We start from the raw sequence: 113,622 nt of genomic DNA on the forward strand, positions 1-113,622 counted from the left end.
GCGCCCAGCTGCGCCAGGCCCGTGGCGATCGCCTTCCCGATGCCCCGGCTCGCGCCGGTGACGAGCGCGGTCTTCCCCTTCAGCGCGTGTGGCAGCGGGTCATCGGGCCAGCCGCGGCTGCGCAACCGATAGCTGATCCGGCTATAGCCTGCGACGACGGTCCGGTCGAGGGCGGTGTCGAGCAGGGACCGCAGTCCGCCGTGAACACTCATGCAGTCTTATTACCCACCAGGGCGCCAGGCATGCTCGCATCCTCATTGGGTACTAATCGAACGATGGGACTGGAATTTTCAAGCGTGGTCGACGCGCCGCGCGACGACGTGTTCGCCTGGTACGCACGCCCGGGTGCTTTCGAGCGGCTCTCGCCGCCCTGGTCGCCGATGCGGCTGGTCACCGAGGCCTCGTCACTGCGGGACGGACGAGCCGAACTCGCGCTCCCGGGCGGGCTGCGTTGGGTGGCCGAGCACCAGCCCGACGGCTACGACCCGCCTTGCCGGTTCGTCGACACCATCGGCGGTGCCGGCCTGGCCTCGCTGCCGGCCCGCATCGCGGTGCGGTGGCGCCACAGCCACGAATTCGAAGACGTTGGTGGCGATCGGACCCGGGTGATCGACCGGGTCCAAACGCCGGTCCCCGGCGCCGCGCTGCGCCCGATGTTCGTCTATCGGCACCGCCAGTTGGCCGACGATCTGGCCGCCCACCGGTTGGCCGCCCAGCACGGTCTGACCGCGCTGACCGTCGCGATCACCGGGGGGTCGGGACTGGTCGGTTCGGCACTGTCCGCGTTCTTGAGTACCGGCGGGCATCGCGTGATCCAGCTCGTTCGCCGTCCCGCGCGCGGCGGCGACGAACGCCAGTGGAATCCCGAGGATCCCGGCCCGGATCTGCTGGCCGGGGTCGACGCGGTCATTCATCTAGCGGGCGCCTCGATTGCCGGCCGGTTCACCGATGGACACCGCAAAGCTGTTCGTGACAGCCGGATTGGACCGACCCGCCGGCTGGCCGAACTGGTGGCACGCACGCCCGACCGGCCGCCCACCTTGATCTCGGCCTCGGCGATCGGCTACTACGGTTACGACCGCGGCGACGAGGAGCTCACCGAGGCGAGCGAGCGCGGCGACGGGTTTCTGGCCGACGTCGTCGCCGACTGGGAGGACGCGACCGCACCGGCCGCGCAGGCGGGCGGGCAAGTGGTGCAGGTACGCACCGGCATCGTGCAATCCCTCCGCGGCGGCACGCTGAAGCTGATGCGCCCTCTGTTCAGCGCCGGGCTTGGTGGCCGGCTCGGCGATGGCCGACAGTGGTTGTCCTGGATAGGAATTGACGACCTGGTCGACGTGTATCACCGCGCACTGTGGGACAGCGCGCTGTCCGGTCCGGTGAATGCCGTTGCCCCGCAACCGGTTCGCAATAGCGAGTACACGCGAACGCTTGCACAGGTGCTGCGCCGGCCGGCGGCGCTGCCCGTTCCGCCGCTGGGACCTCGGCTGTTGCTCGGCGCGCAGGGCGCCCGCGAATTGGCCTGCGCCAGTCAGCGCGTCGCCCCGCAGCGGCTCGACGCGGCGGGTCACCGGTTCCGGCAACCCGATCTGGACGCCGCCCTGCGTCACCTGCTCGGGCGCGCCGCGCAGTGAGCCCGACGAATCAGGCTCGGGGATTGCCTAATTCGCCCTGGAAGCGTCGCATCGCGGCGATCAGCGCGGCGAAGACCCGATGAGCGGCCGCGAGATCGGCATCGGGCAGGTCCTGCATTGCCTCGCGGGTGTGCGTGCCCAACGGGGTGAAGAACAACCGGGCCGTGTCCATTCCGGTCTCGGAGAAACGCAGGATGACTTTACGGCGGTCCCCGGGATGCGAGTCGCGCCGGATGTGCCCGGACTCGATCAGCCGGTCTACCAGATACGTGATCGCGGCACCGGACAAACCCATCCGCTGGCTGAGATCTCCCGACGTCATCGGCCGGCCGTTGGTTTCGGCCACCATGATGTGCAGCAGGGCACGGAAATCGGTCGGCCGCACGTCTTGCGACGCCGCGAACATCCGGCCGATCTGGTCCGATTCGGTCGACATCTCCCGCAGATCGGCCGACATCAGCGATTCCAGGGCCTGCCGCCCGCGTCGTTGTTCGTCAGCGTTCATACCCGTCAGCAGCATATCTTCAGCCTCTGGTCATTTCAGTTATTTAATGTTTAATTGACTGAAGTGGTGGAAAAGGCTGGTGTCGTGATGTGGGAAAGTCTGGCCGCCGCCGTGACCGGGCGGCGTTCGTGGCTGTTGGGATCGGCCGCGGTCCTGCTGGGTATTGGGTTCATGGTGTTGGTCGGGGCCAACGCGTCGGCCGGCCAGGCGCCGCTGTCGGTGCCCGCGGAGTCCGACTCCGCCAGGGTCGACGCCGCTGCCCGCCAATTTCCCGGCGGCGATCGGGTTCCGTTGCTGCTGGTCGTGAGCCGCGCCGACGGCGCGCCGCTCGACCCCGCCGACGTGACGGCGACCCAGGCGGCCCGCGACCGGATGCAGGGCGTCGTCGCGCCATTCGGGGCGGCCAGCCCGGCGCCGCCGCTCGTGTCGTCGGACGGCAAGGCGGCCATTGGCGTGGTGCCCATCCGCGCCGACTTGTCCGGCTTGGTGCTGGGCGAGGGAGTCGCCGCGCTGCGCGCCGCCGCCGACGCCGGCCTGCCCGCGGACCTGCGGGCACACGTCACCGGCGGCCCGGCGTTCGGCGCCGATATCGCCAACGCGTTCACCGACGCCAACATCACGTTGCTGGCGGTCACCGCATCCGTGGTGACGCTGTTACTGATCGCCACCTATCGCTCGCCGATGCTGTGGCTGGCACCGCTGCTGGTGATCGGATTCGCCGACCGGGTCGCGGCGGCGGTGGGCACCGCGGTGGCCTCCCTGACCGGGCTGAGCTTCGACGGCGCGACCTCCGGCATCACCAGTGTGCTGGTGTTCGGCGCGGGCACCAATTACGCGCTGCTGCTGATTTCGCGCTACCGGCAAGAACTTCGGAGCCACCCCGACCATCGTGACGCGTTGAGCCTCGCGGTGCGCAGGGCCGGGCCGGCGATCGTCGCCAGCAATGCCACCGTAGTGCTGGCGCTGCTCACCCTGCTCTTCGCGTCGACGCCCAGCACCCGCAGCCTGGGTGCGCTGGCAGCATGTGGGCTGGTGGTCGCCGCGCTGTCCGTCTTGGTGGTGCTGCCGCCGCTGCTCGGCTTGTGCGGCCGGCGACTGTTTTGGCCCCTGGTCCCCCAACCCGACGGCGCCGCGACTCTTGACTCCGGGGCCTGGCACCGGGTCGCCGCACAGGTGGCCGGTCGTCCCGCCGTCGTCGCCGCGGCTTCGATCGCAATGCTGGCGGCACTGGCCTGCGGCTTGCAGGGAACACGGATCGGCTTGTCGCAGACCGAACAGTTTCGGGTGCAAGCAGATTCGGTATCGGGCTACCACGTGGTGGCCGCGCACTTTCCCGCGGGCCTGGCCAACCCCACGCTGGTCGTGGCGCCGACCGCAGCGGCGGCGCAGGTACGCGCGGCGATCTCCACCACTGCAGGTGTGGTATCGGTGACCGATGCGGGCCAGTCGGCAACCGGATTGACGAAATGGTCGGTGGTGACCGACGCCGCGCCGTCGTCGGATCGCGCCTTCGCAACCGTTGCCGCACTGCGAAATTCGACGAAATCCGCCGACCCGGGCGCGCTGGTCGGCGGACCCGACGCCCAGGCGCGCGACGTTCGCGACGCCGCGGTGCACGACCGGCTGATGCTGATCCCGGCGATCCTGGCGGTGATTCTCATCGTCCTGTTCGTATTGCTGCGCTCGGCGCTCGCGCCGCCCAACCTGTTGTCCGCGACGATTCTCGGCGCGCTGGCCGCGCTCGGCCTCGGCGGCTGGACGAGCTTGCACGTCTTCGGGTTTCCGGCGCTGGACAACAGCACCCCGTTGTTCGCCTTCCTGTTCCTGGCCGCCCTCGGCGTGGACTACACGATCTTCCTGGTCACCCGCGCCCGGGAAGAGGCGGCGCGGCACGGAGCACGCGATGGCATGATCCGCGCGGTGTCGGCCACCGGCGGCGTGATCACCAGCGCGGGAATCGTTTTGGCGGCGGTCTTCTGCGTGCTGGGCGTCTTGCCGCTGATCGTGCTGACTCAGCTCGGCATCATCGTCGGCCTGGGAATTCTGCTCGACACCTTCGTGGTGCGCACCCTGGTGATTCCGGCGTTGTTCGCCCTGATCGGCGATCGAATCTGGTGGCCCGCCGACCCGGTCGACACCAAAGACATTGAACCGCAGAATAATCTACTACAGCAGGAACGGAGCAGGCTGTGAAGCGCTCGACTCTCGCCGCGACGACACTGGCCGTCGCCCTGGCCGCGGCATCCGGAAGTATCGCCAGCCCGCGACGCGTGCCGGCGTGGTACGCACGGCTACGCAAACCCGCCTACCAACCGCCCGGCGCCGCGTTCCCCGTCGTCTGGACCGCCCTGTACGCCGACATCGCCACCACCTCCGCGGTGACGTTGGACAAGTTCCGCGCTGCGGGACGCCATGACAAGGCACGCGGCTACGCCGCGGCATTGACCGTCAACCTGTTGCTCAACGCCGGATGGAGTTGGCTGTTCTTCCGCTTTCACAAACTCGGCGCGGCCGTGCTCGGGGCGGCCGCGCTCACGGCCAGCAGCGCCGACCTGGCCCGCCGGGCGGCCGCGGCCGATCCGCGCGCCGGCACGGCACTCGCGCCCTACCCGCTGTGGTGCGCCTTCGCCACCATTCTGTCCGCCCATATCTGGCGACTCAACCGTCGCGTCCAATAATGCCCGCGCTCTTGTGGTTTCGCCGCGATCTGCGATTGCACGACCATCCCGCGCTACTCGCCGCGGCCGAAAGCGGCGACGTACTCGCCTGCTTTGTGCTCGACCCACGGCTGGAGAAATCGTCGGGCCGGCGCCGCCTGCAGTTCCTGGGTGACTCGCTGCGCCAACTGCGCGACGACCTAGATGGCCGGCTGCTGGTGACCCGCGGGCATGCCGAAGAGCTGATTCCCCGCATTGCCGACAAGTTCGACGCGGCTGCGGTGCATATCTCGGAGGATTTCACGCCGTACGGAAAACGCCGTGACGAAAAGGTCCGGGCGGCACTGGGTTCGGTGCCCTTGGTCGCGACGGGATCGCCGTATCTGGTGACGCCGGGCCGCGTCACCAAGGACGACGGCGAACCGTACAAGGTATTCACGCCGTTTCTACGCAAATGGCGAAAAGCCGGCTGGCGCAAACCCGCGCAATCGAGCGCCGACTCGGCACGCTGGCTCGATCCGGCTGGCGTCGTCAAACAATGCACACTCCCCGACCCCGGCACCGAGCTCGGCTTCGATGCCGGTGAGGCGGCGGCACTTTCGCAATGGAAGCAGTTCGCCGACGGCGGGCTGGCCCGTTACGCGCAGGAGCGCGACCGCCCCGATCTGCCCGGCACCAGCCGGATGTCGGCGCACCTGAAGCTCGGTACCATTCACCCCCGAACCATGGTGGCGGCGATGAACCTCCGCCAGCAAGGCGCGCAAACGTATTTGCGGGAGTTGGCCTTTCGCGACTTCTACGCCGGGGTGCTGCATCACTGGCCGCACAGCGTCTGGCGCAACTGGAACAGCGACTTCGACGGCATCGAAACCGACACGGGGGCGGACGCATGCCGGCGCTTCGAAGCGTGGAAGGCCGGCGAAACGGGATTTCCGATTGTCGACGCCGGCATGCGTCAACTCCGCGAGACCGGCTTCATGCACAACCGGGTGCGCATGATCGTCGCATCGTTTCTGGTCAAGGATCTTCATCTGCCGTGGCAGTGGGGAGCCGAATGGTTCCTGGATCAACTGACCGATGGGGACATGGCCAGCAATCAGCACGGCTGGCAGTGGTGCGCGGGGTGCGGCACCGACGCCGCGCCCTACTTCCGGGTTTTCAACCCGACCACCCAGGGCCAAAAGTTCGATCCCGCAGGCGATTACATTCGGCGCTGGATCCCCGAGCTGAGCGCCGCCGAGGACGTTCACTTACGCAAAGGCGCACGGCCACAAGGATATCCGGCACCGATCGTCGATCACAAAGCCGAACGGTCCGAAGCGCTGCGCCGCTATCAAAGCATAACTTCGTAAGCCGGCTCGCTAGAATCCGGCGCTGCGGCGCTACGACGCGCCGAAATTATCTTTGCGGAATCGCTGTGCGAAGCCGTTTGGCATGCAATTATCAGCCCGATTCTCCGTTGCTGATGCGCCAGGGAGGCGATATGGCCCACTCGATCGTTCGGACGTTGCTGGTTTCAGGTGCTGCCGTGGGGCTGATAGCCAGCGCCGGCGCCTGCTCGTGCTCGATCGGAGGGTCGTCGTCGCACGCGGTGTCGAAGAGCGACGTCGCCAGCCAGATCACCCAGAAGTTGACCGACGCTCAGGGCAACAAGCCCGACTCGGTCGACTGCCCAGGCGATCTGGACGCGAAAGTCGGCGCACAACTGAACTGCTCGATGAAGCTCAAGGGCACCACCTACGGCGTCAACGTCACCGTGACCAGCGTCGAGGGCAGCAACGTCAAGTTCGACATGGTCGAAACGGTCGACAAAGCCCAGGTCGCGACGGCGATCAGCGACAACATCACCCAGCAGTTCGGGACCAAGCCCCAGTCGGTGACCTGCCCCGACAATCTGAAGGGGGTAAAGGGCGCCACGCTGCGGTGCAAGCTCGTCACCGCCGAAGGTCAGACCTACGGGGTGAACGTGTCCGTCACGGGCGTCGACGCGGGCACGATCGACTATCACTTCGTCGTCGACGAACAGCCGTCATCCTGAGCCCGGCGAGTCAGTAGCCAACCGCCGCAAAGTAACCGACCACTCCCAGGAGTTCGGCCACGGTGGCCGCGGTTAACGTCGCGATGGCATAGGGCCACCCCGGTCGCCGGCGAACCAGCCGGATGATCGTCACCACACACCCGATGATCGTCAGCGCGGCGGCCACCGATATCGACAGCAGCACCGCTGTGGCCGCCCGGTCGGTGCTACACCGCGGCGGCGGGCAGTAGTCGGTGAAGGCCAAGAACATGAACTCCATGCCGGCCGCTACGCCCCAGCCGACGACGGCGACAACCATCAGCACGATGGACAGCGCCACATCCCACCCGGGACGCGTCGGTTTGGGGTCGTAGGGACCCCAGCCCGGCTTCGAATAACCCGACGTCAGTGGGCGGCCTTCTTACGTTCGATATCGGCCAGGGCGGCGGCCAATTCGGCCCGCTGGGCGGCCGAGCTCTCCCAGGACAGCTGCCGGTTCTTGACCACCTTGGCCGGCGCACCGACCGCGATCGAATAGTCGGGAACATCGCCGCGCACCACCGCGTGCGAACCGAGCACGCAACCCCGCCCGATCGACGTGCCCCGCAATACTGTCACCTTGACCCCGACCCAGGTGTCCGGTCCGATCCGGATCGGGGACTTGACGATGCCCTGGTCCTTGATCGGCAGGTTGATGTCGTCCATCCGGTGGTCGAAATCGCAGACATAGCACCAGTCGGCCATCAGCACCGAGCCGCCGAGCTCGATGTCGAGGTAGCAGTTGATCACGTTGTCGCGGCCCAGCACGACCTTGTCGCCGAACCGCAACGAGCCCTCGTGCGCGCGGATCGTGTTCTTGTCGCCGATGTGCACCCAGCGGCCGATCTCCAGCTGCGCCAGCTCGGGGGTCGCGTGGATCTCGACACCCTTGCCGAGGAACACCATGCCGCGCGTGATGATGTGCGGATTGGCCAGCTTGAACTTCAGCAACCGGAAGTACCGCACCAGGTACCACGGGGTATAGGCGCGGTTTCTCAGCACCCACTTCAGCGAAGCCAGCGTCAAGAACTTGGCCTGGCGTGGGTCTCGCAGCCGCTGGCCCCGCCAGCGGCGGTGGACCGGGGCGCCCCACATGCTCGTCACAGCCGAAAAGCCTAACGCGGTCAATCATCAGTGCGCGAACCGCCACGGGTTACCCTCACCTGTACTCAATCGCCGCCGAACGGCCGGGTCCGCCCTCGAGCGGCCCGCGTTGGAAAAAAGGATTTGGGAAACCCAAGGTGCTTGCCCGACAACCCATCAGTGGGCTTCGGCGTTGCTCATCCGTGGTGCTGGCGGCGGTGCTGGCGATCGGGCTCGGCGGTTGCGGCAACACCGATGCATGGGTCGAAGCGGCACCCGCGCCCGGCTGGTCGGCGCAGTATGCCGACGCGGCCAACAGCAGCTACACGGCGACCGCCGGCGCCAACAAGCTGTCCCTGCAGTGGACGCGGTCGGTCAAGGGCAGCCTGGGGGCCGGTCCGGGACTGGGCTCGAGCAGCTACCTCGCCCTGAACGCACAAACACCGGCCGGATGTTCGCTGATGGAATGGGAGAACAACGACAACGGCCGGCAACGCTGGTGCGTGCGGCTGTTCCAGGGCGGCGGTATCGCTGGTCCGCTGTTCGACGGCTTCGACAATCTCTACGTCGGGCAGCCGGGCGCCTTCTTGTCCTTTCCGGTGACGCAATGGACGCGGTGGCGCCAGCCGGTGATCGGAATGCCTTCCACCCCAAGGTTTCTCGCCGACGGACAACTCCTGGTCACCACGCACCTCGGACAGGTGCTGGTTTTCGACGCGCATCGGGGCATGGTGGTCGGCAGTCCGCTCGACCTGGTCGACGGGATCGACCCGACGGACGCGACGCGCGGGCTGGCCGATTGCGCGCCGGCGCGGCAGGGCTGCCCGGCCGCGGCCGCCCCCGCCTTCTCGGCGGCCAGCGGGATGGCGGTGCTCGGAGTCTGGCAGCCGGGCGCCCCGGCGGCGGGACTGGTGGGGCTCAAATACCACCGCGGGCAGACGCCCTTGCTGACCCGGGAGTGGGCCACCGACGCCGTCGGGGCCGGGGTGATTTCCAGCCCCGTGCTGTCGGCTAGCGGATCGACCGTCTACGTCAACGGCCGCGACCAACGGTTGTGGGCCCTGTCGGCCGCCGACGGGAAACCGAAGTGGTCCGCGCCGCTGGGATTCCTGGCCCAGACGCCGCCGGCGGTCACCCCGGAGGGCCTGATCGTGTCGGGCGGTGGACCGGATACCCGGCTGGTGGCCTTCAAGGATGCCGGCGACCACGGCGACCAGGTCTGGCGCCGCGACGACATCACCCCGTTGTCGTCGTCGGGCCTGGCCAGTTCCGGCGTCGGTTACGCGGTGGTGAGCGGGCCGCCGCACGACGACGCCCCCGGCATGTCACTGCTGGTGTTCGACCCCGGCAACGGCCACACGATCAATAGCTATCCGCTACCCGCGGCCACCGGCTACCCCGTCGGCATCGCGATCGGCACCGACCGCCGGGTGGTGGCCGCCACCAGCGATGGTCAGGTCTACGGCTTCGCCCCGGTCTGAGCCCGCTAGACAGCCAGGGTCTGAGCCGCTAGACAGCCAGCGGAGGGATCGCGTTGCGCGGCACCTGGGCCTGGCAGGGGCCGGCCAATGCGGGCAGCATCTCCCCGGGCGCGAAGTAGAAGATCAGCTGGTCGTCGGTGATGGCGAAGTTCTGATAGTGCGATGGGTCGCGGCCCGACGACGGCAAGATCGCGGCGCCGAGCGCGTTCTGGCGTTCTAGGTCGGCCTTGACCAGCGGGAAGATCGCCTCCAGTGGCGACGTGTTGGGGACGAACAGATTGTCAAAGGTGATCGGCTGCTTGGTGCCCAGGTTGTAGTTGAACGCCTTGTACCAAGTGGACGTGTGCGATCCGCCGACGTCCTGGAAGAACTTGAGCACCACGCTGCGGGTGTTGTGCGGCGGCTGACCGGCGAAGTGCTGTTCGCTGGTCGCCTCCAATTGGTAGGGCTGGTCGCGCGGGCCGGTGGTCTGCGCGACGGAGAGGAATCCGTCGCGGTTCTGCGTGACGTAGTCGGTCAGCGGCTGCGGGTCCGGGTAGTCAGCCGGAAACGTGATGTTCAGCGTGTACGTCGCGCCGGTCGTACGGATGTGGCACATTTGCCCGGCCTCGAGGGTGCCGCCCACGCCGGCACACGATGGCGGTTCGGCGGCAGCCGGCCAGCCCAGCAGAACCATGGTGAACAGCACCGCGGCCGCGATCAGATAACGCATGACTTGATTGTCCTCGTCGACGTAAAAGGCGAGGTCCCCCGGAAAGTGACCGCCGACAGCGTACAGGGCACTACCGCGACGGGCGGCACGCATACGCCGTCGCACGCCCGGCGACCCCGGTGCCGATGCGGGCGATGACCACCGACAGCGGCTGGCTACCGCGCGGCCGCAGCCGTCGCCGCAACGCGTCGGGGTCGACTCGTACCCCGCGCACCAGGATCTCCAGCGCCCCGCAATCGCGCGCCGACAGGGCGTGGCGAAGCCGCCGCTCGTCGAACTCCAGCTGCTCGAGCACCTCGAAGCCGCGCACGTCCGGCGGCAGCCGGTCGCCGGACAGGTAGGCGATGTCGGGGTCGAGCTGCCACAGCCCATGCCGCGCGCCGTAATGGCGCACCAGCCCGGCCCGAACCACGGCGCCGTCCGGGTCGACGATCCATCGCCCGGCCGGGGCCACCGGACAGTCGTCGGGATCGGCGTCGGTAAGCTGTTCGCCGCGTTCCAGGATGCTGGCGCGGCGGCGAACGCCCGGCTCGGCCAGGCGGCCCGACCACAGGCACGCTTCCCGCACCGAGCCCTGATACGACGTCAGCTCGATTTCGCCGTCGAAGCCGAGTCGTCCGAGTTGGTCGAAATCGATTCCGGGAGCGCACTTTACGACGAGTTCGCGGCCTCGATAGCAGTCGAACAACTCCCCAGGCCCGGTTGGTAGTCGGCCGGGTTGAAGCGGCGTCGACCGCCGCTGCGGCGCGCCGGGTCGACGATCACCACCGCGTCACGAGTCACCGGGTGCAGGGCGTCGGCGCGGCACAGACCGGCGCCCGGGCCCAGGTTGTGGGCCGCCATCGCCAGCCGCACCGGGTCGATATCGCTGCCCAGCGCTTGGACCCCCGCGTCGCGCAGCGCGGCCACTTCGGTGCCGATCGAACAGGTCGCATCGTGAACGAGCGCCCCGGCCACGCCCAGCCTTCGGGCCCGATGCAGCGCCACCGGAGCCGCGGTGGCTTGCTGCAGCGCCTCGTCGGTGAACAGCCAGTGCGAGACGTCACCCAGCTTGCCGATGGCGCGGCGGCGCAGCAGGGTGGTTTCCACCAGCACCGGCGCCCGGTCGCCGAAGCTGGCCCGCACCGCGGCGATATCGGCGAGCCGGGTGGCGTCCGTCAACGTGAATTCGGCGACCGCGGCCAGCGCCGCGACACCCGCTTCCGAGCGCAGGTAACCGACGTCGTCGGTGGTGAAGCGCAGGCCTGGAGCGGACTGGTTCAGGAGGGTTTGACCCCGGTGATCATCACGTTGTAGAACCAACCCTTCGGCGCCAGGTGCCGCCAGATGTTGGCGTCGACCCAGCTCAGCGTCTTCCAGCCGTTGAAGGCGAATTTCGCCCAGCCCCAGCCGAGACGCCCGGGCGGCACCGACGCCTCGAAGGTGCGCACCGGCCAGCCGAACATCGCGGCGGTGAACTCCTCGCTGGCGGTCGCGACCTGCTCGGCGCCGGCGTTGGTGGCCATCCGCTCCAGGTCCTCGGGCGCGAAGGTGTGCAGGTCGACGATGGCTTCCAGCGCCGCGACGCGGGAGGATTCGTCGAGTTCGACCTGCGGGCGCCGCCAGCTGCCCAGGCCGGGCAGCTTGGTGACGTTGGTGGCCACCCGCCAGGTCAGGGTGGACAACGAGCGGGCGTAGACCTCGCCGACATTGGTCGGCTCGCCGGCGAACACGAAGCGGCCGCCGGGCTTGAGCACCCGGATCACCTCGCGCAGCGACAGCTCGACGTCGGGAATGTGGTGCAGTACGGCATGCCCGACCACCAGGTCGAAGGTGTTGTCGTCGTACGGGATGCCCTCGGCGTCGGCGACCCGGCCGTCGATGTCCAGACCCAGCGATTGCCCGTTGCGGGTGGCGACCTTGACCATGCCGGGCGACAGATCGGTGACCGAGCCGCGCCGCGCGACGCCGGCCTGGATTAGGTTGAGCAGGAAAAAGCCTGTGCCACAACCTAATTCGAGGGCACGATCATACGGCAGCTCACGCTGGACCTCGTCGGGCACGGCGGCGTCGAAGCGGCCGCGGGCGTAATCCACGCAGCGCTGGTCATAGGAGATTGACCACTTCTCGTCGTAGGTCTCGGCCTCCCAGTCGTGGTAGAGCACCTGGGCGAGCTTGGTGTCGTGCCGGGCGGCTTCGACCTGGTCGGCCGTGACATGGGCCGACGGAGTTACTTCGGTCATGCAGGGCAGCCTAATAGCCAGCCGATCGGCCTTCGAACGAGGTGAAGTGCTAATCAGCGCTACCGGCCTAAACTCATCGACGTGGCTGACGTTCTTGGGGTCAGTGATGAGGCGCTGCAACTACTGGCAGCGCACTGCGAGACGATTTCGGCGGAGTCGGTGGCGGCGACTCCGCTGCCCCGAGTTGGGCTACCAATTCAGGCGACGTCTGGCGCCGCGGTGCTGCCCATGCGGCCCTCGACGGAGCCATCGCGGCCTTGGCTCAGCGAGCGCAGGCGAGCGCGGTCAAGCCGGCCGCAGCGAGCGCCGAGTTCGCAATGGCCGATGCCGATGGTGCGCAGCAAGCCGCCGCCGTCGCTATCTCGATATCGCAGGTGTAATCCGTGGCGGCGGTCGGCGGTGCGGGAGTGCCGTCCCTCTCGGAGATCCAAGCCTGGGATATCGCTCATTTAGAAGGTGCAGCAACGGACTGGAAAGCCACCGCCGAGCATTGGGAGTCCTCTTTCACCTCTATTCATCGGGTGACGGTGTCGCCAGGTGGAACGGTATGGGAAGGCGTCGCCGCCGAGGCGGCACAGGAAAGAGCGTTCGCTGATCTGGTCAAGGTGCGAGGGCTGGCTGATGTCCTGCACGAATCCTCGGCGATTGCGCGCCGGGGAGCTGAGACTCTCGATGCCGCCAAGCGCAGCGTGCTGGATGCGGTCGAGGAAGCCAATAGCGCCGGATACGTTGTGGGCGAAGATCTTTCGGTGACGCCGCCGCGAGCCGGTGTGGCGGCTCAAGCCCAGGCGCAGGTGTACGCGGCCGACATTCAGCAACGCGCCGCGCAGCTGGTCGCCCACGACCAACCAATCGCCGCCAAGATCACCGCCGCCAGTGCACCTCTGAGCGCTGTCACTTTCGCCGAACCGCAGGCACCAGCAATTACGTGAGTGCGCGCGCGATACCTATTCGCAGGCTTTACCTCGGTAAAGATCATTGACTTGTTGCTAAATGAATACATTCCGTGGACGGCCGGGCTAAGAACCGGAACGGATGGAGACACCCGTGAGCAATGTTCTGGACGCCATCCCAGCGGAGCATCGCGCGGTGATCATCGACGAATTGACACGCCTGCATCCGACGATGCTGGCTGAACTTCGCGCGACACAAGGGCCAAGCAGCGAGCAGACTCGCGCCGTGATGGACGTCCTCATCAACGAGATGATGAACAATTTTGGGCCAGATTGGCAGCCCAATGAGCGTGGGCGAGCCATCGAAAATGCAAGGTAAGACCATCCTCGACGAAGTCATTGAGTCGGGGCCCATCGGCAAGACCCGATGGCGGCCGCTGTCGCGGGGGAATCTTCCTATGCCCCAACATGTTTCATGACCGGCGTTGGTGAGTTATCTAGTTGGTTGTTGGTGGTGGTATCGGTTGGAAGGGTTGGTACCACCACCATTGGGCGCGTTCGCCGGTGGGCCCGGGGCAGGGTGGGACTTGGGGTGGGGCGTGGGTGGGTGGGCGTGCCAGTGATCCTGGGTTCAGTGGTTGGCCGTCCTCGTCGGTGATGGTGAGATCGTTTGCGGGTCCGGTGAGGGTGATGAGGCCGCGGTGGTGTGCTCGATGGTGGTAGGGACAAACCAGGACCAGATTGGACAACTCGGTGGGGCCGCCGTCTTCCCAATGCTGGAGGTGATGGGCGTGCAGACCGCGGGTGGCCCCACAACCGGGGACCACGCAGGTGCGGTCGCGGTGCTCGAGCGCGCGGCGCAGCCGCCGACTGATCACCCGCGTGGTCCGGCCGGCGCCGATGACCTCGCCGTCGCGTTCGAACCACACCTCGCCGGTGGCATCACAGGTCAGGTAGTGGCGTTGCGCGTCGGTGAGCAGCGGACCCACATGCAGGGCGGCGGCGCGCTTTTCCACATCGAGGTGCACGACCACGGTGGTGTGCTGCCCGTGCGGACGCCGCGCCACCTCCGCGTCCCACCCCGCCTCGACCAGGCGCATAAACGCCTCGAGGGTGCCCGGCACCGGCGCCGCCACCTCCGATGCACGATCGCCCTCGTCGTGGTCGTGCTTCCACTCGGCGATCAGCGCATCACGATGAGACGCCAGTGCCGCGTCGAACGTCGCCGCATCCGGGTGCGCAAGTTTGATCCGCCAGCACGTGAGCTCCTCGTCAGAGGTCTGGGTGATCGAGGCCTGCGGCCGCGGCCGGGCCGGTTCGGGGTGTGGTTCCAGCGTGACCGCGGTACGCAACTGGCTGACGGTGGCAATGCTGGCCAACGCCGCGTAATGCTCATCAGAGCCGTCGCTCGCTCGGGCCGCGATCACGCCGACCTGATCCAGTGACAGCCGACCCTCCTTCATGCCCTGCGTGCAGCGGGGAAACTCCTCCCAGCGGCGCGCCACCGTGGCGATCGTATGGGCATTGGCCGAGGAAGAACCCAGCTTCCAGCCCAGCAACGCCGCCACCGACCGCGCCCCCGTCATCCCACACAACCCGTCACGATCGATCTCGGCGGCGATCTCCACAATGCGCCCATCAACCGCATTACGCTGACCAGCCAACTCCGCCAACTCATCGAACAACACCTCAAGCCGCTGCTTAGGGCTCACCACCACGGCACACGACGCGCTCGACGACATAACCACATCCTCGCAGCCACCTACGACAAATTTCGGCCGCTCAAATCCGCGCCAGGAAGCGGCCGCCATCACTGCCAACAGGTGCGTCACCGCGCGATCCACGCCAGCACGCGCCCCAGGGTGCCGCAAGCTCAGTGCCCGGCGGAGGTGAGCTGGTGATCCGCCTCCAGCAGCATCCACGCGCTCAGCTGTATCGAGAGATCGCGGCTCGGGTTCGGCGGCGACGTCCGCGACGACTCCGCGAGCTGGGGAACGGTTTCCAGACCTGCCGGCGCGGTGACCGGGCGGTTCCAATGCGCACCGAACAGCGGCAACCCGTCCACCTCCGCGCGGTTGCCCCAGGCCGCCCGCGCCGAGGCGTGCACCAGCTGCGCGGCGATGGGGTCGCCCAGGGCCAGCGCGGTCTGGGCGAGATACCTGGCCAGGATGCCCATGAACAACCCGGAGTCGTTCCCGGCGCACCCGGCGATCACGCCCGCGTGGGCGAGGCTGTCGGCAGTAGCGGCGACGAGCGCCGCCGCGCGGTCACGATGGCTCGATTCGTTTGTGCGCGAGGCCAATTCGGTCTCCAGCCCGATGGCCACGCCCTGACAGTAGGTCAGCAGGGAGCGATTCATCCGCCCGCTGGGTTCGTGCACGCCGTCGAAGATGAGGCCGCTCTCCTCGTCGCGCAGCCGGGTGTGCAGGAAATCGGCGAGTTGTTCGGCGCGCGACAGGTTGCCCAGGCGCGCCATCGCGATGCCGGTCGGACCGATCCCGGAGGTGCTGTAGTAATCGTGGCCGATCTTCCAGGGCACCGCGCGGACCGCCGGGTTCCAGCCGTCGAGCAGGGCGGTCCGCAGCTTCGGAACGGCAGCGTCGAACCGGACACCGAGCAGCCTGTCGGCGCGTTCGAGCGCCAGCACCAGCCACGACATGTCGTCGCAGTACCCGTTGGTCCAGCCGGTGAGATTGCGGGTGTGGATGCCGCGCGCGATGGCGACGATCCGGTCGATGCGTTCGGGGGTGCGCGCGCGGTACGCGGCGTCGACCGCGCAGTCCAGCAGGTGGGCCTGCCACCAGTAACACCAGCGAGCCAACAACAATTGGTCGAACACGGACGACGGCCAGTGCAGCGTGCCCAGGGCCGTCCCCGGCTGCCACCAGAGCGTGTGCACGTGCCGCTCCATGATCGCCCGCTCGGCCAGGTCCGCCCGCTCCCCGGGGCTCACCGGGGCCAGGGACGACTGCGTCGTAATCGCCGCCGCCTGTGTCGGCCGGTTCACCTCGGTGAGTGCGACGGCGCCTCCGACCGCGAAAAGCAAATTGCGCCGGCTGATCCCCTTGTTCAGGCGATCCATCCGCTCGAGCTCCTCTTTGCTGAACAACGATCGCGGCCGGAAACCTTGCAGCTAAATGTTATTCCGACGTCGACGAAATCCTGAAGAGGGCGCGTCCTGCCGGACGTTGAGCCGTGGCGTCTCAGACGTTGGACTCAGAAGCCCCGACTCCGAACACCGCGTTGATGCCGGCCTTGGCGGCGGCCAGTGCGTCTTGCGGACCACCCAGGAACCGGCGCGCCCAGACCGCGGCGCAGTCGTACACGTTGTCGGGCGCCACCATCTCGTCGATCAGGCCCAGCTCCAAGGCCTCCTCGGCGTCGACGAAGCGTCCGCTGAACACCAGCTCCTTAGCCTTGCTCTCCCCCACCACGCGGGTCAACCGGGCCATGCCGCCGCCACCGGGAGTCCGGCCGGACAGGATCTCGGTCGCCCCGAACTTCACGTTGTCGCCGCTGATCCGCCAGTCGGCAGCCAACGCCAGCGTCAGGCCCGCACCCAACGCGTATCCGGTGACCGCGGCCACGGTCGGCTTCGGGATGGCCGCCACGGCGTCGACGGCCTCGGTGCGCACTCGGTCGGCGAGTTCGGCCTCGGCCACGGTCAGCTTCTCCAGCTCGACCATGTCGTCGCCGGCGGAGAAGATCTCGTGACCGCCGAACAGAATTACCGCCGCCACGTCGTCACGCCGGGCCAACTCGTCGGCCGCGGCGGTGATCTCCCGATAGACCTGGCGGGTCATCGCGTTGGTGGGAGGCCGCGACAGCAGCAACACGGCCAGACCGGCGTCTTGCGAGCCGTAGCTAACGACGACGTGGACGAACTCGCTCAAAGCGGCCACTCCATCGATCCGCCCGCCTGGCGCGCCTGGTGGTAACGGTCGGAGTCGAAGAACTCGAAGACCCAATTGTCGCCCCGCTTCTCCAGCAACGGCTGCACGGGCGAGATCTGACGTTCGACGGCCAGCACCTCGGCGACGGTGCGACCGGCCAGCGAGTCCAGCTGGGTCCAGGTCGGCGGCAGCAAGACGTTGCGGCCGGCCTCGAAGTCGTCGATCGCGTCGCGCGGCGACGCCCACCCGGACCGATCGGATTCGGTGTTCTCCCCATCGGCGCGCTGCCCCTCGGGCAGGGCCGCCACGAAGAAGTAGGTGTCGTAGCGGCGGGTGCGTTCGGCTTCCGGGGCCACCCAGTTGGCCCACGGCCGCAACAGGTCTGAGCGCAGCACCAGGTTTTCGGTGCGCAGGAAGTCCGCGAACGACAGCGTCCGCTCGTCCAGCGCGCGGCGGGCGTCGGCGTAGATCGACGCGTCGCCGACGATGCTGTCCGGATCGTCGGCTGGGCCGGCGAACAGCACGCCGGACTCCTCGAACGTCTCCCGCGCCGCTGCGCATACCAGCGCCTCGGCCAGGTCGGTTTGGATGCCGAACCGCTGCGCCCACCACTCCGGCGGTGGACCGGCCCACGCGATGTCGGCATTGCGGTCGCGGTCGTCGACGCCGCCGCCCGGAAAGACCATCGTGCCCGGGGCGAACTCCATCTTCGAATGCCGGCGCATCAAAAAGATCTTCAAGCCGCCGGGCGCGTCGCGGACCAGCATCACGGTGGCGGCCGGCCGGGTCGGTAGCGGCTCAGGGGTGGTGTTCATTCCGGCCCCCTGCGGTGCGCCGCGCGGGAGCGGACCCGCCGCGCGAAGTACCGCCCGTCGATGACGTCCAGGGCGATCGACTGACCGAAGGCCGCCGAAAGATTCTCGGCGATCAGGATATCGGAAAGCAGCCCCGCGGCCACCACCCGTCCCTCCGACAGCAGCATGCAGTGGCTGAAGCCGGGCGGAACCTCCTCGACGTGGTGGGTGACCAAAACCAAGGCGGGCGCATCGGGATCGGCGGCCAGATCGGTCAGCCGAGACACCAATTCCTCTCGACCGCCCAGGTCCAGGCCGGCGGCGGGTTCATCGAGCAGCAGCAACTCGGGGTCGGTCATCAGTGCGCGGGCGATTAGCACCCGTTTGCGTTCACCTTCGGACAGCGTCCCGTAGGTGCGGTCGGCGAGGTGCTCGGCGCCCAGACTCTCTAGCATGTCGACGGCCCGCTGATGGTCGACGTCCTCGTAGCGCTCCCGCCAGCGGCCCAGCACCGCGTAGCCGGCCGAGATGACCAAGTCGCGCACGACTTCATCGGTAGGGATCCGCTGCGCTAAAGCCGACGAGCTGAGCCCGATCCGGGCCCTCAGTTCCGATACGTCGACCCGGCCCAGCCGCTCGCCGAGCACGAACGCGATGCCGGACGACGGGTGCTCAGCCGCCGCGGCGATGCGCAGCAGGGACGTCTTGCCCGCCCCATTGGGACCGATGATCACCCAACGTTCGTCGAGTTCGACCGCCCAATCCAGCGGCCCGACCAGGACGCGCTTGCCGCGTCGCAGCGAGACGTTTCTGAAGTCGATCAGCAGATCGGGATCGGCCGCGAGGCTGTCTGTGTCGGGGCCGGTTTCGGGCACCCGCCCATCGTGCCGCATGCCTCGCGAGCGCCCTACTCGGGGGGAATCTCGACGCGGCGCACTTCACCGTCGACGGCGTCGGCGGCCTCGATCTCGCCGCGGGTCACGCCGAGCAAGAACAGCACCGTGTCCAGGTACGGGCTGCTCAACGACGCGTCGGCGACCGCACGCAAAGCGGGCTTGGCGTTGAACGCCACCCCCAGCCCGGCCGCGGACAGCATGTCGATGTCGTTGGCGCCGTCGCCGACCGCGACGGTCTGCGCCATCGGCACCCCGGCCTGATGCGCAAAGTCCCTCAGCGCCTTGGCTTTTCCAGGTCGGTCGATGATCTGGCCGACCACCCGCCCGGTGAGTTTGCCGTCGACGATCTCGAGCTCGTTGGCGGCGACGAAGTCCAGCATCAGCTCCTCGGCCAACGGTTCGATGATGCGCCGGAACCCGCCGGAGACCACGCCGCAGTGATAGCCCAGGCGCCGCAGCGTCCGCAGCGTGGTCCGGGCGCCGGGCATCAGCTCCAGCTGATCGGCGACCTCGTCGATCACCGCGGCGGGCAGCCCCTCCAAGGTCGCGACCCGCTTCCGCAGCGACTCCGCGAAATCCAGCTCGCCGCGCATCGCGGCCTCGGTGATCGCGGCGACCTTGCCCTCCGCGCCCGCCTTGGCGGCCAGCATCTCGATGACTTCGCCCTGCACCAGCGTCGAGTCGACGTCGAACACGATCAGCCGTTTGGACCGCCGCTCCAGGCTGTAGTCCTCGACCGCCACGTCGACGCCCTCGTTGGAAGACACCTTGTTCAGCGCGGTGCGCAGTGGACCGTCGGCACCCGGCGGCACCGAGACCCGCAGCTCCAGCCCGGTCACCGGGTAGTCCGAGACGCCGCGGATCAGGTCGATGTTGACGCCGAGCGTCGCGACCTCGCGGGCCACCGCCCCGAACGCCCCGGCCGAAACCGGCCGCCCCAGCACGAAGATGGTGTGCGTCGACGGCTCACGCATGACCGGCACGGCCTCGCTGCGCTCGATCGTGACGTCGAGGCCGACCGCGTGGATGGCGTCCTCGACGTCGTCGCCCAGCACGATGCTTTCGGCGACATCCGGCGGGCAGCACAGCAGCACGCCCAGGGTCAGACGGCCGCGGATAACGACCTGCTCGACGTTGAGCAGCTCGATTCCGTGCCCGGAGAGCGCGTCAAAAAGCGCCGACGTCACACCCGGTTGATCCACGCCGGTGACGGTGATTAGCACCGACACCTTGGGTGGTGTGTTCACCCGCAATTGCCGCCGCGAACGGCCATTAGCTGCGGACGTCTACGTCGTCGAGCCGGGTGACGTCGTGGCCCTCTTTGCCATGTGCCCGACCGACGTGCGACTCCGCGCGCATGCGTTCGACCATGTGCGGGTAATGCAGCTCGAAAGCCGGCCGCTCCGAACGGATTCGGGGCAGCTCGGTGAAGTTGTGCCGCGGCGGCGGGCAACTGGTTGCCCACTCCAGCGAGTTGCCGTAACCCCACGGGTCGTCGACCGTGACGACTTCGCCGTAGCGCCAGCTCTTGAAGACGTTCCATACGAACGGGAACATCGAAGCGCCCAGGATGAATGCGCCCACCGTCGAAACGATGTTCAGGCCCTGGAAGCCGTCGGTGGCCAGATAGTCGGCGTAGCGGCGCGGCATGCCCTCGTCGCCCAGCCAGTGCTGCACCAGGAACGTGGTGTGGAAACCGATGAACGTCAACCAGAAGTGCAGCTTGCCCAGTCGTTCGTCGAGCAGCCGCCCGGTCATCTTCGGGAACCAGAAGTAGATTCCGGCGTAGGTGGCGAACACGATGGTGCCGAAAAGCACGTAGTGGAAGTGCGCGACGACGAAGTAGCTGTCGGTGACGTGGAAGTCCAGCGGCGGGCTGGCCAGCAGCACGCCGGTCAGACCACCCAGCAGGAAGGTGACCATGAAGCCGATGGAGAACAGCATCGGCGTCTCAAACGTCAACTGCCCCTTCCACATCGTGCCGACCCAGTTGAAGAACTTGATCCCGGTCGGCACCGCGATCAGGTACGTCATGAACGAAAAGAACGGCAGCAGAACGGCTCCGGTGGCGAACATGTGGTGTGCCCACACCGCGACCGACAGCGCGGCGATCGACAGCGTCGCGTAGACCAGCGTGGTGTAACCGAAGATCGGCTTGCGGGAGAAGACCGGGAAGATTTCCGAGACGATGCCGAAGAACGGCAGCGCGATGATGTACACCTCGGGGTGACCGAAGAACCAGAACAGGTGCTGCCACAACAGAACTCCGCCGTTGGCCGAGTCATAGATGTGGGCGCCCAGGTGACGGTCGGCGGCGAGGCCGAACAGCGCCGCGGTCAGCAGCGGGAAGGCGATCAGAATCAGGATCGAGGTCACCAGGATGTTCCAGGTGAAGATCGGCATCCGGAACATCGTCATGCCGGGGGCGCGCATGCAGACCACGGTGGTGATCATGTTGACCGCGCCCAGGATGGTGCCCAGACCCGCGACGGCCAAGCCCATGATCCACAGATCCCCGCCAGCGCCGGGCGAGTGGATCGCGTCGGTCAGCGGGGTGTAGGCGGTCCAGCCGAAGTCGGCGGCACCGCCCGGCGTGATGAAACCGGCCATCGCGATCGTCGCGCCGAACAGGAACAGCCAATACGAGAAGGCGTTCAGTCGTGGGAAAGCCACGTCGGGCGCGCCGATCTGTATCGGCAGCACGAGGTTGGCGAAGCCGAACACGATCGGGGTCGCATAGAACAGCAGCATGATCGTGCCGTGCATGGTGAACAGCTGGTTGAACTGTTCATTCGACAAGAATTGCAGACCCGGCGCGGCCAGCTCCGTGCGCATCAGCAGCGCCAGCAGACCGCCGATCAAGAAGAACGCGAAGCAGGTGACGACGTACATGATGCCGATCAGCTTGTGATCGGTGGTCGTGATCAGTTTGTAGATCAGGTTCCCTTTGGGACCGGTCCGGGCCGGGTACGGCCGTACGGCCTCGAGTTCTCCCAACGGGGGCGCTTCGGCTGTCAACAGCTCCTCCAAACATCCATCCCAGACAGGGGTTCTCCCAAATCTTAGCCCCCGATCACGCCGCCGGCAGGCCTGGTCCTACAAACTGTCGTAATTGGTTCCTGGCCGCGCCGGCAGACCGGTTCCCAGCTGGCCAGATGTTAGCGTCGAACGCGTGCAATCCGGCGGTAGACGACCCACCCCGAGGCCCTTCAAGGGACCCGTCAAGGACCGCCCGACGGCCCCGGTCATGGCAGGCGCGATCGCGGCAGCCGTGGTTTTGGCATGCAGCGGTTGCGGGTCCGATGCCAAAGGACCGACGTCCCGGTCGATGGTCACCGCCACCACGCAGATCGCGGGCGCCGGGGTGCTCGGCAACGACCGCAAGCCCGACGAGTCGTGCGCGCGGGACGCCGCCCCGGCCGATGCCGGACCGGCGACCCGGCAGGCCCACAACGCGGCGGGAGTCACTCCGGACTCGGTCCAGGTGCCCGCCGAGGCGCAGCGCATCGTCGTGCTCTCCGGCGATCAGCTCGACGCCCTGTGCGCGCTCGGCCTGCAATCGCGCGTGGTCGCCGCCGCGCTGCCGGACGACTCGTCGAGCCAGCCGTCCTATCTGGGCGATGCCGTCCACAACCTTCCCGGTGTCGGCAGCCGGAGCAACCCCGACGTGCGTGCGATCGCCGCGCTGCACCCGGACCTAATCCTGGGCTCGGTCGCGCTGACGCCGAGGACCTATCCGAAGCTGGCGGCGATCGCCCCGACGGTGTTCACCGCGGCCCCCGGCGCGGCGTGGGAGGACAACCTTCGCATCGTCGGCGGGGCGACCGGTCGCGGCGCCGCCGTCGACGGGTTGATCGGCGCTTTCACCCAGCGGGCCAACCAGATTGGCGCCTCCCACGACGCCGCCCACTTCCAGGCGTCGGTCGTCCAGCTGACCACCGACAAGCTGCGGATCTACGGCGCCAACAACTTCCCGGCCAGTGTGCTCAGCGCGGTCGGGGTGGACCGACCGGCTTCCCAGCGGTTCACCGACAAGCCCTACATCGAGATCGGCGCGACCGACGCCGACCTGGCGAAGGGCGTGGATTTCTCGGCGGCCGAGGCCGACGTCATCTACATGTCGTGTGCGAACCGCGCCGCCGCCGACCGGGCCGCGACGATTTTGGACAGCGCACCGTGGCGCAAGCTGTCGGCCAATCGCGACAACCGCGTGTACATCGTCAACGACGAGGTATGGCAGACCGGTGAGGGCCTGATCGCGGCCCGGGGCATCGTGGACGACCTCCGCCTGGTCAACGCGGCGATCAATTAGCGCCGATTCGGTAGGCATACATCGTCATAAGCTGGTGGCGACCGGCCCGATTGGCCCGAGACCTTTACCTTAGCTAAGCTTTTCTAGGACGCAACCGAATCGAAAAGGGATCGCCATGAGCATTGTTTCCGCGTATGCCGCTACTTCGGCAACGGATCCGCTGACCAAGACCACCATCACCCGCCGCGATCCTGGCCCGCACGACGTAGCGATCGACATCAAGTTCGCTGGCATCTGCCACTCCGACATTCACACCGCCAAATCCGAATGGGGCGTGCCGAACTACCCGGTCGTCGTGGGCCACGAGATCGCCGGCGTGGTGACCGCCGTCGGCACTGAGGTGACCAAGCACAAGGTCGGTGACCACGTCGGCGTCGGCTGCATGGTGAATTCCTGCCGCGAGTGCAGCAGCTGCAAGGCCGGGCTCGAGCAGTACTGCAAGCGGGGCGCGACCTTCACCTACAACTCCACCGACAAGGACGGCACCCCGACCTACGGCGGGTACAGCCAGGCCATCGTCGTCGACGAGGACTTCGTCCTGCGCATCCCGGACTCGCTGCCGCTGGACAAGGCGGCGCCACTGCTGTGCGCGGGCATCACGCTGTTCTCCCCGCTGCGCCATTGGAAGGCCGGGCAGGGCACCCGGCTGGCGATCATCGGCCTCGGCGGCCTCGGCCACATGGGGGTCAAGCTGGGCTCGGCGATGGGCGCCGAGGTGAGCGTGCTGTCGCAGTCGCTGAAGAAGATGGAAGACGGGCTGCGCCTAGGCGCCAGCAACTACTACGCGACCTCCGACCGCGACACCTTCAACAAGTTGCGCAGCAGCTTCGACCTGATCCTGAACACGGTCTCGGCGAACCTGAAGCTCGACGACTACGTGGGCCTGCTCGACGTCGACGGCACGCTCGTCGAATTGGGCATCCCCGAACACCCGATGGAGATCGGGGCATTCCCGCTGGCACTGGCCCGCCGCAGCCTGTCCGGGTCGAACATCGGCGGCATCGCGGAAACTCAGGAGATGCTCGACTTCTGCGCCGAGCACGATGTGACCCCTGAAATCGAGGTCATCGAAGCGGACTACGTCAACGAGGCCTACGAGCGGGTCCTCGCCAGCGACGTGCGCTACCGCTTCGTCATCGACATCTCAACCTTGTGAGACACCCTCGGCGACATCGTCGCGGCGGCATGCGATCTCTTCGGCCGCCGCGGCGTGCTCGTCGCCGGGCGCAACCGCACCGACACTGATCCCGGCCAGCGGCCAGCCCGCGGCGGCCAGCGTGGCGGCCACCCGCTGAATGTTCTCTATGCCCGGGTCGTGATTGGTGGTCTTGGTGATGAACTCGGCGATCTCGTCCTTGCTAACGACGCCGTCAGCTCCGGGCTGCGATTCCTTCGCGGCGATGTTGTGCGCAACTTCTTCGAGCTGCTCTGGGGTCAGCGGGGTGCTCCGCAGCAGAGCGAACAACGCCACCTGGTCCGGCCCCGGGACGCCTTGCGGGTAGCCAACGTCCAGCCAGCGGATCACTGACTTGAGGAATTTCGCGTGCTTGTGAGAGTGATGTTCCGACACCCCACCAGTCTCGGGGTAGGGACGGCGCCGTGGCGTACGACCATGGCGACAATTCACATGCCGTTCACGACCTCAACATCTGTTGCTAGACATCCGGCGCCGACCGTCGCCGGGCCATCCGGGCAAATCCTGTCTCTTTGCTGCTCCAGCGAACTACGATGAGCGGCCTCGGGGTCTGCGGCATTAGCTAAGAGACCGCCGCTCTTATCAGCTGTTCTCCTCGCGCAGCGCTTGCATCGCCAAGTTGTTGAGCAATTGCCGGCCGATATCGGTGCGCAATTGGGGCAGCATCGCCGAGACGACACCGGCGGCGGTGAGCGCGAGGCGGACCAAACCGTCCGGCGCGGTGGCCGCGTCGCCGAATACCTCGTACTCGGCGCCGAGGTCTGCCGCATGTTGTGCCATCGCGACCCGGGCCACCAGTCGGTTGTCGTGGTCGAGATCGAACTCATCCGCGGTGGACGCCGAGGTGAGCGTTTGACCGATCTCCGCGATTTCGTTTGGTTCGCACAGCTGAGCCACCAGCTGCCAAAAGATCGACACGGTGGCGCGGATCAACTGCGGCAGCCGGTCAGCGGGGAGGACCTCGTCGTCGATGATGACGCGCATGCCGGCTTCGTCGCCGCGCTCACCGTGCTGAATCAGCGCCAAGGCACGACGGAAGCCCGCTGCATCCACGCGCTCATCACTGCTCACCCTGTTCATCCTGCCCGAACCGGGCCAGCACATTGCGGCGGTAGCGCAGACGTCGCCGCCTGCATCGGCCCGCGAAACTTAAGCTGCTGCGGCCCTGCCGGCGAGTCGTCGCAATGCGTTAAGTGGCGCGACGTGGCGGCCGGCTTTAGAAGTCCCAGTCCTCGTCTTCGGTGACGACGGCCTTGCCGATCACGTACGACGAGCCGGAACCCGAGAAGAAGTCGTGGTTCTCGTCGGCGTTGGGCGACAGCGCCGACAGGATCGCCGGGTTCACGTCGGTCTCGTCGCGCGGGAACAGCGCCTCGTAACCCAGGTTCATCAGTGCCTTGTTTGCGTTGTAGCGCAAGAACTTCTTGACGTCCTCGGTCAGCCCGACTTCGTCGTAGAGGTCCTGGGTGTACTCCACCTCGTTGTCGTAGAGCTCGAAGAGCAGTTCGTAGGTGTAGTCCTTGAGTTCGGCGCGCTTGTCGTCGTCGACGAGCGCCAAACCGCGCTGGAACTTGTAGCCGATGTAGTAGCCGTGGACGGCCTCGTCGCGGATGATCAGCCGGATCATGTCGGCGGTGTTGGTCAGCTTGGCCCGGCTCGACCAGTACATGGGCAGGTAGAAGCCGGAGTAGAAGAGGAAGCTTTCCAGCAGCGTGGAGGCCACCTTGCGCTTGAGCGGCTCGTCGCCGCGGTAGTACTCCATCACGATCTCCGCCTTGCGCTGCAGGTTCGGGTTCTCCTCCGACCAGCGGAACGCGTCGTCGATCTCGGCCGTCGAGCACAGTGTGGAGAAGATCGAGCTGTAGCTCTTGGCGTGCACCGACTCCATGAACGCGATGTTGGTGTAGACGGCCTGCTCGTGCGGCGTCAGCGAATCGGGAATCAGGCTGACCGCGCCAACGGTGCCCTGGATGGTGTCCAGCAACGTCAACCCGGTGAAGACACGCATCGTGAGCTGTTTCTCGTTGGCGGTCAGCGTCCCCCACGACGGGATGTCATTGGACACCGGCACCTTCTCGGGCAGCCAGAAGTTTCCGGTCAACCGGTCCCAGACCTCGGCGTCCTTCTCGTCTTGCACTCGGTTCCAGTTGATCGCCGAAGCGCGGTCGATCAGCTTCATGTTTTCGGTCACCAGAACCCCACTTCACACGCTGTTTTTGGCTGAGGGACAGTCAGGCTCCAGACACTACCCCTGGGGTAGGACAACCCGTGGCAACACAAGAACTTGTGTTTTGCGTGTCGCGAGTTGGGCCCAGTCGGGGCACTCATGTCGCCTCCAAGATCAATTGTGCGCCTGCTCGGACTGATCCCAATGCGCAAAGTCGGGGGCTAGTCCAGTCCGGCCTCGCGCAAAGTGTGCGTGAGCCCGTCTTCCAGCGCGCGCAGCGCGATGTCGGTCAGGCGGCTCAGCTCGTCTTGGTTTAAGTCGGGGTCCTCCCCGCCCTTGCTCATCCAGGTTTCCAGCGAGGCAAACACCGCAGTAGCCAAACTCTGCGCGGCGATATCGGCGATCATCGCCCCGTCGGCGGTCGGCTGGGACCGTTCGTGGATGAAGCGGGCGATCTCGTCGGCGACCTGATCGCGCATCCGCCGGATGTGCGTGGTGATGATCTCCTGGTCGAGGTCGCGCGACCGGATGGTCGCGGCCTCGCGGACCATCGCGAAGTCAAAAGGGAAGGCGTCCACCGCTTTTCGCACCGACGCGGTGATGGGTTCCCCGTGTGGGCGCAGAGCCAGCGCGCGGGCGAACCATTCGAACCCGATGTCGTAGTCGGCGAAGATCACCGCGTGCTTGGACGGGAAGTGCCGATAGAACGTCCGCTCGGTCACCCCGACGTCGGCGGCGATGTCGGAAACGCTGGTTTGGTGCACGCCGTCGGCGACAAAGCGCTTCATTGCCGCCTGCAGGAGCGCCTGACGGGTGCGCTGACTACGAGATTCCACGCTGCCAGCATCCACTAAATGTCGCCATTGACGCAAATATGTCAGATATGACATTGTGCCTCTGTCGATTCACAGAGGAGTGAGCATGGCGGACTACGACGCGATCGTCATCGGAGCGGGTCACAACGGGTTGGTAGCCGCGAACGTGCTGGCCAAAGGCGGCGCCAAAGTGCTTGTCCTGGAACGGGCACACTTCCTCGGGGGCATGGCCGCGACCCGCGAACTCTTCGACGGCTACAAGCACAGCGTCGGCGCCTGGGCGGTGCTGATCTGGCGTCAGGAGATGACCGAACGCCTGGAACTCACCAAATGGGGCTTCGAGCTGATGGACCAGTGGACGTCGACGTGCACCTTCGGCGACCCCGAGGACACTCCGTTCGTGATGTATAACGACCTCGAACGGATGGGGCGCCATCTCCTCGAGGATCACGGCGCCGACGTCGCCACCGCGCTCGGCGGGCTGTTCGCCCACATCAGGCGCTTCGCACCGTATTTCGTCGACTCGGCGTTCGGCCCGCCGCTCGACATCATCGAGGTGATCTCCTCCCAGCCCACACCCGAGGACCGCCACGACTTCGCCCAGATGTGGTACGGCAGCACGATGGACACGGTCCGCCGCTTCCTGACGCCCGACCAAGGCCGCTGCATTCAGGGCTCGCTGGCCGCGATGTCCATCGACGCGTTCGACGGCGGTCCGTGGACGCCGGGCTCGAATGCGTCGACGCTGTATCACTACCTGATCGGCGGCGGCAACGTCGAATACATCATGCCGCGCGGCGGCATCGGCTCGCTGAGCACCGCATTGTGCCGGCGCGCCGAGTCGCTAGGCGCCGAAGTGCAGCTCAAGCAGCACGTCAAGGAGATCCTGGTCGAGGGCGGGCGTGCCACCGGTGTCCAACTACGCGACGGGACAACGATTTCCGCCGATGTCGTGCTGTCGTCGCTCGACCCCTACACCACGTTCGTGAATCTGGCCGGCGCGCAGAACTTTCCGCCCGACTACATCCGCAAGATCAAGGAGATCAACTTCAACCTGGGATACATCCAGGCTCATCTCACGATTGACCAAGCGCCGCAATGGATCGAACGCCTGCAGCCCTACCTGCAGGACAATGGCCAATGGTGCCCGACCGTCGCATACGCGCCGTCGCCGGAATACATCAGCGACGCCTGGGAGCAATACCGCAAGGGAGAGCTGCCCGATGCCACGCCGACCTATCTGTACATCCCCAGCATGGTCGACTCGTCGCTGGCGCCCGAAGGCAAGCACAGCGCCACGATTTTCACACCCTACTTCCCTACCGGGCTGGACGCCGACGAAAACCGAAGCTGGAAAGAGCAATACGCGGACACCTGCGTGAAGATCTTTGACACGTACGCGCCGGGCTTCGCCGACTCCGTCACCAACCGCGTCGTGTTCTCCAACCGCTACTTCGGCAGCACCTTCAGTGCGCACGCCGGCGACTACGCACACGGCCTACTGCAGCCCAACCAGCTGTGGACCGGCCGCGTCGTCGAGGGAGCCGACAAGTTCGCCACCCCGGTCGACGGGCTCTACCTCTGCGGGCAATGCACCCACCCCGGCCCCGGGGTGACCGGCATCCCCGGATGGAACGGCGCCGAGGCCGCGCTCAAACGCCTCAACGCGCGCGTGGGTCAGGCATAGTCAAGGCCTTTCGAAACATGTACCATCTGGTACATGTTTAACGAAGACAGCATCGCGATCGATGCGGCGCCGCAGTTGGTATGGGATGTCTTCACCGATGTCGAGCACTGGCCGGAGTGGACCGCCTCGGTGACATCCCTGGTCGGCCTCGACGGACCCGACCTCGCGGTCGGCCGCCGGTTCGCGATCAAGCAACCCGGCATGCAGAAGCTGGTCTGGCGGGTCACCGAGATCGACCCGGGCAGGTCCTGGACGTGGGTGCAACGGTCCCCCGGCGTGCTGGTGACCGCGCGCCACCACGTCACCGCCAGCGGCGGTCGCACCCTGGTGCGCCAGCAGCTCGACCAAAGCGGTCCGCTCGGCGCGCTGGTCGGACGGCTGATGGTCAAGAAGACCAAGCGATTTCTCGAACTGGAAGCCCAAGGACTCAAGGCCCGATCGGAGCAGCTCAGCCGAGCCAATGGTCCGCACCCCTGATCTTGCCCGCCGCCGGCAGCTGCTCGACGCATTGATCGACGAGTTCGCCGACGGCGGTATCGGCGATCGTTCGCTGCGCGAGGTAGCCGAGGCGGTCGGCACCAGTCATCGAATGTTACTGCACCACTTCGGTTCTCGAGAGGATCTACTGGTAGCAGTCGTCGAGGAGGTTGAGCACCGCCAGATGGGGCTGCTCTCCGAGTTGCCGACGGATCCGGCCGAAGGCTTCGCGGCGATGTGGGCCGATCTGCACCGGCCCGAGTTGCGCCGGCTGGAACGCCTCTTCTTCGAGTGCTACGCCCGCGCCGCACAGGGCGAAAAGCCTTTCGCCCGAATGATTCCCGCTGCGGTCAACGGCTGGCTGAGCGCGGTGGACGGCACCGCGCAGGGGACGGCGGACCCCGCGCTGGCGCGGCTCGGGCTGGCTGTCGCCCGGGGGCTGCTGCTGGATCTGGTGGCCACCGACGACGACGCCGGCGTGGACGCGGCCGCGAAGGCCTTCGTCAAACTGCTGCGCCGCTGAGCTACCTGGCTTTGGGCAACACCGAGATCAGCGTGTCGACGAGTTCTTCGGCGTTGGTATGCCACTTGTCCAAATCCATGTGGCCGCTCAAGTCCAAACCCGTGATGCCGTGGGCGCTGGTCAACAGCAGCGCTCCGTAGCGTCGCGCCTGCGCCGGCCCGGTAATGCGACCCACGACGTCGAGAAACAGATCCTGCGCGCGTTCGGCCACCTGCATCGCCTCGGTCGGGTCCCCGGCCGGCGGGGTGAACATCAGCCGGTACAGGTGCGGACGGGTGCGCCCGAGGGTGATCAGCGACAGCAGACCCGAGCGCAATGACTCCTCGGGTGAGTCGTCGCTATTGGCCAAAGCCTCTAGCAGGTCGCCCAATTCGCTCAACGCGTTGGTGGCCAGCACCGCGAGCAACGATTCTTTGTCGGCGAAGTGGCGATACGCCGCGGAGCGCGAGACGCCGGCCCGAGCGCCCACCTCGCGCAGCGTGACGGCTTCGACTCCGCCGAGGTCGAGCAAGACCCCCGCGGCCTCGAGCAACGAGCGGCGTGTCGCCGCGGCACTCTCGGCTCGTGTCGTCACCCGCCGAGCATAAGCCAGCGACCCAGTTGACAATGTCAACTCGAACGCCTAACTTCAGTTGACAACGTCAACTGAAGTTTCCCTCGCCGGATGGAGATCGTCATGAATTCCTCGCATCGCACCGACCGTCAGGAACTGATCGTCGTGACCGGCGCGTCCACCGGAATGGGCAAAGCAACGGCTAAAGAGCTGGCGCGCAGAGGTTTTCACGTGCTCGCCGGCGTACGCCGCGACGCCGACGCCGACGCGCTAGTGGCCGAGGGGCTTGAGGGACTTGAGCCGCTCATCCTCGACATCACGATGGAATCGGATGTGGCCGCGGTCGCCGACCGCATCGCTCGCGACCCGCTGCGTCGTCCCCTGCGGGCACTGATCAACAACGCCGGGATCGCGATCAACGCCCCGGTGGAAACCTTGCCGATCGCCCAGTGGCGCAAGCAGTTCGAGGTGAATCTGTTCGGCCACATCGCGATGACCCAGGCGCTCTTGCCGGCCCTGCTGCTGAGTTCAGGCACCGTCGTGAACATCAGCTCCGTCGGCGGCAAGGTGGTGTTGCCGACGTACGGCGCCTACGCCGGTTCGAAGTTCGCACTCGAGGCGGTCAGCGATGCCCTGCGCCGCGAAGTCGCCAAGCTCGGCATCAAGGTCGTCGTCGTCGAACCCGGTGCGGTCAAAACCGAGATGGTCGAACGGGGAATCGCCACCGCCGAGGGACTCAAGGCGAATATGACCGCTGCCCAACTCGCACGCTACGGCGACCTCACGGCGGCCGTTACGGCGCAAGCCCATTCGTTTACCGAGGTCGGAGTGTCGGCCGAGCACGCGGCGAACGTCATCGCCAAGGCGGCCACCGCATCTCGCCCGCGGACTCGCTACACGATCGGGCGTGACGCCGCGATCCTGGTGCGGATCAGTCGCGTCGTCTCCGACCGGGTGCTGGACCGGATCGTGCGCATGAACCTGCGGTCCTTTGCCAAGGACTCAAGCGAACAGCCCAGTGCCGCAACGGCTTCGGTCGATGTCTAGACGAGCTTCAACGATGCTTCAGTCGGAGGTGTGCACGATCAGGACGTCGGTCTTGGACTTGCGAGAGACTTCGGATGGCACCGATCCCAGCAGCCGCCCTGCGACGCTGGCCAGTCCGACGTTGCCGACGACCAGAAGGTCGGCCTTGGCCTCTTCGGCCAGGTTCACCAGCGCGGTGATCGGGGCACCGACGATCGACTTCTCCTCGACGTTCTGAGCCCCGGCTTTGCGAGCCCGGATCGCGGCTTCCCGCAGGATTGCGTAGAAGGGGGCCTCGCCCACCGTCCGGTAGTCCTGACCGTGGTCGCTCCCCGGCGGGATGGCGTAGCGGCCCTTCTCCTCGGGGACAGGGAGATGCGCCGTCGCAACGATCAACTTCGCGCCGTGATCGGCAGCGATCGCGCCCGCGCGGTCCACCGCACGCAACGAAGAGTCCGAACCATCTGTGCCAACCACAACGGTTTTATAAGCGCTCATAAGCCTCTCAGTGTCCCAGACGAAGTCGAATTGGTGAATAGGGATTCAATTCTGAATAGCCGCCGCGCGCTTGGCACGTGAGCCGCTACCAACTCCGAAGAACTGATATTCGTCGGGCTTGACCGAGCGGGTCGCCCGCCAGTACTGCCAGGTGTATCCGCCCCACAACACGGTGTTCTTGCCGTGCTCGTCGAGGTACCAGCTGCTGCAACCGCCGCTGTTCCACACCGAGCCCTTCAGCTGTTGCTGCAGCTCGTCGTTGAACTTGTCCTGCGCCGCACGGGTCGGCGCCAGCGCCTGTGCGCCGAATTTGTCGCACTTCTTGATCGCATCGGCGACATAGCGGATCTGGGACTCGATCATGAACACCACCGAGTTGTGCCCCAGCCCGGTGTTGGGCCCCAGCAGGAAGAACAGGTTGGGCATGTCGGAGACGGTGATCCCCCGGTGCGCGCCGATGCCCTCGCGGTTCCATCGGTCGACCAGGTCCTCGCCGTGGCGTCCCTTGATCTGGACGTAGGTATAGGAGTCGGTGACGTGAAAGCCGGTGCCGTACACGATCACATCGACCTTGTGCTCGGCGCCGTCGGCGGTCACGATCCCGTCGGGCGTGATCCGGGTGATGCCATCGGTGATCAGCTTGGTCTTCGGATCGGCGACCGCACGGTAGTACGTCGACGAGTTCAGGATTCGCTTGCAGCCGATGCGGTAGTTCGGGATCAGCTTGCGGCGCAGCTCGCGGTCCTTGACCGAGCGGCGGATGTTGTATTTGCAGTACGCCTCAATGAATTTGAGCGCGTTCGGCCGCTTGGTCATACCGAATGCCAGCGCCTCCTGACCCCAATAGATGGCCAGCCGCACCAACGCCCGCAGCCCGGGAACATTCTCCATGGCCCGGCGCAGCGCAACCGGCAGGTCCGGGTTCGACCTCGGGACCACCCACGGCGGGGTGCGCTGATAGAGCTGTAGTTCGCCGACCTGCCCGACGATCTCGGGCACGATCTGGATCGCGCTGGCGCCGGTTCCGATCATCGCGACCCGTTTACCGTTGAGGTCGACACTGTGATCCCACTGCGCGGAATGAAAAGCGGGACCACGGAACTCGTCGCGGCCCTCGATCTCGGGGATCGACGGGATGTGCAGCGCGCCGGCACCCGAGATCAGGAATTGAGCGATGTATTCGCGCCCATCGGTGGTGAACACATGCCAGCGGTGCTCGTCGTCGTCCCAGTGGCCGCGGTCGACGAGCGAATTGAACTCGATGTAGCGGCGCAGCCCGTATTTCTCGGTGACTGCCTTGAGGTAGTCCCAGATCTCGGGCTGATAGGAGAACGGATTCTTCCAGTCCGGCTTGGGTTCGAACGAGAACGAGTACAGGTGCGACGGGATGTCGCAGGCGCAGCCTGGGTAGCTGTTGTCGCGCCAGGTGCCGCCGACGTCGTCGGCTTTCTCCAGAATCACGAAGTCAACACCCTGCTGCTGCAGCTTGATGCCCATACCCAGACCGGAGAACCCGGTCCCGATGATCAGCGCGCGGGTATGCACCGGCGTCGGGGCCTCGCGCCCCGACACTGGACTTGCTTCGGCGTGTGTCAATGCATCGGTCACAGTAAATCGGTCCTTCTATGACGGCTGGGCCCGCTACCCGAGAAGTACCCAGCAAATACCCGGTACCCAAGGTATCGGATAAGGCAGAGTCTTGACGAAGGGCCCGGCGATGTCAACGGGCCTTTGGTCCTCAGCTGGCCGCGGGATTGCTTCGCACGGCGCTGTGGACCGGCTGATCGGGGTCGACTGCGATGCCCAGCGCCTCGGCGGTGCCGACGATGACGCCCATCATGATCGTGGTCAGATGGGCGACGAACTGCTCACGCGGCATGCGCCGCGGGCTGTCGGGTTCGCCCAGCCACCACTCGGTGGACGACGCGGCGGAGCCGAACGCGGCGTGTGCGGCCAGTTCGAAGGCGGCATGGTCGAGCTTGAAATCCTTGAGCTCGTTGTCGAACATGTCGGCCATGGTCAACGTGATCTGACGGCCCTCGTTCAGCGTCTGCACCGTCGACTCGGTGGTCGCCCCGGAGCGCGCCGAAATGAACACGCGCAGCACGTTGGGATGCTTGTCGACCAGCGTGACGTACTCCTCGACACTGCGCCGGACGATCTCGCGCGCAGAGTCGTTGGCCAAGTCGATCGACGGGAAGATCCCGGCCCACAGCATGTCACGCAGCCGCTCGCCGATCGCCTGGAACAGGTCCGATTTGTCGTGGAAGTGGCGGTAGATCTTCGGCTTGGCGGTGCCGGCCTCTTCGGCGATCTCCCGCACACTCAGCTCGGGGCCCAGACGGTCGATCGCGCGGAACGCCGCCTCGACGATTTCGCCGCGCACCTTCTTGCGATGCTCACGCCAACGCTCGCTACGCGCGTCGACCTTGGCCCCCGGCTTCACGCTGGGGTGGGGTCTGGCGGGTCGGGGCATTCTCACCACTCCAGCACCATACCGCGCTGCCATGTGTGACCTGCGCATATCAGCACGCCGCGCGCAGCACCTCGCTGGGAGAGCGACCAAATTCCCGTCGGTAGTCGGCGGCGAAACGGCCGAGATTGGCAAAGCCCCACCGGTAGGCGACGGCGGCGACGGTCACGCCTTCACCGACAGAAGCCCGCCTCAGGTCGGTGTGTGCGCGAGCGAGGCGAATCGACTTCAGGTATGCCATCGGGGTCGTGTCCAGGTGTTGACGGAACGCTTGCTGCAGGGTGCGAGTGCTCACCCGGGCCGCCGCGGCGACGTCTCTGATGCGGATGTCCTCGGCCGCGCAGTCCTCGAGGTAGGCAATCGCTCGACGGACGGCCGGCGATCTGACGGCGCCAGTCGGGCTTGCATCGGCCGCGGGAAAAGCCCCTGAATAAGCCTCGACGACGCTCGCGATGAACATCCGCCGCATCTGGTCGGACAGTAGTGACTCGGACGCCAGGAGCCCGTTCGGTCCGGCATTGCGGAGCAGGAATTGCATCACCTTTGCGACGGCCACCGTTCCCGCTTCGGATGGGTGCCGGCTCAACGGAACGCGGACCGCGCCCGGCTGAGTCACACCGGTGAACTCGGCGACGGCCGTCTCGAATTCGGCACGGGGAATTCGCACATGGAAAATCCTGCAATTTTCTTCCCAGCGCAAGTGATAGGCGGTGTGCGCGTCGAGCACCACGCGTTCGCCCGGCGACAGCAGGCGGTCTCCACTTTCGGCCCGAACCCCGAGCCGTCCGCTGATCTGCTGGGACACCAGGACGAAGTCGTCGAACGCCAACGAATCCATCAATGTGGTAGCCGCCCCATACGACAGTGAGTAGATACCCAACCCGCTGGTGCCTCCCTCGGCATGCCGCGCACGGAACGCCGACAAGTCGCCACGAACTGTGAGGCGGTGAGGGCAGTACACGGACGCGATTTGCGCTCGCGCGTCCTCCGGATCTGAGGTATCCATCCGGATACGCAGACCGTCGATCATGATGTGCCCGCGGCGCTCGCGACATCGGCCATCAGCGCTGTGGTGAAACTGATATTTGCGACTACGGCCATCTCCATCCGCCTTGAGGCCTCCCCATATTCGGCAGCCGTGCCCGGCATGCGCTGCCAGCTCACGCGCAGTTCCCTCCTCCGGTCGGCCCGGGCGCGGTGAGTAGCTGGAGCGGTCCGTCGTGTTCAAGTCTCATTCGACACCTTCCATCCAGTCGCGGCGGTCGAAAAAGACAACGACGATCTCGCGCCGCGCATGTCGGCGGTACGCAAAGGCGTCCGTTTCTATGGAAAAGATGACACATTGTGAGCGGTAGACAGGTTTGCCGCCAAACGATTTGGGCCATGGCAGTTTCTGTGGACGGCATGGCGTGCCTGACAAGTCCGAACGAGTCTGCGGCGACGTTGCAACTGCCATGACAACCATCATTTCCCCCGACGGAACCAGGATCGGCTATGAATCGGTCGGTGCCGGGCCGCCCTTGTTGCTTGTGCACGGCAGCACCGGCACGCGCGCTCGCTGGTCCCCGGTGATGCCGGCGCTGGCACAGCGCTACACCGTCCACGCGATGGACCGCCGCGGCCGTGGACTCAGCACTGCCGAAATCGAGCCCTACAGCCTCGGCCGGGAAGCCGAGGATGTCGCGACCATCGCCGAAGCCCTTGGCGGAAATGTCTATGTGCTCGGGCATTCCTACGGGGCATTGGCGGTCCTGGAAGCTGCCCTGATCACACCGGCTTTCCGTCGGGCCATGCTCTACGAGCCACCGATACCGTCGACAGGTCTTGACGTCGGCTCACCAGAGGGTCTGGCACGCATCACCAGGATGGCCGACCCGCGCGAAATCCTTGAAGCGTTCTATCGCGAAACCCTGCACCTCCCCCGGTCGGCCATCAAAGACCTTGCGGATCGCGAGTTCTCTTATCTCGCCGACTCGATCGGACACACCGCCGGCCGCGAGCTCGCGGAAACCAACGCCTACCGCGCGACAGAGCGGCTCGCCAAGATCACCGTCCCGGTCCGTCTGTTGCTCGGCACCGAGAGCCCCGCGTATTTCCGGGCGGCCACCCAGGCCGTCGCTGCGCGAATCACCGGCGCTACGATCGTCGCTTTGCGCGGCCAGGGACACCAGGCGGTCGACTACGACCCGCAACAGTTCATTAGGGCGATACTGGATTTCGACTGCGATGTTCGCTAGTCAGCACCGGCGATTGTGACGGGGCCTGCCCATGAACATATCGCTGCGACGACCGGGCACAGGCGGCCGCAGCGAGCACGCCGCGCGTCGCATCCAGACGACCGTCGGTGCTCAGCCGGCGGGCAACACGTTGTGGTTAAGGCGGAACATGTTGGTCGGGTCGTACGCCTTTTTGACACGCGCCAGGCGCTCGTAGCATTCGGGGCCATAGATCGCTAGGGCGTCCGTTGCTTCTTCGGGGGCAAGATTGTTCACCAGCAGTCGGTCGCCCCGCCATGGCGCCATGCCGTCGAGCAAGGCAGCGATCGACTCCTTGAGCCGCTGTTCCTCTGACAGCGGACCGACGTCGACGCCCAACAGGACATACGGCAGGCCTCGGGTCGCCACGGCGTTGGGCACCGCCGGCTCCCGATCCCAGGCTCCGCCAAGGGCACGCAGTTCGGCGATCCACATGGTGGTGTCGGAGTCCGGACCGACGAGTTCGACCAGCTTGTTCTGCGCCTCCACGGGGAACTCCCGCAGCATGATGCTGCGTTCGTAGTAGGGCAACGGTTCGGTCGGCTCGTCGTGGATCGATGCGACTGCGGTATACGGCATGTCCGCAACGGTGTCCAAGGTTGTCGATGCCACAGCCCGTAGCGGTGCGATCATCCGTTCGCCGTCGTCAGTTGTGCCGTTGTAGGCGATCCGCAGAGCCACCGTGAACACGCCGCGAAGCGGTTCGGGTACTTGGGGCAGCGGCGGCAGCCGCAGTGCCGCGAATGAAGAGACCATGGTTTCCGGCGTGTTCGGGTGCCAGGCAGTCCAGGCCCGCAGCACGTCGCTCATCCGCTCGCCGGGAAAGTAGATGCCGCCGCCGTAGAGGCGAGCAACCGGGAACAAGTCGAATTCAAGCGTCGTGACCACACCGAAGTTGCCCTTGCCGCCGCGTAACGCCCAGAACAGTTCGGGCTCGGATTCTGCGTCGACATGCCGCAATTCGCCGTCCGCCGTCACCACGTCGAACCAGCGGACGTGGTCGGCGGCGTAACCGTGGGAGCGCCCCAGGGTCGGGCTGAGACCGCCACCCAGGGTGTAACCGGTGACTCCCACCGTGGGGTTCGACCCGCTCAGCGGTGCCAGCCCCGCCTCGGCTGCTTTCTGGACAACCTCGGCCCATACTGCTCCCGCGCCGACTCTGGCAGTGCGGCCGACCGCATCGATGTCGACGTTATTCATCCGGTGGGTAGTGATCAGCACGGCACCCTGTGCCGTGCCCACGATCTGGTGGCCGGTCGTCTTCACCAGAACCGGTCGGTGCTGTGCCGCCGCGAAGACAACTGCCGCCTTGACGTCGATTGCGCTCTGCGCCACCACAATCACCGCGGGCATGAGCTCGTGATTGAGGTTAAAGACCGCGCGTTCCTCGTCATATCCCGGGTCGCCCGTCAGCAGAACCGAACCACCGACCGTCTCGGCCAGGGCTGCGGCATCCTCGGGCCGCACGGGCGCCAATTGCGAATCATCGAAATTCACGGCGTACAATCTTCTTGCGTAGTGCCCCGTATGGGCTTCACCGATCGACACTCGCGCCGACCAGGGCAACCGGTCGCCTGGTAGTCGTCCGCGGCGGCCGGGAGCGGATCAGCCTGGGCCACCAGAAGAATGGTCCGAGCAGACGGGCTAGGGCGGGTGTGATGAACGAACGCACGATCAGCGTGTCGAGCAGAAGTCCGAAGCCGATGGTGGTTCCCATCTGGCCGATGTTGAGCAAGTCGCTGGAAAGCATCGCCATCATGGTGACGGCGAATACCAACCCAGCGGTGGTGACGACTTTGCCGGAATTGGCAACCGCTCTGAGCAGACCGGTGTTCAGCCCCGCCTTGCTCTCTTCGAGGTAGCGGGCGATCAGCAACAAGTTGTAGTCCGAACCGACCGCCACCAAGATGATGAAGGTGAGGGGCAGGTTCAGCCAGCTCAGGGGGACGCCGACCAAGTGCTGCCAGAACAGGACCGCCAGACCGAACGCCCCGGAATAGGAGAACGCCACCGTCCCGATGATGACCAATGCTGCGACGATGCTCCTGGTGATCAGCAGCATCACCAGGAAGATCAACGCGAAAGCTGCTGTGGCCGCGATGATCAGGTCTGTTCTCGCGGCATCCTGGATGTCCCAGTAAGTAGCCGCGGCGCCGCCCAGATAGACCCGCGCTCCAGCGAGCGTCGTGCCCTTCAGCGCTTCTTTGGCGGCGGGCAGATAGGTCTGGTCTTGCTTGATCCCTTCGGGGGTGAGCGCCTCTCCGTCGTGGAAGACCATGTATCGCGCGGATTTACCGTCCGGGGACATGAAGTATCTGAGATCGATCTGAAAAGACGGATTGCTGAACGCATCTGGCGGCAGATAGAAGAATTCGTCGTTCTTCGAACTGTCGAAGGCGTAGCCCAGGTCCATCATCTGGCGGCTCAGCTCATCCAGCTGTGTCAACTGAGTTTGTATCGTGCTGTGGTCGGTCAGAAGGATCTGGTGCAAGTTATCGAGTTGATGAGCGCTCTGACCGATGAGTTCGACGAGTTGCGGCGTCAGGGCATCCTGAATCAACGCGGCTTTCAGGTTCTTGTCCAACTGCTCATCCAGCTGGTCGATCTTGTCGGTGGCGTCGAACAGCGATCGCAGCGACCAGCACAGCGGGATATCGAAACAGTGTTTCTCCCAATAGAAGTAGCTACGAATCGGGCGTCAGAAGTCGTCGAAGTCTGCCACGTTGTCCCGCATCGAGTCGGTGACCTCTTTCATACCTCGGGCGGCGTCGGCGGCAATATGGGCCGCACCCGCCTGTTGTGACGTCAACCCCTGCTGGCGACGTAAGAGGCCCGCCATGCGGTCGGTGATGCTCGCCGTGTCCGTGAGCCGGTTGTTCAGGTCGGTGAGGAATGGCAACAGTTCTTTGATCTTCGTCCCCATCGTGCCGATCGTGTAGGTGAACGACGAATGCTCCAGCGGCGTACCCAGAGGCCTGGTTGTGCTCTGGATCATTCCCACGCCGGAAGAGTGAAAAATGTTGCGCGCCAAACGGTCCAGCGCAAGCATGTCTGTGCTATTGCGCATGTCGTGATCGGATTCGACCGCCAGCATGTCACTGTTCAGCTTGCTGACCGGGAAGTGCCTGTCGCTCGCGGCATATCCCTGTTTCGACGGGACATCATCGGCAACGTAGAGCCGGTCATCGTAATTGGGGTGGTAGGTGGGGAGCGTGAGCGATCCCACTAGCACCACGACACAACTTGCCAGCAGGACCCGGCCAGGCCACCGGACCGTGAGCGTGCCCACCTTGCGCCAAATTCCAGCTCCACCACGGCGTTTCGGCTCGAATATGCCGAACCGGCTGCCCAGCGTCAGCAGGGCCGGACCGAAGGTCAGGGCAGCGGCGACCGCGGTAAGCATGGCCACAGCGCAGGGGATCCCGCATGTATTGAAATAATTCAGCCGGGTGAATGTGAGGCAGAAGGTTGCGCCGGCCACCGCGAGACCAGATCCCAGAATGACGTGGGATGCGCCGTTGACTGCGGAATAGTAAGCAGCTTCCCGATCTTCGCCGGCTTGGCGTGCTTCGTGGTAGCGGCCGATCAAGAAGATCGCGTAGTCGGTACCCGCACCAAGGATAAGAGAAACAAGAATGTTCGGCGCGAATTCGGAGATCTGAATGAACTTGTGGTAAGCGAGGAACGAGACGAAGCCGCGCCCGCAAACCAGTTCCATCATCACCATCACCAGGATGAGAAGCGCAGTCGAGATGGAGCGATAAACGGCCAGCAGCATGGCGACGATGAGTTCGATCGTCACGAACATGATCGTGATCAGGCTCTTGTTGCCGATCTCGAGCATGTCCGCCGACAAGGGCGCCGCACCCGAGACGTATACCTTTAGCCCCGGCGGGGTTTTGATCTGCGAGACCAAGTCCCGCACTGCCTTGATCGACTGGTCGGACAGTGACGAACCCAGGTCGCCGGCCACCCGCACCAGCGTGTAGGACGCCAGGCCGTCATTGCTCTGCACCCCGGCAGCAGTGGTGCCTTGGCCCCACAGGTTCATGACATATTGAACGTGCTGGTCGTGCTTCAGCTTTGCGACCAAATCGTCGTAGAACGCGTGGTCGGCCTCGTTCAGTTTGTGGTCGCCCTCCAAGACGACCATCAACAGGCTGTTGCTGTCGGATTCCTTGAACACTTCCCCGATATGAATGAGCGCTTGGGACGATGGCGCGTCGACAGGGACCAGCGGGCCCCGGTTCGCCTCGGTAACCGGTTCTAGCTGCGGAACGATGACGTTGAGCCCAACCATGAGCGCGATCCACCCGAGCATCACGGGCCCGGCGAACTTGCGGATGGTCCGCGCGACGAAGGGTTTGCGCACATCGACGGTGGCGCTGTCGTGGTTCATGCGGACAGCACCTGGCACCAGACGCCGGCGTGCTCACCCGTTGCGGTGTGTTCGGCGCGCACCTGCCCGTCCACGGTGATGCGGCAGCCGATGTCTCCGCCCGCCACCTGCGCGGTGATGTCGGCGGTCGCCGTCGTCAATACAGTCACTTCGGTATGGGTCCAGGGCAACGCCGCGAGGTCGACCTCCACCGGGCGCGCGTTCACGTCCCAGTAGCTGACCCTCCCCCACCCGGCCAGATCGCCGAAGATGTCGTATTCGATGCGTTTGGGATTGAACTGAGCTATCGAGAATTTGTCGCCGGGGCTTCGAGTTCGGTCCTGGGAGCCGAAGATCCCATGAGCTGAGTCGATGACGCATCCCGCCAAGACGGCAACGACGACCACCAGCGTGGGCAGCCAGAGCCTGCTAACCAGTTGCCGTCGTATCGAAACAGTCAACAAAATCGCCTTCCTAGAACCAGTTACAAAACGCGGGCCCGACGCCGCGCGCGTGATTGGTGTAGGGACGATGGTTAGGTGCGCAACCCGCTGAGCATCCGCGTGAAACTTGCGAGTTCGACGAAGCCGTCGGTGGTGGGAGCGGTTTGTCCGGCTGTGCGGAACACCTCGGCGAGGTCCGCGCTGCGCGTGGTCCAGCCACGCTCGGTCAGATAGGCCACGGGGTCCGCGTGCTGCCCGGCGAAAGTCAGGCCGTGCAACTCGATTTCGGGGTCCAGCTCGTTACACCTCGCGTGAATTTTTCTCAGATTTTCTCCGAGCGCGTCGGGTCGGCCGCTGGCGACGTAATCGCCCGCGAGTTGGCTGCCCGAAGGACTCAATGCGGTGATCGCGTCGAGTATTTCGTCGTGTACCTCGGGCGGCAGATACCCGATGAGGAGCCCTTCGACCACCCACACGGTCGGGGCAGCGTCGTCGAAACCGGCTTGCCGCAACGCCTCCGCCCAGTCGTGGCGCAGATCGATGCCCACGAAGTGATGCCCCTGTTGAGGTGGCCAACCCAAGCCGGTCAGGACGTCGCGTTTCCACTCGATGACCCGCGGCTGGTCGACCTCGTAGATGGACATCCCCGGCGGCCAGGTCAAACGGTAGGCGCGGCAATCCAATCCGGAAGCCAGGATCACCGCCTGCCGAATGCCGGACCGGCAGGCATCGCGGACGAAGTCGTCCAGGCTGCTACTGCGCATGCCGAAGTACGCGGGCATCCAGTCGACGCCGAGGTCAGCGAATTCGATTGCGCCGTACACCAACTGGGTGAACAACTTCAGTCCGACCGCTTGAACCAACACCCCGGCGAACGGATCGCAGATCAACGGATCGGGTTGCCTGCTGGCGACGGCTCGCGCGGCGGCCACCATCGTGGCCGTCGCGCCGACGCCGGTCTTGAGGTCCCAACTATCGTCACGTGTGCGCGGCATGGTCGCCCCCTTGAATCATCCGGAGCCCGAACGAGTCTCGATCGTCCGGGCGCTCTCTGCAGCAAAGTTAGGGCTACAGTCGCCGCCGGTCTAGCCGCATTGCGCGGGCCATGGCCAGAAAGCGCGGTGAGATGCCGGCCGTGGCGTGCTGGACTTGATGCCCGCCACTCGCCGTCTTATGGTGCACGGCGTCGGCGACGAATCATAAGTGACCCGAAAGCCGATGTCCGATCGAATGAGTTGGACCCCAGCGCCTGAGGAGAAGATTCATCTTGCCAGGAACCGAGTCATACGACTTCATCGTCATTGGCGCGGGTACCGCCGGGTGCGTGTTGGCGCGCCGGCTGAGCGATGACAGCGACGTCCGGATCTTGCTTCTCGAGGCGGGAAGTGCCACCCTTCCGCCGTCCAGCGCGCAACCGCCGCAGTGGCCGACATTGATCAAGAGTTCGGCCGACGGCGGCGGTCTCACCACGGTGCAGGCGGCAACCGGCCGGGCGGTGCATTTACCCATCGGGCGCGGAATCGGCGGGTCCTCGGCAATCAACGGCATGATGTTCGTCCGCGGACACCGCGATAGTTATGCCGATTGGCCACCCGGCTGGCGGTTCGACGACCTCTTGCCTTACTTCAAGGCCAGCGAGTGCGCACGCGGCGGTGATCCTGCGTTGCGCGGCGCGAAAGGCCTCCTGCACGTTGCCCCCGTGGAGTCGCCGAACGAGGTACTTGCTGCCGGGCTGCGCGCCGCGTTGCAGTGTGGCCATCCGCCTGCGCAGGATCTGAGCAGCGGATTTGAGTTGGGTTTTGCAGCGCCGGATGTGACGATTTCCAACGGGCGCCGGCAAAGCGCGGCGGATGCCTATCTGTGGCCAGTGTTTCCCCGCGAAAATCTGACCCTGGTCGCGGATGCCGTCGTTCATCGGCTACGAATCGCCGACGGGCGCTGTAGCGGAGTGGAGTACCGCGTCGCGGGCCAGGTTCCGACTGTGGCCGTGGCAGCCGAAGTCGTGCTGTGCGCCGGTGCAATTGGCTCGCCGCGACTGCTGATGATTTCGGGTGTCGGACTCGCAGAACCATCTCCGCGACCTCGGCATCGACGTTGAGCTTGACCTGCCTGGTGTAGGGTCGAATTTGCAAGACCACCCGTTCACCGGGGTCATATTTCAAGCGACTCAGCCGATTCCGACGCCACGGCACAACCACGGCGAAATAATGGGCATAATCCGCTCCCCATTCGCCGCCGCGGCGCCTGACTTACAGATTCTGTTCGTGGACACCGGCGTCTTGGCCGGTCTCGACATACCGAATATCTACGTGATCGGCGTATCCGCGATGCAGCCGTTCAGCCGCGGCAGCGTGCGTTTGGCGGGACCAGCCGCTGACACGGCCCCCATCGTCGACCCGAACTACCTCGGGGATGCGCGCGACGTGGAGACTTTGGTGGAGGGTCTCTTGATGGCCCGAGAGATCGGTACCGGACCCGCACTGGACGCCTGGCGCGGCGCGGAGCTGGCGCCGGGACCGGGAGTCAGCAGCAGAAAAGCATTGCGCGAGTTCATCAAACAGACGGTAGGCCCCTACTTCCACCCGGCAGGGACATGCGCCCTGGGGCACACTCAGCATTCAGTGGTCGATGACGAGCTTCGGGTCCACGACATCACTGGACTCAGGGTGGTGGACGCGTCTGTCATGCCCTCGCTACCCGCGAGCAACACGCTGGCAACCGTCTATGCGATTGCCGAACGGGCCGCGGCTCTCATTAAGGGACCAGGTGCTACTGCCTTACCCTGAATGCCGCGCCTGTTACAGCATGCAGGACACGCAGCCCTCGACCTCGGTTCCCTCCAAGGCCATCTGCCGCAGCCGGATGTAGTACAGCGTCTTGATTCCCTTGCGCCAGGCGTAGATCTGCGCCTTGTTGACGTCGCGGGTGTTGGCGGTGTCCTTGAAGAACAACGTCAGGCTCAGACCCTGGTCGACATGCTGCGTGGCCGCGGCATAGGTGTCGATGATCTTCTCGTAGCCGATCTCGTAGGCGTCCTGGTAGTACTCCAGGTTGTCGTTGGTCAGATAAGGCGCCGGGTAATAGACCCGCCCGATCTTGCCTTCCTTTCGGATCTCGATCTTGGACGCCACCGGGTGGATCGAGCTGGTCGAGTGGTTGATGTAGGAGATCGACCCCGTCGGCGGCACGGCCTGCAGGTTCTGGTTGTAAATGCCGTGCTGTTGCACGGATTCCTTGAGCCGCTGCCAATCCTCTTGCGTCGGAATGCGGATCCCCGCCTCGGCGAAGATCTCCCGCACGCGATCGGTGGCCGGCTCCCACACCTGCTCGGTGTACTTGTCGAAGAACTCGCCCGAGGCGTACTTGGAGCGCTCGAAACCCTTGAAGTGCGTATCGCGTTCGATCGCAATGCGATTCGACGCACGCAGCGCGTGGTAGAGCACGGTGTAGAAGTAGATGTTGGTGAAGTCGATACCCTCTTCGGAGCCGTACATGATGCGCTCGCGAGCAAGGTAGCCGTGCAGGTTCATCTGCCCTAGCCCGATCGCGTGAGAATCGTTGTTGCCCTGCTCGATTGAGGGCACTGAGGTGATGTGCGTCTGGTCGCTCACCGCGGTCAGCGCCCGGATCGCCACCTCGATCGTCTGAGCGAAGTCCGGCGAGTCCATCGTCTTGGCGATGTTCAGCGAACCGAGGTTGCACGAAATGTCTTTGCCCACTTTGGCATACGACAGGTCGTCGTTGAACAGCGACGGCGTGGAGACCTGCAGGATCTCCGAGCACAGATTCGAGTGCGTGATCTTGCCCTCGATCGGGTTGGCCCGATTCACCGTGTCCTCGTACATGATGTACGGGTAGCCGGACTCGAACTGTAGCTCGGCCAGCGTCTGGAAAAACTCACGTGCCTTGATCTTGGTCTTGCGGATGCGCGCGTCGTCGACCATCTCGTAGTACTTCTCGGTCACCGAGATGTCGGCGAACGGCAAGCCGTAGACCCGCTCGACGTCGTACGGCGAGAACAGGTACATGTCCTCGTTCTTCTTGGCCAACTCGAAGGTGATATCGGGAATCACCACGCCGAGGCTCAGCGTCTTGATCCGGATCTTCTCGTCGGCGTTCTCGCGCTTGGTGTCCAAGAACCGGTAGATGTCCGGGTGGTGCGCGTGCAGGTACACCGCGCCCGCGCCTTGGCGCGCGCCCAGCTGGTTGGCATAGGAGAACGAGTCCTCGAGTAGCTTCATGATCGGGATGACACCCGAGGATTGGTTCTCGATGTTCTTGATCGGCGCACCGTGCTCGCGAATGTTGCTCAGCAACAACGCAACTCCCCCGCCGCGCTTGGACAGCTGCAGCGCGGAGTTGATCGATCGGCCGATCGACTCCATGTTGTCCTCGATGCGCAGCAAAAAGCAGCTCACCGGTTCGCCGCGCTGCTTCTTGCCCGAGTTCAGGAACGTCGGGGTGGCCGGCTGGAACCGGCCGTCGATGATCTCGTCGACGAGCTTCTCGGCGAGCGTGGTGTCGCCCGAGGCCAGCGTCAGCGACACCATGACGACCCGGTCCTCGAACCGCTCGAGGTAACGCTTGCCGTCGAACGTCTTCAGCGTGTACGAGGTGTAGTACTTGAAGGCCCCGAGGAAGGTCGGGAACCGGAACTTCTTGGCGTAGGCCCGATCCAGCAGCGTCTTGACGAAATTGCGGCTGTACTGGTCGAGCACCTCACGCTCGTAGTAGTTCTCCTTGATCAGGTAGTCGAGCTTCTCGTCCTGATTGTGGAAGAAGACCGTGTTCTGGTTGACGTGCTGCAGGAAGTACTGATGCGCCGCCTCGCGGTCCTTGTCGAACTGAATCTTGCCGTCGGCGTCGTACAGATTCAGCATCGCGTTGAGCGCGTGGTAGTCGGTCTCCCCCGGCAACGCGTGGGCTCCGGTGGTTACAGGCTCTGCAGTGACGGTTGGTGGCACGTCTGGTCCTTCCAGAATTCTTCCAAGCCCGCGCGAACGGCGTCCACGTCGTCCGGGGTACCCATCAGTTCGAAGCGGTAGAGGTAGGGCACGCCACATTTGCGGGAAACCACGTTGCCCGCATAGGCGAATTCGGCACCGAAGTTGTTGTTGCCCGCGGCGATAACGCCGCGGATCAACGACCTGTTGTCCTCGTTGTTCAAAAAGGCGATGACCTGCTTGGGGACATAGCCGCCGTTGTTGATGTCCGGAGTGGCCTTACCGCCGCCGTACGTGGGCAATATCAATACGTACGGTTCGTCGACCTCGATGCGGCCGTGCAGCGGGATTCGCGTGGCGGGAACACCCAGCTTCTGAACGAAGCGGTGGGTGTTCTCCGACACCGACGAAAAATAGACCAGTGACGATCGCGAGCCCGGCGCCGCCGGGCGCTGCGGGTCGTCACCCATCCAATCCAGGTTGCGCGCGTGCACCGCAACCTCCTTACTTGCTCATCTACCGCTCTAGGCGCTCAGCACGGCTCCGGCGAGCGCCTTGATGCGGTCGGGACGGAAGCCCGACCAGTGGTCGTTTCCTGCCACCACGACGGGGGCCTGCAGGTAGCCCAATGCCATCACGTAGTCACGCGCCTCGGTGTCCAGGCTGATGTCGACCTTCTCGTAGGCGAGGCCCTGCTTGTCGAGCGCCTTGTAGGTGGCGCTGCACTGCACACATGCCGGCTTGGTGTACACGGTGATGCTCATTGAAGCCGCTCCTCTGCGGGGAAGGAAGGTCGGAAAATTTGCTATGCACTGGCAACTGCTTGGGGCACTACATCGCCGCTATGTTCAGCGATCCGTCAAGCCCCCAGATTCCCGTCCTGCGACTCTCGGTTCGAAGCCTTGACTTCGACGTGTTCGAGCCGATTCCGGGAGGTTCCGTGGGCCGTGGCGGCTTGGTGAACCTGGGATCTGCCGGCTCGCCAAACACTACACCTAGTGGCTGACAAGATCTGCAGATACAAGATGTTCTGAATAACAATTCTGAAATTCCCTGGTCGTAAGCCCTGCCACACCGACACGCCCCGGCGTGTCGCAGATCACAAAGCCCGCCTGGGACGTCCATGAGTAGAGGTATAACACCGGCCACCGACAACGAGGCCGCCGGGCGCGGCCCCGCCCTCCGCTAGCAAAGCCGCCAGCACGGGCTGGCGGCTTTAGCATTAACTTTCTCGAACGCTGCTGGTCACCGCACGAGCGGCTTGTTGACTTCTGCCAATTTTCAGGCAGCCAAATTCAGCCGACTTCGGCCGTGAGCTTGCCGACCGCGTCACGCACATTGGCCACCAGCTCGGCGTGCTCGCCGGGTGCCTTGCCCTCCAAGGTCCCGAACGGCACCGACAGCTTGATCGCCTCCACGACCCGCGCGCCGGCGATGCCGAACGACTTGCGGGTGTCGTCGTGCGCCCACACCCCGCCGTACTGGCCAAACGACCCGCCGATCACCGCAAGCGGCTTGTCCTTCAATGCACTGTCGCCGTACGGGCGCGACAGCCAGTCGATGGCGTTCTTGATGACGGCCGGATAGCTGCCGTTGTACTCGGGCGTCACTACCAGGGCCGCGTCCGCCTCCGCCGCGGCGGCGCGCAGCGCAACCACTGCATCCAGCGGCGCAGCGTCACCGTTCATGACGTCGTCGATTTCCTCGTTGTAGAACGGAAGCTCGCCCAGCCCCTCGAACACGATGACGCTGACATTGTCGGGCGCCACATCGGCCGCCAGCTGGGCAATCTGGCGGTTTATCGACGCCGCCCGCAAGCTGCCGACTAACGCCAAGACTTTGGTATCTCCCACAGTTCCATGCCCTTCTGTTGTTGGTGTACATCCTTGCACGACTCAAACGGACTATAGTCCGTTTTATTCCGGCCGCGTTAAAGTGCAGTGGTGAGCGGTGTCGAGAGGTCGGGCGAATTGCGCGTGTCAGCTCGACGCGAGCTGCCCCAAGAGCGCGGCGACGCGGCACGCAACCGCGAGCTGTTGCTGCAGGCAGCCCGCCGCCTGGTCGCCAAACGCGGTGCGGACGCGGTCACGATGGACGACGTCGCGGCGGCCGCCGGCGTCGGCAAGGGCACGCTGTTTCGCCGGTTCGGCAGTCGGGCCGGCCTGATGATGGTGCTGCTCGACGAAGACGAACGGGCCAGCCAGCAGGCCTTCCTGTTCGGCCCGCCACCGCTGGGGCCGGACGCCCCGCCGATGGATCGGCTGGTGGCATTCGGACGCGAACGGCTGTGCTTCGTACACACCCACCACGCGCTGTTGTCGGCGGCCAAGGGTGAACCGCTGACCCGCCACGTCGGAGCCGCGTCGGTGCAGCGCACCCATGTGCGGGTGCTGTTGCAGGCCGCCCACACCAGCGGCGATCTCGATGTGCAAACCGACGCACTGTTGGCCCTGCTCGACGTGGATTACGTTGAGCATCAACTGAACTATGGCGGCCACACGCTGGAGAGCCTCGGCGATGCCTGGGAGAGCCTGGCGCGCAAGCTGTGTGGGCGGTGACCTGACCGAGATGGCCTCGCCGACGTCGAGCTGGGTCCTGCATGTCGATCTCGACCAGTTTCTCGCCTCGGTCGAGCTGCGGCGCCATCCCGAGCTGGTGGGTCTGCCCGTAATCGTCGGCGGCAGTGGTGATCCCACCGAGCCGCGCAAGGTCGTCACCTGCGCGTCATATCAGGCTCGCGAGTTCGGGGTGCACGCGGGCATGCCGTTGCGCACCGCGGCTCGGCGCTGCCCGGACGCCACCTTCTTACTGTCGGATCCGGCCGCCTACGACGAGGCCTCCGACCAGGTGATGGGATTGCTGCGCGATCTGGGACACCCGGTCGAGGTATGGGGCTGGGACGAGGCGTACGTGTCGGTGACGGCGGCCGATCCCGCCGACGTCGCGGAACAGATTCGCGCCGTTGTCTATTCGGAAACCGGGCTGTCCTGTTCGGTCGGCATCAGTGACAACAAACAACGGGCCAAGGTGGCGACCGGCTTCGGAAAACCCGGTGGCGTCTTTACGCTCACCGATGCGAACTGGATGGATGTGATGGCCGATCGGCCGGTCGACGCGCTGTGGGGCGTGGGCCCCAAGACTGCGAAAAAGCCTGCGGCGCTGGATATCACCACGGTACGACAGCTCGCCAACACCGACGCCGAGTTACTCACGTCCACCTTCGGGCCGCGTACCGGCCTGTGGCTGCTGCTGCTCGCCAAGGGCGGTGGCGACGCGGAGGTCAGCGCCGAGCCCTGGGTCCCGCGCTCGCGCAGTCACGTCGTCACGTTCCCGCGCGACCTCACCGATCGATCCGAAATGGATTCGGCTGTAACAGAATTGGCAAGGCAAGCCCTGGCAGAAGTCGTGGCGGCGGGACGCGTCGTCACGCGGGTCGCGGTCACCGTGCGCACCGCCACGTTCTCCACACGCACCAAGATTCGCAAGCTGCCGGCGCCCACCACCGATGCCAACGTCATCGTCGCGGCAGCCCTGAGTGTCCTGGATTTGTTCGAACTCGACCGCCCGGTCCGGCTACTCGGGGTGCGACTCGAATTGGTCATGCCGGCCTAGCTGCGCCGGGGCCGGCCGAAGCGCCCGGGTGAAGACGACGTTCACCTGGCGCATCGCCACGCTGTAGGGCCACCACGCCAGCCGCTTGAATGCGTAGAGCGCCCGGATGTCCTGCGACGTGTAGATCAGGTATCTGTTCTTCGCCACACCGGCCAGGATCTTCTCGGCGACCCTCTCCGGCGACATCGCGTGACCGCTGAAGCGGTCCACCCACCGGCCAACCCTGGGGTCGCCGCGGTCGACGCCGGCGATCTCGACGGTGTCGACCAGCGGCGTCTTCACCGCCCCGGGCACCACGACGGAGACCCCGATCCGGTGCAGGGCGAGGTCGAAGCGCAATACCTCGGACAGGCCGCGCAATCCGTACTTGCTGGCGCTGTAGGCGGCATGCCACGGCAGCGCGACCAGCCCGGCCGCCGACGACACGTTGACCAAATGCCCACCGCGGCGGGCCGCCACCATCGGCGGCACGAACGCCTCGATGACGTGGATCGGACCCATCAGATTGATCGAGACCATCTTGGTCCACTGGTCGTGGCTGAGCCGGTCGACGGTTCCCCAGGCCGACACGCCCGCGATGTTCATCACGACGTCCATGCTCGGATGCGCGGCGTGGATGTCGGCGGCGAAGGCCGCCACCTCGTCATAGTCGGCGATGTCCAGCACGCGGTGCGCCGGCACTTGCGCGCCCAGTGCGCGGGCGTCGGCCACGGTTTGGGCCAGCCGCTCGCCGTCGCGATCGGTCAGGAACAACTCGGCCCCGTGCGCCGCCAGCCGCAACGCGGTGGCCCGACCGATGCCGCTGGCCGCGCCCGTGATCAGACTGCGCTTCCCCGCGAAATACCGCGCCGATCCCCTCTGCGCCATGACGGTGACGATACCGCCGGTAACGCCCTCGGCCGCGTTACCCGCGGTCGCCACCCCACAGGGAGTTCAGCCACAGCTGCTCGAGCAGCCGGACGCGCCGGTCCAGGTCGCCGTCGCGGCCGGCAAAGATCGGGTCGCCGGTCAGCATCAGGGAGGTGGTCCCCATCAGGGTGCGCACCAGCGTCGGGATGTCGTCGCTGATCGGATTCGCGGTACCGGCGGCCAGCTCCGCCTCGACGATCGCGACGATATCGCGCAGCACCACCTCGAACTGCTGCTCGAGCATGTTCTGGATTTCGACGTCGGTGTACCGGGCGGCATTGCAGGCCGTCATCACGGGGTCGTTGTGCGCGTAGACCGCGGCGGTGCTGCCCACCATCCGCTTGGCGAACTGCTCCGGCGATTCGTCGGGCTGGCGCGGAGCGAAGAAATGCGTGAGTTCTTCGAGCTCCTGGGTGGCCTCGGCCACGATCTGGGCGAGCACCGCGTACTTGGAGTCGAAATAGAAGTAGAAGCCGGACCGGCCCACCCCGGCCCGCAGACTGATGGTGCTGACGGACAGCTCTGCGAACGGCCGCTCCTGCAGCAGTTCACGGACCGCTTGCATGATCGCCTGCCGGTGTTTGTCACCGCGTCGCCGCGTCGCCGGCTCGCCCGGGTCCGCGTGGCTGCTCATCCCCTGACCTTGCACCACACCACTCCAAAAGCAAACTTGACAGCCGTCAACTTTTTCCCGAAGGATAATGGCAAGTGACGGATGTCACCAGCCCCGGGTCCGCAAAGGAGCGTCCATGCCCGCCACCATCAGCACCCCGCACTACCTGCTCGACCAGGCAAAGCGCCGGTTCACGCCGTCGATCAACAACTTCCCGGGCATGGGCATCGTCGAACGCCGGCTGCTGAACCATCAATTCGCGGAGCGCAAGCTTGCCGATCCGCCACCGGGCAGCGACCTCAAAGCGGCCGTGGGCGACGCGGGGCTCCCGGTCATCGGGCACATCATCGAGATGCTGCGCGGCGGACCCGACTATCTGAAGTTCCTCTACGAGACCAAGGGCCCGGTGGTCTTCGGTGACTCACCCGTGCTCCCGGGCATCGCCGCGCTGGGCCCCGACGCCGCGCAGGTGGTCTACTCCAACCGGAACAAGGACTTTTCCCAGCAAGGCTGGGTGCCGGTGATCGGCCCCTTCTTCAACCGCGGCTTGATGCTGCTCGACTTCGAAGAGCACATGTTCCACCGGCGGATCATGCAGGAGGCCTTCGTCCGTTCCCGGCTGGTCAGCTATGTCGAGCAGATGGACCAGGTGATCTCGAAGACCATCGCCAACGACTGGGTGGCCAACGACGCGCGATTCCTGCTCTACCCGGCGATGAAGGAACTGACGCTCGACATCGCCTCGATGGTGTTCATGGGCCACGAGCCGGGCACCGACCACGAGCTGGTGACCAAGGTCAACAACGCGCTCGCCATCACCACCCGCGCGGGCAACGCGATCATCCGCACTCCGGTGCCGCCGTTCACGTGGTGGCGGGGCCTCAAGGCGCGCGAGCTGCTGGAGGACTACTTCCGCGAGCGCGTCCAGGAACAACGCGCCAACCCGGGCGACGACCTGCTGTCAGTGTTGTGCCTGACCGAAGACGAGGACGGCAACAAGTTCTCCGACGAGGACATCGTCAACCACATGATCTTTTTGATGATGGCCGCGCACGACACGTCGACGTCGACGGTGACGACGATGGCGTACAACCTGGCCCGCCACCCGGAGTGGCAGCAGCGTTGCCGCGAGGAATCCGACCGGCTCGGTGACGGACCGGTCGACATCGAGTCGCTGGAGAAGCTGGAGTCACTCGACCTGGTGATGAACGAGTCGATCCGACTGGTGACCCCGGTGCAGTGGGCGATGCGGCAGACGGTGCGCGACACCGACCTACTGGGTTACTACATCCCCAAGGGCACCAACGTGATCGCCTACCCGGGAATGAACCACCGATTGCCCGAATTATGGACGGACCCACTGAAATTCGATCCGGAGCGGTTCACCGAACCTCGCAACGAGCACAAGCGGCACCGCTACGCGTTCACGCCGTTCGGCGGCGGCGCCCACAAGTGCATCGGAATGACGTTCGGGCAGTTGGAGATCAAGACGATCCTGCACCGCCTGCTGCGCAAGTATCGGCTCGAGCCGCCCCGCCACGGCTACACGTGCGAGTGGGACTACGGCGGCATGCCGGTGCCGAAGGACGGCATGCCAATTATGTTGCGCCCGCTGTGAACTCGTGAGATCAGACCATCAGTCGGTTCGCGCACGCGATCAGCGCGCGCAATGCCGACTGCGTCGGATCCTCCGCTAGATCTACAGCCCATTCGGTACGGATGCCGTCGCTGCCGCAGATGAACGTGGCGGTTCACCCATCCGACGCCATCTGGTGAAACTTCAATGTTTCGATTGCGATCCCGCGTTCGTGCAGCATCGCGGTGAGTGCGGCGATCGGTCCGCTGGCGGCCGCGGTCGAGGTGCGGTTGCAGTCACCGACGGTGATCATTGCCCGGAAATTGCGGGCCTGCGGCCCTAGCCGCCCCGTGGGTCGCTCGGTGTCGGCGCACACCCAGTGCCCCAGCCGCAGCGGGCCGGCGGCGTCACCGTAGGCGGTCACGAAGTTTTCCCACGTCATCGAGCCGGCCTGTTCCCGCAGCCCGCGCGGCAGGGCGACCCCGAAGTGATCGCCGAACCACGCGTTGGCGTCGCGGCGGCACGCAGGCACGCTGACGGGATTGCGCTCCGAACGGGCGAGCGGCCTAGAAAAAGGCTCTGAAAGGGGCTTCGTACGAGGCTGGGTAAGAGGCACGGTTTCGGTCTTCTCTGGTCGAAAGGAGCGACCGACGGTAGTAGCTTCCGACCCACAGCGGGGGGTCGGTCTGGATCAGACCCCGCTGCGGGTGCTGGCTACTACGGCACTCGTGAGAAGACGCACGAACCCGACATTAGACGCCGTAGGTCGGCCGGTGCAACTTCATTTCCGGCCGGGTGTCCGCGTTACGCGGGTTAAACAGGCTTACACGTGTCGAATAGCGGCTATCCCGTCGTCGCCTCACCCCCTCCCAGACGAAAGGCGATGACAATGATGCCGACGGCAACCGAGAAGGCGCTCGACGCAGCGGCAGTGGCGCGGGGGCTGCTCGAAGTGTTGCTGGTGCCGACGAGGTGGTCCTCAGCGTGGGAGCCGGTAGCGGCAGCGCAGAACTGATCCACTCAACATGTTTACCTAGTTCGAACTGGGGCGATCCCCTCGTCGCTTCAGCCGCGAGCGGGTTGCAACCCCTCACATGAAAGGCAAACGACAATGAAGTCGATGACCGCCAAGAAGGCTCTCAACGTTGCCGCAGCGACGGCCGGTCTGGTCGCAGTGATGCTGGTACCGACGGGATGTTCGACGGCAGTGGGCGGCACGGGTGGCAGCGGCGGGCTGAGCATCAACCTCCCCACTCTCTAGCGCGACCCACACCCGGCGATGCGGAGGTTTCCACCGCGTGAACGCCACCCATTCGGGTCTGCAGCCTCGCTACCCGCGGCGCATTTTCGCTATTCCGTTGTGCCAGTACGCATATGACAAAGCTAATCGTGAGAAACATCACGAAATCCGGCTTGCACGTGTGCAACAGGGGGTAACCGGCGAAGGCATCAACCAAGAAGGCCATCTGTCCCCTCTCGGAAAGGCACGACGATGAAGTCGCACTCCACCAAGAAAACCCTCAAAGCCAGTGCAGCCGCCCTTGGGGTGGCCGCACTGTTGGTACTGCCGACAGGATGCTCGACGGCAGCGGGCGGCGCCGGCGGCGGCGGCGTTCTTGGCGGCAGTAGCGGCGGCACCTGCATATTGATCGTCTGCCTCTAACCGTTCGGGAAGGCGGCCCGCCGGGAACCTGGGTTCCTGGCGGGCCGCCTTCCCGTCAGCTGATTGGCCCGGCCGAAGAGTTCAGCCGCAGATATGCCTGAATCGTCGTCCCGGTGCTCGCGGTGTGCGTGCGGACCAGATCCGAGATGGCGTTGACCAGGAACAACCCGCGGCTGGCCGGGCCGGTCGGACCCGGGTCCAGGCGTCCCACCAGCGGATCGTCGAGGCGCCCGTTGTCGCGCGCCTCGCACACCAGGTGATCGTCGTCGCGCCAAAAGGCCAACCGGCACGCGCCATCGGTGTACATCAGGCTGTTGGTGGCCAGCTCGGTGGCGACCAGTTGCAGGTCTTCGATGCCGTCCTGGGACAGCCCGACCCAGCCGGCGTAGTTGACGGCGAACGACCGCGCCGGGCGCAGGTCCGCCGATTTGCGGACCATGTAGGTCACCGCGCCCGGATTGGCGTCCAGGGGCTGATTGCACCGCGCCAGCACGTCGTCCGGCGCGTAGTCGGCGCTGTGTTGCAGCGAACCGCATTTCCACAGCAGCGGATGAGTCGAACGAGCGCCTGCCAGCACATCGTCGTCCAGCCGTTCCGCGTCGTAAAGGCACAGCGCGCTGAGCTGCCGATCTTCAAACGCGCTGTTGACCAGCGCCTCGTGCTGCAGGCAGGCGAGAAACTCGTCCGCACTGCGCTCGGGCCAGCAGACTTGGCTCACTATCCGCGCGCGCCGATCCGCGTTCTCCTCGACAAAGGAGCCCTCCAGCGCCAGAAACCGGCTCGGGTTGCGCGCAACCTCGGCGATGTCCACCAGCCGCAGCCTGTCCGTCGCGCCGTCGCCACCCAACGCGTCGCGTAGCAAGCCCAAATAGTCACCCGGCACCGCCACGAGGACCGGCTCGTCCACCGCCAAGCCTTCGAGGACAAAGGGCACCACCGCGTCCAGGTATTCCCGTTGCGAGTGATAGAGGAGCGCGGAATGAACGAAGCCTTGACGCCCGTTCTCCGTGCTCCTCACCATTTCGGCGCTCCCGCTTTCCATTACCAATGCCAACCCCCTGCTGGACCGGCTCCCTTACGTATCCGCGCCCCATTACCCATCCCAGTACCCCGCGCGAGCGTTCCCTATGCAGAAAAGTCGTCACAAAACCGCCTCGGATGAGCGGATGTTCGTCACAGCCACCAAGCAGCGGCGGCGTCGAGATGACGACGAATGCGGTAGCGCGCCAAGCTATCGTCGCCGGCGGTGATCGCGTCGAGAATCCGCAAATGCGCGCGCTCGACGGCGGCGACGTCGTCGCGGGCGGGCGGCTCCTGTCCGGTGCTGGTCCAGTGCCGCCGAAACAACTCGACGATGATCCTCAAGAACAGGTCCAGCAATGCGTTGCCGGCCAGTTGCGCCAGTCCGTGGTGGAACCGCAATTCCTCGGAGGTTGCCTGGCGCGCATCGTCAACGGGGTGCTCGGTGCCGTCCAGCGCCGACCGATGGGCGTGCAGAAAAGCCGCCACCTCGGGTTCGGCGCGCCGTTTGACGACCTTGGCGACGTTGTCGATCTCGATGGCGTCGCGCACGCAACGCAGGTCTTCGCGGCTCGGCTTTCGGAATTGCAGGTACAGCGCGATCGTGTCGATGCTGGCTTGGGCATGGGGCTTGGTGACGACCAGCCCACCGCCGGGTCCGCGGCGCATCTGCGCGACCGAGTGATACTCGAGCAGTCGCACCGCTTCCCGTAACACCGCGCGGCTCACCCGATAGCGCTCCAGCAGCGCCGTCTCGGTGCCGAAGACCGAACCGACCTCCCAGTCGCCGGAGCCGATCTCGTCGCCGATGGTGGCGGCCAGTACCTCGGCCAACTTGCCGCGCGGAACTTCCCCATCGGCCGGCTCACGCCTGCGACCGGCTCTCGGAGCACGGCCGGCGCGCGGGTGATGCTCTTGCAGCCAGGCATTCACGGCTTCAACATGCCGCTCGGACAGCGTCTTGGCCCGCGCGGAATCGCCGGCGGTAACGGCGGCCACGATTTCGGAGTGGTCGTGGTGCATGTAGTCGAGTGCCTCGATGGCCTCACTTTCCGAGTCGGTTCGCGACCGCAGCGCGTACCGGGTGGTGAGCCTCATCAACACGTCGATAAAGAGTTGGAGCACCGGATTTTTCGACTGCTCGGTCAGCGCGATGTGAAACGCGTCGCGCGGCGCCGGCAACCCCGGCCGCCACTGTTGCTCCGCGCGTAGCACGCCTCGCAACCGCTCGATGCCGGCTTCGTCGATCCGCTCGGCCGCCAGCGAGGCCGCCAACGGCTCGAGCACCAGCCGCGCGTTGAGCAGATCTGCCAGTGTGGTGCCCAGGTATTCGAGATAGATGACCACGGCGCGAGTTGCGGGTCCCGCGTCGGGCTCGCTGATCAGCAGCCCGCCGCCCGGTCCGCGGCGCATCCGGGCCACCCGATGGTGCTCCACGAGGCGAACGGCCTCCCGCAGCACCGACCGACTCACACCGTAGCGCTGTTGCAGAGCTTGTTCGGAACCCAGCGATTCGCCGATGGGCCAGCCACGGCGCACGATATCCGCCTCGATTTCGCGGGCAATCGTCGAAGCCAGCTTCTTTGTCCCGCCCGCGGGCGGCGCAGGGCTTATCTGAAGCTCAATACCGCACTCCCACAAGCATTCTCAGCAGGTAAGCAGCATGCAACCCGCGACCGGACCCCCGCCCACGGAAACCACGCCGACCTCGGGCCGCGGCGATACCTGCCGGTCGGCCGCCTCGCCACGCAACTGCAGGCATCCCTCGTGCAGCGCCCAATAGCCGTGCATGCGGCCCGCCGAGAGTTGACCGCCATAGGTGTTCAGCGGCAGCTGCCCGTCGCGGGCGATCCGCGCGCCGCCCTCGACGAACGGGCCGGCCTCGCCGTCGCCGCAGACTCCCAGCGCCTCCAGCCAGGCGAGGGTGAGATAGGTGAAACCGTCGTACAGCTGGGCGACCGCGAGGTCACTGGGCTTCAAGTCGGTGCGCGACCACATCTGTGCGGCCGCGTCCGACATCGCCATCTTCGGGTAGTCGTCGCGGTGGAACCAGCCGCCGGCGCCGTCGGACCCGCCGATCGCCTCCACCCGCACCGGCCGGTGCGGACAGTCGGGCCCGTACTCGGCGTGGGACACCACCACCGCGATCGAGCCGTCGACGGGCACGTCGCAGTCCAGCAGCCCGAACGGCGTGGACACCAGCCGCGCCCCCAGATAGTCGGCCATGGTCATCGGATCGCGGTAGACCGCGAGCGGATTCAGCGCGGCGTTGCGACGGCCGTTCAGCGCCAGCCAACCCAACTGTTCTTTGGTGGTTCCATACAGCTCCATGTGACGACGGCAGTTCAGCGCCAGCCAGTTCGCCGCCGAATATGCCTGGGCCGCAACCAGATCATTGACATCGTCCATCGCGCCGACGGCGGGTTTCTCGGCACCCTCGGGTACTTCGAACATCCGCGCCAGCGGCGGGGCGGGCGCGTTTTCGTCCTGCTTGACCGGCACCGTGCCGCCGAGCATTTGGATGGTCCGGTAGATCACGACGTACCGGGCGCGTTTCTCGGACACGGCGCGGCATGCCGACATCACCGGGCTCAGCAGTCCGCCGGTACCGAACCCGCTGCCACAGTCGGCGGCGTCGATCTGCAGTTCGGCATTGACCTCTTCGGCCGGCGTGTCACCCAGCGTCGCGATGCCGTCGATGTCGGCGGGCTTCAGGCCGGCGTCGGCGATAGCACCACGCACCGCCTCCATCGTGAGGTCGCACCCCGGGATCCCGGTCCGCCGGCCGATTCGGGAAATCCCGATCCCGGACACGATCGCGTCTTTTTCGAAGCACGTCATCCGCACCGCCCGTCAGAGGAGAGAGAACCCATCGAACCCGCACCATACCCGCATCGAACCAATAGAGTGTACTGCATTGTCCGTGTCAGCCGAGTCGACGTCACCGCTGCTCATCGAGCATTGCGCCGATTGCTCACGCTGGGTGCATCCCTCGACCGGGGAATGCCGGGAGTGTGGCGCCTCGTTGGTCGCGCGCCCGATTTCCGGAGAGGGCACGGTGTTCACCTATACGGTCAACCACCATCCGTACAACCCGGAGATCCCCGTCCCCTATGTGATCGCCATCGTCGAGCTCACCGAGCAAGCCGGGCTTCGGGTGGCCGCCAATATCGTTGATTGCGAACCGGATTCGGTGACGTGCGGGATGCCCGTCAGCATCCGGCCCGAGAAGGGCGCCGGCGGCGCGCCGTTGTTCGCACCAGCCGCCGGCTAGTTGATCAGCGGATCGCGCGGCATGCCCAGAATCCGCTCGGCGATCTGGTTGCGGGTGACTTCCGAGGTGCCGCCGGCGATCGCCATACCGCGAGCACCCATGATCAGCCGGCCCGGCGCCGCTCCCGCCCCGTCGACCAGCGCGACCTCGGGCCCGGTCAGCGCCGCCATGATCGCGGCGCCCTCCACCATGTGCTCGGCCAGCTTCAGCTTGGTCACGTTGCCTTCCGGCCCCGGCCCCGCGCCTTCGACGCTGCGGGCCACCCGGCGCAGGTTGAGCAGCCGCAGCGCGGTTTCGTTGGCAAGATAGGACCCCACCCGAATATCCGCGCCCGCCAACCGATCTGAATGCTGCTGAGCCAGCTCCACCAATGCGGTCGCCAGGCCCTCGTAGAACGACCCGCTGCCGCCGATGCTGACCCGCTCGTTGCCCAGGGTCGCCCGCGCGACCGTCCACCCCGAGTTGGGTGTGCCCACCACGTCCTCGTCGGGAACGAACAGGTCGTTGAAGAACACCTCGTTGAAATCCGAGCCGCCGGTGATCTGCCGCAGCGGCCGCACTTCGACCTCGGGCGCGTTCATGTCGACGATCACCGTGGTGATGCCGGCGTGCTTCGGCGCATCCGGGTCGGTGCGCACCGTGGCCAGGCCGCGAGCGCAGTAGTGCGCTCCGCTGGTCCACACCTTTTGGCCGTTGATCTTCCAGCCGCCCTCGACCCTGGTGGCCTTGGTCTTGATGGACGCCGCATCCGAGCCCGCTTCGGGTTCGGAGAACAGCTGGCACCAGATCTCGTCCTTGCGTAACGCCTTTTCGACGAATCTTTCGATCTGCCAGTCTGTTCCGTGCTGGATCAGGGTCAGGATCACCCATCCGGTGATGCCGTAGTCCGGGCGCTTGATGCCGGCCGCCTTGAACTCTTCCTCGATGACCAGCTGCTCCACCGCGTCGGCGGCCAGCCCCCACGGCTTGGGCCAGTGCGGCATCACGTAGCCGGTCGCGATCAGCTCGTCGCGTTGCGCCTGCTTGTCCAGCGCGGCGAGCTCGGCGGCGTCGGCGTGGATACGGGTGCGCAGCTCCTCAGCCTCCGGCGGCAGGTCCAGGCTGTTTTCCCGGACCGCGCCCGCCGCGGTGCGCTCGAACACGTCGCGGGCCGGGGTGTCGCCACCGAACAGGGCCGACGTCACCAGCGCCCGGCGCAGATGCAGATGCGCGTCGTGCTCCCAGGTGAAGCCGATGCCGCCATGCACCTGGATGTTGAGTTCGGCGTTGCGCGCATACGCCGGAAATGCCAGTGCCGCAGCAACTGCCGCGATCAGGCGGAACTGCTCCTCGTTTTCGGACGAGTCTTCTGTGGCCGCACGCGAGGCGTCCCATACCGCGGCGGTCGCCGACTCCACGGCAACGAGCATGTTCGCGCAATGATGCTTGACCGCTTGGAAGGTGGCGATGGTGCGGCCGAATTGCTGGCGCACCTTGGCGTAGTCGACGGCGGCGTCGACCCAGTCGGACGATCCACCCACCGCCTCGGCCGCCAACAGGGTCCGCGCCCGGGCGAGTGCCGATTCCCGCGCCCCCGCGATGACGTCGTCGGAGCCGACGCTGACGTTGGTGAGGCGGACGCGCCCGGAACGCCGGGTCGGGTCGAGGTTGTCGGGCACCTCGACCGAGACACCGTCGCGGCCGCGGTCCAACAGCAGGATGTCGCCGCCGGCGGCGATCAGTAGCAGCTCGGCCAGGCCCGCGCCCAGCACGACCCCGGCCGCCTCTCCCTCGGCGACACCGTCGTTGACCTGCACCCGGCTGTCCAGGCCGATGCCCGCGGTGACGGTGCCGTCGATCAGGCCGGGCAGTAACCGCGACTTTTGTTCGGCTGAGCCGTCTTTGGCGATCACCGCCGAGGCGATCACCGTCGGGACGAACGGGCCCGGGGCAACCGCGCGGCCGAGTTCCTCGATCACCACGACCAACTCGGGCAACCCGTAGCCGGAGCCACCGTGCTCCTCGTCGACATGCAGGCCGAGCCAGCCGAGTTCGACGATGTCCGGCCAGAACGTGGGCCGGGTCTCGTCGGGGCTGTCCAGCAGTGCGCGCGCGGCCGGACGCGCCTTCTGCGACGTCAGGAATGCGCGAGCGACCTCGGCGAGCTCGCGATGGTCGTCGGTAAGTGCGATACCCATGGGGACCTCCTCGCGCCAGTACCCGCCCCGCCACGTCGCCGGGTGGTCGGCCGGCCCCGCTCCGAGGGGGGAGCGGGGCGGCTGCTTAAAGAGTGTACTTATTGCGCTCGGACCAATAGCGGGCCCCCATCCGGCTACTTGGGCGCGAAGCGCTGTCCGGCATCCAGCCGCAGGCACTGCCCGTTGAGCATCGGGTTGTCGACGATGGCCAACGCCAGCTTCGCGTACTCCTCGGGCCGGCCCATCCGCTTGGGGAAGGCCGCGTCGCGCGTCAGCGTCGCCGCCATCTCGTCGGGAACCATCGAAGTCAAACCGGTGAGAAACAGGCTCGGGGCGATTGCCAGCGCCCGGATGCCCATCGATCCCAGGTCGCGGGCCATCGTCAGACACATGCCCGCAATCGCCGCCTTGGCGGCGGTGTAGGCGACCTGCCCAATCTGGCCCTCGAAGGCGGCGATCGAAGCGGTGTTGATGATGACGCCGCGCTCGTCGTCTTCGGGCTCGTTCTTGGCCATGTGCGCCGCGGCCAGCCGGCTGATGTTGAAGGTGGCGATCAGGTTGAGATCGATGACCGATCGGAAGGATTCGAGGTCATGAGGACCCGACTTGGTCAGCGTGCGCTTGGCGATGCCGCCACCGGCCGTGGTGACCACGACATGCAGACCGCCCAGCTTGTCGACCGCGGTCTGCAGGGTCTCCTCTGTGCCGGTGAAGTCGGTGACGTCGACCGGGTAGAACGCGCCACCGATGCCCTCGGCAACCGCTTTGCCGTCGGAACCCTCGCGGTCGAAGATGGCGACATCCGCCCCGCGCTCGGCGAACAGCTCGGCCGTGGCACGACCCATCCCCGACGCGCCGCCGATGACGACGGCCTTCTTCCCATTGATCTCCATCCGGACGTCTCCTTTTTGGGTTGTCAGATCCTGCGTAATCTGTAACGTTACGTTGGAACGCTAGCGTGTCCGCCCGGACGGGTTGTCACCGAGCCGTGCCAAGCTGACGATCGTGCTCCTTCTCGAGGTGGTAGCTACGTCGACTGATGTCGGCGCCACGTCGTCCCGGTTGACCAAGGTAGCGCGCATCGCCGATCTGCTGACCCGCGCCGCACCGGACCCCGAGGTGGTCGCGATCGTGGTGTCGTGGCTCTCCGGCGAACTTCCGCAACGCCAGATCGGCGTCGGCTGGGCGTCGTTGCGGTCGCGGCCGCCGCCGGCCGCCGAGCCGCGGCTCACCGTCACCGGCGTGCACACCACCTTCACCGAGATCGGCGCCGTCGCGGGCAAGGGATCGCAGGCGCGCCGGGCCGAACTGCTCGCGGCGCTGTTCGCCGCCGCGACCGAGTCCGAGCAAACGTTCCTGGTCCGGCTGCTGTCCGGCGAACTGCGCCAAGGAGCACTGGCCGGAATCATGGCTGACGCGGTCGCCAAGGCCGCCGACCTCCCGGCCGCCGCGGTTCAGCGCGCGGCGATGCTGGGCGGCGATCTGCCCTCGGCGGCGTCGGCCGCCCTGTCCGGCGGCGCGGTGGCGCTGCAAGCATTCAGCCTGCGGGTGGGCCAGCCGGTCGGCCCGATGCTGGCACAGACCGCGACCGGTGTGGCCGAAGCGCTCGAACGTCACGGCGGTGCAACGATTTTCGAAGCAAAGCTGGACGGCGCGCGGGTGCAGATTCACCGCGCCGGGGACGCGGTCACGGTCTACACCCGGAGCCTGGACGACGTCACCGCGCGGCTGCCCGAGGTGGTGGAGGCGACGCTGGCGCTTCCGGTCACCGATCTGATCGCGGACGGCGAGGCGATCGCGCTGCGGCCCGACAACCGGCCGCACCGCTTTCAGGTCACCGCTTCCCGATTCGGCCGATCGGTCGATGTGAGCGCAGCCCAAGCGGCGCAACCGCTTTCGGTGTTCTTCTTCGACATCTTGCACCGCGACGGGGTCGATCTGCTCGACGCGCCGACCACCGAGCGCCTCGCCGCCCTGGACGCGCTGGTGCCCGCCGCCCAGCGGGTCGACCGGCTGGCCACCTCCGATCGCGAAGCCGCCGTGGCATTCCTACAGGCCACGCTGGCCGCCGGTCACGAAGGGGTGATGGCAAAGGCACCGGGCTCGCCCTACCTTGCCGGCCGGCGCGGGGCGGGCTGGCTCAAGGTCAAGCCGGTCCACACGCTCGACCTGGTGGTGCTCGCCGTCGAATGGGGTTCGGGACGCCGCACCGGCAAACTCTCCAACATCCATCTGGGCGCCCGCGACCCGACAACGGGCGAATTCATCATGGTGGGAAAGACTTTCAAGGGCATGACCGATGCCATGCTGGAGTGGCAGACGGCGCGGTTCACCGAACTCGCCGTCAGTTCGACGGACGGCTTGCTGAATCAACGGGTGGTCGAACTGCGTCCCGAGCAGGTCGTCGAGATCGCGCTCGACGGCGTGCAGCGCTCGACGCGCTACCCGGGCGGGCTGGCGCTGCGGTTTGCCCGCGTCGTTCGGTACCGCGACGACAAGAGTCCGGCCGAAGCAGACACCATCGACAACGTCCGTGCGCTGTATTAATTCACCCCGGCGACGGGGTGCGCATCGTCGTAGGGTTTGACCGTGACTGTGCACGACAAAGATGTCAGCTACATCCGCACGCATGACGACCTGCCGCCCGTCGCCATCATCGACCGCTCCCCCATCACCGTCCGGAACAAGATCGTCTTCGCGATCATCGCGGCGATCGGTGCCGTCGCCTGGGCGATCATCGCGTTCCTGCGCGGGGAGCCTGTGAACGCCGTCTGGATCGTGGTCGCGGCGATCTGTACCTACATTCTCGGTTTCCGCTTTTATGCGCGGTTGATCGAAATGAAGATCGTCCGCCCACGTGACGACCACGCCACACCCGCCGAGATTTTCGACGACGGCACCGACTACGTGCCCACCGACCGCCGGGTGCTGTTCGGCCATCACTTCGCCGCGATCGCCGGAGCCGGACCACTCGTCGGCCCGGTGCTGGCCACTCAGATGGGCTACCTGCCCTGCAGCATCTGGATCATCGTCGGCGCGGTGTTCGCCGGCGCCGTCCAGGACTACTTGGTGCTGTGGATCTCCACCCGGCGCCGGGGCCGGTCGCTGGGCCAGATGGCCCACGACGAGCTGGGCAACATCGGCGGCGCCGCCGCGATCGTCGGCGTCCTCGTCATCATGGTGATGATCATCGCGGTGCTGGCACTGGTGGTGGTGCGTGGTCTGGCCCAGAGCCCGTGGGGTGTGTTCTCCATCGCGATGACCATCCCGATCGCCATCTTTATGGGCTGCTACCTGCGGTTCCTGCGACCGGGCCGAGTGGGCGAAGTATCGCTGATCGGCTTCGTGTTGCTGATGGCCGCCGTCGCCTCCGGCAGCTGGGTCAGCGAAACCTCTTGGGGCGCATCCTGGTTCACCCTGTCCGCGGTGACGGTCTCCTGGTTGATCACGATCTACGGCTTCGTGGCGTCGGTGCTGCCGGTGTGGTTGCTGCTGGCGCCGCGCGACTACCTGTCGACGTTCATGAAGGTCGGCGCCATCGCGTTGCTGGCGGTCGGCATCTTCATCGCGCACCCGCTGCTGGCGGCACCCGCGGTCTCCCGGTTCGCCTCCAGTGGCGACGGCCCGGTGCTTCCCGGCGCGCTCTTCCCGTTCCTGTTCATCACGATCGCGTGCGGCGCGCTCTCCGGTTTTCACGCGCTGATCTCCTCGGGGACGACGCCGAAGCTGCTGGAGAAGGAAAGTCAGATGCGTTTCATCGGCTACGGCGGCATGCTCACCGAATCCTTCGTCGCCGTGATGGCGCTGATCAGCGCGTCGATCCTGGACCAGCACGTGTACTTCGCCCTCAACGCTCCGGCCGCACAGACCGGCGGTACCGCGGCGACGGCGGCGGACTACGTGAATGGACTCGGCTTGACCGGAACTCCGGCGACCGCGGACCAACTCAACCAGGCCGCCACGAGCGTCGGCGAAAAGTCGATCGTGTCGCGCACCGGCGGAGCCCCGACGTTGGCGGTCGGCATGTCCGAGATCCTGTACCGGGTGTTCGGCGGCGCCGGTCTCAAGGCGTTCTGGTATCACTTCGCGATCATGTTCGAGGCACTGTTCATCCTGACCGCCGTCGATGCGGGCACCCGGGTCGCGCGTTTCATGCTCTCCGACGCACTCGGCAACCTGGGCGGCCCGCTGGCCAAGCTGCAGAATCCGAGCTGGCGCCCCGGCGTGTGGGGTTGCAGCCTGGCCGTGTGCGCGGGCTGGGGCGGCATCCTGCTGATGGGCGTGACCGACCCGCTCGGCGGGATCAACACGCTGTTCCCCCTGTTCGGTATCGCCAACCAGCTGCTCGCGGCGATCGCACTGACCGTGATCACCGTGATCGTCATCAAGAAGGGCCTGCTGCGGTGGGCGTGGATTCCGGGTGCCCCGCTCGCATGGGATCTGACGGTCACGCTGACCGCGTCGTGGCAGAAAATCTTCTCCGCCGATCCCGCGATCGGCTACTGGACACAGCACTCCCAATATTCGGCCGCCCGCGACGCGGGCAAGACGGCCTTCGGGTCGGCCAAGAATGTCCACCAGCTCGACGAAGTCATCAGGAACACCTTCATCCAGGGCACGCTGTCGATACTTTTCGCGGCCGTGGTGGTCATCGTATTGATCGCCGGAATTGTGGTCTCGCTGAAGGCAATTCGCGGTGGCGGGCGGCCGTTGACCGAGGATGACCCGATACCGTCGAAGGTGTTCGCGCCCGCGGGCCTGATTGCCACCGCCGCCGAGCGGGAGGTGCAGCGGCAGTGGGACGCGCCGCGGGTATCGATGTCCGGCGAGCGCCACGCCGGACAAAGCTAGAGTCCCGAAGTTGCCTGCACCGCCCTAAGATTGTGCGGAATGAGAGTCGGTATCGACTTCGGCACCACCCACACTGTCGTCGCACTCGTCGACCGGGGTAACTACCCGGTCGTCTCGTTCGACGGCGTCGATGCATGGCCTTCGCTCATCGCCGCCAACGCGGCCGGCGAGCTGCGCTTCGGCGTGGATGCCGCCGCCGTGCGCCACGACCCGAAATGGTCGGTGCTGCGATCGGTCAAACGCCTGCTCAACGACGCCGGACCACAATCCGAGGTGACGCTGGCGGGCCGCAGCTATCGGTTGACCGAACTGCTCACGGGCTTTCTGGCTCAGCTGAAAAGCGATCTTCTGCAACGCTCGAATGGCAGCCTGACGCCGGGCGACACCATCGAGGCGGCCATCAGCGTGCCTCCCAATGCGTCGAGTGCCCAGCGTTTGTTGACGCTGGATGCGTTCGTGGCGGCGGGTTTTCACGTCGTCGCGCTGCTGAACGAGCCGTCCGCCGCGAGCCTGGAGTACGCCCATCGATACCGCTCCACGATCACCGCCAAACGTGAATACGTGCTCATCTACGACCTCGGCGGTGGCACTTTCGACGCGTCGCTGCTCAAGATGACCGGACATTCGAACGAGGTGGTGATCAGCGAAGGCATCCAACGTCTGGGCGGTGAGGATTTCGACGAGGCGATTGTGCGGCTCGTCGTCGACGGCGCGAAACTGCGTGACGTGGGTGCCGGCGCGCTCGCCCTGCTGCGCGAGGAGTGCGCGACGCGCAAGGAGGCCGTCGGGCCACAGACCCGCCGCTTCCTGGTCGACCTGACGGGAATAGAGGACGGGGTCGACCGACCACCATTTTCGTGCGGCATCGATGATGTCTACTCGGCGTGCGGGCCGCTCGTCACGCCCACGATCGACCTGCTCAACCGCATCCTGCACGACGACAGCCGGAATGTGGCGTGGTCCGAGGTCGCGGGCATCTACGTGGTGGGCGGGGCCGGCGGCTTTCCGCTCATCTCCCGGATGCTGCGGGCCACCTTCGGTGACAAGCGGGTCAAACGCTCACCGCATCCGTTTGCCGCCACGGCCATCGGCCTCGCCGTGTTTCTCGACAAGGAGTCCGGTTTCGCGTTGTCCGAACGCTTTTCGCGACACTTCGGTGTCTTCCGCGAGGCCGAGGCCGGCGCCGGCGTCGTCTTCGATCCGATCGTGGGCAAAGACGTCTCGCTGCCCCCCGACGGCGATACTCCGCTCGTCGTCCGGCGTACCTACCGGGCGGCGCACAACATCGGGCACTTCCGTTTCGTGGAGTGCAGCCGCCTGGTCAACGGCCGCCCCGACGGGGATGTGACGCCCTACGATCCGGTCCTCTTCCCATTCGATCCCGCGCTGCACGACCGCGACGACCTCGGGCGCCGGCCCGTCGGCCGGTGGACGGACGGGCCGGATGTCGAGGAGCGCTACGTCGCGCCCAGCGGCGCCGTGGAGGTGACGCTCACGACGCAACCGGGCGGTTTCATGCGGACCTACCGCCTGGAGCGGCGCGCATCCGCATAGCGCCTCGCCGAACGTCGGCTTGTCGGGCCGCGATGCGCCGAAATCACACCCGAAGCCGACGTTGGGCAGTCCGGCTGCGGGGTAAGCGTCATGCATGGCTGAGATAGATCTCGAAGCCCTGTCCACTCCCGAACACGGCTACACCGTCAACGACGACGACGACGACGATGACGACGACCCGATCCTGCTCGACCGGGACGGCAATCACGTGCAGACGTGGCGCGAACGATATCCGTACGACCACCGGATGTCGCGCGACGAATACGAGTATCTGAAGCGGCGCCTGCAAATCGAGCTGCTCAAGCTGCAAAATCACAGCAAGCGCACCGGCGCCAGGCACGCGATCGTCTTCGAGGGACGCGACGCGGCCGGCAAGGGGGGCACCATTCAGCGATTCATGGAACACCTCAATCCGCGTGGTGCGCGGGTCGTGGCGCTGGAGAAGCCGACCGAGCGCGAGCAGACGCAGTGGTATTTCCAGCGCTACATCAAGCACCTGCCGTCCGGCGGGGAGATGGTGCTGTTCGACCGGTCGTGGTACCACCGGGCCGGCGTCGAACGAGTAATGGGTTTTTGTTCAACCGATCAATACGCTGAATTCATCGAGCAGACGCCGCTTTTCGAAGGAATGTTGGTCGCCAATGGGATCAGCCTGACCAAGTTCTGGTTTTCCGTTTCCCCGGCCGAGCAGCGCACCCGCTTCGCCATCCGGCTGGTCGATCCGGTCCGGAATTGGAAGTTCTCGCCGATGGACATGGAGTCGATCGATCGGTGGCAGGAGTACACCGCGGCGAAGGAAGCGATGTTCAAAGCGACCGATACCGACGTTGCGCCGTGGATCGTGGTGCGTAGCAACGACAAGAAGCGGGCCCGTATCAACGCCATGCGCTATGTCCTCGCCAAATGCGACTACGACGACAAGGACGACGAGGTCGTGGGTGAGCCGGATCCGTTGATTGTGGGCCGCGCGCTGACGGACTGAGCTAGAAACAATGCGGTGATGATTGCGCAACGAGGAAGAGGACCACCCATGCCCACCTGGCTCATCACCGGCTGCTCGACCGGGCTCGGCCGAGCACTCGCCGAAGCTGTCATCGAGGCCGGTCACGATGCCGTCGTCACCGCGCGCGACGCCGCAAAGGTCGCCGACCTGGCGGACATCGCTCCCGATCGGGTGCTGCACGTCGCGCTCGACGTAACCCAGCCCGGCCAGATCGACTCGGCCGTGCAGCAGGCCCAGGGGCGATTCGGGGCGGTTGACGTGTTGGTCAACAACGCCGGTTACGGGTATCGCGCCGCGGTCGAAGAAGGCGACGACGCCGAAGTCCGAACCCTGTTCGAGACGCACTTCTTCGGCGCCGTCGCGATGATCAAGACCGTGCTGCCCGGCATGCGGGCGCGCCGCAGCGGCGCGATCGTGAACATCTCCTCGATCGGTGCGCAATTGACGCCGGTGGGCTCCGGCTACTACGCCGCCGCGAAGGCAGCGCTCGAAGGCATGAGCGGCGCACTTCGCGGCGAGTTGGCCCCGCTCGGTATTTCGGTGACGGTCGTTGAGCCGGGCGCCTTTCGCACCGACTTCGCCGGACAGCGTCGCAAGGAAAACGACACCATGGACGGCAATCAGGCCGGCGACCCCGCTAAAGCCGGCGCCGCGATCGTTACCGCTGTCGAATCCGGTGAGCCGCCCGCATTCCTGCTTCTGGGTCCCGACGCGCTTGCGTTCTATCGTTACACCGCGGAAGCCCGTGCGACCGAGATCGCAAAATGGGAACAGCTGACCAGCGGCACGAACTTCGACTGACTCACCGTTCGTCCGAAGCTATCCGTTTGGCAAGCGCCCGTGACTGTTTGGCCAGGTAGCCGATCAACGCGGGCCGGCTCACGATCCCGTGGAAGTACAGTCCATCGGCGGCGGGTGCCGGCACCAAATGAAGAGGTACGCCGCCGGACGTGAGTACACCCAGGTGGCCGACCAACGGCTGCAACCCGGTCCGGTAGCCCGTTGCCGCGATCACGGCGTCGGGGTTGATTCGTCGACCGTCTGCCAGCACGACGTCGCTTCCCTCGAACGCGCACAGCGCGGGCACGACTTCGACGGATCCCGCACGGATGGCGTCGATGACCTCGGGGTCGATAACCGTCGGCGCGACATGCAGCCGATGTGCCCTGGCGAACGGCCCTTCGGAAGGCACCGGCAGGCCGAACTCGCTGAGGTCCCCGAACGCCTTGAGACGCGCGGCGGTCGCGATCCGGTCGGATAGCCGCGCGGGCAGATGGTAGAGGGGAATCGAGACCACGTCATTGGGAAGACCAGCAGGACCGTTGCGCGGCATGATGTTTGGTGGTGTGCGCACCGACAGCCAGACTTTGGCGGTCGTGCCCGTGCTCAGGTCGTGGGCGATTTCCATCCCCGACGATCCCGAACCGACCACGAGCACTCGCTCACCCGCGTACGGCGCCGGATTGCGGTAGCCGCACGAGTGCGATAGCTCACCGGCGAAGCTGCCCGGCCAGTCCGGTACGACCGGTGTGTGTGTTGATAACCGGTGGCGATCACGACGTGTCGTGCCTTGATCTCGCCGTCGGATGTGCTCACCAACCATCCCGACGATTCCCGGTTGATCCGCTTGACCTCCGTGTTGACGCGTAGCTCGACACCCGGCGCGCGGGCGTGGCGTTCAAAGTGTTCGACCACTTGGTCGCGACTCGGATAGACCGGAGTGCCTTTGGGATAGCCCCTTCCGGGCAGATGCGAGAACTGCCGACCGGTGTTCAGTTTGAGACGGTCGTAGCGGCCGCGCCAGGCCGCGGCCACTTGCGCGGCCCGCTCGACGACGAGCGATGGGATACCCACGTCGCGAAGGCTCAGTGCCGCGGAGATTCCCGCGGGCCCCGAACCGATGATCACGACACCGCGGTCACCCAGCATCGGCGCTTCGGCCGGCTTCGACCAACCGGTGTAGGTGACGGCATCGCGCGGTATCTGCTCCCGGCTGGTATCGCTTGACCCGATCGAGCACCCCGGTCGCGGTCGCTGGACCTTCCGGCGAGGCGCCGGACCCCCGTTCAATCGTCATGGTTGACGCCCGCGGAGATCCTTACGCAAAATCTTGCCCGTCGGCGACTTCGGGATCTTGTCGACGAACTCGACCTGACGAATCTTTTTGTAGGGAGCGACCTTTGCTGCGACGAAGTCGATGACCTCGCCTTTCGCGAGCGCCACGCCACTCTGTCTTACGACGAAGGCCTTCGGGATCTCCTCACCCGAAACATTATGGATCACACCGACAACCGCGACGTCAGCGATGCCGGGATGGGTCAACAGGAGTGCCTCGAGTTCAGCCGGTGCGACCTGATAGCCCTTGTACTTGATGAGCTCCTTGAGTCGGTCGACGATGTAGACGCAGCCCTCAGCATCCACCCGCGCCAGATCGCCGGTATGCAGAAATCCGTCGGCATCGATGATCTCGGCGGTCGCGGCAACGTTACCCAGATAGCCCGCCATCACATTGGGGCCACGGAAGCACAGTTCACCCGGCTCGCTCAAACCCTCAGCCGGAACTGGTATCTCGTCTCCCGTCTCGATGTCGACGATCTTGCTCTCCGAGTTCGGCACGGCCCAGCCACATGAGCTGACGGGAGCCTTCACGCCGGTCGGATGCCGGCCTTCCAGCGGAATGACATGGCTGGCCGGACTTAGTTCGGTCATCCCGTACGCCTGCACGATGCGGCATCCGAGTCGTTCTGTCACCGCCTTGGCAAGTTCTTCATCCAGCGGTGCGGCCGCGGACGTAAGTGTGTGCAGGGAAGACAGATCATATGAATCGACGATTGGGTCCTTGGCCAACGCGACGGCCACCGGCGGCGCAATGTAAGCCTGTGTGACGCAGTAGTTCTGGATGGTGGCCAAAAACGCGGCCAGGTCGAACGCCGGCATGACGACTAGCCGCGCTCGGTCTCGCATCGCTGCGCACAAGAGCCCGGTCAACCCGTAGCTGTGAAAGAACGGAACCACCGCGATCAGTGTCTCATCGGGACCCACGCCTGACACTGGGTGCAATTGGGCTACGTTGGCGACGAGATTGCGATGGGTCAGCATCACGCCCTTGGGTTTCCCGGTGGTCCCCGAGCTGAAGGGAAGGACCGCCACATGGGTCGCGGGATCGAAAGCAACCTCGGGACCTGCACTGCCACTTGGATTTACGATATCGTCAATATCGAGCAGCAGCACATCGCCGGTGGATAGGCCCGCCGCGTTGGCCGCCTTCTCGGCCTGCTTGCGGAATCGTGGCGCCGCGATCAGCAGTCGCGCGCCGGAATCTCCCAATTGACGCGCGATCTCGTCCACCGTGAACAAGACATTGATCGGAGTGGCCGTCGCGCCCGTCCGCAGGATTCCGTGCAACGCGACCGCGAACGCTGCGCTGTTCGGCGACAGCAGCGCCACCACGTCGCCGACACCGATGCCACGTTGCACCAATGGCGCATGCGAAAGACTGGATCCGGGCGACCAACGCGCGGTAGCTCAGTTCGGTTCCGGTCGCGGTCTCGACAAGCGCAATTCGATCGCCGTCGACCTCGCCAAGGTCGCCGAAGACGTACTCGTACACACCGGTGTCCGGAATGACGACGTCGGGAAACGGGCTTACGAAATTCATGATGGCTCCTTCGCATCAGGGATGGTTCAGTCGCGACCGGTTTCGATGATCTTTTCGGCCAGACCAATTGGGTTGGTGAAGATAACTTGGCGATTTCCCGGCATTTGAATGAGCCGGTACCTCGCGAGCCGGCTGGACACCCGGGGTTGCCAGCCCCACTCACCGGGTGGCAGCGTTCTGTCGTCGGTACCCATCCCATTCACACCAATGGGGCGATGCGTTCGGACACGCCCAGCAGTGACTTTCCGTAGATCTCGTAACCGACAAAGGAGTTCAATGCGGCGTGCCGCGCGGCGACGTTAGCGTCTCGCCAATACTGCTGCATCGCACTGGAATCGGCGAAACTGCCCGCGCCGTGGACATTGATCAGCGTCTGTATCGCTTCGAGCACTTGCCGTGCGGCGTAGCCGCACTGTGCTCGCGCTTGAGCGCGGAGTGGGTATCCCGCCTCACCGTTGACCATCTGACCGGCGTCCAATGCGTCGGCGACCTCGTAGGCGTGCAGCCTGGCGGTCCGCAGCTTGAGCTTCGCCTCGGCGACCTGTATCTGCACGCCCGCCGAATCACTTTGGTGGACAAAGGATGTGTTGGCAAGCGGCTTCGACGGAGCCGTCTGAAGCACCAGGTCCGCAGCCGCTCGACCAAGACCCAGCAGCGGGCCCAAGAGAAGCAGGGCGGCCATCGGGGCCAATGGGAGGTGATACCCGGAATCACCTCCCGACGATCGCCCGCTCGCCAGCGTGCCGAATGCGATCGCGCGGTGCTCCGGCACGAAAACCTCTTCGGCCAATAATGTTTGACTCGCGGTGCCGCGCATACCGGCCGTGTGCCAGGTGTCGCGCAGCCGCACCTCGAATGCCGGCACGAAACACAGGTAGGTCTCTATGTCGCCGCTGTCCTGACGCGGCACCGCGACGCCAATCGAGGCCCAGTCGGCGTGTGGGGCGCCCGATGCGTATGACCAGCTTCCGCTGATCGAGAATCCCCCATCCACGCGCCGCGCGCTGCCCGGGGCGAGTCCGCCGGCGATCCGGGTGTCCGGTGTACCGAAGATCTCGGATTGGGCCTGCTCCGAGCCATGCCGCGCCACGACCGCGGCCGCGGCAGCGATGCTCACTAGCCACGCCGCCGATGCGTTTGCCTGGCAGAGCGTTTCGGCGATCTCGAGCATCGTCCGTTGCCGGGCGTGCACACCCCCGAATCGACGCGGCTTGAGCAAGCGGAAAAAGCCCGCGTCGGTCAGTGCGTCAATCGCCTCGTCCGGCAGTTTGCGCATCGCCTCGCTCGCCAGCGTGCTGTCCCGAAGTAGCGGCTGCAAGCGCACCGCATCCGCCAACAGCTCTTCATGTGCTGCGGGACACTCTGCTGACGATGTAGTCATCTCACTCCGATCGCGTCTACGAAATCCGTTGTCGGATAACGCTTTCACAGCAAGGCTAGAGCCGCTAGAGCCGCGATACCTCTACTCAGTACAGTTCGCGCAACGTTTGAGACACTTTGCTACGCGCACTTAGGTTCGGCCTCCTACCGAGGCCGGGAACCGGCGAACTCCCAAAAGCGCCAATCCGCAATGAATGTGACGTCCGCCACATTAAGCGATCCGTACAGGCGTGCGCCGCGAATGCCCGAGTAGTCCGCTCAAGCGGATTGCGAAGCGGGAGAAGCGGAGTTCGAAATGGGCGAGAAAATCCAACAGTCGATGGTTGCGGAACTCAAGACAACCGACGCTTTCAAGCAGGTCGCCAAATTCCTCCCGTGTCTGCAAACGCTAGGTCCCGTCGACCGTCGCAAACCGTTTTCGCTGACACAACGTGCCGGCACCGTCGGACCGATCAGCGTCGTTGACCTCGCCTTCAGCGTGGATGCCTGCATCAGCTGCCCCCACGACCGGCCGTTCTACCAAGTCAATATTCTGGCGTCCGGACAAATGCAGCTATTTCAGCGGGGCACCTCGATTACCTATGCGCCCGGCCTTGCCAATATTTGCCTGCCTGAAGGGGAGCTGCGCGTTCCTCGCTGGCCGGCGGGCTGCCGGATGATTGCATTGCGAGTAAGCCGCAATGCGCTCGAGGACACGCTTAGCGAGGCGCTCGGACGCCCGTTGACCACCCCGATCGAATTCAACACGTCCATGGTTACTACCAAGGGACCCGCACGCAGCTGGATGCACATGTTCGCTGTGTTCGCCCAAGAGCTCTTTCGAACCGACAGCGCGCTGACACAACCGCTGGTAGCAACGCCCTTCGTGGACAGCTTGCTCCACGCACTGCTGCTTTCCGCGGACCATCCGTACCGGAACGTACTCGCAGATCGAACCAAACTTGTTGCACCCCAAACTATTCGGCCAGCAGTCGACATCATAGAGTCGGAGCCCCATCTGCCCTTGACGATTGCCTCCCTCGCCGCCGAATGCCACGTCAGCTCGCGCGCCCTGCAGCAGAGCTTCATCCGCCACATGGGCATGTCGCCGATGACGTACCTACGGCAGGTGCGGTTGAGTCGCGCGCACCAGCAGCTGCTGGACTCCGACCCGTCAGTCGAAACGGTGGCCTCGATCGCCAAGCGCTGGGGATATTCGAACCCCGGACGGTTCGCCGCCGCGCACGCCTCGCGCTACGGCGAGACGCCCGCTGCGACGCTGCGTCGCTCGGGACGGGCGACACCGCTGTCGCAACCCGACAGCACCACGGCGTAATCACGGCGACCGAACGCCGAACCCGAACGAGAATAGCTTCGCTCTTTTAGAGAGGGTTATTCTCCAAAGTCGAGAGACGAATTACGATCGGTACCGATCCGCCGTATCCAATCCATCGCCCAACGATCGGAGCCCGACATCGACGCCTGGATTCTCGATGCGGTCCGCACGCCGCGTGGGCGGGGCCGCCCGGATGGCGGACTGCACCACGTACATCCGCAGGCGCTGTTGGCCACCTGCCTCTCGGCGCTGGCCAAGCGCATTGGTTTCGACCCCGCCTGCGTCGATGACGTGATCGCCGGCAACGGCATCCTGTCCGGTGACCACGGTGACGACATCGCACGACTGTCGGTGCTGCTGGCGGGCTGGCCCGAGACCGTGCCGGGGATGACGCTCAACCGCTTCTGCGGTTCCGGTCAACAGGCGGTCACCGCGGCGACGTCCTCGATCGCCGCGGGCATCGACGATCTGGTGATCGCCGGTGGAGTCGAGTCGATGTCGCGGTGGGATGTCACGTCCGGCGTGCCGACGATCGACGGCAACAACGCAGACTTGCGCGCACTTTATCCGACTGTTCCGCAAGGCATTTCGGCAGATCTGATCGCGACCCTGGAGGGCTTCACCCGCGAGGTCGTCGACAGCTACGCCGCGCTGAGCCAGAACCGGGCCGCCGCCGCCATCGACGAAGGAAGATTCGATCGCTCCCTGGTCGAAGTGGCCACACCCGACGGCGTAGTCGCCCGCGACGAGCACCCCCGCCCCGGGACGTCCATCGAGGCCCTGGCGCGGCTGCGGCCGGCGTTTGCGGCGATGGGCGCGACAGGTGCCGACGGTGAAAACCGCACATTCGACGAGATCTGCCTGGAGCGCTACCCCGGCATCGACCACGTCGACCATGTCCATCACGCGGGAAACTCGTCGGGAGTGGTCGACGGCGCGGCAGCCGTGTTGCTCGCGTCGCCGGACTGGGCGCGGGCCAACGGGGTGAAGCCGCGTGGTCAGATCCGGGCCGCCGCCGCGATCGGCAGCGAGCCGATCATCATGCTGACCGCACCCGGACCGGCCGCGCAGCGCTGCCTGCGGCGCGCCGGCATGACCGTGACCGACATCGACCTGTGGGAGATCAACGAAGCGTTCGCCGCCGTCCCGCTCAAGACGATCCGCGACCTCGATATCGATCCGGATCGGGTCAATGTCAACGGTGGCGCGATCGCCCTGGGCCATCCCATCGGCGCGACCGGCGCGATGCTGATCGGAACCGTCCTCGATGAACTCGAACGTCAGGACCTCACAACAGGACTGGTGACCATGTGTACCGGTGGCGGCATGGGTACCGCGACGATCATCGAGCGGGTATGACCCGGATATGACCAAGCCGAGCACACTCGATCTCGACCGGCCGCGCGACGGCGTCGTCGTCCTGCGGTTGAACCGCCCCGAGCGGCTCAACGCGATCAACGAGGTGATGCAGACCGAATTGACACAGCTGCTCGGCGATTTGGCCGGCGACAGCGCGGTGCGCGCCGTTGTTCTCACGGGGGCCGGTCGGGGCTTTTGCGCCGGGCTCGATGTACGCGACTTCGGCCCCAGCATGGTCGAGGCCAGCGCACCCGCACTGGACCGGATGCGCTTTCAGGAGAGGATGGCCGCACTGGCCGAAGCCCTGCGCGCGCTGCCCCAGCCCGTGATCGCCGCGGTCAATGGCCCGTGCGTCGGCGCCGGATTCGCACTGTGCCTGGCTTCCGATATCCGGATCTGCTCGTCGACAGCATCATTCGGCAACGCCGCGATCCTGCTCGGGTTGTCGGGCGCCGAGATGGGAATGAGCTATCACCTGCCCCGCATCGTCGGGACCAGCGTCGCCGCGGACTGGATGCTCACCGGGCGCACGGTATCGGCGACGGAGGCCGACCGGCGCGGTCTGACCAGCGAGCTCGTCGAGCCGGATCGGCTGATCGACCGTGCGATCGAGTTGGCGTCGCTGATTGCGGGCCTGACACAGCTGGGCGTGCAGCTGACCAAACGTGCGCTGCAGGTCAACACCGACGCCGCGAACCTCGCCGCGGCGCTGGAACTGGAGAACCGCAATCAGGTGATCTCGCATGCCACCGAGGAAGCGGCCGAACGCCGCGCAAAGTGGTCTTCGGGACCGAGCCGGTGAGCGGTCCGCTGCACGGGGTCCACATCGTGAAGATGGGAGGCCTGGGGCCGGCGCCATTCCGCGGAATGCTGTTGGGAGATTTGGGCGCTGACGTCGTCCGCGTCGATACCCTGGCGGGCGTGGACGGTCCACTTCCGATCGACTGCACCGTCCGGCGCAGCCAGCGGTCCGTTGCCGTCGACGGGATCACTTCGCCCGCGCCGGCTCCTCGCTTCTCGCGCACTGTGCCCGATGCCCCCTCGTCCCCGTCATTGCCCGGCGACCACACGGACGCCGTGCTCTGCGAGATGGGATTAGAGGGGCACGCCGTCACCGCACTGGTCGACGCCGGCGTGATAGCGCAAAGCGGTGACGAAAGAAGGAGATGACAGATGTCGTGGGATTTCTCCACCGACTCGGAATGGGCGCAACAACTCGAATGGGTCGAGGATTTCGTGCGCAACGAGTGCGAGCCCATCGACCTGATCGTCAAGGAGTCGCACGACCTCAACGATCCGGTACGCCAGGCGCTGATTCCCCCACTGCAGGAGATCGTGAAGGAGCGCGGGCTGTGGGCAACCCACCTCGGCCCGCATCTGGGCGGGCCGGGATACGGCCAGGTGAAATTGGCACTGCTCAACGAAATTCTGGGCCGCTCGGAATGCGCACCGATCGTATTCGGCTCGCAGGCACCCGATTCCGGAAATAGCGAAATCCTGGCGCACTACGGCACCCCCGAGCTCAAGTCGCGCTACCTCGAGCCCTTGCTGGACAACCGCATCGTGTCCTGCTTCTCGATGACCGAACCGCAGGGCGGCGCGGACCCGAAGGTGTTCACCACGTCCGCGATCCCCGACGGCCGGCACTGGATCATCAACGGGGAGAAGTGGTTCTCGTCATTTGCCTCGGTGGCGTCGTTCATCATCGTGATGGCAATGACCGACCCCGATGCGCCTCCGTACCAACGCTATTCGATGTTCGTCGTACCCGGCGACACGCCCGGCATCAATGTGGTGCGCGACGTTGGACTGGGGTATCAGCCGCCCGGCGGCGGCCGCGAGGGCTACGTCCGCTACGAGAACGTGCGGGTCCCGGCCGATCACATGCTGGGCCCGCGGGGTGGGGCTTTCGTCGTGGCGCAAACCCGTCTCGGCGGCGGCCGCATCCACCACGCGATGCGCACCGTCGGCTTGGTCCGCCGGATCTTCGACATGCTTTGCGAGCGGGCCGTGTCGCGCTACACCCAGGGAGAGGTGCTCGCCAACAAGCAACTCGTGCAGGAGATGATCGCCGACTCGTGGATGGAGATCGAGGCGTTCCGGCTGCTGACGCTGCAAACCGCCTGGAAGATCGACCAATTCAACGACTACAAGGCGGTGCGTGCCGACATCTCCGCGGTCAAGGCGATGATGCAGAAGGTGCTGCATGACGTGTCGGCGCGAGCGCTTCAGCTACACGGATCGCTGGGCACCACCCACGAGATGCCGTTCGTGCAATACCTGGTGGAGTCCTTCGTGCTCGGCCTCGCCGACGGCCCGACCGAGGTGCACAAGGTGACGCTGGCCCGGATGTTGCTCAAAGACCGGCAGCCCGCGCCCGATCTGTTTCCCTCCGAACACCTACTGCGGCTGCGGGCGGCCGCCGAGGCCAAGTTCGCCGACAAGCTGGCGGGCGTCCCGCGCGGTTAGACGCGCACCGGGATAAGCGCCAGAACGGGAATCGTCCGGGTGGTTTTACGTTCGTAGTCGGCGAAGCCGGGATATCGCGAGGCTTGAACGGCGTACGTATGGTCACGTTCGTCACCGTGCAATTCGACGGCGTGCACGTCGATGAGATCGTCCCCGACCTCGATCTGGGCGTCGGGGTGAGCCACCAGATTGTGGTACCAAGCCGGGTTACGATCGGCGCCCGCCGCGGACGCGAACACCAGGTAGCGCGGACCGTCGGCCAGGTACATCATCGGATTCACCCGTTCTTCGCCGCTACGAGCTCCCTTGCTGTGCAACAGCAGTACCGGTGCGCCCTCGAACTGCCCGCCGAGCTTGCCGTGGTTGGCGCGGAACTCTTCGATATTGCGACGGTTGAAATCGTCGTCGACCACGATGCCTCCCACCCGTTGAATTAGTCGATCCTAGACGGCTGTGGTCACACCGACGTAGGACAGCACCACGTCGGACAGATCGGTCACCCGCGTCAGCGTCGCGTAAGAGCGAATGAATGACTGCCCCACGCATCCGTCGATCTTGACGTGGAATTTGCTGATCATCACCCACGGATTGGAGCCCTTGAACTGCTTCTTATTGACCGGCACGACGACCACGAAGCCGGGCTTGAGCCCCACGTTGATGGTGCCCTCCACCGGGGCCGAAATCAGCGGCACGAGGCCCGTCATCGCACCGGGCAACAACGCTGTCGTGCCGAGGGATGGGCCAATGCCGGCCGCACCACCGATCTCGACGCCGTTGGACGTGCTCATGTCGATCCCGCAGCCGATTTCGAAACCCACCTCCAGGAGGCCTTGCGCTTGCTCTGGCCCGCTCAGCGAGCCGACGAATGTTCCGCTCGAAAGGTATTCGCGCGACGAGAGGGCGGTGGTCAACGGCGCCACGGGAACGTGCGACTCGTCCCTGGCGCCGAGGCCCAATCGCCAGCCGTCGGGCGTATCGATGATGGTGGGCGGGTTCGAGGGCACCCGGCCATCATCGGAAGGCGCGACGGCGCCGGCGGGCTCGGCATCCGGATCGCCTCCCGCCGGCGGCGCGATCGCCACCGACACAACGACGCACACGGCAAGTGCCGCAGCGCGACGTGCTACCAGGGTGATCCCCCTCACAGGCAACAACCTATGGGGCACGGCGCGCTCCTGACCGAACTCGCTTGGCGGTCGGGTGAAGTCGTTGTGCGTTCGTGACTGTTATGCGATACGCATGCGGCACGCTGGCGTTGCCACGCGCAGCCGCCGCGTCGCTAAAATGCGCGCATACGACGGAGAGGGGCGGCGATGAGAGCACGTTCCTACGCTCGCGCGATGGTTGCCGCAGCGGTCGGCGTCGCGATCCTCGGGTGCGGCACCGGCGTGGCGCACGCGGACCCGGACGATGACCCCGGCACCCCCATGGTGCCCCCCGCCCTCAACGAATGGTTGCAGGTCGAAGGTCCGTCGATCTTTACCAACCCGGCCAACCGGGGCCGTCCGGTGGAGAAAAACTGGGACGGCGTCGGCATGTATTGTCAAAACATATTCATCCGATGCGGGTAACCGCATCGAGGTTCTAGCTGACAATCGCCTGCGCACGGCTCAACAGCCTCGGGATGGTTGCCGCCATGGCTTCCCATTCTTTGCGTGGTGAACGTCGCCGCCGGTTGTGTTTGACGATCAGCGACCAGGTCGCCGCCGACTTGAAACAAGCCAGCGCGCGGAACCAGGCCAGGTCGACTACCTCGTGCCCCAGCTCGTGCTGGTAGATCTCGGCGAGTTCGGCGATCGGAGGTGCGATACCCGCCGACGCCGGAACACGTTGGTATGTCTCGGGATCACAGTTGATCAGAAACCAGCCGGTATCAATGCGCGGGTCACCGATCGACCAGATCTCCCAATCGATCACCGCGTTGACGTTCGCGCCGACGGCCAGCAGATTGCCCAGCCGAAAGTCGCCGTGGACCACGCTGGACTTGACAGCGGTTGGTACACAACGCAATAGCGCGTCGCGTACACCCCGCCAGTCGGGAACCAATGCCTCATCGACCGTCTGCAACGTTTGGCACCAGCGCTCGACTTCCGCGACCGGATCGATGACCGGTTCCGCACCCAGCCCGAGCCCGCTCGACGACAGACCGTGCAGCGCGGCCATCACCCGGCACGCGTCGCGGTAGCGCTCAGCCACCGCGGGTGATGACGGGCAGCCGTCGAACAGCGGCTCGACGCAGTCACCGTCGACCTGTGACATCACGAACAGTGGCGGGGTCGCGGGCGGATCTCCGGAGTCCTCCCACAACACTTCGGGCACCGGAACCCGGCTCGTGGCAAGCACTTTGAGAATACGAGCCTGCCGCAGCACATCGCGGTGCGCGATCGACTCGACACCAGGCGGGGCAAGCTTGATCACCACCGGACTACCGGATCGCACGCCACGAAAGGTGAAGCTGGACGCGCCCCCGGCCAGCGCGGTCACGTCCGTAATGTCGGCAACGGCGAGTCGGCGGCGTAGCTCGTCGAGATCGACCTCGACCATCAGCCGGCGGGCTGAAACCAGCCGACCTCGGCGAGGAAGGTCTGGGTATGCGCGATGCGGCCGGTCAGGGTCTTCGGGTCTCCGGTACACAACCGCAGTGCCGTCTCGGTGATCAGTTCGATGTCCTCGGTGTCCGTCTTCGCCAGGTCGAGCGTGCCCGCCCCCGGGGTGGCCACGGGATTGGACGGAGCGGCCGCATTGACGGCGATGCCGTCGTCGTACAGTTCTGCGGCAAGGCTTTTCGTCAGCCGGTTGAGCGCGGCCTTGACCGTCCCATAGACGCCGAAGCCGGCGGTTCGGTCGAATTCGGAGAAGGGCGGGCCGGGCGGTAGGTCGCCGCCGACGGAGGTCAGGTTCAGAATCCAGCCCCGCCCACGGTTGCGCATCGCGGGAATTGCCAACTGGCTCAGATGCAATGGCCCGAGCACATGCATTTCCATCATCAGCCGGGCACGCCGCTCGGGAAACCCGTTGAGGGGCCGCAGGAAAGTGACCGCGGCGTTGTTCACCAGGATGTCCGGTGCCCCGACGATGTCCACCACTTCACCGAACAGCCGCTCGCGCTCCTCGGCTTGAGACAGATCTGCCTGAACCGCGATGGCCCGGCCGCCCGCGGCGACGATCTCGTCGACGGTCTCGCGCAGCGACCCGTGGCATTTGGGATCGGGGTCCATCGTGCGCGCGGTCAGCGCGACCGCGGCGCCTCGGGCGGCAAGCCGTGCGGCGATCGCCTTACCCAACCCCCGGCTGCTGCCGGTCACCAGCGCCACCAGTCCGTCGCATCGTTGACTCGCGGTCATCGTCGACCCTCCTCGGGGCGGTTCGGTAAAACGGAAACAGCTTCTCCAAGCTAGAGAATGTCATTATCGCCGATCCATCCGGAGTACAAGCACGGCCATCGTGGCTCGATCGTGGGGATCACGTCGTTTTAGCCACTCCCGCCGTAGCGGCGGCAGCGACCCGGCACGGACTACGACGGGGACGCCCTGTTTCTGGGGTGCGTGCTCCACGATCTCGGTGCCGGCTCCGCCGCGGCGGGAAAGCAGCGGTTTGAGGTCGAAGGCGCCGACCTCACGGCGGCGCTGCTGACCGAGCACGGCCATGGGGCGATTGATCAGCGCCGACGACGAGCGTCGATCGAATAACGGCCGCCGCCGAGGAAGACCAACAGGAAGAAGCCAAAGCAGAACAGGATCGCCGGCGTTCCGCCGTTGCCCGCGGGTCGATCACCGATCGGCCAGAGCGCATGCGGCTGATGCATCCAGAAGTACGCGACCGCCATGTGCCCCGAGGCGATGAATGCTGCTGCGCGCGTGAATAATCCGACACCGATCAGAAGGCCGGTGACGAGTTCGATGACTCCGGCGTACCAGCCGGGCCACATCCCGACCGCCTCGGGCGATATCGCACGGACGGGCCAGCCGAACAACAGCATCGAGCCGTATGCGGCGAAGAGGAAGCCGTATACCAATCGGAAGAGGCTCAGCACGACCGGCGCTAACCGGTCCAGGCGCTGGTTGAGTTTTGTCGTCACAGGGCAACGGTACGGCCGCCGGCGATGGGTGGTGTAAACACATCGGTATTCAAGGAGGCGCATTCACATACCTGCTCCTGTTCGGCGCGATCATGGCGGAAGTGGTGTCGACCAGCTTGCTCAAGAGCACCGAAGGCTTCACCCGCCTGTGGCCGACCGTGATCTGTCTGGTCGGCTACGGCGCCTCGTTTGCACTGTTGGCGTGGTCGATCAAGCGGGGTATGCAGACCGACGTCGCCTACGCGTTGTGGTCGGCGATCGGCACGGCGGTCATCGTGCTGATCGCAGTGCTGTTTCTGGGCTCCCCGATTTCTGTGGCGAAGCTCGTTGGCGTCGGGCTGATCATCGCCGGGGTGGTGACGCTGAACCTGTCCGGTGCCCACTGACCACGACTTCCGTTCAGGCGAGTAGTCGCTGCCACGGCCGCAACCGGCTCGATGCGTGCTCGCCGATCACCTCACTGACGTCGAAACGCAGCGGGGCAGACCTCACGAGCAGACCCTAGCGTGCGCTCACCCGCCCGGACCGCGACTCCAAGAATTCGTAGAGGCCGGCCCGAGAGCCTTTTCTCATGATCAGGATTGCCACCGCGGCCCGCGCCACCGCCGTTGCGGTGCTAACCGGCGCCGCCGCATTGGGTCTGGCGATGGGTACGGCGCAGGCCGCCCCCGGCACCCCCAGCCCGTCCAGCAGCGGCGGCGTCCTCTACGGCGACCCGACGGCGGCCGCGCCGTTCTGGCGCTACCAGCAATACGACGACGACTGCGTCGAGATGGCGGTCGCCGACGTGGTAGGGGAACTCATCGGCACTCAGCCGTCCGAGCGCGAAATCGTCGCGCTGGCTCAATCGACGCCTAGCAGCGTGCACCCGGGACCGATCTACCAGAAACCGACGAGGCACCGCAGCGGAGACGGCACCTCGTTCGACGACGAACCGACACTGTTGGCGCACTATGGAATTCACGCAGTGAGCACCGACAGGGACAGTGCCGCAACAACCCATGTCCCAACGGGCATGACGGCGCTGGAGCAGGATCTGGCCAAGGGCAGCAAGGTCATCGCGGGCGTCAACGCCGAAGTCATCTGGGGCGATCCCGTCGAGGACAAGGACTCCGACGGGAACCCGCTGGCCAACCACGCGGTGGTGGTCACCGGCGTCGACACCGCGGTCGGCGTCGTACACCTCAACGACAGGGGCAGCGACCACGGCCGCGACGAGCAGGTCCCGATCGACGTCTTCATCCGCTCGTGGGACGGCAGTGACGACCAGATGACGGTCACCAGTTAGGCACGGCCCGCCAGCGGAACGCTCCGACGTTGCCCGACCCCGCCATTCGAGACGGACCGGGCGCAATTACGACCGCCGCAGGCAGCTCTTGCCAGCGCGATAGTTTGCTGGCATTGTCTCGAATCAAAGCGGCTGTATCACAACATGTCTCAAGGCCGCCCGTGCTGGGCGCGTCTTGGTCGTGCCGAGGAGGGGAACGTCATGAAGATGCGGGCGGCGCGGATGCACGCATACAACGAGCCGTTGCGGCTCGAGGAGATCACGGTGCCCGACATCGGCCCGAACGAGGTCCTGGTCAAGGTGGCGGCCGCCGGAATGTGCCGCAGCGATTACCAATTGGTCGACGGCTACTTCAGCGAGGGCTTTCCGCTCACGTTCCCGATCTCACGCCTGGTCACGAGGTGGCGGGGCGGGTGCATGCGGTCGGCGCCGAGGTGCCCGCATCGACGGGCCTCACGGAGGGGACGCTGGTGGTGGTCAACCCGAACTGGGGCGACGGGAGTTGCCGGCAGTGTCACGAAGGCAACGAGCAACTGTGCCCCGCTGGGCAGCTGGCGGGGTTCGGACCGCCCGGCGGGTTCGCCGAGTACATGCCGGTGCAGTACCGCCATGTCATTGCGGTACCGGAGCAGGCCGATCACACCCCACAGACGCTGGCCCCGCTGACCGATGCCGGGCTCACGCCGTACCGCGGCATGAAGAAGCTTGCCGCGGCCGGGAAACTCGGCGGGGGCCGCACCGTGGTCGTCAACGGCATCGGCGGTCTCGGAGGCTACGGGGTGCAGTACGCGCGGTTGCTCGGCGGCGGGGCGACGGTCGTGGCATTCGCCCGCAACGATGACAAACTAGCCGTCGCAAAGGAAAACGGCGCCCATCACACCGTCAACACCCGAAACAAGACGGCCGAAGAGGTGCAAGACGAACTGGAAGACCTGACCGGCCGCCGAGAAGTCGATGCGGTACTCGACTGCGCAGGAGCCAAAGAGTCTCTGGAACTTGGGTTTTCGATCCTTGGGAAGGAAGGCGCCCTCACCTGTGTCGGACTGATCGGGCAGCAGGGTGCGCAGGTGCCCATATTCCCGTTCGTCAGCGGGGAGAAGTCATACTCCGGATCATTCTGGGGCAATCACAACGATTTGACCGAGGTTCTCGCGCTGGCCGCCCAAGGGCTGATCAAACACCACATCGTGCCGGTGAAGCTGGACGACATCAACGAGCACTTGGACGCGTTGGGGCGCGGCGACGTCGTCGGACGCGCGGTCGTCATCTTCGACTAGGCCGCCCCCGCCATCCACCGCGGAAGTTCCGGCCCGGTCTGCGGCTTCCGCCGTCAACGCCGTTTCGTCGCCGGTGCGTGGGGTTGGGTTCACGTGTCGGTCGTCAAATCCGCGCCTGGTGTGCAAACACCGCTGCCAGACTGACGAACTGCGCGGCAGGGCAGATCGGTGCGATACTGCCACCACATCTAGGGAGTAGGACTCACATGACCGATCTCGATCAGACCCCCTCCGACGCAGTGTCTGCCGCCGGTTCCCGGCCGGCGGAACTGGCCGAGCACTCCCGTACCGGGATGGGTGCGCCCGCGCTGCAGCGGGCGATCACCGATCACCTGCGTTACTCGATCGGCCGTCCGGCCGCGGCCCTGCGGCCCGAGCACTATTACCGGGCGCTGGCGCTGGCCGTTCGTGACCGCATGCAGGATCGCCGGGTTGCGTCGACGCAGACCTCGCTCGACCTCGGCCGCAAGGTGACCTGCTATCTGTCGGCCGAATTCCTGATGGGTCCGCAGCTGGGCAACAACCTGCTGAACTTGGGGCTGGAGGGCACGGCGAAGTCCGCGCTCGCCGCGATGGGACAGCGGCTGGACGAGGTGCTGGCCTGCGAGGAGGAGCCGGGACTGGGCAACGGCGGCCTCGGCCGCCTCGCGGCGTGCTACCTGGACTCGCTGGCCACCCTGGAGCGCCCAGCCATCGGCTACGGCATCCGGTACGAGTTCGGCATTTTCGACCAAGAGATCCACGACGGCTGGCAGGTCGAGCAGACCGACAACTGGCTGGATCGCGGAAACCCTTGGGAGATAGCCAAACCCGACGTCAATTATCTGGTCAAATGGGGCGGACATGTCGAGCACTACACCGACGAGGGCGGGCGCGAGCGCTCCCGGTGGGTGCCCGGGTTGTTGCTCAAGGGCGTCGCGTACGACACGCCCATCCAGGGCTACGGCGTCAACACCTGCAACGTGCTCACGCTGTGGAGCGCGCGAGCGGTCAAGTCGTTCGCGCTCGACGCCTTCAACACCGGCGATTACTTCAAGGCGGTTGAAGACGAGGTCACCTCGGAGACGGTTACCAAGGTGCTCTACCCCAACGACGAGCCGGAGGCCGGCAAGCGACTGCGGCTGCTACAGCAGCACTTCTTCGTGTCCTGCTCGCTGCAGCACGTCCTGCACATCATGGACGACCTCGCCGACGCGGGTGTGCGGGAGCTCCCCCAACGATTCGCCTTACAGCTCAACGACACTCACCCGTCGATCGGGGTTGCCGAGCTGATGCGGTTGCTGATCGACGAGCGACACCTCGAGTGGGAAGAGGCGTGGGACATCACCGTCGCGACCTTCGCCTACACCAACCACACCCTGCTGCCGGAAGCACTCGAGACCTGGCCGCTGCAGATATTCGGCCAATCGCTACCGCGACACCTGGAGATCATCTACGAGATCAACCGGCGGTTCCTCAACGAGGTGCGCATCCGGTTTCTCGGCGACGCGGATCGCGTCCGCAGGATGTCGCTGATCGGAGAGGACGGCGGAAAGAACGTCCGGATGGCACACCTGGCCACGGTCGGCAGCCATGCCATCAATGGCGTCGCCGCGCTGCACTCGGAGCTGCTGAAAGACAGTGTGCTCAAAGACTTCTACGAGATGTGGCCGGAGCGGTTCAGCAACAAGACGAATGGTGTGACACCGCGGCGTTTCCTGGCACTGTCCAACCCGGGGCTGCGCGAGCTGCTGGACCGCACCATCGGGGATGGCTGGCTCAAGGACCTGGGCAAACTGCGTGGTCTCGAACCTTTCGTCGACGACTCCTCCTTCCGGGAGCAGTGGCGTGACATCAAACGCACCAACAAAGCGCGGCTGGCCAACTTCATCCACGACACGACCGGTGTCGAACTGAACCCGCAATGGATCTTCGACATCCAGGTCAAGCGGATTCACGAGTACAAGCGCCAGCACCTCAACGTGCTGCATATCATCGCGCTCTACTACCGACTCAAGCAGAACCCCGAGTTCTCAATTCCGCCACGCGCCTTCATCTTTGGCGGTAAGGCAGCGCCCGGCTACTTTTTGGCCAAGCGGATCATCAAGCTGATCAACGCCGTTGGAGAGACGATCAACAGCGACCCGGACGTCAACAAGTTCTTGAAAGTCGCGTTCATCCCGAACTTCAACGTGCAAAACGCACACCTGATCTATCCGGCCGCCAACGTATCCGAGCAGATCTCGACCGCCGGCAAGGAGGCCTCGGGTACCGGCAACATGAAGTTCATGATCAACGGCGCCCTGACGATTGGCACCCTCGATGGTGCCAACGTCGAGATTCGCGAAGAAGCCGGGCCGGAGAACTTCTTCCTGTTCGGCCTGACCGTCGACGAGGTCGAGGCGCTCAAAGCGAGCGGATACCGCCCGGCGGACTACATCGACAGCAACGACGAGCTGCGCGCGGTGCTGGATCTGATTGCCGACGGCACCTTTTCGCATGGCGACGCCGAGGTGTTCAAGCCGCTGGTGGACAACCTGCGCTACGACGATCCCTTCCTGGTGTGTGCCGACTACGCCTCCTACGTGGAGTGCCAAGCGCGAGTCAGCGCCGCCTGGCAGGACGGGGAGTCGTGGACCAAGATGTCGATCCTGAACACCGCACGCAGCGGCAAGTTCTCATCCGATCGCGCCATCGCCGAGTACTGCGACGACATCTGGAAGGTCTGGCCGCTGACGGTCAAGATCTGAGCCGTACGGCTACGGCGCCCGCGCAGGTGCCGTAGCCGGCGGTTGTACCGCCGGCGTCCGGAGCTAGCGGTTCTCTTTCGCGACGTAGACGATGATGTAGCCCACCGGGATTCCGGTGCGCGCGGCGATGCACTCGCGCGCCACCAAATCGACCGTGGCGCGGCGACTAGCGCGGGCGGCCGCGGCGATCTCGGGGATCCGGATGAGCCACCCATCGGTCTCTCGAGTGATCTCGATGTCGAAGCACTGACCGACCTTTGGGAAGGTCACACGCTGAACGCTGCGCGGCGACTGCGCACGTCGCAGGGTGGGCTGAATAAGCATCTGCTTTTCCTGAGTCGACAATGGGCCGCGCACAAGAATAATGCGAAACGGGTCAAAACACCTAATCGGCCGGCCAACTAGTGCCTTGGCCGTGATCTCACCGTTGTGTGACCGTTAGGTCAGCCATACCCCGGCAAGTCCGGCACACCGCTGGAGGTCAGCCAGCCACCGCCGTCGACCACCAGCACGGCCCCCGTCACATACGACGCCGCATCGCTGGCCAGGAACAACACCGTCTCGGCAACTTCAGTCGTCGAGCCGGGTCGCCGCAGTGGGTTCTGGACGGCGCGGTGCTGGTCGTCGCCGGCGATTCTGCGGACCCCCTCGGTCCCCGACATCGCCCCAGGCGCAACGACATTGACCCGAACCCCGTCGGGCCCCCATTCGATCGCACAGGCGCGGCTGAACGCGTCAACGCCGGCCTTGGCGGACACGACATGCGCTTGCAGGGCCATGCCGCGGTACTGGATTGCCGCGCTGATGTTCACCACGGCGCCACCGTGCTCGCGCAGCCAAAGGTCGTACGCCGCTTTGGAGACGTTGAATGTTCCGACCAGATCGATGTCGACCACCGCTTTGAATCCGTTGGCGCTCAGGTCGCTGATCGGGACTGGAAAGTTTCCGGCGGCATTGTTGACGACGATGTCGAGACGTCCGAAGGCGGTGATCACGTCCTCGACGACGAGCGTGACCTCGTCGCTGCGCCGGACGTCGCAGATGCCCTAGACGGCCCAATCCCCTCTTGCCGCAACGCCATAACCGCGGCTTGCAGATTGGGTTCCTTTCGGCTGCAGATGGCCACGCGAGCGCCGTGATTGCCCAATACCCGGGCGATCTCCAGCCCTAGCCCGGTAGCCCCACCAGTCACCAGCGCCACCTTGCCTTGCAGGATATCCGCGCGAAATGGGCTCGGGTGCAACGTCATTGGGATTCCAGTTCGGAAATCAGATCGGCGAGCGCGAGGATCCGCTGAGCGTCGCGCACGTGTAGGCTTTCGATCATGCGGCCGTCGACGGTGATGACGCTGTTCCCCACCGCCTGGGCCTCCTCGTACGCCGAGACGATCTTGCGTGCGTCGGCCAACTCCTTTTTCGAAGGGCCGAACAACTCGTTCGCCGGGGCGACCTGGGACGGATGGATCAGCGTCTTGCCGTCGAAGCCCATCTCGCGGGCTTGCTGCGCCTCGGCCCGAAAACCGGTCTCGTCGGCGATGGCGTTGAACACTCCGTCCAAGATGGCCTTCCCCGCCGCTCGTGCGCCCAACACGGCCAGCGACAACGCGGGTAAAACCGGTGCACGTCCGGGCACATGCAGGCCGTGCAGGTCGTTCACGAGGTCATTTGTGCCGACCACCAGCACCGTCAACCGATCGCTGGCCGCGGCGATCTCCTCGGCCCGCAAGATAGCCCGCGGCGTTTCGATCATCGCCCACAGCTGCAACGACGGCGGCGCGTCAAGCGCGTCGAGCGCGTCGGCGAGCGCTTGGACCTCTTTACCGGTCTCCACCTTCGGCACCAGCACCCCATCGGCGGCCGAGCCGGCCACCGCGGCGAGGTCGTCGTCGTGCCAGTCGGTGCCCGCGCCATTGATGCGAATCACCGCCTCGCGGGGCCGATAGCCGTCGGACGAGACGGCGTCGCACACCCTGGCTCGGGATTCGACTTTGGCGTCGGGGCCAACCGCATCCTCGAGATCGAATATCAGCACGTCGGCCGGGAGTGATTTCCCCTTCTCGAGTTCTCGGTCTTTGTTGCCAGGAAGGTAGAGAGTGGATCGGCGCGGGCGCGGCGTCGGTGCCATGGGGCCAGCGTAGAGCTTGACCTCGGCCGCCCGGAGAGTGGTGGTGGCCCGCATTGCGGAATCGCCACGGTTTTGCCGCACAATTCGCGTCATTATCGCGACGCGCGAAATCAGACGGTGAGAAACCGCGTTGACGGGTTTATGCTGATATTCGCGGCGCAACGCCGATCAAAAAGGTAGGTCCAAGCATGAGCACGGACAAAGTTAACCGCGGCATTCTCCTCGCCATCATGGCGCTCGTATCCGTCGCCTATATCGCGTTGTACGAGCATGCCTCCGCCAACTTCAGGTTGTACGTGCCGCTCTGCATGGCAGCCGTGGTGGGTCTGCTGATCCACGACGCCGTAAGCAGCCACAAGCCCCGGCGGCATTGAGCTCGAGTCTCCGACCCCATCGCCACCCTGACCGGCGGCGATAGGACTCGGGAACCCCGCACCGCGGATTGATTCATCTGAATTGCCATCCGCGCGGCGCATGGCTACGAATCACCACATATGGGGGTACTTGAGCGCGCCGACGATCTGGCGGTACGGGTTTTCTGGTTCCTGGGCGACCATTGGCTCGGCCATCGATCGCCAACAGACGAGGAGGTGGGCGAGCTGCGCGCCGCGGCGTTCCAATTCTCGGAGGAGGAGGCCCACGGCTACGACCCACTGGTAGCGAGGGCCTGCGATATGGCTACCGCCGTCCTCGAGTTGTTGTCGCCGCTCCGCACGCCGGACAGCGTGGCGAAGCTGAAGGACGCCAGCGACGCGTACCAGCAAGCAAGGCTTCGGTGATGACCAGACGACTCGTTAATCGCGCTGATCTTCGTTCGGTGCCGGCGGGCGTTGATAGCGCCGGTGACGCCGACGGGCTCCCAGAAGTTTCACCGCAAGGCGTGGGTTGGTTCCGGTTCTACTTCGATGACGGTCGATGGGAGTGGTCCGAGCAGGTCCAGCGGTTGCACGGGTACGAACCGGGTGCCGTGACGCCGACGACGGAGCTGGTGCTTTCGCACAAGCATCCCGACGACCGCGATCAAGTCGCGGGGACGATTGATGCCATCATGCACACCCGTGGGGCGTTGAGCAGCCGGCACCGGATCGTCGACACCGGGGGCACTGTGCGCTGGGTCGTCATCGGAGATCAATTTTTCGACGGTCGTGGCGTGGCGATCGGTACCCACGGTTTCTACGTCGACGTCACCCCGATACGCCATTCACGTGAGGACGCGATCACCACCCGGGTGGGCGAGATCGCGGACAAGCGCGCCCCGATCGAGCAAGCCAAAGGCATGCTGATGCTCGTCTACGACGTCGACGACAATGCCGCATTCGAGTTACTCAGCTGGCTCTCCCAGAAAAACAATGTCAAATTGCGCGTCCTCGCCGAACAAATCGGTGCCGCTTTGCGGACAACCGCGACGGGCGCAATCGTCGATCGAACCATTTTCGACCATGCACTGATGAGCGCCGCGGATCCGCGCGGATCGTGAGGGGTTTGCCGGCGGAAGCTTTGGAACTCTCGGACGTTGATACTGGCGTGAGCGCAATCGGATTTCACGAGGGTGAAGTGGCGACGCAACGGCGGGCCGGCACCGAACTCCAGGCACGACGGCTCGAGAAGATTCTCGATGCGACCGGTTTGTCCCGGGGCGCCGCCCAGTTCCTGGCAGCGCAGCGGTTTGCCGCGCTGACCGGGCGTGATCGAGGGAGCGTCTTGTGGACCTCGCCGCTGTCGGCGGAGCCGGGTTTCCTGCGTGGCGCCGGCGACACACTGCGGATCTCGGCACTGCCCCGCCAGGGCGATCCCCTGCAATCGTTAGCGGTCGGACAGCAGGTTGGGTTGATCGCCATCGATTTCGCCACCCGGCGCAGAATGCGGATCAACGGGAACCTCGTTGACGCCGACACCGCGAGTATGACGGTGCATGTGGACCAGGCCTATGGAAACTGCCCGCAGTACATCCACCCGCACGCGGTGGACACCGCCGTTATTACGGCTCCCTCGTTCGACCCAAGGCGCACAACGGCTTTGAGCACTGAAGAGCAAACCATGATCGCGGCCGCGGACACCTTCTTCCTGGGCACCACGCATCCGACCCGGGGCGCTGATGCGTCCCACCGCGGGGGTCCGGCGGGATTCGTTCGGGTCGACTCCCCCAGCAGGTTGTGGTGGCCGGATTACCCGGGCAACAACATGTTCAACAGCTTCGGCAATCTGGCGATCGACGACGAGGCCGCCCTGCTCTTCGTCGACTTCGATACCGGCGTCAGCCTGCACGCGTCCGGAACCGCTCGGGTGCTCTGGACCGACCCGGGCGCCGACGGCGACGACGGCGGTGTGGGTCGTCGCGTCGAGTTTACGGTCGGCGCCGTTATTGCGTCGTCGGCGTAACGCGGCATCGACATCTCACTGTCCGAGACGAATGTCGGCCGACCGCAGCAGTTTTCGTTAATATTGAGCCGGCTACACTCCCTGGGCCTCACGCCCAGGCCCGAAGGCACGCCCGGGTCCGCTCGGCTCCCTCGGTCGACGGGTCGAACGCAATAGCGACGAATTCGTCTACCCCAGCATCGCGAAGCCCGTCGAGCTGCTGCGAAACAGTGGCCTCGTCACCGACCAATGCGGCGTCCTCGGGTCCCGAAAAGCCCTCTCTGTCAAGCATCGCGCGATACGACGGCAGGTGGCCGTACATCGCGAATTGCTCGGCGGCTAGCGCGCGAAGCTTGGCGACATCGTCGGTCACGCCGACCGGCAACGCGGCTGCCACCGCGACGGAACCCACCGCGCGGCCCGCCTCGGCGGCGGCATCGCGCAGCGTGGGACCTACGCGCTCGCGCAGCGTCTTGGGGCCCGTCATCCAGGTGATGGTTCCCGCGGTTCGCCTGCCAGCGACTCGCAGCATCTGCGGACCGAGCGCGGCGACGTACACCTGGGGTGTCGGGGCGTTCGGGATCTGCAGCGCTCCCCTGGTCGTGACGAGTTCGCCGGGCGCGTCGGCCGGTCCACCGGCGAGCAGTGGCAGCAAGCCGTCGAGGTACTCGGACAGTCGCTTCACCGACCTGTCCCACGAGACGCCCCACATCCCCTCGGTCACGGCGCGGTGGGTGACGCCGATCCCCAAGGTGAACCTTCCGCCGCCAATGATGTTGAGTGTCAACGCCCGCTGCGCGAGCAGCATCGGGTGCTGGTTCTGGATCGGCACCACGCCGCTGGCCACTTCGATGTCGGGTACTTCGCGCAACGCAGCCGCCAAAACGGTCAGCAGGTCGACATCGAAGGGCATCTGCGTCATCCACAGCCGGGCGAATCCGGCCTCACGCGCTTGGGTCAAGTCGCGGATACAGGATTCGATCGGCGTCTTGTTATCGAGGTGGGTGACCAGGCTGATGCGCATGGAACTGACCTTTCGCCGTTGATGGGTGCAGCGTACGCCTTATTGTCTTTCCCGCCTTAGCCTTTCGCGGTGGCCTTTCGCGGTGGCCGCGGCACGAACCGCGGCACCCGGTCGATGACGTCCTGATAGGACGGGCGGCGTTGCAGGCTGCGCTCTTCCATCATCGGAATACTGGCGCCGAGCAACATCGCCAGCATCGCGACCGCACCCAGGATCAGCCACCACCAGGAACCGGGCGCGGCCGCGATACCGAACAACGCGACCGCAACCCAGAAACTGAACTCGCCGAAGTAGTTCGGGTGCCGCGACCAGCTCCACAGGCCGCGGTCCATCGCTTCGTCCCCACGCCGCCGCGCCACGAATCGGTGCATCTGCCCATCGGCGACAAACTCCAGCGCCACGGCGGCCAAACCCACGGCGAAGCCGATCCAGCTGAGCCAGACCCATCCCGGTCCGGGTCGGCTCACCGCGACGTAGGCCGGGATCATGGGCAAAAAGACCTGCAGCGTCGGAATCAGATGGATGGCCGCCAGGTCGGCCAGAAACTCCCAGCGGCCCGCCCGCTGCTTGAACATGGGATAGCGCCAGTCCTCGTGGTGCAAACCCGGAAACGAATAGACCCAGTTCGCGGTCAACCGCACCGCCCACAGCACCACCACAATGGCCAACAGCGCGAATCGCAATACGTCGACCGCGGGCTCGAACCGGCTCCACCAATACAACAACAGCAGCGGCGGCACGACGCTCCAGTACGCGTCGTAGAAGCTGGAGTTGCGGTAGGCGCGGCTGAACGCGAAAACGACGAGGGTTGCCAGCACGTCTGCGATCAAGGTGTCGAGCCAAAGCCGGCCAGTTCGTGGACCCCAGGCCAGCCACGCCGCTGCCAGCGCGACGGCGATGACTTACGCCGCGATGACAAGCCACAGCGACCGCGCCTTGCCGACTGTCGTCATGATCGGAGCGTAGCGAGGCGATCGGCGTGGTCGGCCGCCGAGCGGATCGGCTTCCTTTTTCCGCCGCACGATCCGGCGACGCCGCGGCCGAGAGTCTGCGGGCGTCCCGATCCATGCTGGTACTTCGAACAGCGGCTAAGCGCTGGCCTTCACTCGGTGCGTGCATCGCTTCAGGCATTCTCCGTTCCGCGAACCGCCCTGGCATTTCGGGTGCGACTAACGGATGGGGAAATTGCCAGGCAAAGTGAATCGGCGGTGAAGCGGCGACGACGGTCAGGCCTCCGACAAACGACCGGCAGGCCAAATTCACGCTGCTTTTTAGGGTCGCGACCGGCACCATCATCCTGGTGTGCTGACGAACCTAGCCATAACGCAGTCGTCGAGGCCTGCTCAGTGCGTGTTCACCCCCAATTCCGTCTCACTCGGCAACGCGCGCGCGTTCACGTTAAGGTCATCGCAACCGGGGTGGCGTCGCCTTCTGAAGGACGAAGGGTGGGGACATGTTTTTGGGCACCGTTGACGACTGGACGGCCGAGGGCACCGTCGTTTCCTGGAGCCCCACCGCGACGACTTATGCGTGCGCAGCCGGCGCGCAAGCCCACCCTGCCCCGGTGAGTTACCAGCAGTCGCAGCATCTTCGATACTACCGGCGCCAAGTCAGCCGCGGCCGCGACATCCCGCGATTGTGCATTGGCGCCTGGGAGATCGACGGCACCTGCGATATCGAGGCGATGACGCACGCGGTAAACAGCCATGTCCGGCGCCATGACACCTACCACGACCGATTCGCGTTCTGCGACAACGACAAGATCCACCGTTACGTCATTCCCAACCCAGACGTAATCACCTTGGCACCAAAAGACCTCGGCATGATGGAGCCGATGCAGATCCGCAAACTGCTGCTGGATACCCCCGATCCGCTGCGATGGGATTGCTTCACCTTCGGAATCGTTCAAGGCGAAGACCGGTTCACCGTCTTGATCGCCATCGATCACTTGCGCGCCGACGGAATGTCGGCCGGTGTGATCTTCCTCGACATCCAGACGGCGTACTTCACCGCACTGCAGAACGACGGAGCGACGCTGATACCCGCGGCCAGCCATCGCGAGTACAGCGCGAATCAGCGTGCGTACACGGCAGGACTGAGTGAAGAGTCGCCCGAAACCCAGTCCTGGCGAGCCTTTCTCGCAGCGAACGACGGCGGGTTGCCGAAGTTCCCATTGGAATTGGGCGACGCCACCCCCGATACGGCGGGGGCGATCGACGTGTTCGACTTGATCGACGACGATCAGGGTCGGCGTTTCGAAGCGGCGTGCCGTGCGGTGGGCACGCGATTCAGCGGTGGTGTGTTCGCCTGCGCGGCCCTGGCCGAGTATCGGTTGACCGGTGCCGCAACCTACTTCGGACTCACGCCGTTCGACAACCGCCGCAATCCCGACCACGCCCTCACGGTCGGCTGGTTGGCCAGCTTCGTCCCGTTGGCAATCCCGACTGCCGGAGCGTCATTCGACGAGGTCGCGCACGCTGCCCAGGCGTCCTTCGACGAGAACACCGCTCTCGGCGCGGTGCCGCTCTATCACCTCCTCGAGACGCTGGACGGATCGTCGGGTGACATCGAGGTTCCGGATCGTCCCGTCCCGATGCTGTCCTACATTGACATCCGCAAGCTGCCGTTCGGCGATGATTACGGCGACCTGCGCGCCGGCATCTGGGGCGATAACCGACTCTCGGAAACGGTGTGCATGTGGGTCAATCGCATGCGTGACAAGACGCAATTGGTGGTCGCCTATCCCGGCACCGAGATCGCGCGAAAGTCGGTGTTGCGCTATGTCGAGACGATGCGTGCCGAGTTCACCCGGGTGTCCGACGGCGTATGACGCGGCTGGCGCTGCTGGACCAGGCCGCCTTCCTACGACTGCGAGCCACCGGCCAGGGCAGCGCCGTGCAATGCACCTGGGTATACGACCGCGAAGTCAACATCGACGAACTGCAAAGCTTCCGGGTTCGGCTCGGTGACGGCCTGCTCGGACGCCAGATCGAGCGCTCGCCGTTGCCTTTCGGCCGTCATCACTGGGTGCGCGACGGCAACTCACCCGACATTGCGCTCGAACCGCGACAGCCGCGGTCGGAAGTCGGCGCGTGGCTCGAACGACGCGCACGGGTCCGTGTCGACCCCGAACACGGACCCACGTTTCATCTGGGCGTGCTGCCGTTGGACGACGGCGGCGCCGCGGTCACCTTGGTGTCGTCGCACTGCGTTGTCGACGGTCTCGCGCTGGCCACCGCGATCACCGAAGCGGTCAACGGAGAAGGACGCAACCTCAGTTACCCGCAACCGAATTCGCGAAGTCGATGGCGTGCGGTGGCCGAGGATCTGGCCCACGCCATCGCCGCCCTGCCCGCGGTCATTCGGGCGCTGATCGCGACGCTGCTGATCGTGCTGAACGCTTCCTTAGGCCCGCGGGCCGAGCCCGTAGCACCGCGGCGCGTAACGCCGCCCGACGATGTCCGCACCGCTCCCCCGGCGGTGACCCTGCACACCGACGCCGTCGCATGGGAGGCCCGTGCACGCAGCATAAACGGGAGCAGCAACACGCTTTTCGTCGCATTCATGGCTCGCCTGACCCACCGGATAGGCAGGGTGGCGTCGGACGGAAACTCCGTGACGGTGGTGCTTCCGGTCAGCGATCGCTCGGCGACCGACGACGACCGCGCCAACGCGCTGACCTCGATCACGCTTACGGTCGACGGCCGGGCGGCGGTCGACGACTTGAGTGGCGTACGCGCGGACGTCAAGAGCCTGCTGACGTCCCTGAAAGAAGAGCCCAACGAAATGCTGGCCGGGCTGCCGCTGATCCCGTTCACGCCACGATGGCTGGTCCGGCGAGCCGAAGGCACTGCGATGTCGACCGACCAACTGCCGGTGGGCTGCTCCAACATGGGCACCTTCGATGCCGCCCTGGGCCGTATCGACGGTGCGGATGCCACCGAGGTATCGGTGCGGTTGGTCGAGCAAGGGATGACCCGGCGGCGCATAGAGCAGATACGCGGCCAATTGTTCTGCGCCACAGGCACAATCAACGGCAGCCGGTTTCTCACCGTCAGCGCCTACCAGTGCGGCGCCGACAACACCGCGGCGGCAGCGCGCGAACTCGCGTGTGCCGCGTTGGCCGACGTCGGCTTGTGCGCCACCACCGTCTACCACGGTGGTGGCTGATGCTGACCTTGGGGCCTAATACGAATACCCCCGTACGAAAGCGCTTTTACGTCGGATTTGCCGTCACAATCGCGATCTGGTCGGCAATCGTGCTCTGGTTCGCGATAGACATCGTTCAGCTCGACGTGTACTGGATGTCGTACTACACAGCCACCTACGCCCATGGCTTCGTCCGCCGCGGGCTCGCCGGTGAATTGGTTGGCTTGTTCCCCGGACACTACTTCGCGGTCAGCCTCAGCCTGCGCTGGCTGTCGACGGCGGTATACCTGTGCGGGCTGGCAACGGTCGCCGCCGTGCTGCTTTCGGGGCGCCCGCGCTCCGAACGCAGCCTGATGGTCGCAATGCTGATTCCTTTGCTGCCGTTCGGTGTCCCGTTCGCGGCCTATTCCGCCCGACCGGACTTGTTCGGCGGGGCGGCCCTGGCGCTGTTCGCCCCGGCCGTGATGTTCGCACGTTCCCGCGCGGTCGCGATCACCTGCTGCGCGGCCTACGGCGCAGCGACCGCAACGTTGACACTGGTACACGAGGCGGTCGGTCTGCTGTTCGCGTTCGGGGCCGTGCTGGCCGTCGTTGTCCTCGGCGATGCGCTGGGAGGCAGGCAGCGCCTGGGCGCGTTCTTGGCGGTGGCGCCCGGCGCGGTGACCGCCGCCGCCGTGGCGGCGTTCGGTCGACACGGCATCGCCTCCCAATTGTGTTCCGAAGTTCCGCATCACCCGATGCCGAACGTATTCGGCACGGTCACCTCGCCCCCGGCGTTGCTGCGGTACGTGTTCGACGGGCGACCACCACCGCAAAGCGACTACCACGACTGGGTGTGCCGCAACGTGATGCCGATCTACGACGACGGGATCCTGGACGCCATCCGAAGTGTCGGCCACATCGGAGTCGCCGGCCTCACCGCCTCCCTGGCGTTCGGCGCGGCGGGGATCGTCGCGACGATGTGGGGAGTCAGCGAGGTCTCCGGCGTGCCGCTACGCACGTTCGTCGACGCGGTGCGGGGCCGCATGACGTGGGCTCTCGCGGCGCTGCTGTTGTTCGTCCCGATCTTCCTCACCGGCTACGACTGGACCCGCTGGCTGACGACGGTGGCGTTCGACATGGGGGTGGTGTTCATCCTCTTCGCGGCGCGCAGGCCCGAGATCGAACAGGAACCGACACCAAAATCGTTGCGCGTGTTCGCTTTTCTCGTGATCGCGCTCGGTTTGGTCGTGATCGGAAGCGTCCCCGGCTTCGGCGTACCCCGAATGGTCTAAGCGTCGCTATCAAGCCACCGCCGGTACGTCACCGGTGAGAATCCGTCGGTGCATGGCGCGGATCTCAAGCTTGCGCATTGCGACGCCCCACTGCGCCGGGCTCAATGAAACGGTGCCGAACCCAGCCTGCAAGAACGGCACTTGTGCCGTCATGCAGCTGGTCGAGCAGTAGCGGCGCTGACGCCATGGCTTTCGATATGACTTAGCGGCCCACCAGCTGCGACTGATCACCTGTGCCCGCAGCGTGCTTGCTTTGCTCGTTTGTCGACGTCGGAGCCGAATTCTGCGGTTGCTCTTGTGGTTTGGAGATCCACCCGAAGTACCCGAGGGCCACGCTGAGCGCCGAGTAAACGGCGGCTTCGGCCCACATGTATCCGACGCCCCAACGTCTGCCGACGAAGACAGGTTCATCGATGATGCCCCGATCTGCCGCGACAGCATACGCGGCGTGGGCATAAGCCAGCGCGGCAAATGACCCGAGAAGAATTTGCAGACTTCGCGCTTCATGTTGTGTTTCCTTTCAGGATTGGTGTTACGTACAATCCACGCCGGCTGCTTAGCGAACCCACTGGCTCCGGGTTGTATCCGCCGGCTCACACCACAGAGTGCAGTGTCAGCGGCACCGGCGACAGGGTCACAAGTCCTAACGACACAGGCCTTTTGCTCACATCCCTGCGCACCGATCGCCGATGACGCGCGCACAAGGGCTCATGGTTGATTCACTGCGACATCGCCGAGTCGGCTTCCTCTGTCGGGCGCCGGGTTCGGACGCTCTCGGGTGGTGTGGGTTCGTCCTCGGTGAGAGTGAAATAGTTTTCTTCCTCTTGGACGAAGTGCAGCCGCAGCAGTGCATACAGGCCGTACAGGCACGCCAGCAGGTCATCGACGTCCTCGGGCTGGATCGCTCCGGCCGATTGGGCAAGTCGCACATGAGCACTGACGCGATCGGCGAGCCGTTGGATCTCGGCATGGGTGCGGCTCATCGTGGCGGTGGCCTCGTCGCTGCCCAGCGGCCGAGCCAACGCTGGATACAGCTGGGTCTCCTCCGCGCGTTCATGAGGCAGGATCCGGTCGGTGAGCAATTTGCTTGCCGCGGTGAGCGATTCCAGTGCTGCGGCGTCGGGGCCGCTGGCCAACCGATCGGCGCTGTCGCGCAGTAACCCGAGCGCGTCACGTAGTTCGTCGTGTTCGGCGGCGAAGTGCCGCAACAATTGCTCGGTGTTGGGGGGTAATGCCACCTCGGTGGCGGGGTTACCACGCAGGGCCCGCAGCGCATTAAGGATGACGGTGACGTCGATGCCCTCTTGCAGCAGCGCACCGGCCGCCGGCGGCAGCCAGCCCAGCGCCGCGACCACCATCGCCAACAGCGACAGACTCATACCCACCACGGCGCTTTGCATGGCGATGCGACGGGACCAGCGCGCAATGTCCATCGCATCGGCGAGGCGGTCCACCCGATCGCTGGTCAGTACGATGTCCGCGGCCTCCGAGGACGCGGTGGCTCCCCGCGCGCCCATTGCCACACCCACCGTCGCCGCTGCCAAGGCGGGCGCGTCGTTGATCCCGTCGCCCACCATCATCGTCACCGCCCGTTGTCGCTCGGCACGCACCGCGGCGACCTTGTCCGCCGGGGTTTGTTCGGCGTAGACCTCGTCGAGTCCCAACACCGTGGCGACCTCGCGGGCCGGCTCGGCGCGATCGCCGGTGAGCATCACCAGTCGATTCAGGCCAGCCGCACGCAAGCGCCGCACCGTGCGAGGGGAATGGCGGCGCAACGGATCTCGTAACAACACCGCGCCGGTCGGCTCCCCTTCGATGCACACCCACGCGATTGCCGCACCGTCCAAACCGGCTCGGCTGAGTACCCCACGCCCCCACGCGGTGGTCACCGCGTCGCGGGACAGCTTTCCGACCGTCACGCGGCGCGCCTCGATGGTGGCGCTAGCACCGCGGCCCGGCTCCTCGATCACGTCGGCCGGCAAAGACAACTGCAGACCCCGCGCGAGCGCTTCGGTGACAATAGCTTCTGCCAGGACATGCGGGGAAAATTGATCCACCGAAGCGGCCAGCCGCAGCATCTCGGTCGGGTTACCCCCGGGCACGGCGACCACGTCGACGACCGCTGGGCGTCCCATCGTGAGGGTGCCGGTCTTGTCCATCACCAAAGTCGTTGCATGCCCAAGGTTTTCCAATGCGCCACCGCTTCGGATGACCACTCCGGCGCGGGACGCCCGAGACAAACCCGAGACAATCGCCACCGGTACCGCCAGCAGCAGCGGGCACGGGGTGGCCACCACCAGCACAGCCACCGCTCGCACCGCTGACCCGCTGGCCAACCACGCCCCACCAGCAACTAGCAGCGCGGCCGGCAATAACCACGCCGCGTACCGATCGGCCAACCGTACGATCGGCGCATTCTCCGCGCCCGCCTGCTGGGCCAACCGCACGATGCCGGCGTAGGTGCTGTCATCGGCTGTCGAGGTGGCGTGTAGCTCAAAAGCGCCGCCGGCGTTCACGACACCACTGCGGACGAGTTCACCAACATCGCGTTCAACTTGCAGCGGCTCACCGGTCAACACCGACTCATCGAGCACCGCGACCACATCGACAACTCGTCCGTCAACCGGCACCACTTCACCGGGGCCGACGACAAGCAGGTCATCGACTGCCACCTCGGCCAGCGGGATTACAGTGACCTGTGCGCTGTCGCGTCGCCGGGCAAAGCGCGGCGCGCGCTCCAGCAGGGCCCGCAGGTCGTGGGAGGCGCGCCGGGCGGCCGCCGCGTCCAGTGCTCGGCCACCGGCCAGCATCATCGCGATCAACGCCCCAGCCAGATACTCGTGAACGAGCAGGGTGCCTACCAGAGACAGCACCGCAATGATATCCACGCCAAACCGCCCGTGGCGCAAGGCCATCACAACCCACACCAAGGCCGGTAGCACAGCGAGCGCGGTGCCGGCGATCCAGGACGCGTCGGCGACATCGTGTCGCCCCCCCAGCCAGGCGATCCCGCCAACAGCCAGCGCACCGACCGTGAACATGACCAAGGCCGGTTCGATCAGGGGCCGCAACCGCGAAAGCCGGCGGAAGGCCGTGGAATCCGTAGCGTCGGTCACCACCGATCCTTTCGACTGCGCAACCCACAACACATCAGCGCGCGAAACGAGCTCACCCTGAGTCGACCAGGATCGACCAAGGGTTTCTAGGGTCGCAATACCTTGGCATGCAGGTCCAAAGGCCCGCGAGCCGGCTTCGGGTCCGGCACCGGTTCCGTTGCGATGAGGCCATCAGTCACAAACAGCGAATGAAACCCCCCACGTATCGCCTTGTGTCTCACATTATTTGACACAAGGCCCAAGTCCCGGTGAGCAAGCGGACACGCCCCCCGGCTCACACCACGGTCACGGCTGCGGTTAAAGCGACACCGAACACCACGGCCGGCAGCGCCATGGCGGCAAGGAAGCCAAGTCCGAAGCGGCGACCGCGCCGGCGTGGGCGTCGGCCAGACCCGCGGCGAACGTGGCAAGCACCGCCCCTTTTGGGCCGAGTATGTCAGCGCACCAACGACCGACGAGCAGGGCGAAGGTCAGCACCGCGGCCAGAACGAGGGCGGGCCGCAACGCGAAGGGTCGGCTTGTCTTCGTCGCCTCGGCTTCGTCATCCTCCGCGGCATTCTGCTGATGTGCCCGCCTGCCACCCCGGTAGACGAAGGCCGCAACACCTACGAGCGCAACCGCTGCTGCGACCACCGGGGGCCGCAGGCGGCGCAGCACTTCGACGTCGACGAGCGCGATCACAATAAGCAACTGCACGAAGGTCGCGAGGCTCGCGAGCAGTGCACTGGCGAGCGGCGCACGCAAGCTCGTAGCCGTCCGGCTGAGCCGGCCCATCGACGCGGTTGTCGCGGTTGCCGAGACGAACCCGCCAGCCAGACCGGTAACGAGCACGCCCCGTTCGGGCCCGAGGGCCCGAACACCGATGTAGCCGACCCAGCCGATACCGGTGAGCAGTACCACCAGGAGCCAGACCTTCGCCGGGTTCAGTACGCCATACGGTCCGAGCTGCTGATCTGGAAGCAATGGCAGGATCACGAGCGCCACCACAAAGAACTTGATCGCGTCCTCTACTTCGACGTCGCTGACGATCTCGCGGGCAAAGCGATGGATGCGGGCCTTCGACACAAGCAGGCCCGCGACGACCACGGCGATGGCCACGGCTACCGCCGGGCGTGTGTAGGCGAGCGCACCGAGCAGGTAGGCAGCGACTGCGGCGATCGCTGTGGTAGTTCCGGGGTCTCTTTCGCTGCTGCGAAAGTAGGCAAGCGTCATCAACGCCCCGACGACAACGAGCCCAACCAGCACTGCCCACTCGTTGAAGCTCGCGGCAATGGCCCCGACTAGCGACAGGAGCGCAAACGAGCGCGTCCCAGCGGGGAGTCTGCGGCTGTGGCTGCGTTCGCGCTCCAAGCCGAGCAGCAAACCTATGGCCAGCGCCACGAGGAATGGCTGGATTTGCTGCCAGTTCACAACGACTCCCGTTCACCAGACCAACAACAGCACAGTAATTATTGGGCCAATAAACGGAAATCCGCGGTCGAGACCAGCCGTGGACGCTGCGTCGAACTTGACGAGTTAGGACACTAGGCGCCTACGGGTGTGCTCTCGTCAGGGATGCCACGGGCCCGAGGCATGCCAGTGACGTCTGCACTCGCTCTCCACCTTTTCGAGCGCCTGCTGAAGTAGCTGCGCGTTTTCGGTGCCGGCGCTGTCGACGAAGTAGGCCAACGCTGCGCAGCGGCCTTTGGAATCGGCGATCTCGTCTAACGCAGCGAGCATCAACTCGGCGACCAACTCGTCGTGGCCGTGCGCCGCCGCGTAACGGAAGGCCCGCTCGTCGCGGTATTGAACGACGAGGCCTTTGTCAGCCAACCGGCGCAGGACCGTCATGATCGTGGTGTAGGCGAGATTGCGCCTCAAGGAGACGGCACCGTGTATCTCACGCACCGTCTGCGGTACCGAATCGCTCCATAGGCGTTCCATCACGCAGCGTTCGAGCGGACCCACCAGCCTCCGGTCGGGCATGGCCACACTCCTGCCCCGGATCCATTCCAAATCAACGGGATAACGGTATCGACCGCACTGGCGGTCAGCCATCACCCATCAGGTGGACGCACCGGGGGAGCCAGATGGTTCAACGCTTCTCGGAAGATGCGACCGATTCTTCGTATACTCAGCCCTGTAGCGAAGTGATACGCGATCAAAGCCGCCCGGCGGCTGGGTGTACAAAATAATTCACGTTCGGCCGCAAAGACCATCGGGAATCTCCTGCAAATCACTTGCATCCAGCTCGCGCCGGAACTTAAGGTCGAGGCGATGGCCAGTACTGCGTTCCGGGTGCCACGGACCAGATTCAGCTTCCTGACTCCCGCGGAGTGGGGGCGTCTGGGGGTGATGCTCGCGGTGATCGTCGCGTTGCATCTGATCGGCGGGTTCACCCTGCTGCTGATCGTCGAACCGGCGCGACTGAACGTGGGCGGCAAAGCCTTTGGCCTCGGCGTCGGGTTGACCGCCTACGCGCTGGGCCTGCGGCACGCCTTCGACGCCGACCACATCGCCGCCATCGACAACACCACCCGCAAACTGATGAGCGACGGCCAACGCCCCCTGGCCGTCGGATTCTTCTTCTCGCTGGGCCACTCCACCGTGGTGTTCACCCTGGCGGTGCTACTGGCGATCGGAGCCAAGGCGATCGCCGGACCAGTCGAAGACGACTCCTCGGCACTGCATCATTACACCGGCGTGATCGGCACCAGCATCTCCGGGATATTCCTCTATCTGATCGCCGGGCTCAACATTGCCGTCCTGATCGCGATCCTGCGGGTGTTCCAGCAGCTGCGCCGCGGCGCCTTCGACGAAGCAGAACTGGAACGGCAATTGAACAGCCGCGGCTTTGTCAACCGCTTCCTGGGCCGCTTCACCCGCACGATCACCACCTCCTGGCACCTGTACCCGATCGGGCTGCTGTTCGGCCTGGGCTTTGACACCGCCACCGAGATCGCCCTGCTGGTCCTGGCCGGCACCAGCGCAGCGGCCGGGCTGCCCTGGTACGCGATCCTGTGCCTGCCGGTCTTGTTCGCCGCCGGCATGTGCCTGCTCGACACCATCGACGGCTCGTTCATGAACTTCGCCTACGGCTGGGCGTTTTCCCACCCGGTGCGCAAGATCTACTACAACCTCACCATCACCGCGCTCTCAGTCGTCGTGGCCCTGCTCATCGGCAGCATCGAACTACTCGGCCTGTTCGCCGACCAACTGAACTGGCACGGTCCGTTCTGGGACCGGCTTTCCGGCCTCGACCTCAACACCATCGGCTTCGCCATCGTCGCCCTCTTCATCACCACTTGGGCGATCGCCCTACTCATCTGGCACTTCGGCCACATCGAAGAAAAATGGACCCCCGCGACGGTCGAAGGCGCCCCTGAACCGCCGAAGTCCAATCAACCTCGTTGATTCCGGCGACTTCCGTCTGCCAGTGGCCTTGATCAGGTCAGGACATCCCGAGGCGAGCTTCGAGTTGGTCGAGTTCGCCGACACGACCTAAGACACACCTCACCTCGACGCCGCGCTTCCCGGCGATGGATGCAACCCCTTGCAGCAGTTGCGCTTTCATCTCCCCCATGCGGGGGGTGCCGGCGGACGAATACCGGCCGTACGGTGACACCAACGCCGGGCCGCGCGTCGCGATCCAGCCCAATGTGTGCCGGCATTAATCGCCGGGCTTCAAGAGGGAGATACACGTGACTGTCCGAGTGGGGATTAATGGTTTCGGTCGGATCGGACGCAATTTTGCCGTGGGGTGAGCTAGGTGTTGACGTGGTGGTCGAATCGACGGGCCTGTTCACCGCGCGCGCCAAGGCGCAGGGCCACCTGGATGCCGGTGCGAAGAAGGTGATCATCTCCGCGCCGGCCAGCGATGAGGACATCACGATGGTGCTGGGGGTCAACGACGACAAGTACGACGGCACTCAGAACATCATTTCCAACGCGTCGTGCACGACGAACTGTCTGGGGCCGCTGGCCAAGGTGATCAATGATGAATTCGGCATCGTCAAGGGGCTGATGACCACGATTCACGCCTACACCCAGGATCAGAACCTGCAAGACGGCCCGCATAAGGACCTGCGTCGCGCGCGTGCTGCCGCGTTGAACATCGTGCCGACCTCGACCGGGGCGGCCAAGGCGATCGGGCTGGTGTTGCCCGAGCTCAAGGGCAAGCTCGACGGGTATGCGCTGCGGGTGCCGATTCCCACCGGCTCGGTCACCGACTTGACCGCCGAGCTGCGCAAGGCGGCCACCGCCGACGAGATCAACGCCGCGATGAAAGCCGCCGCCGAGGGCCCGATGAAGGGCGTCTTGAAGTACTACGACGCGCCGATCGTGTCCAGTGACATCGTCACCGACCCGCACAGCTCGATCTTCGACTCCGGCCTGACCAAGGTGATCGACAACCAGGCCAAAGTCGTCTCCTGGTACGACAACGAGTGGGGCTACTCCAACCGGCTCGTCGACCTGGTCGCACTGGTCGGCGATCGCCTACACCACCGGTGATGTTGCATGGTCTCGCTGGCCACCTCGCACGACTGCCTGCTGCTCGACCTCGACGGGACGCTGTTCCGCGGGACACAGGCGATCGAGGGTGCCGCCGAGGCGTTGGCCCGCACGACAACTCGCAATCTTTTTCTCACCAACAACGCTTTGCGAAGCGCAGCTGAGGTAGCACAACATCTGTGCGAGTTGGGTTTTGACGCAGATCCGGGCGATGTCATCACCAGCGGCAGGTGTGCCGCCGGCCTGTTGGGTACCGAATTGCCCCCGGGCTCGCGGGTACTGGTCGTCGGCTCAGACGCACTGGCGTCCGAAGTCACCGGTGTCGGGCTACAGCCGGTCCGGCAGTGGGTCGATGAACCGGTCGCCGTCGTGCAAGGATTCTCGCCGGACATCGGTTGGCGTGCTCTCGCCGAGGCGGCGCTGGCGATCGGCGCCGGAACACCCTGGGTGGCGACCAATCCCGACCTCACGCTGCCGTCTGAGCGTGGTCTGGTGCCCGGCAACGGCGCGTTGGTGGCGGCCCTGCGTGCGGCGACCGGCGTTGCGCCGCGAGTGGTTGGCAAGCCGTACCAAGCCATCTTTCGGGATGCGCTGTCTCGTGGGCACTTTCGGCTGCCGTTGGTGATCGGCGACCGGCTGGACACCGACATCGCCGGCGCAAACTCCGCCGGGCTGCCCAGCCTGCTGGTGCTCAGCGGAGTCAGCACCGCGGCCGACGCTGCCAAAGCCCAGCCAGCGCAACGGCCCACCTACATCGCCGCGAACCTTTGCGGAATCCATCACGACGACGCGGGCGATCTGCGCCATCCCGGACTACCCCCAGCCGTCCACCCAAACGGGGGATGAACCAGGGGCGCTTAGATCCGATCATCTGAGTAGGTATTTTGCTGCCCGCCGGAGGTCCCGCGCATGCTCACCCGTCACACCACGCTGGTCAAATTCCTCATCGAGGAACGTCGGCGCCACCCCGATGCCAGTGGCGAACTGAACTCGCTGATCCTCGATATTGCCCTTGCCTGCAAAGCCATCTCGACCCGTGTGGCACAGGGTGAGCTCGGCGGAGTCTTGGGCGCCGCCGATGTGGTGAACGTGCAGGGCGAGGAGCAGCAAAAACTCGACGTGCTCGCCAATGACTACTTCTTGCGCGCCAACGAGTGGGGTGGCCAGGTGGCAGGGATGGCCTCCGAGGAGCTGGCAAACCCCTATCTACTGCCGACACAGTATCCACGTGGCAAGTACCTACTGGTCTTTGATCCGCTCGATGGCTCATCGAACATCGACGTCAATGTGTCGGTGGGAAGCATCTTTTCGATTCTGCGCGCCGCCAGTCCGGGTACAGACCCGTCGCCCGAGGATTTCCTGCAGCCCGGCTCGCAGCAAGTATGCGCCGGTTACGCGATCTACGGCCCGTCGACCATGCTGGTGCTCACTGTCGGCACGGGCGTTCACGCCTTCACGTTGGATCCCACGCTCGGGGAATTCATCCTGACTCGGCCGTCAATCCAAATCCCCACTTCCACCCGTGAATTCGCGATCAACGCGTCGAACAGGCGGTTCTGGGAGCCCGCAGTGCAGCGCTACATCGACGAGTGTCTGGCAGGCCGGACCGGTCCGCGTGGCAAGGACTTCAACATGCGGTGGGTCGCGTCACTGGTCGCCGAGACGCACCGAATCCTGAGCCGCGGCGGCGTCTTCCTGTACCCGCGCGATACCAAAGACCCGGACAAGCCGGGACGGCTTCGGCTGTTGTACGAAGCCAGCCCGATCGCGTTTCTGGTCGAGCAGGCGGGCGGCGCGGCCAGCACCGGCCGTGGACGCCTTCTGGACGCCGTCCCGACCAGCCTGCATCAACGCGTGCCGCTGATTTTCGGAGCGGCCGACGAGGTCAAGCTGCTCGAGGACTATCACCGCCAGGACTACGTAAGGCCTTCCACGTCACCGCTCTACGGCGTTCGAGGTCTGTACCGCACCGGAGTCGGCTAAATCAATCGACCAATCATGCTTGGAGGAAACATATGTCGCGTCTGCATCCGATCATTTCGGTTACCGGATCCTCTGGGGCGGGGACGACCTCCGTCATGCGGACTTTCGACCAGATCTTCCGCCGCGAAGGCATCAATGTCGCGTTTGTCGAGGGCGATAGCTTCCACCGATACGACCGAGTCGCGATGAAGGCGGCGATCGCCGATGCTCACGCGCGCGGCGATCACACCTTCAGCCATTTCGGTCCGGAGGCTAACCTGTTCGACGATCTGCAAAGCCTCTTTGAGACGTACGGTGAGACCGGTACCGGCAAGGTGCGGCGCTACCTGCATGACGAGAAGGAGGCCGAACCCTATGGGCAGGAACCCGGTACCTTCACGCCGTGGGAGGAGATCCCCGAAGACACGGACATGCTTTTCTACGAGGGGCTACACGGCGCTATCGTGACCGACGACGTGGACGTCGCGGCCCATGCCGATCTGCGCATCGGCGTGGTGCCGGTGATCAACCTCGAATGGATCCAGAAGTTGCACCGCGACAAGGTCTCCCGTGGGTACACCTCAGAAGCCGTGACCGACACCATTTTGCGGCGGATGCCCGACTATCTGAACTACATGTGCACCCAGTTCTCACATACCGACGTCAACTTCCAGCGGGTGCCGGTCGTCGATACATCCAACCCGTTCATCGCCCGGTCGATACCTACGGCCGATGAGTCAATGCTGATAATCCGATTCCGTGACCCGCACGGTATCGATTTTCCGTATCTGCTTGCCATGTTGCATGATTCGTTCATGTCGCGCCCCAACACGATCGTGTGCCCCGGGGGCAAGATGGATCTGGCCATGCAGCTGATCTTCACACCGATGGTGCTGCGCCTGCTGGAACTCCGCCAAGCGCAGCTGGCGGGCGCGCGCTAACCCCGCAACGATGCCGGCGATACCGACTCGGTCACTGCGCGTCCGATCGCCGGATTGATAACATCCAGAGCCGGTTTCGGATACACACCCAGAATGACGAGCAACGCAAGCAACGGCACGACAACGGCTAGTTCACGGGGCCGCAAATCACGTAGCGCGGCATCACCCTGCTTTCTGGGGCCCGTCATCACGCGCTGGTAGAGCCACAGGACGTAAATCGCCAAGAGCACCAGCGCACTCGCCGCCAACACCGCGGAAACCGGGTACCGGGTGAATGTGCCGACCAACACCAGAAACTCACTGACGAAGGGCGCCAGCCCGGGTAGAGCCAGTGAAGCCAGGCCCGCGATCAGGAATGTTCCGGCGAGCACCGGGGCGACCTGCTGCACTCCGCCATATGCCGCGATCAGACGGGTACCTTTGCGGGACACCAGAAATCCGGCGATCAAAAACAGTGCGGCGGTCGCCAGACCGTGATTGACCATGTACAGCGTCGCGCCGGATTGACTCTGTTCTGTCATCACGAAGATTCCCAGGACGATGAATCCGAAATGGCTGATCGACGCATAGGCGATCACGCCCAGGATGTCGATCTGCCCGATGGCGACCAGCGCACCGTAGATAATCGCGATGACGGCAAGCGCAACAATGAACGGCCGAAAAAGAATTGCGCTGTCAGGAAAGAGTTTCAGGCAGTAATGGAGCATGCCGAAAGTGCCGATCTTGTCGACCACAGCCATCATCAACACCGCGGTCGCCGGTGTCGCCTCGGCGGCCACCCCCGGCAACCACGTGTGCAGCGGCCACAGCGGCGCCTTGATAGCGAACGCGACCATGAACCCGAGAAACAAAAAGTGCATGACGACCGGATTCGCACTGCCGGTGCCCGAGGACACCGCGGCGACAATGGCGCGGAAGTCGAAGGTTCCGGCCGACGCGAGATTGAGCCGGATCAGCGCGGCCAGCATGAGCAGTCCGCCAAACAGGCTGTACAGCAGAAACTTCAGCGCCGCCCGGGGAGCACCCGCTCCCCCGTATCGACCGACGAGGAAGAACATCGGAATCAGCATCGCTTCGAAGAACACGAAAAACAATAGGACGTCCAGCGCTACCAGGCAGATGAGCATCATCGACTCGACCGCCAGCATCAGCGCCAGGTAGCCATGAGGCCGTTCGGCATCGTTCCATCCGGCGATCAGCAACAGCGGCACGAGTACGGCGGTCAGGACCACGAGAACCATGGCGACCCCGTCGACGCCAACGATATATCCTGCTCCGAAAGAGCGGATCCAGGAGTGGCTTTCGACAAGCTGGTAGCCCGGATTGATCCGATCGAAGCTCACGAGCAGCAGGCCGGCGAGTGCGAGGACAATTATCGAGACCCCGACGGCAGTGTATTTCGCCGCGGTGCGCCGGCGGACCGGCACCGCCCGCACAACACACGCTCCCGCCAAGGGAGTCAGCCACAATGCGCTGACCAACGGCAACTGGGTCATGACGGGCTCCCCGCAAAGAAACTCACCAGCAGCCCGGTGGCGCCCAGGAAGATCGCCAACGCATAGGAGCGTGCGAATCCGGTCTGGATCCTCCGGATCTGCGTCGAGCCGGCACCGACGAGCAGCGCGAGGCCTTCGACCGCGGCGTCGATACGCGAGCGTTCCACGTCGACGAGGTTGCGCGACAGGCGTTGACCAGGTCGCATGAACGCCGCCTCGTTCAGGCTGTCGCCGAAGAGGTCACGACGGGCGGCGACGACCGCGGCCGACACCCATTCGGAGGCAACGGTTTTCACCGGCCGAATCGCGTAGCTGCGGTAGCCGATTGCGGCCCCGGCCGCGACGACGGCCAAGGTGAGGACCGTAAGCACCCAACCGGGCGCGTCAAGGTGAGGCTCTGCCGAGCCAGCTGGGTTGGTCACGGGCTGCAGCCAGCGTGTCAGGGTGCCGCCGATCGCGAGCGCGGCCCCGCCGCCGAGGGACCCGAACGCCAGCATGATCATCGGTGCCGTCATCACGACGGGTGACTCGCGCGGGTGGGTGCCCGGCTTCCACCGCGGTTCGCCCAAGAAGGTCATGACCATGACCCGCGTCATGTAGAACGCCGTGATCCCGGCACCCACCAATGTCACGGTGCCCAGCGCCACGCCGCCGGCGCCTGCCGCCGCAAAGGCGGTTTCGATGATCGCGTCCTTGGAGAAGAACCCGGCCAGTGGCGGGATACCGATGATCGCCAAATAACCCAGCCCAAACGTGGCGAAGGTGATCGGCATCGCCGAGCGCAGTCCGCCGTAGCGGCGCATGTCCGTCTCGTCGTTCATGCCGTGCATCACCGATCCGGCGCCCAGGAACAATCCGGCTTTGAAGAAGCCGTGGGTGAGCAGGTGCATGATCGCCACCGGGTAGCCGGCCGGACCTAGTCCGGCCGCCAGCACCATGTAGCCGATCTGCGACATCGTGGACGCGGCTAGTGCTTTCTTGATGTCGTCCTTGGCGCAGCCGATGATCGCGCCGAACAACAGCGTGATCGCCCCGACAATCGTCACCGCCGTGCGCGCGACGGGGGCCGCATCGAATACCGGGTCCGAGCGCACTATCAAATACACCCCGGCGGTAACCATGGTCGCGGCGTGGATCAGTGCGCTGACCGGTGTCGGTCCTTCCATCGCGTCGCCAAGCCACGACTGCAACGGGACCTGAGCGGACTTGCCGCATGCCGCCAATAGCAGCATCAATCCGATCACGGTCAACGTGGCCGACGCCGCCGCCTTACCGAATACCCCAGCGTAGGAGAACGTTCCGAAGTGGGCGAACATCATCATCAGCGCCAGCGCCAGCCCCACATCGCCGACTCGGTTGACGATGAACGCCTTCTTGGCCGCGGTCGCGGCCGCCGGCTTGTGCGACCAGAATCCGATGAGCAGGTAGGACGCCAAACCGACTCCCTCCCAACCGAAATATAGCCCGAGATAGTTGTCGGCCAGCACCAGCAGAAGCATCGCCGCTACGAACAGGTTCAGATAGCCAAAGAATCGGCGTCGCGCCGGATCGTCCTGCATATAGCCGATGGAATACAGGTGGATCAACGCTCCGACGCCGGTGATCAGCAGCACAAAGCACACGCTCAAGGCGTCCAGCTGCAGGCCGAATTCGACAGTCAGCGCCGACACCCTTATCCAGCTGAACAATGTCTCGTGCAGCACGCGGTCTGACGCGGCACGCTGCAACATATCAGCGAAAAGCCATGCCCCCCAGCCGAAAGACAGCAGCACGGTGGCACACCCAAGCAGATGCCCCCACGAGTCGGTGCGTCTGCCACCGAGCAGCAACACCGCCGCTCCGGTCAACGGCAACGCAATCAGCACCCACAACATTGGCGGCATGCGTCAGGGCCTCAGCGCGGGGGCGTCGTCCACAGTGGCGCTCGGGGGGCTGCGTCTGAGCAGCAGGGCGATGGCTAACTCGACCACCACCTCGCAGCCGAATGCCATCACGACAACCGCCACAAACATGAGGAGTAGATAGACGTCCACGCCTTGCAGCCTTGTCGTTTCCGCCGCACGGGTGAACCCCGAATCGGGGGATACTTCAGGTGATTCCGCGGGAAAGCGTCAGCGTCGCGGGGCTCCCGGGCCGACCAGGCCCGGGTCGAACGTCGCCCTGGCCGCCACCGAAGCGGCTGCCGCCCCGACGATCACGGTGGCGTCGGCCTCATGGCCTTTGGGGAAGACGATCTCCGCGCTGTCGGGTCCGTCGCGATGCGCCATCAACCAGTCGTAGAGCAGCCAGTCCAGTGCACAGGTGACGGAGA

Annotated in this window: 108 protein-coding genes and 8 pseudogenes (2 of these 116 only partly in view); 51 read left to right on the forward strand and 65 right to left on the reverse strand. The window is 65.4% G+C overall.

Annotated features, from left to right (window positions below; translation table 11 throughout):
• A protein-coding gene (locus G6N54_RS09230; RefSeq protein ID WP_163789776.1) for an SDR family NAD(P)-dependent oxidoreductase crosses the window boundary here: on the reverse strand, nucleotides 1-212 show its beginning. Its footprint begins 763 nt before the window's first position; the window shows 212 of its 975 coding nt (coding positions 1-212); its start codon is at nucleotides 210-212; its stop codon lies beyond the left edge, outside the window.
• Between the two features lie 63 nt (nucleotides 213-275).
• On the opposite strand from G6N54_RS09230, the gene G6N54_RS09235 reads away from it, so the two are divergent.
• Nucleotides 276-1,634, forward strand: a complete 1,359-nt coding sequence (locus G6N54_RS09235) for a TIGR01777 family oxidoreductase (protein ID WP_163789777.1) — start codon at nucleotides 276-278, stop codon at nucleotides 1,632-1,634.
• 10 nt (nucleotides 1,635-1,644) lie between these two features.
• Here G6N54_RS09235 and G6N54_RS09240 read toward each other — a convergent pair whose 3' ends face one another.
• Entirely contained in the window at nucleotides 1,645-2,154 is a 510-nt protein-coding gene (locus tag G6N54_RS09240) for a MarR family winged helix-turn-helix transcriptional regulator (RefSeq protein ID WP_163789778.1), read from the reverse strand.
• Between the two features lie 72 nt (nucleotides 2,155-2,226).
• Between G6N54_RS09240 and G6N54_RS09245 the strand changes: the two genes are divergently transcribed.
• The 4 genes from G6N54_RS09245 (at nucleotide 2,227) to G6N54_RS09260 (ending at nucleotide 6,834) form a co-directional block, all read left to right on the forward strand.
• Complete coding sequence (locus tag G6N54_RS09245) at nucleotides 2,227-4,332, forward strand: MMPL family transporter (RefSeq protein ID WP_163794612.1); 2,106 nt, start codon at nucleotides 2,227-2,229, stop codon at nucleotides 4,330-4,332.
• Nucleotides 4,329-4,817: a TspO/MBR family protein gene (locus G6N54_RS09250; protein ID WP_163789779.1), complete on the forward strand. Its 489-nt coding sequence runs from the start codon at nucleotides 4,329-4,331 to the stop codon at nucleotides 4,815-4,817. The genes G6N54_RS09245 and G6N54_RS09250 overlap by 4 nt, the downstream gene beginning before the upstream one ends.
• Entirely contained in the window at nucleotides 4,817-6,148 is a 1,332-nt protein-coding gene (locus G6N54_RS09255; protein WP_163789780.1) for a cryptochrome/photolyase family protein, read from the forward strand. Before G6N54_RS09250 ends, G6N54_RS09255 begins: the two co-directional genes overlap by 1 nt.
• A gap of 131 nt (nucleotides 6,149-6,279) precedes the next feature.
• Complete coding sequence (locus G6N54_RS09260; protein ID WP_163789781.1) at nucleotides 6,280-6,834, forward strand: anti-apoptotic protein; 555 nt, start codon at nucleotides 6,280-6,282, stop codon at nucleotides 6,832-6,834.
• 10 nt (nucleotides 6,835-6,844) lie between these two features.
• Here G6N54_RS09260 and G6N54_RS09265 read toward each other — a convergent pair whose 3' ends face one another.
• The gene (locus G6N54_RS09265) at nucleotides 6,845-7,153 is read right to left on the reverse strand and encodes a hypothetical protein (RefSeq protein ID WP_163789782.1); all 309 of its coding nucleotides are present in this window, start codon (nucleotides 7,151-7,153) and stop codon (nucleotides 6,845-6,847) included.
• A gap of 65 nt (nucleotides 7,154-7,218) precedes the next feature.
• Nucleotides 7,219-7,956, reverse strand: coding sequence for an acyltransferase (locus G6N54_RS09270; RefSeq protein WP_163789783.1), 738 nt, complete (start codon nucleotides 7,954-7,956; stop codon nucleotides 7,219-7,221).
• 182 nt (nucleotides 7,957-8,138) lie between these two features.
• Here G6N54_RS09270 and G6N54_RS09275 point away from each other — a divergent pair, with 182 nt between their 5' ends.
• A complete protein-coding gene (locus G6N54_RS09275; protein WP_179969188.1) occupies nucleotides 8,139-9,416 on the forward strand; it encodes an outer membrane protein assembly factor BamB family protein in 1,278 nt (425 codons plus the stop codon).
• Nucleotides 9,417-9,444: 28 nt separating this feature from the next.
• Here G6N54_RS09275 and G6N54_RS09280 read toward each other — a convergent pair whose 3' ends face one another.
• From G6N54_RS09280 to G6N54_RS09295, 4 genes and pseudogenes are all read right to left on the reverse strand, one after another.
• The gene (locus G6N54_RS09280) at nucleotides 9,445-10,128 is read right to left on the reverse strand and encodes an esterase (protein ID WP_163789784.1); all 684 of its coding nucleotides are present in this window, start codon (nucleotides 10,126-10,128) and stop codon (nucleotides 9,445-9,447) included.
• A 70-nt stretch (nucleotides 10,129-10,198) separates the two neighbouring features.
• A pseudogene (locus G6N54_RS09285) lies at nucleotides 10,199-11,370 on the reverse strand (THUMP-like domain-containing protein).
• Between the two features lie 17 nt (nucleotides 11,371-11,387).
• Nucleotides 11,388-12,350 (reverse strand): class I SAM-dependent methyltransferase, encoded by a 963-nt coding sequence (locus G6N54_RS09290; RefSeq protein ID WP_163789785.1) that lies wholly within the window; start codon nucleotides 12,348-12,350, stop codon nucleotides 11,388-11,390.
• Nucleotides 12,351-12,547: 197 nt separating this feature from the next.
• The gene (locus tag G6N54_RS09295) at nucleotides 12,548-12,799 is read right to left on the reverse strand and encodes a hypothetical protein (protein WP_163789786.1); all 252 of its coding nucleotides are present in this window, start codon (nucleotides 12,797-12,799) and stop codon (nucleotides 12,548-12,550) included.
• Between the two features lie 72 nt (nucleotides 12,800-12,871).
• On the opposite strand from G6N54_RS09295, the gene G6N54_RS09300 reads away from it, so the two are divergent.
• A complete protein-coding gene (locus G6N54_RS09300) occupies nucleotides 12,872-13,282 on the forward strand; it encodes a hypothetical protein (RefSeq protein ID WP_163789787.1) in 411 nt (136 codons plus the stop codon).
• 115 nt (nucleotides 13,283-13,397) lie between these two features.
• Nucleotides 13,398-13,622, forward strand: coding sequence for a hypothetical protein (locus G6N54_RS09305; RefSeq protein WP_163789788.1), 225 nt, complete (start codon nucleotides 13,398-13,400; stop codon nucleotides 13,620-13,622).
• A gap of 118 nt (nucleotides 13,623-13,740) precedes the next feature.
• On the opposite strand, the gene G6N54_RS09310 is transcribed toward G6N54_RS09305, so the two are convergent.
• The 7 genes and pseudogenes from G6N54_RS09310 to ctaD form a co-directional block, all read right to left on the reverse strand.
• Entirely contained in the window at nucleotides 13,741-14,985 is a 1,245-nt protein-coding gene (locus tag G6N54_RS09310) for an HNH endonuclease signature motif containing protein (protein WP_163789789.1), read from the reverse strand.
• A gap of 131 nt (nucleotides 14,986-15,116) precedes the next feature.
• Nucleotides 15,117-16,325 (reverse strand): glycoside hydrolase family 76 protein, encoded by a 1,209-nt coding sequence (locus G6N54_RS09315; protein ID WP_163789790.1) that lies wholly within the window; start codon nucleotides 16,323-16,325, stop codon nucleotides 15,117-15,119.
• Between the two features lie 133 nt (nucleotides 16,326-16,458).
• A pseudogene (locus G6N54_RS09320) lies at nucleotides 16,459-17,136 on the reverse strand (enoyl-CoA hydratase); the annotation flags it as partial.
• Nucleotides 17,133-17,951, reverse strand: coding sequence for an NUDIX hydrolase (locus G6N54_RS09325; RefSeq protein WP_163789791.1), 819 nt, complete (start codon nucleotides 17,949-17,951; stop codon nucleotides 17,133-17,135). The pseudogene G6N54_RS09320 and the gene G6N54_RS09325, both read right to left, overlap by 4 nt.
• Nucleotides 17,948-18,823, reverse strand: coding sequence for an ABC transporter ATP-binding protein (locus tag G6N54_RS09330; RefSeq protein WP_163789792.1), 876 nt, complete (start codon nucleotides 18,821-18,823; stop codon nucleotides 17,948-17,950). The genes G6N54_RS09325 and G6N54_RS09330 overlap by 4 nt, the downstream gene beginning before the upstream one ends.
• Nucleotides 18,824-18,837: 14 nt before the next feature.
• A complete protein-coding gene (gene serB / locus G6N54_RS09335) occupies nucleotides 18,838-20,073 on the reverse strand; it encodes a phosphoserine phosphatase SerB (protein WP_163789793.1) in 1,236 nt (411 codons plus the stop codon).
• 25 nt (nucleotides 20,074-20,098) lie between these two features.
• Complete coding sequence (ctaD, locus tag G6N54_RS09340; RefSeq protein ID WP_163789794.1) at nucleotides 20,099-21,844, reverse strand: aa3-type cytochrome oxidase subunit I; 1,746 nt, start codon at nucleotides 21,842-21,844, stop codon at nucleotides 20,099-20,101.
• 229 nt (nucleotides 21,845-22,073) lie between these two features.
• Between ctaD and G6N54_RS09345 the strand changes: the two genes are divergently transcribed.
• Nucleotides 22,074-23,138 carry an iron-siderophore ABC transporter substrate-binding protein gene (locus G6N54_RS09345; protein ID WP_163789795.1) on the forward strand — a complete coding sequence of 355 codons (1,065 nt, stop codon included), beginning with the start codon at nucleotides 22,074-22,076 and terminating at the stop codon, nucleotides 23,136-23,138.
• 115 nt (nucleotides 23,139-23,253) lie between these two features.
• A complete protein-coding gene (locus G6N54_RS09350) occupies nucleotides 23,254-24,294 on the forward strand; it encodes an NAD(P)-dependent alcohol dehydrogenase (RefSeq protein ID WP_163789796.1) in 1,041 nt (346 codons plus the stop codon).
• Here G6N54_RS09350 and G6N54_RS09355 read toward each other — a convergent pair.
• The 4 genes from G6N54_RS09355 to G6N54_RS09370 form a co-directional block, all read right to left on the reverse strand.
• Nucleotides 24,283-24,708, reverse strand: coding sequence for a DUF3349 domain-containing protein (locus G6N54_RS09355; protein ID WP_232073527.1), 426 nt, complete (start codon nucleotides 24,706-24,708; stop codon nucleotides 24,283-24,285). The two genes, G6N54_RS09350 and G6N54_RS09355, sit on opposite strands and share 12 nt — an antisense overlap.
• Nucleotides 24,709-24,915: 207 nt before the next feature.
• Complete coding sequence (locus G6N54_RS09360) at nucleotides 24,916-25,404, reverse strand: hypothetical protein (RefSeq protein ID WP_163789797.1); 489 nt, start codon at nucleotides 25,402-25,404, stop codon at nucleotides 24,916-24,918.
• A gap of 145 nt (nucleotides 25,405-25,549) precedes the next feature.
• The gene (gene nrdF / locus G6N54_RS09365; protein ID WP_179969189.1) at nucleotides 25,550-26,524 is read right to left on the reverse strand and encodes a class 1b ribonucleoside-diphosphate reductase subunit beta; all 975 of its coding nucleotides are present in this window, start codon (nucleotides 26,522-26,524) and stop codon (nucleotides 25,550-25,552) included.
• A 197-nt stretch (nucleotides 26,525-26,721) separates the two neighbouring features.
• Complete coding sequence (locus tag G6N54_RS09370; RefSeq protein ID WP_232073528.1) at nucleotides 26,722-27,336, reverse strand: TetR/AcrR family transcriptional regulator; 615 nt, start codon at nucleotides 27,334-27,336, stop codon at nucleotides 26,722-26,724.
• Nucleotides 27,337-27,421: 85 nt separating this feature from the next.
• On the opposite strand from G6N54_RS09370, the gene G6N54_RS09375 reads away from it, so the two are divergent.
• From G6N54_RS09375 to G6N54_RS09385, 3 genes are read left to right on the forward strand one after another with little or no spacing between them, the layout of a single operon-like run.
• Nucleotides 27,422-29,002: a phytoene desaturase family protein gene (locus G6N54_RS09375; protein ID WP_163789799.1), complete on the forward strand. Its 1,581-nt coding sequence runs from the start codon at nucleotides 27,422-27,424 to the stop codon at nucleotides 29,000-29,002.
• Between the two features lie 33 nt (nucleotides 29,003-29,035).
• Nucleotides 29,036-29,479, forward strand: coding sequence for an SRPBCC family protein (locus tag G6N54_RS09380; protein WP_163789800.1), 444 nt, complete (start codon nucleotides 29,036-29,038; stop codon nucleotides 29,477-29,479).
• Nucleotides 29,463-30,002: a TetR/AcrR family transcriptional regulator gene (locus G6N54_RS09385; RefSeq protein ID WP_163789801.1), complete on the forward strand. Its 540-nt coding sequence runs from the start codon at nucleotides 29,463-29,465 to the stop codon at nucleotides 30,000-30,002. The genes G6N54_RS09380 and G6N54_RS09385 overlap by 17 nt, the downstream gene beginning before the upstream one ends.
• 1 nt (nucleotide 30,003) lies before the next feature.
• Here G6N54_RS09385 and G6N54_RS09390 read toward each other — a convergent pair whose 3' ends face one another.
• Nucleotides 30,004-30,576: a TetR/AcrR family transcriptional regulator gene (locus tag G6N54_RS09390; RefSeq protein ID WP_163789802.1), complete on the reverse strand. Its 573-nt coding sequence runs from the start codon at nucleotides 30,574-30,576 to the stop codon at nucleotides 30,004-30,006.
• 102 nt (nucleotides 30,577-30,678) lie between these two features.
• Here G6N54_RS09390 and G6N54_RS09395 point away from each other — a divergent pair, with 102 nt between their 5' ends.
• Entirely contained in the window at nucleotides 30,679-31,602 is a 924-nt protein-coding gene (locus tag G6N54_RS09395) for an SDR family NAD(P)-dependent oxidoreductase (protein WP_163789803.1), read from the forward strand.
• An 18-nt stretch (nucleotides 31,603-31,620) separates the two neighbouring features.
• Here G6N54_RS09395 and G6N54_RS09400 read toward each other — a convergent pair whose 3' ends face one another.
• The 5 genes from G6N54_RS09400 to G6N54_RS09420 form a co-directional block, all read right to left on the reverse strand.
• On the reverse strand, nucleotides 31,621-32,079 hold the full coding sequence (locus G6N54_RS09400) for a universal stress protein (protein ID WP_163789804.1): 459 nt from the start codon (nucleotides 32,077-32,079) through the stop codon (nucleotides 31,621-31,623).
• 45 nt (nucleotides 32,080-32,124) lie between these two features.
• Nucleotides 32,125-33,687 carry a flavin-containing monooxygenase gene (locus G6N54_RS09405; RefSeq protein ID WP_163789805.1) on the reverse strand — a complete coding sequence of 521 codons (1,563 nt, stop codon included), beginning with the start codon at nucleotides 33,685-33,687 and terminating at the stop codon, nucleotides 32,125-32,127.
• A gap of 130 nt (nucleotides 33,688-33,817) precedes the next feature.
• Nucleotides 33,818-34,555: a TetR/AcrR family transcriptional regulator gene (locus G6N54_RS09410; protein WP_372513298.1), complete on the reverse strand. Its 738-nt coding sequence runs from the start codon at nucleotides 34,553-34,555 to the stop codon at nucleotides 33,818-33,820.
• Between the two features lie 49 nt (nucleotides 34,556-34,604).
• Nucleotides 34,605-35,582, reverse strand: coding sequence for an AraC family transcriptional regulator (locus G6N54_RS09415; RefSeq protein ID WP_332107609.1), 978 nt, complete (start codon nucleotides 35,580-35,582; stop codon nucleotides 34,605-34,607).
• Nucleotides 35,583-35,783: 201 nt separating this feature from the next.
• Nucleotides 35,784-36,008 carry a hypothetical protein gene (locus G6N54_RS09420; RefSeq protein WP_163789808.1) on the reverse strand — a complete coding sequence of 75 codons (225 nt, stop codon included), beginning with the start codon at nucleotides 36,006-36,008 and terminating at the stop codon, nucleotides 35,784-35,786.
• On the opposite strand from G6N54_RS09420, the gene G6N54_RS09425 reads away from it, so the two are divergent.
• A complete protein-coding gene (locus G6N54_RS09425; protein ID WP_163789809.1) occupies nucleotides 36,007-36,789 on the forward strand; it encodes an alpha/beta fold hydrolase in 783 nt (260 codons plus the stop codon). The two genes, G6N54_RS09420 and G6N54_RS09425, sit on opposite strands and share 2 nt — an antisense overlap.
• A 111-nt stretch (nucleotides 36,790-36,900) precedes the next feature.
• Here G6N54_RS09425 and G6N54_RS09430 read toward each other — a convergent pair whose 3' ends face one another.
• The 4 genes and pseudogenes from G6N54_RS09430 to G6N54_RS09445 form a co-directional block, all read right to left on the reverse strand.
• Nucleotides 36,901-38,304: an FAD-binding oxidoreductase gene (locus G6N54_RS09430; RefSeq protein WP_197939582.1), complete on the reverse strand. Its 1,404-nt coding sequence runs from the start codon at nucleotides 38,302-38,304 to the stop codon at nucleotides 36,901-36,903.
• Between the two features lie 37 nt (nucleotides 38,305-38,341).
• Nucleotides 38,342-41,206: pseudogene (locus G6N54_RS09435) on the reverse strand (MMPL/RND family transporter).
• Complete coding sequence (locus G6N54_RS09440) at nucleotides 41,203-41,646, reverse strand: MmpS family transport accessory protein (RefSeq protein WP_179969190.1); 444 nt, start codon at nucleotides 41,644-41,646, stop codon at nucleotides 41,203-41,205. Before G6N54_RS09440 ends, G6N54_RS09435 begins: the two are co-directional and overlap by 4 nt.
• A 74-nt stretch (nucleotides 41,647-41,720) precedes the next feature.
• Nucleotides 41,721-42,623: an SAM-dependent methyltransferase gene (locus G6N54_RS09445; RefSeq protein WP_163789810.1), complete on the reverse strand. Its 903-nt coding sequence runs from the start codon at nucleotides 42,621-42,623 to the stop codon at nucleotides 41,721-41,723.
• Nucleotides 42,624-42,895: 272 nt separating this feature from the next.
• Here G6N54_RS09445 and G6N54_RS30360 point away from each other — a divergent pair, with 272 nt between their 5' ends.
• Together G6N54_RS30360 and G6N54_RS30365 are read left to right on the forward strand one after the other, a co-directional pair.
• On the forward strand, nucleotides 42,896-43,726 hold the full coding sequence (locus G6N54_RS30360) for a GMC family oxidoreductase (RefSeq protein WP_232073530.1): 831 nt from the start codon (nucleotides 42,896-42,898) through the stop codon (nucleotides 43,724-43,726).
• A gap of 109 nt (nucleotides 43,727-43,835) precedes the next feature.
• The gene (locus tag G6N54_RS30365) at nucleotides 43,836-44,414 is read left to right on the forward strand and encodes a GMC oxidoreductase (protein ID WP_232073531.1); all 579 of its coding nucleotides are present in this window, start codon (nucleotides 43,836-43,838) and stop codon (nucleotides 44,412-44,414) included.
• A 12-nt stretch (nucleotides 44,415-44,426) separates the two neighbouring features.
• Here the strand turns inward: G6N54_RS30365 and nrdE are convergent, their stop codons facing one another.
• From nrdE to G6N54_RS09470, 4 genes are all read right to left on the reverse strand, one after another.
• Nucleotides 44,427-46,592, reverse strand: a complete 2,166-nt coding sequence (gene nrdE / locus G6N54_RS09455) for a class 1b ribonucleoside-diphosphate reductase subunit alpha (protein ID WP_163789811.1) — start codon at nucleotides 46,590-46,592, stop codon at nucleotides 44,427-44,429.
• Complete coding sequence (gene nrdI, locus G6N54_RS09460) at nucleotides 46,562-47,041, reverse strand: class Ib ribonucleoside-diphosphate reductase assembly flavoprotein NrdI (RefSeq protein WP_163794619.1); 480 nt, start codon at nucleotides 47,039-47,041, stop codon at nucleotides 46,562-46,564. Before nrdI ends, nrdE begins: the two co-directional genes overlap by 31 nt.
• A 54-nt stretch (nucleotides 47,042-47,095) precedes the next feature.
• The gene (locus tag G6N54_RS09465) at nucleotides 47,096-47,335 is read right to left on the reverse strand and encodes a redoxin NrdH (RefSeq protein ID WP_163789812.1); all 240 of its coding nucleotides are present in this window, start codon (nucleotides 47,333-47,335) and stop codon (nucleotides 47,096-47,098) included.
• Nucleotides 47,336-47,866: 531 nt separating this feature from the next.
• Nucleotides 47,867-48,463, reverse strand: a complete 597-nt coding sequence (locus G6N54_RS09470) for an NAD(P)H-dependent oxidoreductase (RefSeq protein WP_372513297.1) — start codon at nucleotides 48,461-48,463, stop codon at nucleotides 47,867-47,869.
• Between the two features lie 51 nt (nucleotides 48,464-48,514).
• Here G6N54_RS09470 and G6N54_RS09475 point away from each other — a divergent pair, with 51 nt between their 5' ends.
• Nucleotides 48,515-49,129: a TetR/AcrR family transcriptional regulator gene (locus G6N54_RS09475; protein WP_163789814.1), complete on the forward strand. Its 615-nt coding sequence runs from the start codon at nucleotides 48,515-48,517 to the stop codon at nucleotides 49,127-49,129.
• Nucleotides 49,130-49,139: 10 nt separating this feature from the next.
• Complete coding sequence (locus G6N54_RS09480; RefSeq protein WP_163794620.1) at nucleotides 49,140-50,183, forward strand: DNA polymerase IV; 1,044 nt, start codon at nucleotides 49,140-49,142, stop codon at nucleotides 50,181-50,183.
• Here the strand turns inward: G6N54_RS09480 and G6N54_RS09485 are convergent.
• Both G6N54_RS09485 and G6N54_RS09490 read right to left on the reverse strand, forming a co-directional pair.
• Nucleotides 50,145-51,050, reverse strand: coding sequence for an SDR family oxidoreductase (locus G6N54_RS09485; protein WP_163789815.1), 906 nt, complete (start codon nucleotides 51,048-51,050; stop codon nucleotides 50,145-50,147). The two genes, G6N54_RS09480 and G6N54_RS09485, sit on opposite strands and share 39 nt — an antisense overlap.
• Nucleotides 51,051-51,087: 37 nt before the next feature.
• On the reverse strand, nucleotides 51,088-51,726 hold the full coding sequence (locus G6N54_RS09490; RefSeq protein ID WP_163789816.1) for a TetR/AcrR family transcriptional regulator: 639 nt from the start codon (nucleotides 51,724-51,726) through the stop codon (nucleotides 51,088-51,090).
• A gap of 115 nt (nucleotides 51,727-51,841) precedes the next feature.
• Between G6N54_RS09490 and G6N54_RS09495 the strand changes: the two genes are divergently transcribed.
• Nucleotides 51,842-53,323 (forward strand): cytochrome P450, encoded by a 1,482-nt coding sequence (locus G6N54_RS09495; RefSeq protein WP_163789817.1) that lies wholly within the window; start codon nucleotides 51,842-51,844, stop codon nucleotides 53,321-53,323.
• 10 nt (nucleotides 53,324-53,333) lie between these two features.
• On the opposite strand, the pseudogene G6N54_RS09500 reads toward G6N54_RS09495, so the two are convergent.
• A pseudogene (locus G6N54_RS09500) lies at nucleotides 53,334-53,813 on the reverse strand (homocitrate synthase).
• Between the two features lie 357 nt (nucleotides 53,814-54,170).
• Here G6N54_RS09500 and G6N54_RS31030 point away from each other — a divergent pair.
• The 3 genes from G6N54_RS31030 (at nucleotide 54,171) to G6N54_RS29435 (ending at nucleotide 54,944) form a co-directional block, all read left to right on the forward strand.
• On the forward strand, nucleotides 54,171-54,296 hold the full coding sequence (locus G6N54_RS31030; protein WP_264078374.1) for a hypothetical protein: 126 nt from the start codon (nucleotides 54,171-54,173) through the stop codon (nucleotides 54,294-54,296).
• Nucleotides 54,297-54,401: 105 nt separating this feature from the next.
• The gene (locus G6N54_RS09505) at nucleotides 54,402-54,542 is read left to right on the forward strand and encodes a hypothetical protein (protein WP_163789818.1); all 141 of its coding nucleotides are present in this window, start codon (nucleotides 54,402-54,404) and stop codon (nucleotides 54,540-54,542) included.
• A 231-nt stretch (nucleotides 54,543-54,773) separates the two neighbouring features.
• A complete protein-coding gene (locus G6N54_RS29435; RefSeq protein ID WP_170313036.1) occupies nucleotides 54,774-54,944 on the forward strand; it encodes a hypothetical protein in 171 nt (56 codons plus the stop codon).
• A 55-nt stretch (nucleotides 54,945-54,999) separates the two neighbouring features.
• Here the strand turns inward: G6N54_RS29435 and G6N54_RS09510 are convergent, their stop codons facing one another.
• The 3 genes from G6N54_RS09510 to G6N54_RS09520 form a co-directional block, all read right to left on the reverse strand.
• Complete coding sequence (locus G6N54_RS09510) at nucleotides 55,000-55,965, reverse strand: sensor histidine kinase (RefSeq protein ID WP_163789819.1); 966 nt, start codon at nucleotides 55,963-55,965, stop codon at nucleotides 55,000-55,002.
• Between the two features lie 152 nt (nucleotides 55,966-56,117).
• On the reverse strand, nucleotides 56,118-57,578 hold the full coding sequence (locus G6N54_RS09515; RefSeq protein WP_163794621.1) for a FadR/GntR family transcriptional regulator: 1,461 nt from the start codon (nucleotides 57,576-57,578) through the stop codon (nucleotides 56,118-56,120).
• 33 nt (nucleotides 57,579-57,611) lie between these two features.
• Entirely contained in the window at nucleotides 57,612-58,805 is a 1,194-nt protein-coding gene (locus tag G6N54_RS09520) for a thiolase family protein (protein ID WP_163789820.1), read from the reverse strand.
• A gap of 82 nt (nucleotides 58,806-58,887) precedes the next feature.
• Here G6N54_RS09520 and G6N54_RS09525 point away from each other — a divergent pair, with 82 nt between their 5' ends.
• Nucleotides 58,888-59,238, forward strand: a complete 351-nt coding sequence (locus G6N54_RS09525; RefSeq protein ID WP_163794622.1) for a Zn-ribbon domain-containing OB-fold protein — start codon at nucleotides 58,888-58,890, stop codon at nucleotides 59,236-59,238.
• Here the strand turns inward: G6N54_RS09525 and G6N54_RS09530 are convergent.
• Both G6N54_RS09530 and G6N54_RS09535 read right to left on the reverse strand, forming a co-directional pair.
• Nucleotides 59,235-61,415: an acyl-CoA dehydrogenase gene (locus G6N54_RS09530; RefSeq protein ID WP_163789821.1), complete on the reverse strand. Its 2,181-nt coding sequence runs from the start codon at nucleotides 61,413-61,415 to the stop codon at nucleotides 59,235-59,237. The two genes, G6N54_RS09525 and G6N54_RS09530, sit on opposite strands and share 4 nt — an antisense overlap.
• Nucleotides 61,416-61,549: 134 nt before the next feature.
• The gene (locus tag G6N54_RS09535) at nucleotides 61,550-62,308 is read right to left on the reverse strand and encodes an SDR family NAD(P)-dependent oxidoreductase (protein ID WP_163789822.1); all 759 of its coding nucleotides are present in this window, start codon (nucleotides 62,306-62,308) and stop codon (nucleotides 61,550-61,552) included.
• A gap of 112 nt (nucleotides 62,309-62,420) precedes the next feature.
• Between G6N54_RS09535 and G6N54_RS09540 the strand changes: the two genes are divergently transcribed.
• From G6N54_RS09540 to G6N54_RS09560, 5 genes are all read left to right on the forward strand, one after another.
• Nucleotides 62,421-63,962: an ATP-dependent DNA ligase gene (locus tag G6N54_RS09540; protein ID WP_163789823.1), complete on the forward strand. Its 1,542-nt coding sequence runs from the start codon at nucleotides 62,421-62,423 to the stop codon at nucleotides 63,960-63,962.
• 36 nt (nucleotides 63,963-63,998) lie between these two features.
• The gene (locus tag G6N54_RS09545; RefSeq protein ID WP_163789824.1) at nucleotides 63,999-66,266 is read left to right on the forward strand and encodes a carbon starvation CstA family protein; all 2,268 of its coding nucleotides are present in this window, start codon (nucleotides 63,999-64,001) and stop codon (nucleotides 66,264-66,266) included.
• A 39-nt stretch (nucleotides 66,267-66,305) separates the two neighbouring features.
• On the forward strand, nucleotides 66,306-67,820 hold the full coding sequence (locus tag G6N54_RS09550) for an Hsp70 family protein (protein ID WP_163789825.1): 1,515 nt from the start codon (nucleotides 66,306-66,308) through the stop codon (nucleotides 67,818-67,820).
• Between the two features lie 94 nt (nucleotides 67,821-67,914).
• Nucleotides 67,915-68,802: a polyphosphate kinase 2 gene (gene ppk2 / locus G6N54_RS09555; protein ID WP_163789826.1), complete on the forward strand. Its 888-nt coding sequence runs from the start codon at nucleotides 67,915-67,917 to the stop codon at nucleotides 68,800-68,802.
• A gap of 48 nt (nucleotides 68,803-68,850) precedes the next feature.
• Nucleotides 68,851-69,624, forward strand: coding sequence for an oxidoreductase (locus G6N54_RS09560; RefSeq protein ID WP_163789827.1), 774 nt, complete (start codon nucleotides 68,851-68,853; stop codon nucleotides 69,622-69,624).
• A gap of 1 nt (nucleotide 69,625) precedes the next feature.
• Here G6N54_RS09560 and G6N54_RS09565 read toward each other — a convergent pair whose 3' ends face one another.
• From G6N54_RS09565 to G6N54_RS09580, 5 genes and pseudogenes are all read right to left on the reverse strand, one after another.
• Nucleotides 69,626-70,426 (reverse strand): SidA/IucD/PvdA family monooxygenase, encoded by an 801-nt coding sequence (locus G6N54_RS09565; RefSeq protein WP_232073532.1) that lies wholly within the window; start codon nucleotides 70,424-70,426, stop codon nucleotides 69,626-69,628.
• A pseudogene (locus G6N54_RS30370) lies at nucleotides 70,369-70,752 on the reverse strand (NAD(P)-binding domain-containing protein); the annotation flags it as partial. The pseudogene G6N54_RS30370 and the gene G6N54_RS09565, both read right to left, overlap by 58 nt.
• Before the next feature lie 144 nt (nucleotides 70,753-70,896).
• A pseudogene (locus tag G6N54_RS09570) lies at nucleotides 70,897-72,481 on the reverse strand (AMP-binding protein).
• A gap of 26 nt (nucleotides 72,482-72,507) precedes the next feature.
• Entirely contained in the window at nucleotides 72,508-72,675 is a 168-nt protein-coding gene (locus tag G6N54_RS09575; RefSeq protein ID WP_163789828.1) for a hypothetical protein, read from the reverse strand.
• A gap of 5 nt (nucleotides 72,676-72,680) precedes the next feature.
• Complete coding sequence (locus tag G6N54_RS09580) at nucleotides 72,681-73,862, reverse strand: acyl-CoA dehydrogenase family protein (RefSeq protein ID WP_163789829.1); 1,182 nt, start codon at nucleotides 73,860-73,862, stop codon at nucleotides 72,681-72,683.
• A gap of 294 nt (nucleotides 73,863-74,156) precedes the next feature.
• Here G6N54_RS09580 and G6N54_RS09585 point away from each other — a divergent pair, with 294 nt between their 5' ends.
• The 5 genes from G6N54_RS09585 (at nucleotide 74,157) to G6N54_RS09605 (ending at nucleotide 79,004) form a co-directional block, all read left to right on the forward strand.
• Nucleotides 74,157-75,176 carry a helix-turn-helix transcriptional regulator gene (locus G6N54_RS09585; RefSeq protein ID WP_163789830.1) on the forward strand — a complete coding sequence of 340 codons (1,020 nt, stop codon included), beginning with the start codon at nucleotides 74,157-74,159 and terminating at the stop codon, nucleotides 75,174-75,176.
• A 150-nt stretch (nucleotides 75,177-75,326) separates the two neighbouring features.
• On the forward strand, nucleotides 75,327-76,535 hold the full coding sequence (locus tag G6N54_RS09590; RefSeq protein WP_264078375.1) for an acetyl-CoA C-acetyltransferase: 1,209 nt from the start codon (nucleotides 75,327-75,329) through the stop codon (nucleotides 76,533-76,535).
• Between the two features lie 7 nt (nucleotides 76,536-76,542).
• Nucleotides 76,543-77,337 (forward strand): enoyl-CoA hydratase/isomerase family protein, encoded by a 795-nt coding sequence (locus G6N54_RS09595; protein WP_163789831.1) that lies wholly within the window; start codon nucleotides 76,543-76,545, stop codon nucleotides 77,335-77,337.
• Nucleotides 77,334-77,705: a CoA transferase gene (locus G6N54_RS31520; RefSeq protein ID WP_232073852.1), complete on the forward strand. Its 372-nt coding sequence runs from the start codon at nucleotides 77,334-77,336 to the stop codon at nucleotides 77,703-77,705. Before G6N54_RS09595 ends, G6N54_RS31520 begins: the two co-directional genes overlap by 4 nt.
• A gap of 3 nt (nucleotides 77,706-77,708) precedes the next feature.
• Nucleotides 77,709-79,004 carry an acyl-CoA dehydrogenase family protein gene (locus G6N54_RS09605; protein WP_163789832.1) on the forward strand — a complete coding sequence of 432 codons (1,296 nt, stop codon included), beginning with the start codon at nucleotides 77,709-77,711 and terminating at the stop codon, nucleotides 79,002-79,004.
• Here G6N54_RS09605 and G6N54_RS09610 read toward each other — a convergent pair.
• On the reverse strand, nucleotides 79,001-79,420 hold the full coding sequence (locus G6N54_RS09610; protein WP_163794624.1) for a nitroreductase family deazaflavin-dependent oxidoreductase: 420 nt from the start codon (nucleotides 79,418-79,420) through the stop codon (nucleotides 79,001-79,003). The two genes, G6N54_RS09605 and G6N54_RS09610, sit on opposite strands and share 4 nt — an antisense overlap.
• Nucleotides 79,421-79,447: 27 nt before the next feature.
• Nucleotides 79,448-80,134, reverse strand: a complete 687-nt coding sequence (locus tag G6N54_RS09615) for an MspA family porin (protein ID WP_163794625.1) — start codon at nucleotides 80,132-80,134, stop codon at nucleotides 79,448-79,450.
• Nucleotides 80,135-80,344: 210 nt separating this feature from the next.
• On the opposite strand from G6N54_RS09615, the gene G6N54_RS09620 reads away from it, so the two are divergent.
• A complete protein-coding gene (locus G6N54_RS09620) occupies nucleotides 80,345-80,575 on the forward strand; it encodes a hypothetical protein (protein WP_163789833.1) in 231 nt (76 codons plus the stop codon).
• Between the two features lie 13 nt (nucleotides 80,576-80,588).
• Here G6N54_RS09620 and G6N54_RS09625 read toward each other — a convergent pair whose 3' ends face one another.
• The 4 genes from G6N54_RS09625 to G6N54_RS09640 form a co-directional block, all read right to left on the reverse strand.
• The gene (locus G6N54_RS09625) at nucleotides 80,589-81,548 is read right to left on the reverse strand and encodes a phosphotransferase family protein (RefSeq protein WP_163789834.1); all 960 of its coding nucleotides are present in this window, start codon (nucleotides 81,546-81,548) and stop codon (nucleotides 80,589-80,591) included.
• Nucleotides 81,548-82,348 carry an SDR family NAD(P)-dependent oxidoreductase gene (locus G6N54_RS09630; RefSeq protein WP_163789835.1) on the reverse strand — a complete coding sequence of 267 codons (801 nt, stop codon included), beginning with the start codon at nucleotides 82,346-82,348 and terminating at the stop codon, nucleotides 81,548-81,550. The genes G6N54_RS09625 and G6N54_RS09630 overlap by 1 nt, the downstream gene beginning before the upstream one ends.
• 63 nt (nucleotides 82,349-82,411) lie before the next feature.
• The gene (locus G6N54_RS09635; RefSeq protein WP_163789836.1) at nucleotides 82,412-82,651 is read right to left on the reverse strand and encodes a hypothetical protein; all 240 of its coding nucleotides are present in this window, start codon (nucleotides 82,649-82,651) and stop codon (nucleotides 82,412-82,414) included.
• An 11-nt stretch (nucleotides 82,652-82,662) separates the two neighbouring features.
• Complete coding sequence (locus G6N54_RS09640; RefSeq protein WP_163789837.1) at nucleotides 82,663-83,082, reverse strand: DoxX family protein; 420 nt, start codon at nucleotides 83,080-83,082, stop codon at nucleotides 82,663-82,665.
• A gap of 47 nt (nucleotides 83,083-83,129) precedes the next feature.
• Here G6N54_RS09640 and G6N54_RS09645 point away from each other — a divergent pair, with 47 nt between their 5' ends.
• The 4 genes from G6N54_RS09645 to G6N54_RS09660 all read left to right on the forward strand — a co-directional run bounded on the left by G6N54_RS09645 (nucleotide 83,130) and on the right by G6N54_RS09660 (nucleotide 88,376).
• Entirely contained in the window at nucleotides 83,130-83,468 is a 339-nt protein-coding gene (locus G6N54_RS09645) for a DMT family transporter (RefSeq protein ID WP_179969229.1), read from the forward strand.
• Nucleotides 83,469-83,653: 185 nt separating this feature from the next.
• A complete protein-coding gene (locus G6N54_RS09650) occupies nucleotides 83,654-84,370 on the forward strand; it encodes a cysteine peptidase family C39 domain-containing protein (RefSeq protein ID WP_163789838.1) in 717 nt (238 codons plus the stop codon).
• 413 nt (nucleotides 84,371-84,783) lie between these two features.
• Nucleotides 84,784-85,647, forward strand: coding sequence for a zinc-binding dehydrogenase (locus G6N54_RS09655; RefSeq protein ID WP_232073534.1), 864 nt, complete (start codon nucleotides 84,784-84,786; stop codon nucleotides 85,645-85,647).
• Between the two features lie 293 nt (nucleotides 85,648-85,940).
• Nucleotides 85,941-88,376: a glycogen/starch/alpha-glucan phosphorylase gene (locus G6N54_RS09660; protein WP_232073753.1), complete on the forward strand. Its 2,436-nt coding sequence runs from the start codon at nucleotides 85,941-85,943 to the stop codon at nucleotides 88,374-88,376.
• Between the two features lie 63 nt (nucleotides 88,377-88,439).
• On the opposite strand, the gene G6N54_RS09665 is transcribed toward G6N54_RS09660, so the two are convergent.
• The 4 genes from G6N54_RS09665 to G6N54_RS09680 form a co-directional block, all read right to left on the reverse strand.
• The gene (locus G6N54_RS09665) at nucleotides 88,440-88,646 is read right to left on the reverse strand and encodes a long chain fatty acid-CoA synthetase Faa4p (RefSeq protein ID WP_163789840.1); all 207 of its coding nucleotides are present in this window, start codon (nucleotides 88,644-88,646) and stop codon (nucleotides 88,440-88,442) included.
• 173 nt (nucleotides 88,647-88,819) lie between these two features.
• Nucleotides 88,820-89,419 carry an SDR family oxidoreductase gene (locus G6N54_RS09670; RefSeq protein WP_163794627.1) on the reverse strand — a complete coding sequence of 200 codons (600 nt, stop codon included), beginning with the start codon at nucleotides 89,417-89,419 and terminating at the stop codon, nucleotides 88,820-88,822.
• Entirely contained in the window at nucleotides 89,368-89,625 is a 258-nt protein-coding gene (locus G6N54_RS31525; RefSeq protein ID WP_163789841.1) for an SDR family NAD(P)-dependent oxidoreductase, read from the reverse strand. Before G6N54_RS31525 ends, G6N54_RS09670 begins: the two co-directional genes overlap by 52 nt.
• The gene (locus G6N54_RS09680) at nucleotides 89,622-90,500 is read right to left on the reverse strand and encodes an HpcH/HpaI aldolase/citrate lyase family protein (RefSeq protein WP_163789842.1); all 879 of its coding nucleotides are present in this window, start codon (nucleotides 90,498-90,500) and stop codon (nucleotides 89,622-89,624) included. The genes G6N54_RS31525 and G6N54_RS09680 overlap by 4 nt, the downstream gene beginning before the upstream one ends.
• A 188-nt stretch (nucleotides 90,501-90,688) precedes the next feature.
• Here G6N54_RS09680 and G6N54_RS09685 point away from each other — a divergent pair, with 188 nt between their 5' ends.
• The 4 genes from G6N54_RS09685 (at nucleotide 90,689) to G6N54_RS09700 (ending at nucleotide 92,879) form a co-directional block, all read left to right on the forward strand.
• Entirely contained in the window at nucleotides 90,689-90,874 is a 186-nt protein-coding gene (locus G6N54_RS09685) for a hypothetical protein (protein WP_163789843.1), read from the forward strand.
• Nucleotides 90,875-90,994: 120 nt separating this feature from the next.
• A complete protein-coding gene (locus G6N54_RS09690; RefSeq protein ID WP_163789844.1) occupies nucleotides 90,995-91,279 on the forward strand; it encodes a hypothetical protein in 285 nt (94 codons plus the stop codon).
• A complete protein-coding gene (locus G6N54_RS09695; RefSeq protein ID WP_163789845.1) occupies nucleotides 91,279-91,977 on the forward strand; it encodes a PAS and ANTAR domain-containing protein in 699 nt (232 codons plus the stop codon). The genes G6N54_RS09690 and G6N54_RS09695 overlap by 1 nt, the downstream gene beginning before the upstream one ends.
• A gap of 47 nt (nucleotides 91,978-92,024) precedes the next feature.
• A complete protein-coding gene (locus G6N54_RS09700) occupies nucleotides 92,025-92,879 on the forward strand; it encodes a PNPOx family protein (protein ID WP_163789846.1) in 855 nt (284 codons plus the stop codon).
• Between the two features lie 88 nt (nucleotides 92,880-92,967).
• On the opposite strand, the gene G6N54_RS09705 is transcribed toward G6N54_RS09700, so the two are convergent.
• A complete protein-coding gene (locus G6N54_RS09705) occupies nucleotides 92,968-93,882 on the reverse strand; it encodes a TIGR03564 family F420-dependent LLM class oxidoreductase (RefSeq protein ID WP_163789847.1) in 915 nt (304 codons plus the stop codon).
• A gap of 56 nt (nucleotides 93,883-93,938) precedes the next feature.
• Nucleotides 93,939-94,781, reverse strand: a complete 843-nt coding sequence (locus G6N54_RS09710; protein ID WP_232073754.1) for a DUF1295 domain-containing protein — start codon at nucleotides 94,779-94,781, stop codon at nucleotides 93,939-93,941.
• Between the two features lie 554 nt (nucleotides 94,782-95,335).
• On the opposite strand from G6N54_RS09710, the gene G6N54_RS09715 reads away from it, so the two are divergent.
• The 3 genes from G6N54_RS09715 to G6N54_RS09725 are packed head-to-tail and all read left to right on the forward strand — an operon-like array spanning nucleotide 95,336 to nucleotide 99,305.
• Nucleotides 95,336-96,712: a condensation domain-containing protein gene (locus tag G6N54_RS09715; RefSeq protein WP_163789848.1), complete on the forward strand. Its 1,377-nt coding sequence runs from the start codon at nucleotides 95,336-95,338 to the stop codon at nucleotides 96,710-96,712.
• Entirely contained in the window at nucleotides 96,709-98,052 is a 1,344-nt protein-coding gene (locus G6N54_RS09720) for a condensation domain-containing protein (protein WP_163789849.1), read from the forward strand. The genes G6N54_RS09715 and G6N54_RS09720 overlap by 4 nt, the downstream gene beginning before the upstream one ends.
• A complete protein-coding gene (locus G6N54_RS09725) occupies nucleotides 98,052-99,305 on the forward strand; it encodes a hypothetical protein (protein ID WP_163789850.1) in 1,254 nt (417 codons plus the stop codon). Before G6N54_RS09720 ends, G6N54_RS09725 begins: the two co-directional genes overlap by 1 nt.
• Before the next feature lie 719 nt (nucleotides 99,306-100,024).
• Here the strand turns inward: G6N54_RS09725 and G6N54_RS09730 are convergent.
• From G6N54_RS09730 to G6N54_RS09740, 3 genes are all read right to left on the reverse strand, one after another.
• Nucleotides 100,025-102,346 (reverse strand): heavy metal translocating P-type ATPase, encoded by a 2,322-nt coding sequence (locus G6N54_RS09730; protein ID WP_163794629.1) that lies wholly within the window; start codon nucleotides 102,344-102,346, stop codon nucleotides 100,025-100,027.
• Nucleotides 102,347-102,718: 372 nt separating this feature from the next.
• Nucleotides 102,719-103,831 (reverse strand): MgtC/SapB family protein, encoded by a 1,113-nt coding sequence (locus G6N54_RS09735; protein WP_163789851.1) that lies wholly within the window; start codon nucleotides 103,829-103,831, stop codon nucleotides 102,719-102,721.
• Nucleotides 103,832-103,969: 138 nt separating this feature from the next.
• Nucleotides 103,970-104,386 carry a BlaI/MecI/CopY family transcriptional regulator gene (locus tag G6N54_RS09740; RefSeq protein ID WP_163789852.1) on the reverse strand — a complete coding sequence of 139 codons (417 nt, stop codon included), beginning with the start codon at nucleotides 104,384-104,386 and terminating at the stop codon, nucleotides 103,970-103,972.
• 291 nt (nucleotides 104,387-104,677) lie between these two features.
• Between G6N54_RS09740 and nicT the strand changes: the two genes are divergently transcribed.
• The 5 genes and pseudogenes from nicT to G6N54_RS09765 all read left to right on the forward strand — a co-directional run bounded on the left by nicT (nucleotide 104,678) and on the right by G6N54_RS09765 (nucleotide 109,815).
• Nucleotides 104,678-105,814 (forward strand): Nickel transporter NicT, encoded by a 1,137-nt coding sequence (nicT, locus tag G6N54_RS09745; protein ID WP_163789853.1) that lies wholly within the window; start codon nucleotides 104,678-104,680, stop codon nucleotides 105,812-105,814.
• Nucleotides 105,815-106,144: 330 nt separating this feature from the next.
• A pseudogene (locus G6N54_RS09750) lies at nucleotides 106,145-106,912 on the forward strand (type I glyceraldehyde-3-phosphate dehydrogenase); the annotation flags it as partial.
• A gap of 6 nt (nucleotides 106,913-106,918) precedes the next feature.
• Nucleotides 106,919-107,698, forward strand: a pseudogene (locus G6N54_RS09755) (HAD-IIA family hydrolase); the annotation flags it as partial.
• A 123-nt stretch (nucleotides 107,699-107,821) separates the two neighbouring features.
• Nucleotides 107,822-108,895: a class 1 fructose-bisphosphatase gene (locus G6N54_RS09760; RefSeq protein WP_163789855.1), complete on the forward strand. Its 1,074-nt coding sequence runs from the start codon at nucleotides 107,822-107,824 to the stop codon at nucleotides 108,893-108,895.
• A 32-nt stretch (nucleotides 108,896-108,927) separates the two neighbouring features.
• The gene (locus tag G6N54_RS09765; RefSeq protein ID WP_163789856.1) at nucleotides 108,928-109,815 is read left to right on the forward strand and encodes a phosphoribulokinase; all 888 of its coding nucleotides are present in this window, start codon (nucleotides 108,928-108,930) and stop codon (nucleotides 109,813-109,815) included.
• Here G6N54_RS09765 and G6N54_RS09770 read toward each other — a convergent pair.
• The 4 genes from G6N54_RS09770 to G6N54_RS09780 all read right to left on the reverse strand — a co-directional run.
• Nucleotides 109,812-111,311, reverse strand: coding sequence for an NADH-quinone oxidoreductase subunit M (locus tag G6N54_RS09770; RefSeq protein WP_163789857.1), 1,500 nt, complete (start codon nucleotides 111,309-111,311; stop codon nucleotides 109,812-109,814). The two genes, G6N54_RS09765 and G6N54_RS09770, sit on opposite strands and share 4 nt — an antisense overlap.
• Nucleotides 111,308-113,194: an NADH-quinone oxidoreductase subunit L gene (nuoL, locus tag G6N54_RS09775; protein ID WP_163789858.1), complete on the reverse strand. Its 1,887-nt coding sequence runs from the start codon at nucleotides 113,192-113,194 to the stop codon at nucleotides 111,308-111,310. Before nuoL ends, G6N54_RS09770 begins: the two co-directional genes overlap by 4 nt.
• 3 nt (nucleotides 113,195-113,197) lie before the next feature.
• Nucleotides 113,198-113,323 (reverse strand): hypothetical protein, encoded by a 126-nt coding sequence (locus G6N54_RS31035; protein WP_269475882.1) that lies wholly within the window; start codon nucleotides 113,321-113,323, stop codon nucleotides 113,198-113,200.
• 99 nt (nucleotides 113,324-113,422) lie between these two features.
• Nucleotides 113,423-113,622, reverse strand: the final stretch of a protein-coding gene (locus G6N54_RS09780; RefSeq protein ID WP_163789859.1) for a hypothetical protein. The gene runs 646 nt beyond the window's last position; only the last 200 of its 846 coding nucleotides appear in the window; its start codon lies off the right edge, out of view; the stop codon is at nucleotides 113,423-113,425.

Source organism: Mycobacterium stomatepiae (assembly GCF_010731715.1).
Taxonomy (GTDB): Bacteria; Actinomycetota; Actinomycetes; order Mycobacteriales; family Mycobacteriaceae; genus Mycobacterium; species Mycobacterium stomatepiae.

Coding starts and splice junctions, on each gene's coding strand:
- G6N54_RS09235 (WP_163789777.1), top strand. CDS start 276: ATGGGACTGGAATTTTCAAGCGTGGTCGACGCGCCGCGCGACGACGTG.
- G6N54_RS09240 (WP_163789778.1), bottom strand. CDS start 2,154: ATGCTGCTGACGGGTATGAACGCTGACGAACAACGACGCGGGCGGCAG.
- G6N54_RS09245 (WP_163794612.1), top strand. CDS start 2,227: ATGTGGGAAAGTCTGGCCGCCGCCGTGACCGGGCGGCGTTCGTGGCTG.
- G6N54_RS09255 (WP_163789780.1), top strand. CDS start 4,817: ATGCCCGCGCTCTTGTGGTTTCGCCGCGATCTGCGATTGCACGACCAT.
- G6N54_RS09260 (WP_163789781.1), top strand. CDS start 6,280: ATGGCCCACTCGATCGTTCGGACGTTGCTGGTTTCAGGTGCTGCCGTG.
- G6N54_RS09280 (WP_163789784.1), bottom strand. CDS start 10,128: ATGCGTTATCTGATCGCGGCCGCGGTGCTGTTCACCATGGTTCTGCTG.
- G6N54_RS09290 (WP_163789785.1), bottom strand. CDS start 12,350: ATGACCGAAGTAACTCCGTCGGCCCATGTCACGGCCGACCAGGTCGAA.
- G6N54_RS09295 (WP_163789786.1), bottom strand. CDS start 12,799: ATGAGCGATATCCCAGGCTTGGATCTCCGAGAGGGACGGCACTCCCGC.
- G6N54_RS09310 (WP_163789789.1), bottom strand. CDS start 14,985: ATGTCGTCGAGCGCGTCGTGTGCCGTGGTGGTGAGCCCTAAGCAGCGG.
- G6N54_RS09315 (WP_163789790.1), bottom strand. CDS start 16,325: ATGGATCGCCTGAACAAGGGGATCAGCCGGCGCAATTTGCTTTTCGCG.
- G6N54_RS09325 (WP_163789791.1), bottom strand. CDS start 17,951: ATGAACACCACCCCTGAGCCGCTACCGACCCGGCCGGCCGCCACCGTG.
- G6N54_RS09330 (WP_163789792.1), bottom strand. CDS start 18,823: ATGCGGCACGATGGGCGGGTGCCCGAAACCGGCCCCGACACAGACAGC.
- G6N54_RS09345 (WP_163789795.1), top strand. CDS start 22,074: ATGGCAGGCGCGATCGCGGCAGCCGTGGTTTTGGCATGCAGCGGTTGC.
- G6N54_RS09350 (WP_163789796.1), top strand. CDS start 23,254: ATGAGCATTGTTTCCGCGTATGCCGCTACTTCGGCAACGGATCCGCTG.
- G6N54_RS09375 (WP_163789799.1), top strand. CDS start 27,422: ATGGCGGACTACGACGCGATCGTCATCGGAGCGGGTCACAACGGGTTG.
- G6N54_RS09380 (WP_163789800.1), top strand. CDS start 29,036: ATGTTTAACGAAGACAGCATCGCGATCGATGCGGCGCCGCAGTTGGTA.
- G6N54_RS09385 (WP_163789801.1), top strand. CDS start 29,463: ATGGTCCGCACCCCTGATCTTGCCCGCCGCCGGCAGCTGCTCGACGCA.
- G6N54_RS09395 (WP_163789803.1), top strand. CDS start 30,679: ATGAATTCCTCGCATCGCACCGACCGTCAGGAACTGATCGTCGTGACC.
- G6N54_RS09400 (WP_163789804.1), bottom strand. CDS start 32,079: ATGAGCGCTTATAAAACCGTTGTGGTTGGCACAGATGGTTCGGACTCT.
- G6N54_RS09410 (WP_372513298.1), bottom strand. CDS start 34,555: ATGCCCCGACCCGCCAGACCCCACCCCAGCGTGAAGCCGGGGGCCAAG.
- G6N54_RS09415 (WP_332107609.1), bottom strand. CDS start 35,582: ATGATCGACGGTCTGCGTATCCGGATGGATACCTCAGATCCGGAGGAC.
- G6N54_RS09425 (WP_163789809.1), top strand. CDS start 36,007: ATGACAACCATCATTTCCCCCGACGGAACCAGGATCGGCTATGAATCG.
- G6N54_RS09420 (WP_163789808.1), bottom strand. CDS start 36,008: ATGGCAGTTGCAACGTCGCCGCAGACTCGTTCGGACTTGTCAGGCACG.
- G6N54_RS09445 (WP_163789810.1), bottom strand. CDS start 42,623: ATGCCGCGCACACGTGACGATAGTTGGGACCTCAAGACCGGCGTCGGC.
- G6N54_RS30365 (WP_232073531.1), top strand. CDS start 43,836: ATGGGCATAATCCGCTCCCCATTCGCCGCCGCGGCGCCTGACTTACAG.
- nrdI (WP_163794619.1), bottom strand. CDS start 47,041: ATGGGTGACGACCCGCAGCGCCCGGCGGCGCCGGGCTCGCGATCGTCA.
- G6N54_RS09465 (WP_163789812.1), bottom strand. CDS start 47,335: ATGAGCATCACCGTGTACACCAAGCCGGCATGTGTGCAGTGCAGCGCC.
- G6N54_RS09480 (WP_163794620.1), top strand. CDS start 49,140: ATGGCCTCGCCGACGTCGAGCTGGGTCCTGCATGTCGATCTCGACCAG.
- G6N54_RS09485 (WP_163789815.1), bottom strand. CDS start 51,050: ATGGCGCAGAGGGGATCGGCGCGGTATTTCGCGGGGAAGCGCAGTCTG.
- G6N54_RS09490 (WP_163789816.1), bottom strand. CDS start 51,726: ATGAGCAGCCACGCGGACCCGGGCGAGCCGGCGACGCGGCGACGCGGT.
- G6N54_RS09495 (WP_163789817.1), top strand. CDS start 51,842: ATGCCCGCCACCATCAGCACCCCGCACTACCTGCTCGACCAGGCAAAG.
- G6N54_RS31030 (WP_264078374.1), top strand. CDS start 54,171: ATGATGCCGACGGCAACCGAGAAGGCGCTCGACGCAGCGGCAGTGGCG.
- G6N54_RS09505 (WP_163789818.1), top strand. CDS start 54,402: ATGACCGCCAAGAAGGCTCTCAACGTTGCCGCAGCGACGGCCGGTCTG.
- G6N54_RS29435 (WP_170313036.1), top strand. CDS start 54,774: ATGAAGTCGCACTCCACCAAGAAAACCCTCAAAGCCAGTGCAGCCGCC.
- G6N54_RS09510 (WP_163789819.1), bottom strand. CDS start 55,965: ATGGTGAGGAGCACGGAGAACGGGCGTCAAGGCTTCGTTCATTCCGCG.
- G6N54_RS09520 (WP_163789820.1), bottom strand. CDS start 58,805: ATGACGTGCTTCGAAAAAGACGCGATCGTGTCCGGGATCGGGATTTCC.
- G6N54_RS09530 (WP_163789821.1), bottom strand. CDS start 61,415: ATGGGTATCGCACTTACCGACGACCATCGCGAGCTCGCCGAGGTCGCT.
- G6N54_RS09535 (WP_163789822.1), bottom strand. CDS start 62,308: ATGGAGATCAATGGGAAGAAGGCCGTCGTCATCGGCGGCGCGTCGGGG.
- G6N54_RS09550 (WP_163789825.1), top strand. CDS start 66,306: ATGAGAGTCGGTATCGACTTCGGCACCACCCACACTGTCGTCGCACTC.
- ppk2 (WP_163789826.1), top strand. CDS start 67,915: ATGGCTGAGATAGATCTCGAAGCCCTGTCCACTCCCGAACACGGCTAC.
- G6N54_RS09560 (WP_163789827.1), top strand. CDS start 68,851: ATGCCCACCTGGCTCATCACCGGCTGCTCGACCGGGCTCGGCCGAGCA.
- G6N54_RS09565 (WP_232073532.1), bottom strand. CDS start 70,426: ATGGTTGGTGAGCACATCCGACGGCGAGATCAAGGCACGACACGTCGT.
- G6N54_RS09575 (WP_163789828.1), bottom strand. CDS start 72,675: ATGGGTACCGACGACAGAACGCTGCCACCCGGTGAGTGGGGCTGGCAA.
- G6N54_RS09580 (WP_163789829.1), bottom strand. CDS start 73,862: ATGACTACATCGTCAGCAGAGTGTCCCGCAGCACATGAAGAGCTGTTG.
- G6N54_RS09585 (WP_163789830.1), top strand. CDS start 74,157: ATGGGCGAGAAAATCCAACAGTCGATGGTTGCGGAACTCAAGACAACC.
- G6N54_RS09595 (WP_163789831.1), top strand. CDS start 76,543: ATGACCAAGCCGAGCACACTCGATCTCGACCGGCCGCGCGACGGCGTC.
- G6N54_RS09605 (WP_163789832.1), top strand. CDS start 77,709: ATGTCGTGGGATTTCTCCACCGACTCGGAATGGGCGCAACAACTCGAA.
- G6N54_RS09620 (WP_163789833.1), top strand. CDS start 80,345: ATGGTTGCCGCAGCGGTCGGCGTCGCGATCCTCGGGTGCGGCACCGGC.
- G6N54_RS09625 (WP_163789834.1), bottom strand. CDS start 81,548: ATGGTCGAGGTCGATCTCGACGAGCTACGCCGCCGACTCGCCGTTGCC.
- G6N54_RS09630 (WP_163789835.1), bottom strand. CDS start 82,348: ATGACCGCGAGTCAACGATGCGACGGACTGGTGGCGCTGGTGACCGGC.
- G6N54_RS09635 (WP_163789836.1), bottom strand. CDS start 82,651: ATGGCCGTGCTCGGTCAGCAGCGCCGCCGTGAGGTCGGCGCCTTCGAC.
- G6N54_RS09650 (WP_163789838.1), top strand. CDS start 83,654: ATGATCAGGATTGCCACCGCGGCCCGCGCCACCGCCGTTGCGGTGCTA.
- G6N54_RS09660 (WP_232073753.1), top strand. CDS start 85,941: ATGGGTGCGCCCGCGCTGCAGCGGGCGATCACCGATCACCTGCGTTAC.
- G6N54_RS31525 (WP_163789841.1), bottom strand. CDS start 89,625: ATGACGTTGCACCCGAGCCCATTTCGCGCGGATATCCTGCAAGGCAAG.
- G6N54_RS09680 (WP_163789842.1), bottom strand. CDS start 90,500: ATGGCACCGACGCCGCGCCCGCGCCGATCCACTCTCTACCTTCCTGGC.
- G6N54_RS09685 (WP_163789843.1), top strand. CDS start 90,689: ATGAGCACGGACAAAGTTAACCGCGGCATTCTCCTCGCCATCATGGCG.
- G6N54_RS09690 (WP_163789844.1), top strand. CDS start 90,995: ATGGGGGTACTTGAGCGCGCCGACGATCTGGCGGTACGGGTTTTCTGG.
- G6N54_RS09695 (WP_163789845.1), top strand. CDS start 91,279: ATGACCAGACGACTCGTTAATCGCGCTGATCTTCGTTCGGTGCCGGCG.
- G6N54_RS09705 (WP_163789847.1), bottom strand. CDS start 93,882: ATGCGCATCAGCCTGGTCACCCACCTCGATAACAAGACGCCGATCGAA.
- G6N54_RS09715 (WP_163789848.1), top strand. CDS start 95,336: ATGTTTTTGGGCACCGTTGACGACTGGACGGCCGAGGGCACCGTCGTT.
- G6N54_RS09720 (WP_163789849.1), top strand. CDS start 96,709: ATGACGCGGCTGGCGCTGCTGGACCAGGCCGCCTTCCTACGACTGCGA.
- G6N54_RS09725 (WP_163789850.1), top strand. CDS start 98,052: ATGCTGACCTTGGGGCCTAATACGAATACCCCCGTACGAAAGCGCTTT.
- G6N54_RS09730 (WP_163794629.1), bottom strand. CDS start 102,346: ATGTTCACGGTCGGTGCGCTGGCTGTTGGCGGGATCGCCTGGCTGGGG.
- G6N54_RS09740 (WP_163789852.1), bottom strand. CDS start 104,386: ATGCCCGACCGGAGGCTGGTGGGTCCGCTCGAACGCTGCGTGATGGAA.
- nicT (WP_163789853.1), top strand. CDS start 104,678: ATGGCCAGTACTGCGTTCCGGGTGCCACGGACCAGATTCAGCTTCCTG.
- G6N54_RS09760 (WP_163789855.1), top strand. CDS start 107,822: ATGCTCACCCGTCACACCACGCTGGTCAAATTCCTCATCGAGGAACGT.
- G6N54_RS09765 (WP_163789856.1), top strand. CDS start 108,928: ATGTCGCGTCTGCATCCGATCATTTCGGTTACCGGATCCTCTGGGGCG.
- G6N54_RS09770 (WP_163789857.1), bottom strand. CDS start 111,311: ATGACCCAGTTGCCGTTGGTCAGCGCATTGTGGCTGACTCCCTTGGCG.
- nuoL (WP_163789858.1), bottom strand. CDS start 113,194: ATGCCGCCAATGTTGTGGGTGCTGATTGCGTTGCCGTTGACCGGAGCG.
- G6N54_RS31035 (WP_269475882.1), bottom strand. CDS start 113,323: ATGTTTGTGGCGGTTGTCGTGATGGCATTCGGCTGCGAGGTGGTGGTC.